The organism is Bacillus sp. B19-2, assembly GCF_022832475.1.
In the GTDB taxonomy this organism is placed as follows: Bacteria; Bacillota; Bacilli; order Bacillales; family Bacillaceae; genus Bacillus; species Bacillus paralicheniformis.
Genome location: NZ_JALHKQ010000003.1, coordinates 173,015 through 288,357 on the forward strand (window position 1 = coordinate 173,015; position 115,343 = coordinate 288,357).

Below are 115,343 nucleotides of genomic sequence, written 5' to 3' on the forward strand. Positions count from 1 at the left end.
AACTTCTTGGTATACAAGGGTTTGAGGCTTTTGATATTGCAAAACAACAACATCCTAAAAATTCCCTTTCATTATTTCAAACAAAATGAAATGGATAAAGGGTGTGATCAATTTTAAGGAGGATGTTGTAATGACAAAACAACAGCACAATCAGCAGCAAAAGCAGAAACAACAAAAACAAAAGCATGAGCAGCTGCTCGGGGCCAACATTACGGATACCGAACTTGCTCAGGAATTCGGAAATATCCAGCAGCAGCTTGCCCAGCTGGAGCAAACTGTTAATCAAATGGGGTAACAGCAGCAGGGCCAAAGCGGCCAGCAGAGCTCTCAATTGAGCCAGGGAATCAATCAGCTGAAGCAGCAAATTCAGCAGCAGTCCAGCTCACAATCTCAGCAGCAGACGGATCAGCAAATTCAGCAAAGCATTCAGCAGGCTGTTCAGCAGCTGAATCAGGCCCTTCAAGGGATCCAGACAAACCAGGCTATGAACCAAATGAGCCAGGCACTTCAGCAGGCGCAGCAGTCATTTAACCAGCAAGGACAGCAAGGTCAACAGGGTCAGCAAAACCAGCAAAACCAACAAAACCAGCAGCGCAATCAAAATTTCCAGCAGCCCCTCCAATAAAAAGCTTGAAAGAGCCGTTTAGCACGGCTCTTTTTTATATCGGTCATTCCTCGTTTTGATCCTTTTCGTCATGGGTTGGATGCGCCCCGGGGTACTGTCGCGGCATTCCTTGGTGGAGATTGCGGAATTCATATGTGAAATTGCTGTAGTACTGCTGGCCTTCCTTCCATGGCGTGTTTTTGTTTTCAACAGGCTTGTCTTTGCCCTGGGCAGCTCCATACGCTCCTTCAGGAAATTCTTCAGCCGTTAAAAAGTTTCTTTGTGTTTCAACGTTCGACAGTTCTTTTTTGTCGTCCATCAGATCACCCCTGTTTTAGTTTTATTGTTGCCATGAAAAAGAAGAGCTATGTGTTTTCGTTTTGTGCAGTAGGATTCATTTTAAGAACGGGATAAGATGCTCATTTTCTGCCGAGAGTACAACGGGCAAATGCGCCGATCACAACGAAAAGCACAGAAAGAACCTTTCGGATGTTATGGTATTTTGTGGTTTATTGGTTCTTTTCTCCTCAGCTTTTAAGAACTGTTCTTCTATCTTAATACCCGTCTATTCTCGCTTTTTGTTATACATCTCAATTCAGCAATGGTTTAATCTGTTTTCCAGATTGATGTAAATGGGGAATTGGTTGTAAAATTTACCATGATAGAAAATCTTACAAGTTCGTTCTGCTTTTACTTTAGAAAGGGAGCTGAAGAAAGGTGCATACGCTAGAAAAAATGGAGCAAACAAATTTCCAGACGGCGAGAGATTATGTGACAAAAGCATACGAGACAGTGCGGAAGCGAAATCTTCACGAAAGCGAATTTCTTCAAGCTGTAAAAGAAATTTTCGATTCCCTCGTCCCTGTATTGGCCAAGCATCCAAAGTATATTGAAAACCGCATTCTTGAAAGGATTGCAGAGCCGGAACGGATGATCACCTTCAGGGTGCCGTGGGTCGATGATGAAGGCAATATCCAGGTTAACAGGGGATACCGGGTTCAATTTAACAGTGCGATCGGTCCGTATAAAGGCGGCATCCGCTTTCATCCTTCTGTAAACGCGAGCATTATTAAATTTTTGGGCTTTGAGCAGATTTTTAAAAATTCTTTAACCGGCCAGCCGATCGGCGGCGGAAAAGGCGGGGCTGATTTTGATCCGAAGGGCAAGTCTGACAGGGAGATCATGAGTTTTACGCAAAGCTTTATGAATGAACTGTACAGACATATCGGACCGGACACGGATATCCCTGCCGGTGATATTGGTGTCGGAGCAAGGGAAGTCGGGTTTATGTTCGGACAGTATAAAAAGATTCGGGGCCGCTATGATGCAGGTGTGTTAACAGGCAAAGGCCTTGAATACGGGGGCAGTTTGACGAGGAAAGAAGCGACAGGGTACGGTCTGGTTTATTTCGTAGAAGAAATGCTGAAGGATCAGGGGCTGCGTTTTGAAAACAGTACCGTTGTCGTCTCCGGTTCAGGCAATGTGGCGCTGTATGCGATGGAAAAAGCCGCTCAATTCGGCGCAAAAGTAGTGGCCTGCAGCGATTCTGACGGCTATGTCTATGACGAAAAAGGCATCAGCCTCGAGACGGTGAAGCGGCTCAAAGAAAGCGGGAACGGAAGGATTCGCGAGTATGTCAGCGAGCATCCGGAAGCACACTATTTCGAAGGATGCTCCGGCATTTGGTCTATTCCGTGCGATATCGCGCTTCCGTGCGCGACCCAGAACGAAATTGACGAAGAGGCGGCCGGAGTGCTCATTTCAAATGGGGTCAAAGCAGTCGGGGAAGGAGCGAATATGCCGTCTGAAGAGGGCGCCGTCAAACGCTTTTTGGATGCGGGGGTTCTTTTCGGACCGGCTAAGGCTGCAAATGCAGGCGGTGTAGCCGTTTCAGCGCTCGAAATGGCGCAGAACAGCGCGCGGCTCCACTGGACGGCGGAAGAAACGGATGAGAAGCTCAGAACGATCATGACCGATATTTACAAGAGAAGCGTTGAAGCGTCTTCAGAATACGGACGTCCCGGTAATCTGCTTGATGGCTGCAATATAGCCGGATTTATTAAAGTGGCGGATGCGATGATCGCTCAGGGAGTCGTTTAACCGTTAAAAGAGAGAGCAAAATGCTCTCTCTTTTTTGTGCTTTGTTAATCTTCTCTGAATCCACCGGTAAAGCCGTGCACAGCCGGAACAGAAATTCCCGGGTAACCGATGCCGAATCCGAGAGTCGGAGTGGTGAAGACCCCGCCGTACGGATAATAGGGATAGGGCCCGTGCGCTGAAGGATTATAGACATAAGTAGTCGGATAGCCGAAGTATCCCGGGTATTGGCGCACGCGGGGGTCAGAGTATGGAGGAAAGGTGCGGTACATCATATTCACCCGTTTCTTTTTGAATTAACAGCAGTTTATGTAAAAAATCGTAAAATGGAGTCTGTACACAAATGTGGTAAAAAATCTAACCTTCCGGGATGAAATTTTAAAAAAGTTGTCGGTAATAAAATCTAACAAAACTGTATAAAACACCAGTTTTTTTATGTAATCTTTATAGATTGCATAAAAAATTTCAGATTGTTTTTCAATTTTGCATTTCCTTTTATATCAATCATGTAAGCGTATACAAGTAGATTGATTAATCGAAATTGTCTAATAATTTTAAAAAATACGGTTGACACTGCATGTAAAGGGGCGTAATATGAGTTCAAACAAAAGAACAAATCGCTTGAAAACTTTTCATCTTTCCCGGGAATGACAGCGGGAAAACGGGTTCCCGCATCATCAATTTTTAACCGTTTAAAGCGTTCATTTACAACAGAAAGGTGTGCTAGAGGGATGGGGGACCAGAAAGACCAGTGGATCTTCCTAAACGACAAACTCGTTAAAAAAGAAGACGCTAAAATATCAGTCTATGATCACGGATTTTTATACGGGGACGGCGTGTTTGAAGGGATCAGGGTATACGACGGCAACATCTTCAGAATGAAAGAGCACATGGATCGCCTCTACGATTCTGCGAGATCGATCATGCTGGAGATTCCATATCAGCAGGAAGAACTGACACAGCACGTTCTCAAAACAGTGGAAAAAAACGGGCTTAAAGACGCTTACATCCGCTTGGTCGTTTCAAGAGGAGCAGGTGACCTCGGACTCGATCCAAACAATTGTTCACACCCGAGTGTCATTATAATTGTCGAACCATTGGCAATATTCCCGAAACACTTATATGAAACGGGAATTGACATCGTGACGGTTCCGACAAGAAGAAACAGACCTGATGTGCTGAGCCCTAAGGTGAAATCGCTGAACTATTTAAACAATATTCTTGTCCGGATCGAGGCGCACATGGCGGGCGTGACAGAAGCGCTCATGCTCAATGATCAAGGCTATGTCGCCGAAGGTTCTGCGGATAACGTATTCATTTATAAAAACGGAAAGCTTTTGACGCCTCCGGGCTATATCGGAGCGCTTGAAGGAATCACCCGGAATGCCATCATCGAAATAGCGCAGGAGCTCGGCTATGAAGTGAAGGAAGAGCCGTTTACCCGCCATGACGTATACACAGCTGACGAAGTGTTTTTAACCGGAACGGCTGCAGAAGTCATCGCGGTCGTAAAAGTTGACGGCCGCAAGATCGGGGACGGCAAACCGGGAGTCCACACAAACCGGATGCTTGAAAAGTTCCGCGAGCGCGTCGTCCGTGAAGGGGTAAAAGTCAGCCTCGAAGATCAAAGCTTAAGTGTCAGTTGAATAAAGACAAACGTTGAAGAGGATAAGTAACAGCGGAAACGCCGCCTGCAGAGAGCCGGGATTGCTGGAAACCGGTGACGGCCTCCGCTTGTGAACTCCCCTCTGAGTGTCAGCCTGAACGACTTCCAAGTTTAGTAAGGCTGGCCGGGTGAACGTCATGAACGTTCACTCGTTATTAAACCGGATAAGCGATTATCCATAAGGCGGCTTTCGAAAGCCGCGAACAAGGGTGGTACCGCGGAAAGAAAAGCCTTTTCGCCCCTTTGGCCTGCAAGGTGTGCAGCGTCAACAGTGGGCGGGAAGGCTTTTTTTAGCTGCAAAAGCAGATTGGAAACATGCTTTGCGGCATATATAAATTGATTATTTTAAAAAAACCAATCGTAATGAACAGTGATGATGATCACTTGATAAGGAGGAAGAAAAATGGGGACGAATGTACAGTTGGATGCTGAAAATGCCCAATGTACACAAACAATGGCAGGGGCGTCAATGCTGATTGAGGCTTTAAAACAGGAAAATGTCGAAGTGATCTACGGGTATCCCGGCGGTGCGGTCCTGTCGATTTATGACAAACTCTACGGGTCGGGCATGTTTCATGTGCTGACGCGCCATGAACAAGGCGCCATCCACGCAGCCGAAGGATATGCGAGGATTTCAGGGAAACCGGGTGTCGTCATCGCCACATCCGGTCCGGGAGCGACCAACCTTGTAACAGGTCTGGCCGACGCGATGATCGATTCATTGCCTCTCGTCGTGTTCACCGGTCAGGTTGCGACCTCGGTTATCGGATCTGACGCATTTCAAGAAGCTGACGTCATCGGAATTACGATGCCGATTACAAAGCACAGCTACCAGGTTCGCCATGCAGAAGATCTGCCGAGAATTATTAAAGAAGCATTCCATATCGCAACAACAGGAAGACCGGGCCCCGTTTTAATCGATATTCCTAAAGACATCGCCGTTGTAGAAGGAGAATTCCGCTACGACCATGAGATTCACCTTCCTGGCTATCAGCCGACGAAGGAACCGAATTATCTGCAGATCAGAAAGCTTGTAGAAGCGGTCAGTGCAGCGAAAAAGCCGGTGATTTTAGCGGGTGCGGGCGTCTTGCACGGGAAAGCGTCAGAAGAATTAAAAAATTATGTCGAACAGCAGCAAATTCCGGTGGCGCATACGCTGTTAGGCTTGGGAGGATTTCCGGCTGACCATCCGCTTTTCCTCGGGATGGCCGGAATGCACGGAACGTATGCGGCCAACATGGCGCTGTATGAAAGCGATCTGTTAATCAGCATCGGTGCGAGATTCGATGACCGGGTCACAGGGAACTTGAAGCATTTTGCAAAATATGCGAAAGTCGCTCACATTGACATCGATCCGGCTGAAATCGGCAAAATCGTTCATACGCATATTCCGGTTGTCGGCGACAGCAAGCTTGTACTGACAGAGCTGATCAAGCAAAACGGCAAACCGAGCGCTTCCGATGAGTGGAAAAAGCAGCTTGCGGACTGGAAAAACGAATATCCGCTCTGGTATGAAGAGAATGAAACAGAAGGATTCAAACCGCAGAAGCTGATCGAATATATCCACCGCTATACGAAAGGCGAAGCTATTTTAACGACGGACGTCGGACAGCATCAAATGTGGGCTGCGCAATTTTATCAGTTCCAAAAAGCCGACAGATGGGTCACTTCCGGCGGGCTCGGCACGATGGGCTTCGGACTTCCGGCGGCAATCGGAGCACAGCTTGCGGATAAGGATGCGACGGTTGTATCGATACTCGGCGATGGAGGATTCCAGATGACGCTGCAGGAGCTGTCCGTCATTCACGATCTGAACCTTCCGATCAAAGTCGTGGTCTTAAACAACCGCTGCCTCGGAATGGTCCGGCAATGGCAGGAGATCTTTTACGATGAGCGCTATTCACACTCCAAGTTCGCATCACAGCCTGATTTCATCAAGCTGTCTGAAGCATACGGCATCAAAGGTGTCCGAATCACATCTGAAAAAGAAGCGGAAGAAAAGTTGGAAGCGGCGCTAACGTCGAATGAACCGATGGTCATCGATGTTCAGGTTGCACAAGCTGAAAAAGTATTTCCAATGGTTGCGCCTGGAAAAGGGCTGCACGAAATGGTGGGGGTGAAACCTTGAAAAGAATCATCACGCTGACGGTTTTGAATCAAAGCGGCGTCTTAAACAGAATTACAGGGTTGTTTACAAAACGGCATTACAACATTGAAAGCATTACCGTCGGCCACACCGAAACAGCGGGGATTTCCAGGATCACGTTTGTCGTTCATGTGGCAGATGAAAAAGAAACGGAACAGCTGACAAAACAATTAAACAAACAGATTGATGTACTGAAAGTCACGGACATTACAAATCAATCGATCGTCCAAAGAGAGCTGGCATTAATCAGGGTGGTTTCCCCTCCGTCGAGCAGGGCGGAAATAAACGGCGTCATTGAACCGTTTCGGGCGACTGTCGTCGATGTCGCAAAAGACAGCGTCGTGATTCAAGTGACGGGGGAATCAAGCAAGATCGAAGCCCTAATCGAACTGTTGAAACCATACGGGATTAAAGAGGTTGCCAGAACAGGCACCACGGCCTTTGCGAGGGGAACCCAGCAAAAGCCGTCCTCTATTAAAACAATATCTATTGTATAAAACATAAAAAGGGAGAGATTGAAATGGTAAAAGTATATTATAACGGTGATATCAAAGAAAACGTATTGGCAGGCAAAAAAGTAGCGGTAATCGGATACGGCTCTCAGGGCCATGCGCACGCACTGAACCTGAAAGAAAGCGGAGTGGACGTCATTGTCGGCGTCAGAAAAGGGAAATCCTTTGCAAAAGCAGAGGAAGACGGCCATCAAGTTTTCACGGTAAGAGAAGCGGCAGAACAGGCCGACATCGTTATGGTGCTTCTTCCGGATGAACAGCAGCAAAAAGTGTATGAAGCGGAAATTAAAGACGGACTTCAAGCGGGCAATTCACTCGTATTCGCCCACGGATTCAACGTTCATTTCCATCAGATCGTGCCTCCGGCAGATGTTGACGTATTCCTTGTCGCTCCTAAAGGACCGGGACATCTTGTCAGAAGAACGTTTGAACAAGGTGCAGGGGTTCCGGCGCTGTTTGCGATCTATCAGGACGTAACAGGGGAAGCGAAAGACAAAGCCCTTGCTTATGCTAAAGCGATCGGCGGCGCAAGAGCCGGTGTTCTTGAAACAACATTTAAAGAAGAAACTGAAACCGATCTTTTCGGCGAACAGGCGGTGCTGTGCGGCGGATTGACTTCCCTTGTCAAAGCAGGATTCGAAACGCTGACAGAAGCGGGCTATCAGCCTGAACTCGCATACTTCGAGTGTCTGCACGAGCTGAAGCTCATCGTCGACTTGATGTATGAAGAAGGTTTGGCAGGCATGAGATATTCGATTTCAGACACAGCGCAGTGGGGAGACTTCGTATCAGGCCCGCGCGTCGTCGATGAGAAGGTAAAAGCATCAATGAAAGAAGTATTAAAAGACATCCAAAACGGTACATTCGCGAAAGAATGGATCGTCGAAAACCAAGTCAACCGTCCGCGTTTCAACGCTATCAATACAAGCGAAAACGAACACGAAATCGAAGTGGTCGGCAGAAAGCTTCGCGAAATGATGCCGTTTGTCAAGCAGGGCAAGAAGAAGGAAGCGGTGGTAGCCGGTGCGAAAAATTAACTTTTTTGATACGACACTCCGTGACGGTGAACAGTCGCCGGGCGTTAATTTAAACACGCAGGAGAAGCTGGCGATCGCCCAGCAGCTTGAAAAACTCGGGGTCAACATTATGGAAGCGGGCTTCCCCGCTTCATCCCCCGGGGATTTCAACGCAGTAAAAGAAATCGCAAGGACGATTAAAAACTGTTCGGTAACGGGGCTTGCCCGCTCTGTCAAAGGGGATATCGATTCGGCGTGGGAAGCGCTCAAAGACGGGGCTGAACCAAGGCTTCACATTTTTATCGCCACTTCTGACATCCATTTAAAATATAAGCTGAAAAAAACGCGCGAACAGGTTCTGGAACAGGCGGTCGCTATGGTGAAATACGCCAAAGAACGCTTCCCGATCGTCCAGTGGTCTGCCGAAGATGCGTGCCGGACCGACCTTCCGTTTTTAGCCGAGATCGTCAGCGAAGTGATCGCCGCAGGAGCGGACGTCGTCAATCTTCCGGATACGGTCGGTTATTTAGCGCCCGCCGAGTACGGAAATATCTTCCGCTATATTAAAGAAAATGCCCGCAATGCTGACAAAGTCACGCTTTCAGCCCATTGCCACGATGATTTAGGCATGGCTGTCGCCAACTCTTTGGCTGCGATTGAAAACGGAGCGGATCAAGTCGAATCGGTCATCAACGGCATAGGCGAAAGAGCGGGGAACGCCTCTCTTGAAGAAATCGCCGTCGCCCTCTATCTCCGAAAAGATTTCTACCAGGCGGAATCAACGATTCAGCTGAATGAGATTAAGCGGACAAGTGATTTAGTGAGCAAACTCACCGGCATGGCCGTGCCGCGGAACAAAGCGGTCGTCGGCGATAATGCCTTTGCCCACGAATCAGGCATTCACCAGGACGGCTTCTTAAAAGAAAAAACAACATATGAAATTATTTCTCCGGAGCTTGTCGGCGTGAAAACGGATGCGCTTGTGCTCGGAAAGCATTCTGGGCGCCACGCATTTAAAGATAAGCTGCAGAACCTCGGATTCCAGTTTGGAGAAGAAGAAATCAATAAATTTTTTAACATCTTTAAAGAGCTTACCGGCAAGAAAAAGGAATTTACGGATGAAGATCTCATCTCTCTGATTCTCGAGGAGAAAACGGCAGACCGCAAAATCGGCTATGAATTTATTTCGCTGCAGGTTCATTACGGCACCTCGCAGGTTCCGACAGCAACGGTTTCCCTTAAAGATCAGGAAACGGATCAGATCATCCAGGAAGCGGCGACCGGAGCGGGAAGCGTTGAAGCGGTGTACAACACGCTGAAGCGCTGTATGGATAAAGAAGTCCAGCTCCTTGATTACCGGATTCAATCCAATCGCAAGGGACAGGATGCATTCGCGCAAGTATACGTCAGGGTGATGATCGACGGAAAAGAATCCGGGGGACGCGGAGTCGCCCAGGATGTTCTCGAAGCATCTGCCAAAGCTTACTTGAACGCAGTGAACCGCTATCTCGTATTAAAGACGAATACGGAAGGATTGTCAAAACAGGCGGCTGTAGGATCATAACAGTAATAAGGAAGGAGTTTGTTGAATTTGAAAAAACGAATCGCACTTTTGCCCGGTGACGGAATTGGTCCCGAAGTATTGGACGCGGCTGTTGATGTGCTGAAAAGCGTTGCTGAACATTATCAGCATGAATTCGAATTTGAATACGGCCTGATCGGCGGAGCGGCAATTGATGAGGCGGGAGCGCCGCTTCCCGAGGAAACTGTCGCCGCCTGCAAAGCTGCGGACGCCATTTTGCTCGGAGCAGTAGGCGGGCCGAAATGGGATCAAAATCCTTCTGAACTGAGGCCTGAAAAAGGGCTGCTCGCCATCCGCAAGCAGCTCGATCTTTTTGCCAATCTGCGGCCTGTTAAAGTATTTGAAAGCCTTGCGGAGGCTTCTCCGTTAAAAACCGAATATATCGAAGGTGTTGACTTTGTCATCGTACGCGAGCTGACGGGCGGCTTGTATTTCGGAAAGCCGAGCGAGCAGTACGTCAATCAGAACGGCGAGGAAGAAGCCGTTGACACACTGTTTTATAAAAAGTCGGAAATGGAAAGGGTCATCAGGGAGGCCTTCCAAATGGCGCAGAGACGAAAAGGCAAAGTGACCTCCGTTGATAAAGCGAACGTCCTTGAGTCAAGCAAACTATGGCGCAAGACGGCGGAAGAAGTAGCGAAAGAGTTTCCTGACGTCAAGCTTGAGCACATGCTCGTCGACAATGCAGCGATGCAGCTCATTTACGCGCCTGGACAGTTTGACATTATCGTGACTGAAAACATGTTCGGCGATATTTTAAGCGATGAAGCATCGATGTTGACCGGATCGCTCGGCATGCTGCCGTCGGCAAGCTTATCAAGCTCTGGACTTCATCTATATGAACCTGTGCACGGCTCGGCTCCTGATATCGCGGGTCAGAACATTGCCAATCCGCTTGCGGCAATCTTGTCCGCGGCGATGATGCTCAGGACGTCATTCGGTCTTGAAGCTGAAGCAAAAGCTGTTGAACACGCAGTTGATCAAGTTCTCCGGGCAGGTAAGCGGACGAAGGACCTGGCAAAAGGATCGGAGCATTGCACGACTCAATCGATTACAGGGGAAGTAAAAGCTGCGCTGGCAGACGGCAATGCCATTTCAAACATCATGACCGCTTACGTTTAAGGAAAATGGATATTGGTAGAGGGAGGAAGAAAGATGATGCCTCGAACGATCATCGAAAAAATTTGGGATCAACACGTGATTAAAAAAGGTGAAGGGAAGCCTGACCTTCTCTATATCGATCTGCATCTGATACACGAGGTAACGTCACCCCAGGCCTTTGAAGGCCTTAGGCAAAAGAACAGAAAAGTCAGACGGCCTCAAAATACGTTTGCCACAATGGATCACAACATTCCGACTGTCAATCGGTTTGAGATTAAAGATGATGTTGCCAAACGGCAGGTCAGTGCGCTCGAACGGAATTGCGAAGAATTCGGCATCCGCCTCGCAGACTTGTCTAGCGTCGATCAGGGGATCGTCCATGTCATCGGGCCTGAACTGGGGCTGACGCTGCCGGGCAAAACGATCGTTTGCGGAGACAGCCATACATCCACACACGGAGCGTTTGGCGCGCTCGCTTTCGGAATCGGAACGAGCGAGGTCGAGCACGTCTTGTCAACGCAGACGCTTTGGCAGCAAAAACCGAAGACGCTGGAAATCCGCGTTGACGGCAAACTGCAAAAAGGAGTGACGGCTAAAGACGTCATTCTGGCGGTCATCGGAAAATACGGGGTTAAATTCGGTGCGGGTTATGTCATTGAATATACCGGCGAAGTATTCCGAAACATGTCGATGGACGAACGGATGACGGTGTGCAACATGTCAATCGAAGCTGGGGCAAGAGCCGGATTGATTGCACCGGATGAAACAACATTTGAATATGTCAAAACGAAAAAATATGCGCCAAAAGGCGAAGAGTTTGAGAAAGCTGTAGAAGAGTGGAAGAATCTGAGAACCGATCCGGGGGCGGTCTACGACCGGACGATCGTGATGGACGGAAGCGCCATTTCGCCGATGGTGACGTGGGGCATCAACCCCGGCATGGTGCTGCCGGTTGATGAAACGATTCCTGGGCCTGAGGCTTTCTCTCAGGAAGACGATAAAAAAGAAGCGCAGCGCGCATATGAATATATGGGTCTTGAACCATATAAAAAAATCGAGGATATCACAATTGAGCACGTCTTTATCGGTTCATGCACCAACTCGCGCATGACAGATCTTCGCCAGGCGGCTGAAATGATAAAAGGCCAAAAAGTCGCTGACGGTGTCAGGGCGATCGTCGTTCCCGGCTCGCAAAGCGTCAAAATTCAAGCTGAAAAAGAAGGGCTCCACGAGATTTTCCTTGCAGCGGGCTTTGAATGGAGAGAATCGGGATGCAGCATGTGTTTGAGCATGAACAACGATGTTGTCCCTGAAGGAGAGCGCTGTGCTTCCACTTCCAATCGCAATTTTGAAGGCAGGCAGGGCAAAGGGGCCAGGACGCATCTCGTCAGCCCGGCGATGGCTGCGTTGGCCGCGATTCACGGACGCTTTGTCGATGTCAGAAAATATTACCAAGAGACAACAGCTGTATAGAGGAGTGACAAGATGGAGCCATTAAAGACCCATACCGGAATAGCGGCGGTGCTAAACAGAATCAACGTAGACACGGACCAGATCATTCCGAAGCAATTTTTAAAGAGGATCGAAAGAACGGGGTACGGACGTTTTGCTTTCTTTGACTGGAGGTATTTGGATAACGGCGATCCCAACCCTGATTTTGAGCTGAACCGGCCGGAATACAAAGGCGCTTCGATTTTAATCGCCGGCGAAAACTTCGGCTGCGGCTCTTCAAGGGAACACGCGCCATGGGCGCTTGACGACTACGGATTTAAAATCATTATCGCGCCGTCTTTTGCCGATATCTTTCACCAAAACTGTTTTAAAAACGGGATGCTGCCGATCCGCCTTCCTTATGAGACGTGGAAAGAGCTTGCTGAACAGTATGAGTATCAATCTTTGACGATGACTGTCGATCTAGAAAAACAGACGATAACAGACCACGCAGGGCAGCAGATTGCCTTTGAGGTCGATCCGCATTGGCAAGAGATGCTGCTGAACGGTTACGATGAAATTTCTTTAACATTGCTCCTTGAAGAAGAAATCGAACAATTTGAGAAACAGAGAAGTTCTTGGTTGCAAGCATAAAAAAGCTGTCCGATGTAGATCGGAGGCTTTTTTTGCTGGCGGAAGCATACTGCCGCCGGTTCTTTCTTGTGTTTAGCGGGCCAGGTTGATACACTTGTTAAAAAATAAGTGCCTGAAAGGAACTTAGAAATGAAGCATGACAAGAAAAACTCGAAGATCATCCCGTTCCCGAACGTTAAGGAGCGTTTAGTGCACAAAGGGATGGCCGCGCTCAAAGAAAAGAATTACCACGAAGCGCTCAGGCTGTTTTCTGAAGCGAAGCGCTACGATGACGAGGAATCGGATATTTATCTGGGAATGGCCATCTGCCTGCTGGAAATCGGCGAGCTTGAAGAAGCGAAAGGCATCTGCGAAAAAATGCTGAAAGAAGGCCACGGCCATTATTTTACCGTTTTACAAGTCTATATGACGATTTTAATCCAGCTCAGACAATACGAAAAAGTAAAAGAAACGATTGAAGCTGTACTCGAAGAAAACAAGCTGCCTCCTGAAAGCGCGGAACAGTTTTATAAACTGCTTGATTTCAGCCGCAAGATGACGGAAGACCCCGGACCTGAGGACATCACCGAAGACCTTCCCGAGACGGAGGAAGTTGATCAGGAAAGGCTTTTGAATGACACGGAAGAGCAGGTAAAGCTTCTTCACGGACTGAAGGACCGCAATCTGACAAGCTATATCGGCTTGTTGAAAACGATTCTGCAAAATCCGAGCGCACATCCTGTCGTAAAAACGATGATTCTTCAGCTTTTAGCCGAGTCAGACCATGAAAAGCCGACGCTTGTCGCAAAATTTGGCGATTCGATGACAATTAATCCGACAGAGACGGTCAAGCCTGATGACATGCCGATATTGAAGCATGTTCTGAGCGTGCTCGATGACACGCTTGGGAATGAAAATCCCACTCTGTACCAAGCGGTCGAAGATCTGTGGAGAAGGCATATTTACGTCCTCTATCCGTTTCAGCCGAAATACTCAAACCGCGAGCTCTGGGCTGCCGCGCTGCATAAAGTCGGATACGAGTTGCACGGGATTGACATCGATAAAGAGGAGCTTCATATTCTCTATGAATTCAATGACAGACAGCTTGACGAGGCCTGCGCGCTGATCAAAGACATAGAAGAAATTTCTTATTTGTAAATGTTGAAAGCAGCGGGCATTGTGTTATAATATAGTGGTTGCATTTGTGAAAAACGGTAGTTGATCCGTTTGCCGCTTAAGGTTCATTATTTATCTTTGTATACATAATGATGGCTGTCAGAAACACATGAGCTGCACACAGTCGGCAGCTTGCGATGGACGTGGCCGTTTGCTTGTTTTAAAATGGAAAATCGACACAACCTGAATAGATTTTGGAGGGAAACACATGTCAGTAAAATGGGAAAAGCAAGAAGGAAACGAAGGCGTTTTAACGGTTGAGGTAGATGCCGATACCTTTAATAAAGCCCTTGATGATGCATTTAAAAAAGTCGTAAAGCAAGTATCCATTCCTGGATTCCGCAAAGGGAAAGTGCCGCGCGGTTTGTTTGAACAGCGTTTTGGCGTTGAGGCGCTTTATCAGGATGCGCTGGACATCCTGCTTCCTGTCGAGTATCCGAAAGCGGTAGAGGAAGCGGGCATTGAGCCTGTTGACCGTCCGGAAATCGATGTGGAAAAAATCGAAAAAGGCGAAAACCTGATCTTCACTGCGAAGGTAACGGTTAAGCCTGAAGTGAAACTTGGCGAATACAAAGGCCTTGGCATTGAAAAAGACGACACTGCCGTAACGGATGAAGACGTTCAAAACGAACTGAAGTCTCTTCAAGAGCGCCAGGCTGAGCTCGTTGTAAAAGAAGACGGCAAAGTGGAAGAAGGGGACACTGTTGTTCTTGACTTCGAAGGATTCGTAGACGGCGAAGCGTTCGAAGGCGGAAAAGCGGAAAACTATTCCCTTGAAATCGGTTCAGGCTCTTTCATTCCAGGCTTTGAAGATCAGCTTGTCGGACTTGAAGCCGGTGCTGAAAAAGACGTAGAAGTGACATTCCCAGAGGAATACCACGCGGAAGAGCTTGCAGGCAAACCTGCCGTATTCAAAGTGAAAATCCACGAAATCAAAGCGAAGGAGCTTCCTGAGCTTAATGACGAGTTTGCGAAAGATGTCGATGAGGAAGTTGAAACGCTTGCCGAGCTGACTGAAAAAACGAAAAAACGTCTCGAGGAAGCAAAAGAAAACGAAGCGGACGCTAAACTTCGCGAAGAGCTTGTCGTAAAAGCAGCTGAAAACGCTGAAGCTGACATTCCTCAAGCGATGGTCGACACAGAGCTTGACCGCATGATGAAAGAATTCGAACAGCGTCTGCAAATGCAAGGCATGAACCTTGAGCTTTACTTCCAATTCTCAGGACAGGATGAAAACGCGCTGAAAGAGCAGATGAAAGAGGATGCTGAAAAACGCGTAAAATCCAACCTGACACTGGAAGCGATCGCCAAAGCTGAAAACCTTCAAGTCACTGACGAAGAAGTCGAAGAAGAGCTTTCTAAAATGGCTGAAGCGTACAACATGCCTGTTGAAAACATCAAACAAGCAATCGGTTCTACAGAAGGAATGAAAGAGGACTTAAAAGTTCGCAAAGCAATTGATTTTCTTGTAGAAAACCGTTAATATGTTTCATAATCATACTTTATATAAAACAGGGCGCGAATGTTTCGTGCCTTGTTTTATACAATTTTGACTTATCATCTTTTCTTTGGGAAAGGATAGATAATGTCGTTTTGATCAACATACATATTGAATATGCCGAACGGCAAACACAACGTTATCGCCTTTTTGGAAAGTGTGGTAAAATGCAATACATAATGGAACGAATGTTTTCAAGCGATGTTTCTTTTAACGAAGAAACAGGAATGACAAGGATATAAGGGGTGAAAGAATGTTTAAATTCAACGAGGAAAAAGGACAATTAAAATGCTCGTTTTGCGGCAAAACACAAGATCAGGTACGCAAGCTTGTCGCCGGACCAGGCGTATATATATGTGACGAGTGCATCGAACTTTGCACTGAAATTGTAGAAGAGGAACTCGGCTCTGAAGAAGAAGTGGAGTTCAAAGATGTTCCGAAACCAAAGGAAATCCGCGAGATTCTTGATGAATACGTCATCGGCCAGGACCAGGCAAAAAAATCCCTTGCCGTGGCCGTCTACAATCATTACAAGCGGATCAATTCGAACAGCAAAGTCGATGATGTCGAGCTGTCAAAAAGTAATATTTCCATGATCGGACCGACTGGAAGCGGAAAAACGCTTCTTGCTCAAACGCTAGCCCGCATCCTGAATGTGCCGTTTGCCATTGCGGATGCCACTTCGCTTACTGAAGCAGGCTATGTCGGTGAAGATGTGGAGAACATTTTGCTTAAGCTGATCCAGGCTGCTGACTACGATGTTGAAAAAGCGGAAAAAGGCATTATCTACATCGATGAAATCGATAAAGTGGCCAGAAAGTCCGAGAACCCTTCGATTACACGCGATGTATCAGGTGAAGGCGTTCAGCAGGCTCTGCTTAAAATTCTTGAAGGTACGGTTGCAAGCGTTCCTCCACAAGGCGGAAGAAAGCATCCTCATCAAGAGTTCATCCAGATTGACACAACCAACATCCTGTTCATTTGCGGCGGAGCTTTTGACGGAATTGAGCAAATCATCAAACGCCGTCTCGGTCAGAAGGTCATCGGCTTCGGCTCTGACAACAAGCATGAAGATCTTGAAAAAGAAGTGCTTCTTTCCAAAGTGCTTCCGGAAGACTTGCTTCGCTTCGGTCTGATCCCTGAATTCATCGGCCGTCTCCCGATCATCGCAAGCCTTGAACCACTCGATGAAAAAGCGCTGGTTGAAATTTTAACAAAACCGAAAAACGCACTTGTTAAACAATATAGAAAAATGCTTGAGCTGGATGATGTGGAGCTTGTATTTGAAGACGAAGCGCTCACAGAAATCGCTAAAAAAGCAATTGAACGTAAAACAGGAGCACGCGGACTTCGTTCCATTATCGAAGGAATCATGCTCGACGTGATGTTCGATCTGCCGTCCCGCGAGGATATTGAAAAATGCGTGATTACAGGCAAAACCGTCACTGACGGCGAACCGCCGCGTCTCATTATGAAAGACGGCACGGTCGTCAATAAAGACAAAAAAACTTCAGCATAATGCAGAGAACCTCCTGGCCAAAAGGAGGTTCTTTTTTTGCATTCGGAAACCGTCGGCATACAGAAAAAAGTGACGGTTTCCGAATGCAAAATTATCCCTTTCTGTACGTTTATTCCCTCCCTGATCAGGAAATACTATCTGACATACTTAAAGATACGAAACCATTTCAGGAGGGACCATCAGTTGAGCTGGACGAGCATTGCACTTTTTGTACAACTATTTTTCGGGATCATCATCGGATTATATTTTTGGAATTTGCTCAAGAATCAAAGAACCCAAAAGGTTACGATAGACAGAGAGTCCAAAAAAGAGATGGAACAGCTCCGGAAAATGAGATCAATCCATTTATCAGAACCGTTATCAGAAAAGGTGAGGCCGACAGCTTTTAAAGACATCGTCGGCCAGGAGGACGGCATTAAAGCGCTGAAAGCCGCCCTTTGCGGACCGAATCCGCAGCATGTCATTATTTACGGCCCTCCAGGTGTGGGGAAAACCGCAGCTGCAAGGCTTGTTCTCGAAGAAGCGAAAAAGAACAAGCGCTCACCGTTCCAGGAACATTCCGTCTTTGTCGAGCTTGACGCGACAACGGCCCGCTTTGATGAGCGGGGAATCGCCGACCCGTTGATCGGTTCGGTCCACGATCCGATTTATCAGGGTGCCGGAGCGATGGGGCAGGCCGGAATTCCTCAGCCAAAGCAGGGAGCCGTTACGCATGCACACGGCGGGGTATTATTCATCGACGAAATCGGAGAGCTTCATCCGATTCAAATGAATAAAATGCTGAAGGTGCTTGAAGATCGGAAAGTATTTTTGGAAAGCGCCTATTACAGTGAAGAAAACATGCAAATCCCCAAACATATCCACGACATTTTTCAAAACGGGCTGCCGGCGGATTTCAGACTGATCGGCGCGACGACGAGGATGCCTGACGAAATCCCGCCAGCGATCCGGTCGAGATGTCTGGAAGTGTTCTTCCGCGATCTTGAAAAGCAAGAATTAAAAACGGTCGCCAAAAAAGCGGCTGATAAGATTCAGAAGAAAGTCGCAGAGGAAGGACTTGATCTGTTGACGCGGTATGCGAGAAACGGCCGCGAAGTCGTCAATATGATGCAAATCGCCGCCGGAATGGCTTTGACTGAAGAGCGCGACGAGGTGACGGTTGAAGATATCGAATGGGTGATCCATTCGAGCCAGCTGACACCGAAATACGAACAAAAAATTGCCTCCAAACCGCAGATCGGCATCGTCAACGGACTTGCCGTCCACGGCCCTAACAGCGGTTCGCTGCTCGAAATTGAAGTCACAGTCAACAAGGCTGCTGATAAGGGATCGTTTAATATCACAGGCATCGCAGAAGAAGAGAATATCGGCAACCAGTCAAAATCGATCCGCCGGAAAAGCATGGCGAAAGGATCGGTCGAAAATGTCATGACTGTATTGCGGACAATGGGAGTAAAAGCTTCGGATTATGATATTCACGTGAATTTCCCCGGCGGTATCCCGGTTGACGGACCATCTGCAGGAATTGCAATGGCTACGGGCATTTTCTCCGCCATTCATAAGGTTCCGATAGACCATACTGTCGCCATGACAGGGGAAATCAGCCTGAACGGCCGGGTAAAGCCGATCGGCGGCGTGATTCCGAAAATCAAAGCGGCCAAGCATGCGGGGGCAAAAACGGTCATTATTCCGCACGAAAATGTCCAGTCGATTTTAAAGCGGATAGAAGGCGTACATATCATTCCCGTCAAAACCTTGCAGGAAGTGCTGGACCTCGCATTGGTCAACCCTCCTTCAGAAGTGCCTGACGGCGCTGAAATGAAAAGAGAATCCGTATAAATCCCCATCGTTTCAGATGGGGATTTTTTTCGGGCAGGTTTTCTTAGCGGAGGACATCTTTTCCTTTTTCAGAACTGAAAGAAAGGGTATACTACAGGAGACCCTTTTTATTTCGCCGGGCTTACAATTGTACAGGGATAAAAAAAGTATATTATAATGGTTCATACTAAAGTTACGGAGGTGTCAGTCAAAATGGCAGATGAAACGAAACGAAACATCCCGCTCCTCCCTTTAAGAGGTTTACTCGTCTATCCGACGATGGTTTTGCACCTTGACGTCGGACGTGAAAAATCGGTTCAGGCGCTTGAACAGGCGATGATGAATGACCATATGATCTTTTTGGCAACACAAAAGGACATATCCATAGACGAACCGGATGAAGACGAGATTTTTACATTCGGAACCTATACGAAAATCAAGCAGATGCTCAAGCTGCCGAACGGAACGATCCGCGTTTTGGTGGAGGGGCTGCAGCGCGCCCGCATTCTTGAGTACCATGATTTAGATGAATATACGTCTGTAAAAATCGAACGAATCGATGAAGAGACTGAAAAAGATGTTGAAGATGAAGCACTCATGCGCACATTGCTTGACCACTTCGATCAATACATAAAGATTTCGAAAAAAATATCGGCTGAAACATTTGCCGCTGTGACAGATATTGAAGAGCCGGGAAGAATGGCCGATATCGTCGCCTCCCACCTGCCGCTTAAGCTGAAAGACAAGCAGGAAGTGCTGGAAACGATCGATGTCAAAGCCAGATTAAACAAAGTGATCGACCTGATTCACAACGAAAAAGAAGTCCTTGAGATTGAAAAGAAGATCGGGCAGCGCGTCAAGCGTTCAATGGAAAGAACGCAAAAGGAGTATTACCTGCGCGAGCAGATGAAAGCCATCCAAAAAGAGCTTGGCGATAAAGAAGGAAAAACGGGCGAGGTCCAAAAGCTGACTGAGAAAATCGAACAGGCCGGCATGCCTGACAATGTGAAAGAAACCGCGTTTAAAGAGCTGAACCGGTACGAAAAAATTCCGTCAAGCTCAGCTGAAAGCTCTGTCATCCGCAATTATATTGAATGGCTTATTTCCCTCCCGTGGAACGATGCGACAGAAGACAGGCTTGATTTGAATCTCGCCAGTCAAATCCTTGATGAAGAACACCACGGCCTTGAAAAAGTGAAAGAACGGGTTCTCGAATATTTGGCAGTCCAAAAGCTGACCCGCTCGTTAAAAGGGCCGATCTTATGCTTGGCCGGACCTCCGGGTGTCGGAAAAACCTCGCTGGCAAAATCGATCGCCAAATCGCTCGGACGCAAATTTGTCCGCATTTCCCTTGGCGGCGTTAGGGATGAATCTGAAATCCGCGGCCACCGCCGCACATATGTAGGCGCCATGCCGGGCCGCATTATTCAGGGGATGAAAAAAGCAGGCAAGAACAATCCCGTGTTCCTTTTGGACGAGATTGACAAAATGGCTTCGGATTTCAGGGGAGATCCTGCTTCAGCGATGCTGGAAGTGCTCGATCCTGAACAAAACCATACGTTCAGCGACCATTATATTGAAGAGACGTTTGATTTATCAAAGGTTTTGTTTATTGCAACCGCGAACAACCTGGCCACAATCCCCGGTCCGCTCAGAGACCGTATGGAGATCATCACGATCGCAGGCTATACGGAAGTGGAAAAGGTCGAAATCGTCAAAGATCATTTGCTTCCAAAACAGCTGAAAGAACACGGTCTGAAAAAATCCAATCTGCAAATGCGGGAGCAGGCTGTCCTGGACGTCATTCGCTATTATACGAGGGAAGCCGGCGTCAGAAGCCTTGAACGCCAAATCGCAGCGGTATGCAGAAAAGCGGCGAAGCTGATCGTATCAGGGGAAAGAAAAAGAATTACGGTCACGGACAAAAACCTTGAAGACTATTTAGGAAAAAGAATGTTCAGATACGGACAGGCTGAGCTCGACGATCAGATCGGCGTTGTCACAGGTCTCGCCTACACGACGGTCGGCGGAGATACGCTGTCCATTGAAGTGTCTCTTTCCCCCGGGAAAGGCAAGCTCATTTTAACCGGAAAGCTCGGCGATGTCATGAGAGAATCGGCGCAGGCCGCATTCAGCTATGTCCGTTCAAAGGCGGAAGAGTTGAACATCAGCCCTGATTTTCATGAAAAACACGATATTCACATTCACGTGCCGGAAGGAGCTGTTCCGAAGGACGGCCCATCCGCGGGGATCACAATGGCGACAGCTCTTGTTTCGGCGCTGACGGGCCGACCTGTTTCACGAAATGTCGGCATGACCGGCGAAATCACATTAAGAGGCCGCGTCCTTCCGATCGGCGGCCTGAAGGAAAAGGCGCTCGGCGCACATCGTGCCGGCTTAAAGACTGTCATTATGCCGAAAGATAATGAAAAAGACATTGAGGACATTCCAAACAGCGTGCGGGAAGGCTTAACCTTCATTCCCGTCGCTCACCTGGACGAAGTTCTAAAGCATGCGCTAGTAGGAGAAGAGAAATGAAAGTAACGAAATCAGAGATTGTCATCAGTGCGGTGAAACCCGAGCAGTATCCTGAAGGGGGACTGCCGGAAATCGCCCTTGCCGGGAGATCCAATGTTGGAAAATCTTCATTTATCAATACAATGATCAACCGTAAAAACTTAGCGAGGACATCTTCAAAACCGGGCAAAACACAGACACTAAACTTTTATATCATTAACGATGTCCTTCACTTTGTCGATGTGCCCGGTTACGGATTTGCAAAAGTCTCCAAAACGGAGCGCGAGGCTTGGGGCCGTATGATAGAGACGTATTTGACATCCCGCGAAGAACTGAAAGCGGTCGTTCAAATCGTCGACCTCAGGCATGCTCCTTCACAGGACGATGTCATCATGTACGACTTTTTAAAGCATTATGAAATTCCTGTGATCGTGATTGCGACAAAAGCGGATAAAATCCCTAAAGGTAAATGGGAAAAGCATGCCAAAGTCGTTAAAGAGACGCTCAATATAGAAAAAGAAGACCAGCTCATCTTGTTTTCCTCCGAGACGAAAAAGGGTAAACAAGAAGCATGGTCGGCGATCGAGCAAATGATCGCGAAATAAAAGAAAAAGCACTTGCGGGTTTGATGCAAGTGCTTTTTCTTGAATAAACTATTTTCTTTTTAAGAATAATAAAAGCAGACTAACCGCGATAAAAGCGGCAGGCCAATAGGCTTCTACATATGCCGTCTCGATATTGACCGACTTCAGCCAGGCGGCAATCTGCCGGAAAAAGTAAAGATAGAGGGCGACCGCGATCATCAGCAGACTCTCATATTGATATTCTTTCGTCTTAAACGATTTGACAAGAAGCGCCGCACCGAGAATCAGCACGATGACCGCAAAATCATCCGCGCGGCTGAAATAGTCCTCTTTAAATGTGAAATAAACGCCGATCGCTGTCATGAAGAGCCCTGCAAAGGAATGGGCGGAATCGGCTTCTTTCTGCCCCTGATAAAAAAGAGCCAGCCCGATGAGCCCCGCAAGTACAGACCATTCTTCCTGTCCGTCAAACAGGCTGATCCGGTCCGACCGCAGAAAGGCGTAGACAGCCACGGCTATCAACAGCAATGGGAGCAAAACAGATTTCTTTTTCAAAGTATCACCTTCTTGATGTAGTGAAAGAAATAGAAACACATTTTCTACTATATCACATCAATTTTTTAAAATCTGTTCACATTTTGAGAAGAGAAAATAGTGAATATATGTTATAATCGTTTTGAATAATAAATTCTATATTATAATCATTCTAATTTAGATAGATGTTGGGGGTGCAAGCAAGAGTTATGCATATACTTGTCGTGGGATTGGATTACAAATCAGCCCCTGTTGATATACGTGAAAAGTTAACCTTTCAGCCGGATGAGCTGGGGCAGGCGATGTCGCAGTTGAAAGAAGAAAAAAGCATACTTGAGAACATCATCGTGTCGACATGCAACCGGACAGAGCTGTATGCAGTCGTTGATCAGCTGCACACCGGACGTTATTATATGAAAATGTTTTTGGCGAACTGGTTCGGATTAAGCAAAGAGGACATTTCGCCTTACTTGAAGTTTTATGAAAACGACGGAGCCGTTGAACATTTGTTCCGCGTATCGTGCGGATTGGATTCGATGGTTATTGGAGAAACGCAGATTTTAGGCCAAGTGCGTACAAGTTTTAAGCTGGCTCAGGAAGAGAAGACAATTGGTACCGTTTTCAACTATTTGTTTAAGCAGGCGGTCACTGTCGCGAAGCGCTGCCATGCCGAAACGGATATTGCTTCAAATGCTGTATCCGTCAGCTATGCAGCCGTCGAGCTTGCGAGGAAAATCTTCGGCGACCTTTCCGATAAACACGTGCTGATTCTCGGTGCGGGCAAAATGGGAGAGCTTGCGGTTCAAAACCTGCACGGCCACGGAATCGGACAGGTTACCGTGATCAACAGAACATTTTCAAAAGCGAAGGAGCTTGCCGGCCGTTTTTCAGGCGCGGCGAAAAGCTTAAATGAGCTGCAATGCGCTTTGATGGAAGCCGACATTCTCATCAGTTCAACGGGCGCCAGCGGCTATGTCGTCACAAAAGAGATGATCGAACATGTCAATAAGCTTCGCAAAGGATGTCCGCTTTTTATGGTGGATATTGCCGTACCGCGGGATCTTGACCCGGCTCTCAGCGAAGTGGAAGGCGTCTTTCTGTACGATATTGACGATCTTGAAGGGATCGTCGAAGAAAATCTGAAGGAGCGTCAGGCCGTTGCTGAAGAAGTGGAGCTGATTATTGAAGCTGAGATCGTCGCTTTTAAACAATGGCTGAATACGCTCGGCGTCGTGCCGGTCATCTCTGCCCTCAGGGAAAAAGCTTTGACAATCCAGGCGGAAACGATGCAGAGCATCGAACGGAAGCTCCCTCACTTGAGCACAAGAGAGAAAAAACTTTTAAACAAGCATACGAAAAGCATTATCAACCAGCTTTTGCGCGACCCGATTTTAAAAGTGAAGGAGTTTGCGTCAGAAGCTGATGCCGAAGAAAAGCTTGCGCTGTTTACGCAGATTTTTGATATTGAAGAAGCGGCTTTTCCTGACGGAGAGAAACAAGACGAACGCCAGCCGGTTCATGCGTTTAAGCGGCAAAACCAGCAGGGTTTGACTTCTATCGCGAGCGAGTGACAGACATGACAGACACATTGTTAGCAAGGCTTAACGAAGTTACAATCGTGTTGTACGCGCTCACCGTTCTCTTTTATTTTATAGACTTTTTACAGCACAACCGGAAGGCGGGAAAAGCGGCCTTCTGGTTGCTTTCTATTGTCTGGATTCTCCAGACGGTATACCTTTTTTATTTCATGCAGTACACAGACCAGTTTCCTGTTTTGAATAATGCGCAGGGGCTTTATTTTTACGCGTGGGTGCTCGTCACGCTGTCTCTCGTTTTGACGAAGCTTTTGAAAGTGGAATTTCTCGTTTTTTTCACCAATCTCATCGGCTTTTCAATGGCGGCGATCCACACGTTTACGCCGACGGCGCAGCAGTCGGCGGAGCTCTCGGGAAGGCTTGTGTCCGAGCTCTTGATCATCCACATTACAATGGCGATTCTTTCGTATGGAGCGTTTTCATTGTCGTTTGTCTTTTCCGTGCTGTATCTTTTTCAGTACCGCTTATTGAAAAAGAAAAAGTGGGGGAAATGGCTCTTGAGAATCGAAGATTTGCCAAAACTTGATCATATGGCTTATGTCCTCAATCTCATCGGCGTTCCCATGCTTTTGCTGAGCCTGATTCTGGGGATTATCTGGTCGTATGTATCGCTTGAAACCCTGTACTGGGCCGATCCGAAAGTGCTCGGATCGATCGTCCTGCTTTTTTTATACGGATACTATTTATTTATCAGGATTGTCAAAGAGCTGCAGGGCAGGATCGCGGCCATGTGGAATGCCGCGTCTTTTCTTGTTCTTTTAATCAATTTCTTTTTGCTCGGCAGCTTTTCGCAATTTCATTGGTTTAGTTAGTAAAACGGTTGCCCGTGACGGATTGGGAGGAAGAAAACATGAGAAACATCATTGTAGGCTCAAGAAGAAGCAAATTGGCGATGACCCAGACAAAATGGGTGATCAAAAAGCTGGAGGAATTAAATCCGGATTTCACGTTTGAAATAAAGGAAATCGTTACAAAAGGCGACCGGATCTTGGATGTTACGCTGTCAAAGGTCGGCGGGAAGGGCCTGTTCGTCAAAGAAATCGAACAGGCGATGCTTTCCGGGGAAATTGATATGGCCGTTCACAGCATGAAGGACATGCCGTCGGCGCTTCCCGAAGGGCTGATGGTCGGCTGCATTCCAAAACGGGAAGACGCCAGGGACGTTCTCATTTCAAAAGGCCGTCAAAAGCTGGCCGACCTGAAACAAGGCGCGGTTATCGGCACGAGCAGCCTCAGAAGAAGCGCGCAGCTTTTGCAAATGCGCCCAGACCTTGAGATCAAGTGGATCAGGGGAAATATCGATACAAGGCTGAAAAAACTTGAAACCGAAGATTACGACGCGATTATTTTAGCAGCTGCAGGCCTGTCGAGAATGGGCTGGAAGGACGATGTCGTCACCGAATTTCTCGATCCGGAGAGCTGCCTTCCCGCCGTTGGGCAAGGCGCGTTGGCGATCGAGTGCAGGGGCTCGGATGAGGAACTGCTGTCCCTCTTTTCGCGCCTGAACGACCGCTACACACAGCTGACCGTCACGGCCGAGCGCGCTTTTCTCCATGCAATGGAAGGCGGCTGCCAAGTGCCAATCGCAGGATTTGCGACGATGGACGAAGACGGCGTCATCGAACTGACCGGTCTTGTGGCATCGCCTGACGGAAAAATCGCATACAAAGAAACAGTAAAAGGAAAAGATCCGGAGGCTGTCGGCAGAGAATGCGCGGCAGTCATGTCGGAAAAAGGAGCAAAGGCACTGATTGACCGGGTGAAACAGGAGCTGGAAGACAATGAAGCATGATCTTCCTTTACAGGGAAAGAAAGTGCTCGTCACCCGCAATAAAGCGCAAGCCCAATCTTTCAGGGAAAAGGTGGAGGCTTTGGGCGGAGAAGCTGTTTTAACGTCATTGATTTCGTTTCGGCCCGCCCTCCCGCCGGAGGCGGCCCGGCGCTTTCGAGCAGATCTTGAAAGCGCGGACTGGCTTGTTTTTACAAGCGTGAACGGGGCAAAATTCTTTTTCTCTTATTTAAAGAACGCCGGGTTCAGCGTTCCTTTCGCATCAAAGGCGAAGGTTGCCGCTGTCGGTGAAAAAACAGCCAGGTATTTGCGTGACAGGGGTCTTTCTGTCGATTTGATGCCTGAGTTATACGTGGCTGAACATTTGGCTGAGGCACTCAAGCGAAATGCCGGCCGTCATGATAAAGTGGCCGTTTTAAAAGGAAATTTATCCCGAGACGTCATCAAGAAAACCCTCACTCCGCTCGGAATTCAAGTTTCGGAATGGATTTTGTATGAAACCGTTCGTGATGAAAAGGGAATCCTGGAGCTGAAGGAAGCAGCAAAACACGCGTCTTTTGATTTTGTGACATTTACGAGTTCCTCGACGGTACATACATTCATGTCCATTCTGAAAGAGGAGAGCAGAACGTGGGCCGAAAAGAACGGTACGGATTTTATTACGATCGGGCCCATGACAAAGAAGGCGCTGTCGGACTACGGAATTCCTTCATATATGCCGGCCGTCTATACAATCGACGGAATGCTGCGTGAAATGTGCCGCATTTCAAGAAAGGGAGAATGACAAATGGAAGCATCATTTCAAAGACACCGCCGCCTGCGGACGACAGCAGGTATGCGGAAATTGGTAAGAGAAACCGAGTTAAGAGCATCTGACTTCATTTATCCGATATTTGTTACCGAGGAAGAGAACGTCAAAAGCGAAGTTCCGTCCATGCCGGGCGTATACCAGCTGTCTTTGGACCGGCTGAAAGAGGAAATGGAGGAAGTCGCAAGCCTCGGCATTCAATCTGTGATCGTTTTCGGCGTGCCTGAACATAAAGATGATGTGGGAAGCGGAGCCTATCACAACCACGGCATCGTTCAAAAAGCGATTGTACAAATTAAACAAGACTTTCCTGAGCTTGTCGTTATCGCAGATACGTGCCTATGCGAGTATACGGACCACGGTCACTGCGGCCTTGTGGAAAACGGTGAAATATTAAATGACGAATCGCTCGTTCTTTTGGCAAAAACCGCTGTCAGCCAAGCCCGTGCAGGCGCTGACATTATTGCGCCGTCAAACATGATGGACGGTTTCGTTGCCGCCATCAGGGAGGCGCTTGATCAGGAAGGATTTACAAATGTGCCGATCATGTCGTACGCTGTAAAATATGCGAGCGCGTTTTACGGCCCGTTCCGCGATGCCGCGGGAAGCAGTCCGCAGTTCGGCGACCGCAAGACGTACCAAATGGATTATGCTAACCGCAGGGAGGCTCTCCGGGAGGCAAAATCCGATGTGGAAGAAGGCGCCGATTTCCTGATCGTCAAGCCGACGCTTTCATATCTTGATATCGTCAGAGAAGTGAAAAACGAATTTAACCTGCCTGTTGTCGGATACAATGTAAGCGGGGAGTATGCAATGGTCAAAGCCGCGGCCCAAAACGGCTGGATTGAAGAAAAAGCTCTTGTTCTCGAAATGCTGACAAGCATGAAGCGGGCGGGCGCCGATTTGATCATTACGTACTTTGCAAAAGATGCGGCAAAATGGATTTCGGAATAAGAATTTGAACTGGGGGGTTTTAGAGGATGCGGAGCTATGAGAAGTCTAAAGCGGCATTCGAAGAGGCGCAACGCGTCATGCCTGGCGGGGTGAACAGTCCGGTCAGAGCCTTTAAATCAGTGAACATGGACCCGATTTTTATGGAGCGGGGAAAAGGATCAAAAATCTATGATATTGACGGAAACGAATACATCGATTATGTCTTGTCATGGGGACCGCTTATTTTAGGACACAGCAATGAAAAAGTGGTGAAAGAAATTCAAAAAACGGCAGAACACGGAACAAGCTTCGGTGCACCGACACAACTGGAAACCGAGCTTGCCGAGCTTGTCATCGACCGGGTTCCTTCCATAGAAATCGTTCGGATGGTGAGCTCCGGTACGGAGGCGACGATGAGCGCCTTGCGGCTGGCACGCGGATACACAGGCCGTAACAAAATCGTGAAATTTGAAGGCTGCTACCATGGACACGGTGATTCCCTGCTGATTAAAGCGGGCTCTGGAGTAGCGACGCTTGGCCTCCCTGACAGTCCCGGAGTTCCGGAAAGCATTGCAAAAAACACGATTACCGTTCCTTACAATGATCTGGAAAGCATGAAGCTTGTCTTTCAGGAATTCGGAGAGGACATTGCCGGCGTTATCGTTGAACCTGTCGCGGGCAATATGGGTGTCGTACCTCCGGTTAAAGGGTTCCTCGAAGGGCTTCGCGAGCTGACTGAGACGCATGGCGCTCTGCTGATTTTTGATGAAGTAATGACAGGCTTCAGGGTGGGTTACAACTGTGCGCAAGGCTATTTCGGAGTGACGCCTGATTTGACTTGCCTCGGAAAAGTGATCGGCGGCGGTCTTCCTGTCGGCGCTTATGGAGGTAAGGCGGAAATCATGGAGAAAATTGCGCCGAGCGGTCCGATCTATCAGGCCGGCACACTGTCCGGCAACCCGCTTGCCATGACAGCCGGACTTGAAACATTGAAACAGCTGACTCCTGAATCCTACCAGGAGTTCTCCCGCAAAGCAGACCGTTTGGAAAAAGGAATTTCTGAAGCTGCAGAGAAAAATGGCATTCCGTGTACATTTAACCGGGCGGGGTCTATGATCGGCTTTTTCTTCACAAATGAACCGGTCATCAATTATGATACAGCGAAACAGTCTGACCTCGGATTGTTTGCCGAATATTATAAAGGGATGGCCGATGAAGGCGTGTTTCTCCCGCCTTCACAGTTTGAAGGGCTATTCTTGTCAACCGCTCATACGGATGACGACATTGAGCATACGATTCAAGCTGCTGAACGCGTATTCGAAAGAATCAGCCGCTCCAGATAAAGAAAAGGGCTGCCGGACATTGCCGGCGGCTCTTTTTTTGCATGGTGCCGGTAACGGCTTATGATTTTTCTGTTCATATTCTGCCTGCTTTTCACATACATCTTTACTGACATCTAATTTTAAAAATTAGGTGAAGGGAGGATATCAGTTTGCCGCAAAACAATCGTTTGCAATTTTCTGTAGAAGAGTCAATCTGTTTTCAAAAAGGACAGGAAGTATCCGAATTATTATCGATTTCATTGGATCCTGACATTACTGTTCAGGAAGTAAATGATTATGTATCCATACGAGGGTCATTAGAGCTGACAGGCGAATACAACATAGATCAAACCCGGGAGTATGCAGAGCTGCCTGCGACAAGCCGATTTGTGGAAGATGTAAAGCTGAAAGGGGACGGCAGCGCAGAGCTGACGCATTGTTTCCCAGTGGATATCACCATCCCGAAAGACAAGGTCAATCATTTAAACGACGTATTTGTTTTTATTGACGCTTTCGATTATCAGCTGACAGATGCGAGGATGCTGACGATTCAAGCTGATTTGGCGATTGAAGGCCTCTTGAATGTAAGCGGTGAAGCGGGTGAAAAAGAACCGCGTACTATGCCTGCGGCCGTCCAGCCGGAAGAGGAGCTCGAGCCTGCCTTCAGATCACCTTCAGACGACGAAGAGCAGGGTAAAGAGGAAGAATTTTTGATTCAGCTTGACAGATCTTATGAAGAGCAGGACGAAGAACAGCCGTATGAAGAAGCAGAAGAAACTGATACCGATGAGGAAGCGGTTCCGATTTACCAGTCGTTTCTCGGAGACGATACAGAGGAAACAAAGCCGTTTTTTACAGCGTCTTTGTCTGCGGCAGAGCGTGCGAAGCGCGAAATGGAAAATCAAAAAGATGCCGCTCTTGAACATCCGGAAGAAGAATATGAGCTAAATAGGGAGAAAGCAGAAGCAAAGCCGGAAGAATACGAGCTGAAAAAGGGGAAAGCGGAAGCAAACCCGGATGAATATGAGCTAAATAGGGAGAAAGTAGAAGCAAAGCCGGGAGAATATGAGCTGAAAGAGGGGAAAGCGGAAGCAAAGCCGGAAGAATACGAGCTGAAAAGGGAGAAAGTAGAAACAAAGCCGGAAGAATACGAGTTGAAAAGGGAAGAAGCGGAAGAAGAGCCGGAGCCTCTCCAAAGGGCTTATCAACCTCATGATGAACCAAAAGAAACCCCGTTCTACGGTGTTCCGCCTCTTTTGGAAGAAGACCAGAATGACAGGGAGCCCGAGACGTTTGAAGTTGAAGTGACACAGGAAGCAGAAGCGATTGATGAAGAAGAGGGAGCCGGACATACCATTGAAATCCCGGAATATTCGTTTCATGAGCAGACGGAGCCCGAAGAAGAAAGAGATGAGATGCCGGCATCAGACGAACAGGAAGTGTCAGCGAAGGAGAACGACAATGCTCTCTATTTGACAAAGCTGTTTACAAAACAGGGAGAGGAGGAGTTTACTCGAATGAGGATGTGCATCGTTCAGCAAAACGATACCATTGATCTTCTGTGCGAGCGCTATGATATTAACGTCCAGCAGCTCATCCGGATGAATTCCCTTTCCCTTGACGAGGAATTAAAAGAGGGACAGATCCTTTATATACCGGATTATCAAAACAGCCATGCCTAATGCATTGATAAAAATGTGGTGAAGCCGATGGAAGGCATCCAGTCTATTTTAAATGAGTATGGTCTTACGCCTGAATATATGGAATCGGTCAGTCCAAAGGTATGGAAAGTGTATACGGATCACGGTGTATTCGCCCTGAAAAAATTGGCGGCTTCAAGAAACGCCCGCTTCACAGAACAGATGATCATGCTGGAGGAAAAAGGCTACAGGCAGTTCGTTCCCGTCTATCGAAACCGCACGGGCGAATTTTTAACGCAAGCCGGAGAAGATGTCTGTTATCTCATGCCTTGGCTTACCCTTGAAAGAGAGGAAGAGCGTGATCAAAAACACGAATATATGTTTAAAGAAATCGCTCTTCTTCACCAGCGGACGGAAAAAGAGCTCGGTGTGAGGCGGGAAGAAATACTCGGGCACTATGAACGGACAAAACGGAAGTGGGAACAGCAAAAACAGAAATATGAAGAATTCATCTCAAGAGCGGAAAACGAATGGTATATGTCCCCGTTCCAGCTTCAGGCAGCCATGTATTTCAAAGAGACGATATCAGCTGCAGACTTTGCACTTGCCCGCCTTGAAGAGTGGTATGAGACCATGAAAGACAAAGAGTCTTCCAGAATGGTTTTAAACCACGGGCAGCTGTCCGTCCGGCATTTTCTCTATAACGATACCGGAACGGGTTACTTTACGAACTTTGAGAAAGCGGGACACGGGCCCCCTGCGAACGATCTCATCGTATTTTTTACAAGAATGTTTAAGACGAACCCCGTTATGTGCACGGAATGTGTAAACTGGTTTTATACGTATCACAATGTCTATCCTTTGCGGGAGGAAGAAATCAGCTTATTCCTCAGCTATATGGCTTACCCCGGGCCTGTATTCGGCGTGCTGAACCGCTACGACCTTGAGAAGGGGCCTGGAGAAAAAGAAGCCTGTACAACGCTTTTGAAGGCGTACTGGCAAATGAAAAACGCCGAACCGCTTGTGATGAGCATTCACGAGACGGAAGAAAACAGAAAACTGCAGGAAGAAACAGAGTCCCCATCATCATGATGCGGACTTTTTTCGTGCCTATATCCAGTCAAGGTGAAAGGCGCATGCAAGGAATATGAGAATGCCCAAAAGGAGGACATCAAATGTGGTAGGAAAGATGATCGTGCGTATGCCCTGGAAGATCGTGATCGGGAGGACGACTTGAACAGCAACAAGCCTGACTTGCTTCAGCCACGGCTGGAATGAATGTGTGTTGAATTTTTTTCGCATCTTATGCCTCCTCTCCTTATCGTTACAGCATCATATGAGGAAAAGGAGCTTGTGTGCATGGCCCAGTATCGTATAAAACAAGAGAAAAACGGAAAAGATGATTGACGAAAATGAAAAAGATTTAGTAATATAAGAAAAAGAAAAAGTACGTGCTGAAAAGACAATGATCACCCGCTTTGAATGGGAAGAGTACAAAAACAGACGCTTGCAGAGAGGGAAGCCGGTTCGCTGAAAGGCTCCCAGTCAGTCTTTTTTGGAAGGTCGCCCAGGAGCGCAATTTCTCGAACGAAAAAGTAGAGAAATTCGGGAAAGTCCCGTTATCCCATTTAAGTGCGTGAATGCGTTTTTCGCATTCATGAAAAAAGGTGGTACCGCGAGAGAGTTCTCTTCGTCCTTTTAACAGGATCGAGAGGGCTCTTTTTTATTGTTCAGCCGTTTAATACTGTTGGAGGTTTGAAAATGGATAATCAAGAACTGACGATGCCGACAAAATACGATCCGTCTGCAATTGAAAAAGACAGATACGACTATTGGGTGAACGGCAAATTTTTCGAAGCGAAAAACGACCCTGAAAAAGAACCGTACACCGTTGTTATTCCCCCGCCGAATGTGACGGGTAAGCTGCACTTGGGTCATGCTTGGGATTCCACCTTGCAGGATATCGTGACAAGAATGAAACGGATGCAGGGCTATGACGTGCTCTGGCTGCCGGGTATGGATCACGCCGGTATTGCAACTCAGGCAAAAGTAGAAGCGAAGCTTCGCGAAGAAGGAAAAACGCGCTATGATCTCGGTCGCGAAAAATTCCTTGAAGAAACATGGAAATGGAAAGAGGAATATGCCGATTTTATTCGCAGCCAATGGGCGAAAATCGGCCTCGGCCTCGACTATTCAAGGGAGCGGTTCACCCTTGATGAAGGGCTTTCTAAAGCGGTGCGCGAAGTATTTGTAAAGCTATATGAAAAAGGGCTGATTTACCGCGGGGAATATATCATTAACTGGGACCCGGCCACTAAAACGGCTCTGTCTGACATCGAAGTCATCTATAAAGACGTACAAGGTGCGTTCTATCATATGCGCTATCCGCTGAAAGACGGTTCAGGCTCAATTGAAATTGCGACGACACGTCCGGAAACGATGCTCGGCGATACAGCGGTTGCGGTACATCCGGAAGACGAGCGGTACAAACACCTAATCGGAAAAACGGTCATTCTGCCGATCACGGGAAGAGAAATTCCGATTGTCGGAGACGACTACGTCGATATGGAATTCGGCTCAGGTGCCGTCAAAATTACGCCTGCTCATGATCCGAACGACTTTGAAATCGGAAACCGCCACAACCTTGAACGAATTCTCGTTATGAATGAAGACGGCACGATGAATGACAAGGCGCTTCAATATAAAGGCATGGACCGTTTTGAATGCCGCAAGCAGATCGTGAAAGATCTTCAGGAAGAGGGTGTGCTGTTCAAGATTGAAGAACATACGCATTCGGTCGGTCACAGCGAACGCAGCGGAGCAGTCGTTGAGCCGTATTTGTCAACGCAGTGGTTCGTGCAAATGCAGCCGCTTGCCGATGCCGCCATCGAATTGCAAAAAAGCGAAGGAAAAGTCAACTTCGTCCCTGACCGTTTTGAAAAAACGTATCTGCACTGGATGGAAAATATCCGCGACTGGTGCATTTCCCGCCAGCTTTGGTGGGGCCACCGGATTCCAGCGTGGTACCATAAAGAAACGGGGGAAATCTATGTGGGCGCTGAAGCGCCGGGAGATGCCGAAAACTGGGAGCAGGACAAAGACGTTCTTGACACATGGTTCAGTTCCGCTCTTTGGCCGTTTTCAACGATGGGCTGGCCGGATATCGATGAGGAAGATTTCAAGCGTTACTATCCGACGAACGTCCTTGTCACAGGATATGATATCATTTTCTTCTGGGTATCCAGAATGATCTTCCAAGGTATCGAATTCACCGGAGAACGTCCGTTTAAAGATGTTTTGATCCACGGGCTCATCCGCGACGACCAGGGCCGCAAAATGAGCAAATCGCTCGGAAACGGCGTCGATCCGATGGATGTGATCGATAAGTACGGAGCGGATTCGCTGCGCTACTTCCTTGCGACGGGAAGCTCTCCGGGGCAGGATTTACGCTTCAGCTTTGAAAAAGTGGAGTCAACATGGAATTTTGCGAACAAGATTTGGAACGCATCAAGATTCGCCTTGATGAACATGGACGGCATGACATACGAAGAGCTCGATCTGTCAGGAGAAAAATCAGTTGCCGATAAGTGGATTTTAACAAGGTTAAATGAAACGATTGAAACTGTGACACAGCTGGCTGATAAGTACGAATTCGGCGAGGTTGGCCGCCATCTCTACAATTTTATCTGGGATGATTTCTGCGACTGGTACATCGAAATGGCTAAACTTCCGCTTTACGGTGAAGATGAAGCGGCGAAAAAGACGACCCGATCCATTTTAGCGTATGTGCTGGATCAAACAATGCGCCTGTTGCATCCGTTTATGCCTTTCCTGACGGAGGAGATCTGGCAGCATCTTCCTCACGAAGGGGAATCCATTACAGTCGCCAAGTGGCCTGAAGCTGTTAAAGAATATACGGACACCGAAGCAGCGGCAGATATGAAGCTTCTCGTTGAAGTCATCCGCGCTGTACGGAACATCCGCAGTGAAGTCAACACGCCGCTCAGCAAGCAGATTGAGCTTTATATTAAAACAAGCACACCGGAAATCGCCGAACGACTTGAAGAAAACCGTTCGTACGTGGAACGCTTTACGAATCCGAGCCTTCTTCAAATTGGAACTGATATTCAAGCGGTCGATAAAGCGATGACCGCTGTCGTATCCGGCGCCGAGCTGATTTTGCCGCTCGAAGGTCTGATTAACATTGAGGAAGAAATCAGCCGCCTGCAAAAAGAACTCGATAAGCTGACGAAGGAAGTTGAACGGGTTCAGAAGAAATTAGGCAACGAAGGATTTATGAAAAAAGCGCCTGCACATGTCATTGAAGAAGAGCGGGCGAAAGAAGCCGATTATGCGGCGAAACGTGAAGCTGTAGAAAAAAGAATCGCCGAATTGAAAAATTAATCACACGAAAAAAGGAGGTGTTTTCCAGGTCTTTCTAAAGGCGCTGGAAAACACCTTCATCAATTGAAGGGAAGGAATGCGCTTGTTCAAAACGTTTGATGAAGCACTCAGCTGGATTAACGGAAGGCTTAAATTCGGCGTGAAGCCGGGTTTGGAACGAATGGAATGGCTGCTGAGAAAGCTCGGACACCCCGAGAAAAAGCTCAATGCGATTCATGTCGCCGGAACAAACGGAAAAGGTTCCACGATCGCTTTTCTCCGTACGGTGTTAAATGAAGCCGGTTATACAGCAGGCACCTTCACATCACCGTATATCATTACCTTTAACGAACGGATCAGCGTTGACGGCGCACCGATCTCAGACGACGAATGGACGGCGCTCTTTAATGAGGTCGGGCCTCTTGTCCTTGAGCTTGAAGAAACCGAATTCGGAGCCGCCACCGAATTTGAAATTATTACGGCATGCGCATTTTTATATTTTGCTAAATACCGGAGCACCGATTTTGTTATTTTTGAAACGGGATTAGGCGGCCGTTTGGATTCGACAAACGTCGTGAAGCCGATATTAACGGTCATCACTTCGATCGGTCATGATCATACGGCGATATTAGGCGGTACGCTGAAAGAGATTGCCGCAGAAAAGGCGGGGATCATCAAACACGGCGTTCCTGTTATCACAGCCGTTCATCAGCGTGAAGCAGCTGAAGTGATAAAGCGAAAGGCGATGGAGACAGAATCTGCTGTTATATCCCTTCATGAGGATTGCGAGCTGTACGGAGAGCGTTCACTGCCCGATGGAGAGCAATTTTCACTGAAAACACCGTTACATCGTTATGAAAGAATTGAAACAAGCCTGATCGGCACCCATCAGCGGCAAAACGCGTCTTTGGCCATACTTGCGGCCGAATGGCTGACAGCCGAAAAACATGCGGCCATCGGCGAAGAAGAGCTGAAACGCGGCATTCATAAGGCGGGATGGCCCGGCCGGTTTGAGAAGGTATTGAACAGGCCTCTCGTTTATATCGACGGCGCTCATAACAAAGAAGGGGTAGAGCGGCTGGCCGAGACGATCACGTCTCACTTCGGCGGGCGGAATATTCACGTATGCTTCAGCGCTCTCAAAGATAAGCCGTACAGAGACATGATCCGCAAAATCGAGTCGTTTGCGTCATCGATTCACTTCACATCTTTTGATTTTCCGAGAGCGGAATCCGCTCATAAGCTGTTTGAGCAAAGTACCGCTGATCATAAAACATGTGATGAAGACATCGGCTCTGTTTTCCGCTATATCGAAGAACAAGCTGAAGATGAAAAAGCGGTGGTCGTTGTTACCGGGTCGCTTTACTTTATTTCCGCCGTCAGGGCAGCTTTAACTGAATAAAAAACATAAAAATGCGCTTTTGGCCATCGGCTGACGGCGCATTTTTATGTTTTATGAAAAGCGGAGGCGCTTCGTATTTGCTAAAATAACAGCCTCAGGAAGCCGCTCTTTCTCATGAAGCGGTTAAATTTGATTGTGCGAGGCTGATCGTGATGTTCATCTTTTACCTTTTTACGGCGGGGTTAGTGCTCGGTTCCTTTTTTAGTTCGGCCGGGCGCCGCATTCCTGAAAAGATATCTTTGATTGCTCCGCGTTCCCTCTGCCGGGCTTGCAAAAGAAAGCTGGGCCTCTCGGAGCTGATACCTGTTTTGTCCTATTTGATGCAGCGGGGGAGGTGTAAGGGGTGTCAAACCCCGATATCGATCGTGTATCCGGCAGTTGAGCTCTCCGACGCCATCCTGTTTGCGTTTGCCGGCATGCACGTTGGGCACCAGGGGGAGCTGGTGCTTGTGCTTGCTCTTATTTCCCTGCTTTTGATCGTCTTTGTATCTGATGTGACACATATGGTCATTCCGGATGCTGTTCTTTGTTTTTTCCTGATTGTCTTTGCTGTCGGACGGTTTCTTGTTCCCCTCGAGCCGTGGCACTCCGGTTTGAGCGGTGCGTTTGCCGGCGGCATGCTTCCGCTCTTGACGCTGCTTTTGACGAAGGGAGGGATCGGCTGGGGGGACGTAAAGCTGTTTGCGGTGCTCGGCATGGCGCTCGGCAGCCGCCTCCTCATTCTCGCTTTTTTCCTTTCGGCAGCCGCGGGAACAGTGCTTGGTCTTTTTGCGCTGCTGGCAGGCAAGCTAAAGAAAAATGAACCTATGCCGTTTGCTCCCGCGATTCTGATCGGGACGCTGATAAGCTGTTTTTATGGCAATCCAATGATCGAGTGGTACCTTCAAATGGCACGGTGGTGAAAAATTTGACGAAACCTTTTTGGGCAAGACGACAAAAGTCTTGTTCTTTTTTTTTGAGGCTGTGATAAAGTGTGGACAATAAGAGGGACAGCCTTTGGGAGAACTCCTCCTTCCTTCTGGCTTCCCTCTGCCGATCGTATAGAGAGCGGCCAATCTGCCGCCTAATCTCAATATAAAACAATAAACGGAAAGCGAGGGAAGCACATGAAAAAACGGAAAAGCAAGAAAAACTCAGCTAAAAAAGCGCCCCAGGAAGACCCGCTTAAAGTGATGATCAATGGCAGAGAAGAGACCATCTACGGAAATGAAAAAGAGTTTTCCAACAGAAATGAAGAAAAGAAGTTCACCTTTTCAAACTGGGAAGAAAAGAGAAAGGCAGAACGGGAAATATCGGCTTCAAAAGAGGACGGCAAACCTGAAACAGATGAATTTACATGGACGCCTCCAGACGAAGAAGAAACCGTGTACAAAGACGATCCCAAAGTGGTGGCGCCTTATCAAAAGAAAAATGAGGCCAAAAACAACCGAAAAGCGAAAACGTCCCTTACGTATCCTTTGAAGCGCTTTGCTGCAACCATTATCTTTGCTGTGTTGCTCGGCACGGGACTCGGGTTGTTCGCGCTGAATCTCGCAACCCATAAAGAAGGAGTGCCCGCATCCGGCAGCCTGGGTGCGGATGCGGAAAACGGACAGACGGTTAAAGCCGGTGACTCAGGTGCAGAAGAGAAAAAGAGCGGAGAAAAAAATAGCGGACAAGCGGGAGAATCTTTTAAAAGCTTTGCCGTTCAGGCCGGCAAGTTTTCATCTAAAGAAGGAGCGGAGACGCTGGCCTCTCAAATCGCAGACAAGGGGTATGCCGCCGTTTCCATTGCCAAGGACGACGGATTTTATGTGATCGCCGGAATAACGGGGGCAAAACAGATGACATCTGAAATTGGCAAAATATTAATCGAAAACGATTTTGAAGCGTGGGGCGGAAAAGAGCTTCCGGTTGCACTCGAGCCCGGTTTGCTGGAGCCTTTTAAAGAGGCGGCTGAGCTGTCGGCAAAAGCGATTCTCGGCGCGGAGGTTACATCTCAAAACATAGCTGATGTCAAAGCTGAACTTGACGGCGCCAAATTAAAAGGAGAATCTGACGAGGTAAAAAAGAGCATACTGGAAGCCGTCAACATGCTGGAGAAACCGACCGCAGCCAACGGCTGGAAAAGCCAGCAGCTATTGCTGAGCCAAATAAAATAAAAAAACGGCAGAGTGAACGGCCCCCTGTCAAGTAGACAGTGGAAATAACGAAAACACACTAGACGGCTTTAGCCCTGTATTCCGCCGGGCTGAGGCCGTTTAGTTTTTCTTGCAGACGATCGTGATTTAAAACGTGAACACCATACTTGCCCGCAATCTCTTTCACCGAAGCACTTCCCTGATCACATTCTGACAGAATGTTCAGTTTTTCTTCTATCGTGTACCATTTCCCAGCCATAAAAAACTTCCCCAAAGTAAACAGATTTTTTTATTTTATCTGTCTACTTTTAGGGGAGCATATCAGATGCGATGGTTTTTTTATTTTCGCGATTTTTGTCATTAAAAAGTTACTTTTCTGAAATTGTGGCGGCGGCGTTCTTTTGGTAGGATAAAACAGGTATCTTTTTTTCCTATGCAAAAACCTTTGAAAGGATGTCTTCTTATGACCCGACAGCTCATATTGGCTTCACAATCACCCCGCAGAAAGGAACTCCTCGATCTTCTGCAGATTCCGTACAGCATCGTTACGAGCAACGCGGAAGAAAAATTAATTCGAAACTTTTCACCAGCAGAAAACGTCAAATGGTTGGCGGAACAAAAAGTGCGTGCAGTAGCCGAACAATATCCTGATGCCGTCGTCCTTGGCGCCGATACTATTGTTCTTTATGACGGGGCTTATTTGGTCAAGCCCAAAGATGCCGAAGATGCAAAAAGGATGCTGAGCATGCTTTCGGGACAGACCCATTCAGTGCTCACCGGCGTCTGCATTAAGGACGGCGAGAGATGCGAAACATTTTTTGAAGAAACCGAAGTCTCTTTTTGGCCTCTTGAAGAAAAGGAAATCAGCGCTTACATCGCTACGGGAGAGCCGTTTGATAAAGCCGGTTCATACGGAATACAAGGAAAAGGCGCGCTTTTTGTCAAACAGATAAAGGGTGACTATTATACAGTTGTGGGTCTTCCGATTTCCAAAACGATGAGAATGCTGAAAACGTTTGATCTACACTCCTTTTGATGAACCGAACGAGAAGGGAATCAAAAGGGAGGGTTTATCATAAGCGATCTGCCATTGAAATTAAAGGATTTTCCTGATGAAGAAAGGCCGCGGGAGCGCCTTCTCAACACAGGCGCCGAAAGTTTGTCAAACCATGAACTGCTCGCGATACTGCTCAGGACCGGGACGAAAAAAGAATCGGTTCTTCAGCTTTCAAGCCGGCTGCTTCAAACGTTTGACGGCCTCCGTTTGTTAAAAGAAGCATCCGCTGAGGAGCTTTCAAGCATTTCCGGGATCGGCCGCGCCAAAGCCGTGCAGATTTTGGCGGCGCTCGAACTTGGCCGGCGCATTCACAGCCTTGCCTGCAAAGACCGTTATGTGATCCGTTTTCCCGAAGATGCGGCCAATTTTTTAATGGGGGATATGCGCTTTCTGTCTCAGGAGCACTTCGTATGCCTGTATCTGAACACGAAAAACCAGGTGATCCACAAGCGCACAATTTTTATAGGAAGCTTGAACTCTTCAATTGTCCATCCGAGGGAAGTGTTTAAGGAAGCGTTAAAGCGCTCCGCAGCCTCATTCATCTGCGTCCACAATCATCCGTCCGGAGATCCGGCTCCAAGCCGCGAAGATATAGAAGTTACACAGCGCCTTCACGAGTCCGGACAGCTGCTTGGAATTGAATTGCTCGATCATATCATCATCGGTGATCAAAAATTTGTGAGCTTGAAAGAAAAAGGATATTTGTAACACTTTTTTTTTCATTAAATTAAGCTATAATAGAATTTATGGGTTTTTGCTTAGGAATATTGTTTTAAGAAAGGAAGATACATACAAATGTTTGGAATTGGTGCGAGAGACCTTGGAATAGATTTAGGAACGGCGAATACGCTTGTTTTTGTGAAAGGTAAAGGAATTGTCGTCAGGGAGCCTTCCGTCGTTGCGCTGCAAACAGATACAAAGCAGATCGTTGCAGTCGGAAACGATGCGAAAAACATGATCGGACGTACGCCCGGCAATGTCGTCGCCCTCCGCCCGATGAAAGATGGCGTAATCGCTGATTATGAAACAACAGCGACAATGATGAAACATTATATTAGCAAAGCTGTTAAAAACAAAGGCTTATTTGCGAGAAAGCCGTATGTCATGGTTTGTGTCCCGTCGGGAATTACGGCGGTTGAGCAGCGTGCGGTTATCGACGCCACGCGCCAGGCCGGGGCGAGAGATGCATATCCGATTGAAGAACCGTTTGCAGCGGCGATCGGAGCCAATCTTCCTGTTTGGGAACCGACTGGAAGCATGGTGGTCGACATCGGCGGCGGAACGACCGAAGTCGCGATTATTTCCCTCGGCGGCATCGTCACATCCCAGTCTATCCGCGTTGCCGGTGATGAAATGGATGAAGCAATCATTACTTATATTAGAAAAACATATAACTTGATGATCGGTGACCGTACTGCGGAAGCGATCAAACTTGAAATCGGTTCTGCCGAAGCTTCTGAAAACGGAGAAAGCATGGAAATCCGCGGCCGCGATCTTTTAACAGGTCTGCCGAAAACGATTGAAATCACTGAAAAAGAAATTACAGCGGCGCTTCGCGACACTGTGACTGCAATTGTCGATGCCGTAAAAAATACGCTTGAAAAAACTCCGCCTGAACTCGCGGCTGATATTATGGACCGCGGAATCGTCCTCACGGGAGGCGGTGCGCTGCTGCGCCACTTGGACAAAGTCATCAGCGAAGAAACGAAAATGCCGGTTTTAATTGCGGAAGACCCTCTTGACTGTGTAGCGATCGGAACAGGTAAAGCTCTCGAGCAAATTCATCTATTTAAAGGCAAAAATTAAGGACACAGGGAATAGAAGAGGTGTATAATCATGCCGCAGTTTTTTACGAATAAACGGTTGATGCTTTTACTCCTTTGTATCATCATTTTAGTGGCAATGATTGGATTTTCGTTAAAGAATGACCGGAATGCAACTTGGCCCGAAAAATTTATTGGCGATACAACTGGTGTATTCCAGACGATTTTTCATACGCCCGCTCAATTTTTTGCGGGCTTCTTTGAAAATATCGAAGACTTAAAAAATACGTACAGCGAAAATGAGCGCCTGCGGAAAAAGCTCGACGGCCAGACGCAATACGAGGCAAAGCTGCAAGAGCTTGAAAATGAAAATAAGTCTTTAAGAAAAGAGCTCGGCCATTTGAAATCAATTAAAGACTACACGCCGATTCTGGCGACCGTTATCGCCAGAAATCCCGATAAGTATGAGTGGTGGAACCTGATCACGATTAACAAAGGTTCTAAGCACGGCGTCGAAAAGGATATGGCGGTCACAGATGAAAACGGCAACTTGATCGGAAAAATCAAAAGCACAAAAGTGAACAATTTCACTTCCACCGTCCAGCTTTTAAGCGCAACAGACAGAAACAACAGAATTTCTACGGTTATCGCTGCAAATAAAGGCAAGAAAACGGTCAACGGAATCATCAACGGCTACGACTCCGAGAAAAAGGCGCTGTCAATGGAAATCATTGAGCCTGATGAAGACAGGGAAGTGAAAAAAGGAGACCTCGTCGAAACTTCCGGCGCGGGCGGCGTTTTTCCGAAAGGCCTGACGATCGGAAAAGTGACAGAAGTTGAACCCGATTCCTACGGCTTGACGAAAATCGCTTATGTAGAGCCGGCGGCCGATATGTATAACCTTGATAACGTCATCGTCGTCGACAGAACGCTTGATACGGTGGATGTCGACAAGATGGACGATGAGGAGGAAGGTTCGTGAAACGCTTCCTTCTTCCCGTCGTTATGATGTTTGTTTTAGTATCTGACAGCGTCTATGCGGATTTTGTCAACCTGCCTTTTGTGACGGAAGAACAGCAGCTCATCCCGCGTTTTCTGCTGCTTGTCTTAGTTTTTATGACGGCTTATGTCAATCAGCCTTTTGCCATTACATATGGATTTATTTTCGGATTGTTATATGATATTAATTACACCGACCTTTTAGGTGTATATATGTTTGGTTTTGCCGGTATTTGCTATTTATCGTCAAAAGCATTCAAAGTATTGCAGACAAACGCGCTGGTCGTCATTTTTATTTCGCTGCTCGCCGTCTGTGTTCTTGAATTCTACCAATATGGCGTGCAGATGCTGATACGTCCGGAAATCATGCCGTTCCATCAATTTGTGCTCGGCAGGCTCCTGCCTACGCTTGGGCTGAACGCCGTTGGCGGCCTTTTGCTCATTTACCCGTTCAAGTGGTTTTTTACCAGTCTTAAGAAAGAGTTGAGGAATGAGTAAAAGAGGATTTTATGAGCCGATGTCGAAAAGAGTATGATGTTGAGGTGAACACCGTGAAGACCCAAAAGCAGCAATACGTAACAATTAAAGGAACGAAAAATGGATTGACGCTTCATCTTGATGACACATGCTCTTTTGAAGAATTATTGTACGGTCTTCAGGATATGCTGTCACTCGAACATTATATGGATGGAAAAGGCCAGAAAATCAGTGTGCTCGTTAAGCTCGGCCACCGTTATGTGACCGAGGAGCAAGAACAGATCCTGACCGATGTGATCACTGAGAAACAAAATCTGTTCATCCACTCCATTGAAAGTGAAGTCATGACCAAAGATGAAGCAAACCGTTTAAAAGCGGAAAGCGAAATTATTTCTGTCGCTAAAATTGTCCGTTCAGGGCAAGTCCTCGAAACGGAGGGTGATTTGCTTCTGATTGGGGATGTGAATCCGGGAGGAATGGTGAAGGCCGGAGGGAATATTTTCATCCTCGGCTCATTAAGAGGGATTGCCCACGCCGGTTTTAATGGAAATAAACGAGCTGTTATTGCGGCTTCGGATATGAGACCGACTCAATTGCGTATCAATCATGTGCTCAATCGCTCCCCAGACCACATCCAAGAAGGGAACGACATGGAATGTGCTTATTTAGATGAAAATGAGAATATGGTCATTGACCGCCTTCAGCAATTAGCTCATTTAAGACCTAGTTTAACAAGGCTTGAGGGAGGAATGTAAAATTGGGTGAAGCTATCGTAATAACCTCGGGGAAAGGCGGAGTAGGCAAAACGACGACATCCGCAAATCTTGGCACCGCCTTGGCCATTTTGGGAAAACGGGTATGTCTCGTTGACACGGATATCGGCCTGCGCAATCTTGATGTTGTCATGGGCCTTGAAAATAGAATCATATATGACTTGGTAGATGTCGTTGAGGAGCGATGCAAAATCCATCAGGCGCTTGTGAAAGACAAACGCTTCGATGATTTGCTTTATTTGCTCCCGGCCGCTCAGACAAGCGATAAGTCGGCTGTTCTTCCCGAGCAGATGGTCAAGCTTGTACAGCAGCTCAAACATGACTTTGACTACATTGTCATCGACTGCCCTGCAGGGATTGAGCAAGGTTATAAAAATGCGGTCTCGGGCGCTGACAAAGCGATTGTCGTAACGACACCGGAAATCTCCGCTGTTCGTGACGCCGACCGGATTATCGGCCTGCTTGAAAAAGAAGAAAATATTGAGCCGCCGAGACTTGTCGTCAACCGGATCCGCAACCACTTAATGAAAAACGGCGATACGCTGGATGTTGATGAAGTCATTCAGCACTTGTCGATCGAACTGATCGGTATTGTTGCGGATGATGACGAAGTGATTAAAGCTTCCAATAACGGGGAGCCTGTCGTCATGGATCCGAACAATAAAGCTTCAATCGCATACCGGAACATCGCCCGCCGCGTGCTGGGCGAATCTGTGCCTTTACAGTCGTTTGAAGAAGAAAATAAAGGCGTTTTCGCAAAGATTAAATCATTTTTCGGCGTACGCGCTTAACTGCAAAAAAAGCAATCTCCAAAGCGAGATTGCTTTTTTCGCAGTTTCATTGATCGTTTTCGACTTTGTGCTTTAACAAGGAAAGCTTATTGTCCCAATATATGTCGAAGTAGGCGAGCCATTGCTGCAGCTCGGCGAGAGGTTCGGGATGAAGCCTGTACAGTTTTTCTCTGCCCGCTTTTCTCCCGCTGACAAGCCCGGCTTCTGACAAAATTCTCAGATGCTTTGAAACAGCCGTCCGGCTCATCGGGAAATGAGTGCTGATATCTGTTACAGGCAATTCCCTGCCGGAGAGGAGCTTCAGCATCTTTCGCCGTGAGGGATCGGAAACGGCTTGGAACACATCATGTTTTACGGCCGATGATGTCACGAGCCTTCAACTGCCTGACGCAGTTTTTGATTGACGATCGCTTCCCAGCCGCCATTCATCCGATTGCGGACATCCGCTTGTTTTTCTCCCGCTTTTGAAACCGTTTCTTCCGGCGCGCCCCATCCTGAATGAATCAGGGTAAATTCGGTTTTTTCTGCAGACAGCTTTTTCAATTCAAATGTGACGATCCATCCCGACGTATCCCAGCTGAAAGCGAGGCGATGCGGCGCTTCAAGCTCGATCACTTTGCACGGGGAGGGGCCGAACGGAGACTGCAAGGTGAATTCACAGCCGATCTCCGGACGGAAATCATTTGGCATAAACCAGGCGGCGATGCCTTCACTGGTGGCGACAGCCTCCCACACTTTTTCTATCGATGCGTGAAAAACTGCCTGTTTATGTATATCAGGCACTTGTTGATTGCTCATAATAGACCTCCTAGAAAAAAAGTAAAACCAAAAGGTTTCCTATCTATTATATGAAACCTTTTGGTTTTATGTCAATATGCCGTCATAATCCCCTGGGACAAGACATATCATTGAACAAACGAACCTGAATGTAAAGGATGAGGGTTATGAGTCATAGAGCAGATGAGATTCGAAAAAGAATGGCCAGGAAAAGAAAACGGAAGGCGCCGGATAAACAGCCCTTTTCGTCAGGCGGCAAAAAGCTGCCGGTCAAGCCGCCTGCATGGACAGCCTTTTCGGAAGATGAAAAGGCCGGAGACTTCTCACCGCCTGAAGGAAGCACCCTGCTGATAAATGGGAAGCACCCTCTTGTCAAAGCGGATGCGCTCATCATGAAATGTCTTCTGTCGGCATGTCTTGTCCTTGTGTCCGCCATTGCCTACAAAGGCCAGTTTGAACCCGCAAACCAAATCAAACCGGTCATCAGCCAGGTGTTTACAGAAGAGTTCCAATTCGCGGCCCTCCAGAATTGGTATGAATCCAAGTTTGGCGATCCCCTCGCATTCTTTCAACCGAAAGGCGACAAACCATCCGGCCAGGTCGAGGTGAATCAGGATCTCGCTGTGCCTGCCATGGGAAAGGTTCAGGAGAAATTCTCCGGCCAGGGCATTAAGGTTGAAACAGAAGACGAAACGATCCGCAGCATGAAGGAAGGCTATGTCATTGAAGTGGACAAAAATCCGGAAACGGGCCTGACGGTGGTTTTGCAGCATGCGGACAACAGCTATACCTACTACGGCCAGCTGAAAAAAGCGGATGTCGCTTTATACGATTTTATAGATAAAGGAACGAAGCTCGGAACGATTAAGCAGGATAAAAATCAAAAAGGCGTCTATTACTTTGCGATCAAACAAGGAGAGGAATTTGTTGATCCGATACAGGTGATCACATTTGAATAAATGGACGGAGCTCTTCACCAAGCTTCACATCCACCCGCTGCTGTGGCTTGTCATGGCGATCGGTATCATGACAGGACATATTAAAGCGCTGTTTTGTTTAATGATCGTTATTTTGATCCACGAGCTTGGCCACGCTGCTGCTGCCGTTTATTTTTCATGGAGAATTAAAGGCATTTTCCTGCTGCCTTTTGGCGGAACACTTGAAGTCGATGAACATGGGAACAGACCGTTAAAGGAAGAGCTGGCCGTCATCGCCGCGGGGCCTGTTCAGCATATTTGGCTTCAATTTGCAGCTTGGCTTTTGGCGGTCAATTCGCTCGTCAGCCCTCATATATTTGAAACGTTTACCTTTTACAATCTGACCATCCTCTTGATTAATCTGTTTCCGGTTTGGCCGCTTGACGGCGGGAAGCTGCTGTTTTTGCTGCTTTCAAAACACCTTCCGTATCAGAAAGCACAGCGGATGATGCTGGCTGTGTCGTGCTTTTGCTGTACTGTTTTAATCGCGGTGATTCTGTTGGTTTCCCCGTCACAGCTGAGCGCTTGGGTGCTCCTCGTATTTTTGGCTGCATCCCTTTACCAGGAATATCGCAATCGCCATTACGCCCATATCCGTTTTTTGCTTGAACGGTATTACGGAAAGGAGAGGGAAGTGCGACGCCTTGCCCCGATCACGGTGTGCGCCGAACAGCGGATTTATGAGGTCATGCTCCTGTTTAAAAGAGGCTGCAAACACCCGATCATTATTGAGAAGGACGGACAAAAACTGAGCCAGCTTGATGAAAACGAAATTCTCCACGCTTATTTTACAGACAAGCGCACGACTTCCTCAATGGAAGATCTGCTTTTGGTTTATTGACGATATCCATCTTCTAAAAGACATTGACACTCGAGCTCTTTTCTGGTATATTTTTTAATGTTATGGATGTAGCACCCGTGCTACAACCGCTCAGCACAGGTGTTAAGTGCTTTCTTAGCCCCCTGTGACTGGCGAGTCTTAGTTTATTAGGAGGTGCAGAGATGTACGCAATTATTCAAACAGGCGGAAAACAAATCAAAGTTGAAGAAGGCCAGACTGTATACGTCGAAAAGCTTACTGCTGAAGCCGGCGAAACGGTTACTTTTGACAACGTATTGTTTGTCGGCGGTGAAAATGTTAAAGTTGGCAGCCCTACGGTTGAAGGCGCTACGGTAACAGGCAAAGTTGAAAAACAAGGCCGCGCGAAAAAAATTACCGTATTTAAGTACAAGCCGAAGAAAAACCAACATAAAAAACAAGGTCATCGTCAACCTTACACTAAAGTTGTAATCGAAAAAATCAACGCTTAAGGCGTGTATGATATGATTCATGCAAAGGTTACCAGAGCCCGATCGAACAAAGACATCTTAGGCTTTGAAATGTCGGGACATGCGAATTTTGCTGAACATGGTCAGGATCTCGTTTGTGCAGGGGCATCGGCGGTCGCCTTTGGAGCTGTCAATGCCGTCATGAAGCTGACGGGCATTGAGCCGGTCATTGACCTCGGGGAAGACGGCGGATTTTTATCTTTCGGATTCCCGGACGGTACGGATCGGGAGGCTTTTGAAAAGGCGCAGCTCCTTCTCGAAGGCATGATCGTCTCCCTTGAAACGATCGAACGAGACTACAAAGGTTACTTAAAAGTAACGACGAACAGAATATAGGAGGTGAGCTACATGCTAAGATTAGATCTTCAGTTTTTTGCATCTAAAAAAGGAGTAGGTTCAACGAAGAACGGACGTGACTCTGAGGCGAAGCGCCTAGGTGCTAAACGTGCAGACGGTCAATTCGTATCTGGCGGTTCCATCCTTTATCGTCAGCGCGGAACAAAAATCTATCCAGGTGAAAACGTTGGGCGCGGCGGAGATGACACTCTATATGCAAAAGTCGACGGAACTGTTAAATTCGAACGTTTCGGCCGTAACCGCAAAAAAGTGAGCGTATATCCTGTAGCCTAACCTTTAAACGAAACTCCGGTCGTTCTGACCGGAGTTTTTTACATACAGCATCGTGACTTGCTTAAAAACACCTTCCCGCCCCCTGGACAAGGCCGGGTTTCCGCTCTGATTCTGCTTCTTTAAAGTATATAAACGTGTTTCATTTATCCTGCCTTCTCTGTTATAATTCAAAGTACAAACTGAATCAGACTCCTAAAATAGAGAACAAACGATTGGGAGTGCAAAAATGGAAGAAACTTCGAAAAAACAAGAAAAGACGATGGACGATAAGGCTTTGACCCATGAGCTTATTCATCTGCTCAGCCACTCAAGGCACGACTGGATGAATAAACTGCAATTGATTAAAGGAAACTTAACATTAAAAAAGTATGACCGCGTATTTGAAATTATTGATGAAGTGGTCATCGAAGCTCAGCATGAATCAAAGCTTTCAAACCTTAAAATCCCGCGTGCGGCGTATGAGCTGCTTACATTTAACTGGATGGCCCATTCGCTGACGCTTGAATATGAGGTGATCGGTCAGGTCAGAGACTTGTCAGCTTATGAAGAGAAGCTCGTCGTTTTCGTCAGAAAGCTGTTTGGGACTTTTGAGGATGCCGTTTTGAAAGGCGGCGACAATCATCTGACGATCACGCTGCAGACGGACGGTCCGGACGACCGGCTCGTCATCTTTCTGGATTTCCACGGCGTATTCACAAAGCTGACCGGTATCAAAGACTTTCATCATTCACTGGCTGATTTTTATGAAATCAAGCGGCTTGATGTAACAGACTGTGAGTGCATCGCCGAAATTCATATCAAGTAAAGCGGTTTTTTTAGGAATAGAACGGAGGACATTATGTTTGTTGATCAGGTAAAAATATACGTAAAAGGCGGAGACGGAGGCAACGGGATGGTTGCTTTCCGCCGCGAAAAATATGTGCCAAAAGGAGGCCCTGCCGGAGGTGACGGCGGAAAAGGCGCAGACGTCGTTTTCAAAGTTGACGAAGGCCTCAGCACACTGATGGATTTTAGATATCAAAGACATTTTAAGGCGACGCGCGGAGAACACGGCATGTCTAAAAACCAGCACGGCCGAAATGCAGAAGACATGGTTGTGAAAGTTCCGCCCGGCACGGTTGTCATTGACGATGATACAAAGCAGGTCATCGCTGATCTAACCGAACACGGACAGGAAGCCGTCATCGCAAAAGGGGGACGCGGCGGACGGGGAAATACCCGGTTCGCGACGCCTGCCAACCCGGCGCCGCAGCTTTCAGAAAACGGCGAACCCGGCAAAGAGCGCTATATCGTTCTCGAGCTGAAAGTTTTGGCCGATGTCGGTCTTGTCGGTTTCCCAAGCGTCGGAAAGTCAACGCTCCTGTCTGTCGTGTCTTCGGCCAAGCCGAAAATTGCCGATTACCACTTTACAACGCTGAACCCGAATCTCGGAATGGTCGAAACGGAAGACGGCCGCAGCTTTGTAATGGCAGATCTTCCGGGACTGATTGAGGGGGCGCACGAAGGGGTTGGCCTCGGACACCAATTCCTCAGACATATCGAAAGAACGCGCGTCATCGTGCACGTGATCGACATGTCGGGTCTTGAAGGGCGCGACCCGTATGAAGATTATGTGACCATCAATAAAGAGCTTGAACAGTATAATCTGAGGCTGACAGAACGTCCTCAAATTATTGTCGCCAATAAAATGGATATGCCGGATGCGGAAGAAAATCTGAAGGCATTCAAAGAAAAGCTTACAGATGATTATCCTGTTTTTCCAATCAGCGCGTTGACCAGACAAGGATTGAGGGATCTGCTGTTTGAGATTGCCGACCGTTTGGAAACGACACCGGAATTCCCGCTCTACGACGAAGAAGACATGACTGAAAACAGAGTCATGTATAAGCTTGAGGATGAGGAAGCGCCATTTGAGATCAGCCGTGATCCTGACGGCACCTTTGTGCTCAGCGGAGCCAAGCTTGAACGCTTATTTAAAATGACGGATTTTTCAAGAGACGAGTCTGTTAAGCGTTTTGCCAGACAGCTTCGCGGAATGGGCGTTGATGACGCGCTTCGGGCCCGCGGTGCAAAAGATGGAGATACAATCCGTCTTCTCGAATTTGAATTTGAATTTATCGACTGATCATAGCGGAGAGTTTGCCAGGCAAGCTCTCCGACTTTTAGCTGAAAGGAACGCCTTTCCTTTCGCCGGATCAATGTAAAGGAATCAGGGTTTTTAAAAGGAGAGAAAAGTCTGTGAAAGAGGAGACCTTTTATCTTGTCAGGGAAGACGTGCTGCCGGAGGCAATGCGGAAAACACTTGAGGTCAAAAAGCTGATTGAGCGGAAAAAAGCGGAATCTGTAGCTGAAGCCGTCCAAAAGGTAGATTTGAGCCGAAGCGCTTTTTACAAGTACAGAGATGCGGTTTTTCCTTTTTATACGATGGTCAAGGAACAGATTATCACACTTTTTTTTCATTTGGAGGACCGCTCGGGAACGCTGTCCCATCTGCTCCAAGTGGTGGCTGAATCGGGCTGCAACGTGCTGTCGATTCACCAGACCATCCCTCTTCAAGGAAGAGCGAATGTCACGCTGTCCGTCAGTACGAGAGGAATGGATGGAAATATCGATTTGCTGATGAACAAATTAAGAAAGCTGGAATTCGTAGAAAAGGTCGAAATACTAGGTTCGGGCGCTTAAAGGGAGAGAATAGTATATATCATGAGTATGAGAGTAGGTTATTTAGGTCCAGAAGCAACATTTACGCACCTTGCCGTCTGCTCCTGCTTTTCAGATGCAGACCAGCAAGCATTTAACACGATACCCGCATGTATGGATGCGGCGATGAACGGCGAGATTGATCTGGCTGTCGTCCCGCTTGAAAATGCGATTGAAGGATCGGTCAATCTGACAATAGACTACTTAATCCACGAACAGCCTCTTTATATTGTCGGAGAAATCACCGCTCCCATCCGTCAGCATTTACTTGTGCATCCTGCAAGAAAAGAGGCTTGGGAAGACATTCAGAAAGTTTATTCCCATTCCCATGCCATCGCGCAATGCCATAAATTTTTGCACAGCCGGTTCCGCTCCATTCCGTTTGAATATGCGACATCCACCGGAGCAGCTGCAAAATACGTGAGTGAACATCCGGACGAGAACATTGGCGTAATCGCCAATGAAATGGCAGCCGCTACGTATGGATTAGACATCGTCAAAAGAGATGTGCATGACTATGAATACAATCACACGAGATTTGTGATGCTTCATCCGGATCACGAGGCATCTCCGCCGGTTAATCCGCACTTGACGGGAAGGCCGAAAACGACTTTGCTGGTAACCCTTCCTTCGGACAAATCAGGGGCTCTCCATCAAGTGCTGTCGGCTTTCGCCTGGAGAAATTTGAATCTTTCTAAAATTGAATCGCGGCCGACAAAAACCGGTCTCGGCAATTATTTTTTCATTATTGATATTGAAATGGCACTGGACGACGTGCTGATTCCGGGTGCGATAGCTGAGCTTGAAGCTTTGGGCTGCAAGGTGAAAATGCTCGGAGCCTACAATGCGTATACATTATAAAGAAAGGTCCTTTGCGTAGATGACGGCAAAGGACCTTTTCTTTATTCGGGAATGAGGATGCCCGCTTTTTGCAGGGCGTCGCAAGCTTGTTCGATCTTCTCTTCGTCATCTGCCTCCAATGTGTGCAGATGGGTGCCGTTTGTCAGTTGAGACAGATAAGCGGCGTTTGTCGACGAGATTTTTTTGACGAAATCCGAGACTTCTTTTCTTGTGCTGACCCTGATCGAAGCTGTTAAGTCGCCGTAGACCGGATGTTCAATCGTTACATCTTTCACCGTTACGCCAAAGTCGACGATCAGATTCAGTTCTTCCTCCGTTTTTTCCGGCTCGTGGTCACAGGCGATGATCCGCTGAACCGGCTGTTTTTTGCCGAGGGCTGACCGCAAATACACGTATCCTTGGCTTGTTGCGATGATCGGTTCGTTTTTTGCTTTTAATAAAGAAATGTCCTGTACGATGACCTGCCGTGAAACAGATGCTCTTTTCGCCAGTTCGCTTCCTGTCAGCGGAGCCTCAGACTCCTTCAGCCAGGCCAGAAGCTGCTGGCGCCGCTCAGCTCCCGTAAGTTTTAATCCGTCTGTCAATCCGATGGTCTCCTTTCTCATGCATCATATCTTCAAAAACGTCCAACAGCTTATCAACATGTTCGCTTGTCGTATCGCATCCGAACGAAATTCGGACGAATTGAAGCGCGAGCTCCCTTGGGACTAAAAGGGCTTTCATCGTATTTGACGGCTCATGATAGCCCGCTGAACACGCGCTTCCGGTAGAAATGCAAATTCCTCTCCGATTACATTCCAGCATAGTATATTGTCCTTCAAAGGAATGAAAAAAACAACCTATAATATGCGGCAGAACATGCGAATTTGCCGAATCGGGCACAGCGAGGGAGACGGGAAGCTTCCGGGCTTTTGCCTTTTCCAGAAAACGGGTGCGCAGCTCCTGATGTTTGAGATACGCGGCATCCATACGCTTAATTGTCAACTCGGCAGCGGTAATGAAAGCGCCGATTCCAGGGACATTGACGGTGCCGCTCTTCAATCCGTTTTCATGCAAAGTGCCCGGGTAGACGGGTTTCCAGTTCACACCAGGCCGAATATAGACCGCTCCAACTCCTTTTGGTCCGTATACTTTATGGCTTGAAACAGATAAGGCATCAGCGCCGAGCTCATCAATGCCGACCGGAATTTTGGCAAAGGTCTGTACGCAGTCGCTGTGCAGGAGCACGTCCCGCTTATGCAAGTAAGCCGAAAGCTTTGCCAGGGGCTGGATGACGCCTGTTTCTGAGTTGGCATGCTGAATTGAGACGAGACCTGTATCAGGACGGAGGTGCCGTTCCAGTATCTCTGCTGTGATGATGCCTGAAGCGTTCGGTTTCATCAAGTCGACTTCAAACCCCAGTATCTCAAGATGCCGCTTCAAAATGTGGATTGACTGATGTTCCATTTCTGTCATTAAAAAACGCTGCTTTCCGGCGGGGAGTCCATTTAAGATGGAGTGAATCGCCAAAAAATTGGCTTCGGTGCCGCCGCTCGTAAAATAAACGCCTTCTTCTTCCCCGGATAAAAGTTCCGCCATTCTTTGGCGGCAGTAGCGCAGAATACTTTCGGCCTTCCCTCCCGCATCGTGCAGACTGCTCGAATTTCCATACACATCTTTGCTCAGTTTTTGAAACGCGTCCAAGGCTTCTTTTGCCGCCGGTGTTGTCGCAGCATAATCAAGATAAATCACGGCTCTCGTCTCCCATTCTTTATAAAAAATACTTGAGTTTATTTTATCGATATGTAAATATAGGTGTCAAGACACATGTAAATTTACAGGAGGAGTCGACATGTCTCATCAGACGATAATTGTTGTCGGAGCAGGTGCCGCTGCGCTGTCTTTTGCTGCATCCATTCCGCCGTCTTATGAAGTGATTGTGATGACGAAAGCATCTGTAAAAGACAGCAATTCAACCCTCGCTCAGGGAGGAATTGCCTCGGCTGTATTGCCTCGCGATTCCTGGTCAGCTCATGCGGACGATACATTGTATGCCGGATGCGGCCACAATCAAATCGAAGCGGTTCAAGATGCCATTAAAGACGGCCAGCGCCTTGTTGATGAGCTGATTCTTCAGCATTTCCCTTTTGATACTGACGAATCCGGAAAGCTCAGCCTCGGCAAAGAAGGCGCACATTCGATGAACAGAATTTTGCATGCCGGGGGAGACGCTACGGGGCAGGCGCTGATCCGGCACTTAATCGGAAGGCTCGGTCCTCACGTCAAACTGAAAGAATACGAAACGGCGGCGGATTTATGGATTGAAGACGGACGCTGTGCGGGCGTCTGGACGAAAGACCGCCAGGGAAAGGCTTTTCTCAGGAAAGCAGATTTTGTTGTGTTGGCGGCAGGAGGCTGCGGAAATCTATTTCAAATCAACACGAATAACCGTTCTGTGACAAGCGATGCGATTTCTTTGGCGTATCGGGCAGGAGCCGAGCTCGCAGATTTGGAATTCGTTCAATTCCATCCTACATTGCTCGTCAAAGACGGGCGCGCACAAGGGCTTGTTTCAGAAGCTGTGCGCGGAGAAGGCGCTGTCTTGGTTGATGAAAACGGACAGCGGGTGATGGAAGGCATTCACCCCATGCAGGATTTAGCACCGCGGGACATCGTATCTCGTGCGATTCACGAAAAGCTAGCCTTCGGAAGCAGCGTATTTTTGGATATTAGCCGTATATCAAACTTTAAAAGCCGCTTCCCTACGATTTCCTCTCTTTGCGAAAAAGCCGCAATTTCCATTGAAGAAGGCCGGCTTCCGGTTTCACCGGGCATGCATTTTTTAATGGGGGGCGTTTCTGTAAACAGATGGGGGGAAACGGCCGTTCCACACCTCTATGTGATTGGGGAAGCCGCATGCACCGGCTTTCACGGCGCCAACCGTCTGGCAAGCAATTCTCTCTTGGAATGCATCGTCTTCGGAAGGAGAGCGGCGGATCGGATACAAGCTTATCAAAAATCTGAGCCTGTCAGAGGCCAACCTCCTCAGCCTGAGGATGTGACATATTCTGTTCCCCTGACAGATGTGGATGATATTCAAAAACACATGACGGATCATGTGGCGATCGTGCGAACGGAGGATGAATTGACGAAGGTGAAAGAATGGCTTGAGCGAGTGCCTTTTCAAATCGTGAATGTGAAAGAAATCACAAAAGAACAGCTTGAATTAGCTCATTTATGGCAGACCGCCAAGCAGATGACGGCCTCGGCATTGCTTCGTACAGAAAGCAGAGGCGGCCATTACCGTTCGGATTGCCCGGCGCCTGATGATAAAAACTGGCATGGTAAGCAAATCGTTCACACAAAAGGCGGGATCAAGATCAGACAAAACGAAGGGATTGTGAAATATGCAGCGGCTCATACTTAGGAACATGCTTAAAGAATTTTTCAAGGAAGATATCGGCTGGGGGGATTTCACTTCTGAAGCCGTTTTTGACGACAATTTTCAATGTGAAGCTGTCATTACAGCGAAGGATGACGGATTGTTTGCAGGAGAATTAGTAATTTTCGAAGGCTTTCGGCTGCTCGATGAAACGATCGCCGTGCAAATGCTGAAAACAGATGGCGAAGCGGTTCATAAAGGAGAAACGATCGCGCGGCTCAAAGGCCGTGCAGCTTCTCTCATGACCGGCGAACGGGTCGTGCTGAATCTCATTCAAAGAATGTCGGGGATTGCCACTTTAACAAAGCAGTCCGTGATCAGGCTGAATGATCCGGATATCGCGATTTGCGATACGAGAAAGACGACGCCGGGCCTGCGCATTCTTGAAAAATCCGCGGTCAAAATCGGCGGGGGCTGCAATCACCGCTTTGGCTTGGACGGCGGCATCATGATTAAAGACAACCACATTGCCGCCTGCGGCTCGATTTTCAAAGCAGTTGAAAAAGCACGGGCAGCGTGCGGCCATATGGTCAAAATCGAAGTGGAGATCGAGTCAGAGCAAGAGCTTCATGAAGCGATTGCGGCTGGAGCCGATATCATTATGTTTGACAATTGTCCTCCTGACAAGGTGAAAGCATTTGCGGAAATGACACCCGCCGGCATTATTACGGAAGCTTCAGGCGGAATTTCCTTTGAAAATCTCCCCGCATACAGGGGAACAGGGGTGCACTGTATTTCATTGGGCTACTTGACTCATTCGGCGAAAAGCCTTGATATCAGCATGAATGTCGATCTGAAAAAATAAGCGGGATTGGAGAGGTGACAGATGTCTATTTTAAACTTAATTCATGACAGGAACGCCGGCATGATGCCGGAGCTGTATAAAGAACTGAGCGAAGAAGAAATGGCCGGAAGGATTTTGAATATCAAAAAGAAATTCGGAGAAAGGCTGTTTATCCCGGGGCATCACTACCAAAAAGACGAAGTGATCCAATTTGCGGACGCGACGGGAGATTCGCTTCAGCTGGCGCAAGTCGCCCAAAAAAATAAAAAAGCGGAATATATCGTGTTCTGCGGCGTACATTTTATGGCAGAAACAGCCGATATGCTCACTTCGGACGAACAGATTGTCGTTTTGCCGGACATGCGCGCAGGCTGTTCGATGGCCGATATGGCCAACATGCAGCAGACGAATCGCGCCTGGGAAGAGTTGACAGAGCTGTTTGGCGATACGGTCATTCCGCTCACATATGTCAATTCGACAGCGGAAATTAAAGCTTTTGTAGGAAGAAACGGAGGAGCGTCCGTGACATCCTCAAATGCGGCCCGCATGTTGACATGGGCGCTATCGCAAAAAGAGAGGATTTTATTTCTTCCGGATCAGCACTTGGGACGCAATACGGCATTTGACCTCGGCATTCCTCTCAGCAGAATGGCGGTATGGGATCCCATTGCAGAAAAACTTGAGTATAACGGCGAGTTGGAAGACATAAAAATCATTTTGTGGAAGGGGCATTGCTCTGTTCACGAAAAATTTACCGCGGCGAATATCAAAAGCGTTAAAGAACGGGATTCGGACATTCATGTTATCGTTCATCCGGAATGCACCCATGAAGTCGTCGCACTCAGCGATTTCAGCGGGTCTACAAAAAAAATCATCGATACGATTAATGAAGCAAATCCGGGGAGCAAATGGGCGATTGGAACAGAGATGAACCTTGTTTCACGCATCATACAAGAACATCCTGATAAACAAATCGAATCCCTTAATCCAGATATGTGCCCTTGTTTGACAATGAACAGAATCGACATGCCGCATTTGCTGTGGTCGCTGGAGCAGATTGACAAAGGTGAACCGACAGGCGTGATCAAAGTTGATCAAGATATCGCAAAAGATGCCATTCTTGCGTTGAATCGGATGTTAACAATCCGTTAATTTTTTGGAGAACAAGTTTTTATCATAACCCCTCCGCTATGCGCATAAATTTGTGGAGAAGCATATTTGTTATTCTCATCTGTTCGTTCACGTTTTTGCATAGGAGGGGAAAACGTTGAAAATTCATATTGTCCAAAAGGGCGATTCTCTGGAAAAAATCGCGGAAAGATATGAAGTGGACTTTGAAGAACTGAAAAAGCTGAATTCGCAGCTGAGCAATCCAGATTTGATCATGCCGGGCATGAAAATCAAAGTACCGTCAGGGGGAGTGCCGGTCAAAAAAGAAGAACAGCTCAATATGCGAAAAGAGTTACCGAAAAAACAGCAGGAACATCCATTTGCAAAAGAAAAGCCGAAAAGCAAGCTTGATGTTGAAGATATAAAACCGAAAGAAAAGCCCTCGGTTCCTTATGTTCCGCCTGTCCCGAACAGCGGACAGCCAAGTTTGCCTGAAGGCGACATTTCAAATTTGTATCAAAGCGTCAATCAGCTTCATCAGCCGTACGCACCTCCAAAACCTTATGAACATCAAGAGAAAGGCCCCAACATGTATAATCCATGGACAAATGAGGAGGAGAATCATATGGAAAATGTCAATTATCCGAATGTTCCGCAGCCGCCGAATGTCGGTGCAGCAGGCGAGGAAAATAAGCAGTTTCACGGCATGCCAAATGTAGCTGCGGCCGGATATCATCACCATCACCATCCGCATCCTTATCCGTTCTATCCTGGAGGCTGCTGGATTCCTGTTTCACCGGTGCTGCCTGGATCGGGATTATGCCACCCTTGGTATCCATATCCTGCTCAAATGCCTTACATGCATCAGCCTAGCTATGTATCTCCAGCTGAATATGACGGTGATGATAATATGGGGCATGACAATGCCGGTCATCACGGATATCATCATCAGCCAATGACTGCTCCGGCATACGCGCCTTATCAGCCGTTTCCGGGATATGCACCGCCAAACGTCGGTCACGATCCCAATATGGCACACGGCAAAGAAGATGACTGCGGGTGCGGGCCAGGCCAATTCCCGGGAGGTTTTCCTGGTGCAGCGCCATATGGACAGATGCCGCAAATGGGAGCTCCGTACGGTATGGGCGGGTACGGACAGCAGCCCGCAGGCGGACAGATGTTTAACAGACCGGAAGATGAAGAAGACTGATTCGGAATGGGACGATGATCTATCGTTCCTTTTTTATTGTGGACCGCTATAAACACTTTCATGCTTTTTCACGGGACTGTCTATAACTGTCAAGGGTAACTCTTCACATCCCGCACATCCTAAAAAAGAGCGCAATGCTCAAATTCAGCGGTTTTCTACGGGGGGTATTACCATTGGACAGCAAGCTGAAAGTGTTTTCGGGTATTTTGCTTTTGACAGCTGGTCTATCTGCCTGCGGAACGAACGACGCTATAGATAATGGAAACAATACGCGTCCGATCGGATATTATTCAAATGATGCAGATCGTAATAACGGTCTTGATAATGACGGTCCTGTTACAGAAATGCTTGAAAATATGAACGGGAGAAACGGTGCAACGAACGTGAACAATCGAGCGGGCAACGGTAATCCCGTTCCAACAGGCGATGGAACTTTCAGCCGGGGAGACATGAATTATCACAATCATTTGGTGAACACGGCGGACACAGGCTATAACAGACCGGAAAACCGTAAAATCTCCAGGAATATCACTGGACGCGTCAACAAATTGAATTATGTTGACGAGAGTCAGGCCGTCGTAACGAACGAAACGGTCATCATCGCGGTACGGTCAGATAAACGGCTGACAAATAATGAGAGAACTCAAATTAGAAAAGCAGCCAAAACATTTACCGGAGACCGGACCGTTCAAGTTGTCGAGGACGACGGCGCATTTACAAGGCTCCGTGAAATGAACGACGACCCTCAGAACATTAGGGATCGCGGAGACACGACGAATAACAATTTGAACCGCTTGCGCAACCAATGACAAGCAGGGAATTGCCGGGGATTCCCCGGCAATTTTTTTGTGAGCGTTCGGCCGATTTCTTTACAAAAACGGGGAAAACCGTATAAAGTGTACATAGAGACGAGATTTTTTTTGGAGGTAGAAAGATATGGCTGGCCATTCTAAATGGAAAAATATTCAGAGAAGAAAAAATGCCCAAGATGCTAAACGCGGCAAAATTTTCATGAAGCTTGCCAAAGAAATATATGTAGCCGCAAAAGAAGGGGGACCCGATCCCGAATCTAACGCAAGTCTGCGTCTCGTCATCGATAAAGCCAAAAATGCAAACATGCCAAACGACAACATCGACCGCGCCGTCAAAAAAGCTTCCGGCAGCCAGGATGGAAAAAGCTACGAGGAAATTACGTATGAGGGCTACGGCCCAAGCGGTGTGGCTGTCATGGTCCAATGTTTGACAGATAATAAAAACCGGACGGCGACAAACGTCAGAACCGCCTTCAGCAAAAACGGCGGCAGCTTGGGGGAAACAGGATGCGTTTCTTATATGTTCGACCGGAAAGGATATATTGCAATCGAGCGTGAAGATCTTGAGATAGATGAAGAGGAGTTTATGCTTGAGGTCATTGATGCCGGCGCCGAGGAGCTCGAAACGAGCGAAGAGCTGTTCGAGATTTATACAGAGCCGGAACAGTTTGAAGAAGTAAAGAAAAACTTGGAGGAGCGCGGCTATCAAATGGCGACAGCCGAAATGACAATGGTTCCGCAAACCTATGCAGAGGTCGATGAAGCGCTTCAGGAAAAAGTCGAAAAGCTCATTGACGTACTTGAAGATGATGACGATGTGCAGGAAGTGTATACGAACGTTCATTAAAAAAAGGACGCCGCTCCAGATTCGCGGCGTCCTTTTATGCATCATCAACCAATTAGCAGCCGTATCAAGCTGCTGCGGAAACAGGATTTGATTTTTTATCATATATTGTGAAGGAGTCTGTCATTATGAGAGGAGGATCTGCAAATGGCTGAACAACACGGAAATGAGAAGTCTTTCCCGGCTGCGGGCGGCAGCCCGCAAGACAAGGAAACGGCTCAAATCATCGAGAGAGTCAACGGCCTTATCACGGGTTTTGGCGAATCGATCTATGAGCTGGTTCAGAAAAACAGCGGCATCGATCTGAGAGAGGCCGATTTCACAAAAAGCGAAAATGCGGAACTTAATCAAGCGATCCAAAATGTCATCAGCGAATATATTCAAAATCTCAACAATCTGAATGCCGACCTTAGCGGAAAGATCGGTGAATCGATCAACGGCTTTGTCACAAACAAAGATCAAAAAGATGTTTAAGCATTTGACAGCATGACGTGTATTGCCGGCAAAGCTACATGCAGCCTTGTCGGCAAGTTTTTTATACATATAAGAATGTGCTGTAACGCTAAATGCTTTTTTTCATGCCGCAGCGCCGGCATTCACGCAAAAACTGGCCGTTTTTTACAGAGCTTTTAAAAAGGGTGTAATCGCAATTGTCGCACCGTCCGTGGCGGACATCCGGATATTGATTGTAATCATAAACTTTTGTCAGGTCGTAGCCTTTTGTTTCATATTCTGTTTCCATGTTTTATCACCTGCATTTTTATTGTCGGTAATAGGATAACAGAACGGGGAGGAAAAGAAAATATAACATCTCCAGCCGGCGGACACGGCCGATTTTACTTTTATCAAACCGTATACCCCGTTTCTGATAGAACGCCTTTTTCTCACGCTGGATGGGCTGTAGGGAAAGTCGTGCAACAAAAGACGCTTATTGTTATGAGATTTTTTTCTTAAAATTTATCGATCTTTTAAACTAATGAAAAAGCATCTTTTTAATAAAAATATTTAAATTTTTATTTTTTATCAAACTTATTCATAATTGAACGCGTCATGTCTAAAGCGTAAAATAACTGTGTCACAAAAAAGCCAAATATACAATGAGGCATGGAGGACAAGCTTAGAAATCGAAAGGTAGTGTAAAAGGGGAATAATCAATGAAGAAAAAAGTACTCATCTACTTGGTGATCGCAGCAGTAATGATAAATGGCGTATACAGGTGGTTCGAAAAAACAACCCGGGAGAACTTTCAGATCCAGGCCGGGGACAGATACATGAATTTCAAGGAATTGCAGGAACACGAAAAAAGCGGCTATGACATTGAGTATCACGAAAAAGCGGGAAGCGACTGTTTAATCTTTTCGCCTCACGGAGGAAGAATAGAAGGCGGAGTAAGCGAGCTTGTCAGAGCTTTCAAAGATGATTATTCAACTTATTTATTCGAGGGAAAAAAGGATGAGAACAACTCGGATCTTCATATTACAAGCACAAACTTTGACGAGCCTCTGGCATTGCAGAAAATAAAAGAACACCGCTATACCATCGCATTCCACGGCTATTCCGGCGACCGCCCGCACACGCTTGTGGGAGGAACGGACAGAAAACTGGCAAAAGCCATCGTCAAATCTCTGAAAAAGTCTGACTTTTCCGCGGAATTGGTCAAAGTGGACGGGAAATTTGCCGGAACTGCCGAGGAAAACATCAATAATGAAAGCCAGTCAGGAATGAGCGTGCAGCTTGAAATCAGCACGGCTCAAAGGAAAGAGTTTTTCGAAGACTTTTCCTATAAAGAGAGGGAGGAAACAAAAACGAGAACATTCCGCAAATATGTCAAGGCGGTCCGAAGGGTGCTGCAGGACAGATGCTGAAAATGGAAACTCGTGTTATTCTGTGTATGAACTGCTAATACACGAAGGAGGAATAAAAAATGGAACGAAAAGACCGCATCGTTCAGGAATTTATGTCCCACCGCCTGGTGACAGAAGAACTGATTCAAAAGATTGATGAAAAACATCTCGATTACAAACCGACTGAAACGTCGATGCCGGCGAAGGAACTTGTCACGCATATGCTGCAATCTTTCTATGCCTTTGCTTCGGCGGCAAAAGAAGGAAACGGAGAGTCTTTTAAAAAGAAGCCGGAAGAAACAGGGACAAGCCTGAGCGAGCTCGCCAAAACGTATACAGAAAAAACAAAAAAGCTGCTTGAATCTTTTACGGATGAAGAATTGGATCGTGAAGTCGATTTGACCGGCGTCATTGGACGAAAAGTAGCCGGCGAACAGCTGCTGCAGCTCGCAATCGGACACGAAATTCATCACAAAGGCAATCTGTTTGTTTATGTGCGTGAAATGGGACACACGGATCTGCCTTTGTACGTAAAGTTTCATTGATTACGGGAGCCTGAAGATCACCCCTCCTTGAAAGAAAACCGGCTAAAAAGGAATACGAAAGCAGCCGGGAGTACACATTATGAGTAAAAGCTAAAGGAGGGTGTCAGGATGAATACGCAGCGTGCCCAGGAAATCGTCGAATCACCCGACATGGTTGATGTTACTTATAACGGCAAGCCGATTTATATTCAGCGTGTCAACAAACAAAATGAAACTGCAAGAATCTTTCCGCTCGGCCAGCCGGAGAACGAGCAGGAAGTACCGCTCACAAATTTGAAAGAACATTAAAAAGCAACCCCTTCTGATGAAGGGGTTTTGTATTTGACTGATCACTCGGCCATCAAAAAAACACCCGAAAGCCCGAGTGTTTAATTTATGATTTTCGCAAGTCCTCTTACTGCCAGCCTCAGCACATAAAACAACGGCTCAAGCAAATCAACGAGATAAAGATAATCCCATTTATCATCATTTCGTTTCTTCTTTTTCTTCAACAGCTGTTTCTCCCTTCCTGCCTGTAATGGGGTTATTTCATATACGGACGTGCTTTCTTTAAGTTTCAAATTACGGGTGAAATTTGTTTTTTTTGGCGGCCCATTGTTTCTGAAGCCAGTTTTTTTTATAAAGATAAGCGATCAATTCCATCCACAGCTTAGGAAGCTTTTGCGGAAAACGGCTTTTTTTGTAAATGGTTTGATAGGCTGTTTTTAAATCATCCCACTGTCTGCATTCTTTCGTCTGCAAAAACCTGGCGACATCGATGACTTTGATTGTCCCAGCCGGCGTCAGTATCAGGTTTCGGAGGTGGATATCGGATGGATTCAACCCTTTCCGCTTCGCATCGTTCAATGCGCGGTCGACCTCGAAGATCATGTCATCATCAATCGGAATGCCTTTGTTTAAACACTCATAAAAAGTGTATCCTTTTATATACTCCATTAAAATATATGATGGCCCTGTTTCATATATATCAGGATAATAATTCGAATCAGAAAGCTTTTTGTAAATCTCCGCTTCCCTTGCGGCGATGTTCTTAAATTCGGGAAAAAAGACTTTAAGAGCCATTTCCCTGCCCTCTTCAGTCAGCTTAAAAACGTATGCGCTCCTGCCTTTCCCGATCAACTCTAAGTCATCGGGTTTTTGGATAAGTTTATTGAACTTTTTTTTCGTATTATACTTTACGGCCTCTGCATAGGTTTGCGCCTTTTTCACGCTGAACTCACCTTCTTTTTAAGGGCTTGTCAAACGAAAAACTCTCTATAATGTTGTTTATACATGAGAACGGGCGGTTTTGCACCTTAAATGCTTTTGAGTTCTTCGTATTGGTTTGAAAATGTAACATTCGTAAACCGGTTGTCATCTCATTGCTTTTTTAGATTAATTTTTAAAAGCGTTGGTCAAACTATGGATATGATCGTTAAGGCAAAAAAGAAGGTGATATTGATGAACAGCCAAAGCAAGTTCAAAATCGGTTTAGTGCTTATTGGAAGTCTGCTGGCCGCGCTCAGCTTTCACCTGGAAGCCCTGGCCGAAAAGCCGGCTAAAGTTCAAATCCAGCTTGAAAAGGTTTATCTGGACGGGGACGTTGGAATCGAAAATAAAGTAGAGGCCGCTCGAACACTGGAAGACTTTAAAGCTGCTTATAAAGGGTGGCAGCTCATCGATCAGAAAAAGGGGTTTATTCTGTTTCGCAAACAGGTGGACGACATTTCTCCCCTTAGCAAAACAAACGGTTATATCGGAGTGACGGAAGACGGCGTGATTTCGACTTTTCACGGCCGCCCGGGCATATTATCAGAGCCGATTCAATCGTTTTTTCAGATTGATATAAAGCGCCTGGAAAGCCGGATGGCGGATGATTTGCGCAAAGGGATCCCATACCGCACGAAAAAGGAATTTGAACATGTCATTGAAGCCGTAAAATCATCCGGAAGCCAACATCATGTAAAAGATATGAAGACATGACGCTGTTATGTCTTTTTTCAGCTGCGGACAGAAGCCATTTTTAGCGAACATATGTTAACTTTTTCATTCTAGCTTTGCCTGTTTTGTGTTACAATGAAGAGCAGTCAAAGAGGTGAATGAACGTTGATCGAATTCGTAAAAGGGACGATTGATTATGTATCGCCCCAATATATTGTCATTGAAAACGGCGGGATCGGCTATCAGATCTTTGCGCCAAATCCGTTTATTTATAAGAAAAACAGCAACGAAACAATCTATACATACCATTATGTAAGAGAAGATACGAATGCGCTGTACGGCTTTTCGACAAGGGAAGAAAAAATGCTGTTTACGAAAATGCTGAATGTTACGGGAATCGGCCCGAAAGGTGCGCTTGCGATCCTTGCTTCCGGCGATCCGGGAGCGGTGATTGAAGCGATCGAGAATGAGGATGAAGCGTTTCTCGTCAAGTTCCCCGGCGTAGGCAAAAAAACGGCAAGGCAGATCATCCTTGATCTGAAAGGGAAGCTTGCGGACGCCGTTCCTGACATCGCGGCCGATCTGTTTAACCATGAAGAGCGGGAGCAAATTCATGAAGCGGAAACGGCTCTTGAGGAGGCGCTTGAAGCATTAAGAGCGCTCGGCTATTCCGACCGGGAAATTAAAAAAGTCCAGCCTCATTTGAAAAAGGAAGAGGCGCTTTCGACGGATCAATACGTTAAAAAAGCATTGCAAAAATTGTTAAAGTAAGGTGATATCATGGATGAGCGGCTTGTATCAAGTGAACTAGACAACCATGAATCAGCGATTGAGCAAAGTCTGCGTCCGCAAAGACTGGCTCAGTATATCGGCCAGGAAAAAGTGAAAGACAACCTCAAGGTTTTCATCGAAGCTGCGAAAATGCGGGAGGAAACGCTTGACCATGTCTTGTTGTACGGGCCGCCGGGATTGGGAAAAACGACGCTCGCCGCGATCATCGCCAACGAAATGGGAGTCAATCTCAGAACGACGTCAGGTCCGGCGATCGAGCGCCCCGGCGATTTGGCGGCAATATTAACGGCTCTGGAGCCAGGCGACGTTTTATTTATTGACGAGATCCACCGTCTGCACCGTTCGATCGAAGAGGTGCTGTATCCTGCGATGGAAGATTTCTGCCTTGATATCGTGATCGGCAAAGGGCCGTCGGCGCGTTCTGTGAGGCTCGATCTTCCTCCTTTTACCCTTGTCGGCGCGACCACAAGGGTCGGGCTTTTAACCGCGCCTCTCAGGGACAGGTTCGGCGTTCTGTCAAGGCTTGAGTATTACACGCGTGACGAGCTTTCGGAAATCGTGATCAGAACGGCGGAGCTGTTTGAGGTCGACATCGATTCGCTCTCGGCTCTCGAAATCGCAAGACGGTCAAGAGGGACGCCGCGGATTGCCAACAGGCTTTTGAGGAGGGTCAGGGATTTTGCCCAGGTGCTTGGAAACAGCTCCATCACGGAGGAAGTGGCAGTTGATGCGCTTGAACGCCTCCAGGTTGATAAACTCGGGCTTGATCATATCGACCGCAAGCTTTTGATGGGCATGATCGAAAAATTTGGCGGCGGTCCCGTCGGAATCGATACGATTTCGGCTACCATCGGTGAGGAGTCTCACACGATTGAGGATGTGTATGAGCCGTATCTTCTTCAAATCGGTTTTATTCAAAGAACGCCGCGGGGGCGCATCGTAACCCCTGATGTATACAGCCACTTTAAAATGGAGGTTCCGAACCGTGACTGAATTTCCAAAGATTTTAATGGTGCTGGGCGCCGTCATTTTTGGCATCGGTTTATTCATGCAAGTCATCGGCAGGCTTCCCGGCGATATTTTTGTGAAAAAGGGAAACGTGACATTTTTCTTTCCGGTTGTTACATGCATTGTCATCAGCATCATTCTGTCCGTGGTGTTTTCGATCTTCGGACGAATGAAATGACTCTGACATTCAAGTCTATAGATAGAGTAAGGTGAAAAAAGATGAAAGTAGAATTATTCGATTTTGACTTGCCTGAACGCCTTATCGCACAGGTTCCTTTAAAAGAGCGGGATGCGTCCAGGCTGATGGTGCTGGATAAAAAAACAGGAGAAATCACTCACAGCACGTTTAAGCATGTGATTGATTTTTTGAACGCGGGCGATTGCATCGTGCTGAACGATACGAGGGTGCTGCCGGCCCGCTTGTACGGAGTCAAGGAAGAGACGGGCGCAAAGGTTGAAGTTCTTCTGTTAAAACAGGAGGAAGGGGACGTATGGGAAACGCTTGTCAAGCCCGCAAAGCGGGTCAAGCGCGGAACCGTTCTTTCGTTTGGAGACGGCCGTCTAACGGCGGTCTGCACAGAAGAGCTCGAGCACGGCGGAAGAAAAATTGAATTCCGCTATGAAGGAATTTTTTACGAGGTGCTCGAATCGCTCGGCGAAATGCCTCTGCCTCCTTATATTAAAGAGCAGCTCGATGACAGGGAGCGCTATCAGACGGTTTACTCAAAGAAACAAGGATCGGCGGCTGCGCCGACGGCCGGGCTGCATTTTACTGAAGAGATTCTCGATGCGCTCAGGAAAAAAGGCGTGCATATTGCGTTTATTACCCTTCATGTCGGACTTGGGACATTCCGGCCTGTCAGTGCGGAAAATGTAGAGGAACACGACATGCATGCCGAGTTTTATGAAATGTCGGAAGAAACGGCAGCATTGTTAAACCGCGTCAGACAGGAAGGCGGAAAGATTATTTCCGTCGGCACGACATCGACGAGGACGCTTGAGACCATCGCTTCCGAACATGACGGCCGCTTCCGGGAAGCGAGAGGCTGGACATCGATTTTTATTTATCCAGGCTACACATTCCGGGCGATAGACGGGATGATTACCAATTTTCATCTTCCGAAATCGTCCCTCATTATGCTTGTCAGCGCGCTCGCAGGCAGAGAGCATGTGCTGTCCGCCTACCGGACCGCAGTGGAACACGAATACCGCTTCTTCAGCTTCGGAGATGCCATGTTGATCAAATAAAATACAAAAAGATTGGAGGGCTCATAATTTGTCGCAGCAACCGATACGCTATGAGTTCATAAAAGCATGTAAACAAACAGGAGCAAGGCTGGGAAGGGTGCACACCCCGCACGGCTCATTTGAAACGCCGGTGTTTATGCCTGTAGGAACGCTCGCCACCGTTAAAACGATGGCGCCGGAAGAGCTGAAAGAAATGGGTGCAGGCATTATTTTAAGCAATACGTACCACCTTTGGCTGAGACCGGGCCATGACATCGTCAAAGAGGCGGGGGGCCTTCATCAGTTTATGAATTGGGACCGCGCCATCTTGACGGATTCAGGCGGCTTTCAGGTGTTTTCCCTGAGCGAGTTCCGCAAAATCGAAGAGGAAGGCGTACATTTCCGCAATCATTTAAACGGAGACAAGCTGTTTTTATCTCCTGAAAAAGCGATGGAAATCCAAAACGCCCTCGGATCAGATATTATGATGGCGTTTGACGAATGCCCGCCGTACCCGGCAGAGTACGATTATATGAAGAGGTCTGTTGAACGGACGAGCCGCTGGGCGGAAAGGTGCCTGAAAGCTCACAAGCGCCCTGACGAGCAAGGGCTTTTCGGAATCGTTCAAGGCGGCGAGTACGAAAACTTGAGAAAACAAAGTGCGAAAGACTTGATTTCATTGGATTTCCCGGGATATGCTATAGGTGGACTATCCGTCGGAGAGCCGAAAGACGTGATGAACCGTGTGCTGGAGTTTACAACTCCGCTGCTTCCTGCGGATAAACCGCGCTATTTAATGGGGGTCGGCTCGCCGGACTCACTGATTGACGGAGCCATCCGCGGAGTGGATATGTTTGATTGCGTGCTGCCGACAAGGATAGCGAGAAACGGTACGCTCATGACGAGCGAAGGGCGCCTCGTCGTCAAAAATGCCAAATATGAAAGAGATTTCAGACCGATCGACGAGCAGTGCGACTGCTATACGTGCCGCAATTACTCGCGCGCTTATATCAGACATTTAATCCGCTGTAACGAAACGTTTGGAATTCGTTTAACTTCTTATCATAATCTTCATTTTCTGTTAAAATTAATGGGGCAAGTGAGAGATGCCATTCGTGAAGATCGTTTAGGTGATTTCCGGGAAGAGTTTTTTGAGCGCTACGGTTTTAATAAACCAAATGCTAAAAGTTTCTGACACATAAACGAAGAAAGCGATAAAGCCATTTGAAAGGGGTGAAAAAATAATGGAGATGCTTGGAACATTACTTCCGATTATTTTAATGTTTGCGGTTCTTTATTTCCTTTTGATCCGTCCGCAGCAAAAGCAGCAGAAGGCTGTCCGCCAAATGCAGGAGGAGCTGAAAAAAGGGGACAAGGTCGTAACGATCGGCGGCCTGCACGGTATCGTTGATTCAATTGACGAAAGCAAGGTTGTCATCAAAACAGGCGACAATACCCGTCTGACATTCGACCGCCGCGCGATCAGAGAGGCGTCAGCAGAATAGCCGAAAGGCTGATACATAAGCATCGGAAATCGGGCTGTCGCAGGACGTGAAGACGGCGCTTTAGCGCCGTTCCTTATATCCTGATGAAGCCGCAGTTGCTCCTGATGTGACATGGCATAAAAGAAGCCTTATGGGCACGAGGAAAGGGAGCGGTCATCCGCTCCCTTTTTGCTGTCATTATGCACGGCTCCCCTGCAGATTGACTCCGAAAATCCCGCCGAGCATGCTGACCCCCAAAAAACCGGAATGATAGAGGAGCTGCTTCAAATTGAAGGCTTCGCCAAAGCCGAGATATTGAAACAAAAGCACCGTAAGAGAGAAGCAAAGCGCTGTCAACCCTCCGCTCAGCCACCCTTTTTCCTTCGATTTGCCTCCCGCAATAAAACCGCCGATGAACAAGGTAATAAAAGAAATGGCGGTAATAAACCAGCTGAATGAACTTTCGGTTAATGATGTGAAGGTGAGGAGCAGCGAAATGAGCAGGCTTCCCGCGAACATCAAAGCGAAAATAACCGCCAAGCTGTATAAAATCCCTTTGCCGACTTGTTTTGGTTCGTTCATCACGATCCTCCTTTCAATATAGACGGGCTCGTCTTTTTAAATGTATTCTCTACGTTTGGCAAATAGACTAGCTCCCCCGACCTTTTATACATAAAAGCCTCAATTTAACAAAGGCTATGTTTATGATCATGATAGGCGGAAGGAGGCGGGCGGTAATGGATGAAATCTTAGCGCTTACGTTTCGGACGATCGTTTTGTACTTCATCATCTTTATTTTGTTTCGCTTGATGGGGAAGAGGGAAATCGGCGAGCTGAGCATATTGGATCTTGTCGTTTTTATCATGATGGCCGAAATCGCGGTTTTGGCCATTGAAAATCTCGATGACCACCTTCTCCATACGATCATTCCAATTCTCGTTTTGACGCTGATTCAGGTTATATTTGCATATTTGTCATTGAAAAATCAAAAAATCCGCCGGCTTCTCGATGGAAAACCGACGATTATTATAGACCGCGGAAAAATTGATGAACACGCCATGAGGACACAGCGCTATAATTACGATGATTTGATGACGCAGCTGAGAGATAAGAATGTGGAACGAATCGCGGATGTTTCATATGCGATTTTGGAGCCGACCGGGAAGCTTTCGGTATTTACAAAAGACGGGCCGAACAAAATGATCGAGCTCCCGTTGATTGTTGACGGAGTTGTTCAGAAAGAGGAATTGGAAAAAAATGGGAAAGATCGAGAGTGGCTTGAACAAAAGCTTGAAAAAAAAGGACACCGCGACCTTTCCAAAATTTCTTATTGCACATACAATAATGGTTCTTTTTTTATTGATATAAAGGATGAATTTAAACCTTAAAACGTAATCCTACGAAATCCAGCGGCCGAACAGCGGAAACCGCTGGATTTCTTCTTTTTTGACCAGCTTGAAGGCGACCAGAAGGAAGACGTAAAGACAGCTTGTAACCGCGACACACAAAAGCAGGCGCATCGGCTCGGACTGGTCTGAAAAAAGATGTTCTTTCATCAGCAGGCTGCTCCATCCCGATATTAAAATGACGCCGAAGGATACGATATATTCTTTCAGATTGATGCTGATGGGAAGCACTTTGCTGACGGTTGCGGCGTGCAGAAGGGTGACGAGGATGATCCCTGTCAAAATCGCCAGCGCAGCTCCCATAATGCCAAGCGAAGGCCGTGAAGCGAGAACAAAAATGAGACCTGTTTTCACAACGGCACCGACAAGGCTGTTCATCATTGCCGCGCCGGCCAGATTTAAAGCCTGCAGAACGGCCTGCAGCGGACCTTGAAAATAGTAAAACAAAAAGAATGGAGCCATGATTTTCACATAAATCGCGGCATTTGACGACCCGTACATCACGCTGACCAGCTCATCCGCGTACGAAAACAAAATGACCGCCGATATGCCGCCGCTTAAAAGACAAAGCCTCATCGCCTGCTCAAGCCTGTATTCCACAACCTGCATTTTTTTCTGTTCGATTCCTTCGCTGATGGCGGGAACGAGCGCCGTAGACAGCGAATATGTGATAAAACTCGGGAGGGTGAGAAGCGTCAGGGCAAAGCCGGTCAACTCTCCGTACTGGCTCGTTGCGGCGGAAGCGGCGACTCCTGCTATCGCAAGGCTTTGCGCTACGACAATCGGCTCAAAAAACCATGACAGGTTGCCGATAAAACGGCTGCCCGTCGTTGGGAGCGAAACGCTCATCAGCTCGAAAAACGTGGTCCGCCCAGATTTCAGCGATTGGAAAAAACGTTTTCTGATGCGGATTTTCTTTTTGTATTTAAAGGCGACGAACAAATAAAGAAGTGAAGCCAACTCGCCAAACACGGATGACAGCATCGCGCCCGCTGCGGCATATTCGATGCCGAGCGGAAGGAATGCCGTCGTGCATACGGCGACCAGCGATATCCGGACAATTTGTTCGAGAACCTGGGACACGGCAAGCGGCCTCATATTCTGCTTCCCTTGAAAATAGCCTCTCAGCACGCTGGAAACGGCAATGATCGGAACGACCGGCGTAACTGCCAAAAGCGGATAAAGCGTTCTTTTGTCTGTGAGCAGCGTGTCGGCCATCAGCGGGGCGTAAATGAGAAACACCGGAGTAATGACGGCGCTAAGCGTCCCGGTAATCGCAAGAGACATCACTAAAATCTGCTTTGTCTTTCTGTGGTCTCCGCGCGCTTCCGCTTCAGCGACCAGCTTGCTGATGGCGACCGGAAGGCCGAACTGGGTGAGGGTGACCGCCAGAAAAAAAGTCGGAGCCGCCATCATGTAAAGCCCGACGCCTTCACCTCCGATGAACCTTGCGATGACAATCCGGTTGATAAAGCCGAGCATTCTCGTAATCAAACCTGCCGCTATTAAAATGAGCGTTCCTTTTAAAAACGTCTGCTTCGTCATTTCTAGAGTCCCCTGCCTTCTCAAACAACCTTTAATCATATACAATAAGATATGCGCATACATCGTCCAAGCATGACAAGTCTCTCTGAAAAAATGTGAAAGGAGCGTGGCTTTGGCATGGGCAAACATCCGGCTGATCTGTACAAGGACCATTTAAAACCTTTTCTTCACAGCAAGACGGAAGAGTTCAGGATACTCGGGTATGACGATATTGAAATAGAGGAATTGTGGTCATACTTATTGAATAAGAAATGGAAGAAGCGGAAGGATGTTCAAATTCACCAGCTCGCCGGTGATATTTTATCTGTGAAAATTGGCGAATTTATGAACTATGCAACCGTAGAATCGTTTAAAACGTCTAATATACTCGACAGCAAAGAAGGGCAGGATATGCTCGATGAGCTGCTGAGGTAGACGTTGATTTTGGTTGATTTAAGGAGGAAATACATAATGAAAAAAGGACGCTTGATTGCGTTTTTCCTTACCGTTCTCTTGATCGGTACGGGACTGGGAATGTTCACGAAGCCGGCTGCAGACAACATCAGCCTCGGCCTTGACCTTCAGGGCGGCTTTGAGGTTCTGTATGAAGTCCAGCCTGCCAAACAGGGCGACAAAATTGACAGGGACGCCCTCATCAGCACGGTTGAAGCGCTGAACCGCCGGGCGAATGTATTGGGCGTCAGCGAGCCGAACATTCAAATCGAAGGAAACAACCGGATCAGGGTTCAGCTTGCCGGCGTCGACAACCAGAACAGGGCGCGGGAAATCTTATCCACGCAGGCTCAGCTTACGTTCAGGGATACGAATGACAAAGAGCTTTTGAACGGTTCGGATCTTGTCGAAAACGGCGCCAAACAGTCGTTCAAGCAGGACACGAATGAGCCGATCGTGACGATCAAGCTGAAGGATGCCGATAAATTCGGCGAAGTGACGAAAAAAGTGCTTGATATGAAGCCGAACAACCAGCTTGTCATCTGGCTTGATTACAAAAAAGGCGACTCCTTTAAAAAGGAATCGCAAAAAGCGGATCATAAATACATCTCCGCTCCGAATGTCAGCCAGGTGCTGAACACGTCAGACGTGATGATTGAAGGAAACTTTACGATTCAGGAAGCAAAAGATATGGCGAGCATTTTAAATGCGGGCGCTCTTCCTGTCAAACTCGTTGAAAAGTATTCGACATCCGTCGGCGCGCAGTTTGGGGAGCAGGCTTTGAATGATACCGTATTTGCGGGTATCGTCGGTATTGCTATTATTTTCTTATTTATGCTTCTTTACTATCGTTTGCCTGGTTTTATCGCGGTCATTACGCTTTCGGTCTACATCTACATTACACTGCAGATCTTTGACTGGATGAATGCGGTTCTGACCCTTCCGGGGATCGCGGCTCTTATATTGGGTGTCGGGATGGCGGTTGACGCCAACATCATTACGTACGAACGTATAAAAGAAGAGCTGAAGCTCGGCAAATCGGTCCGCTCGGCTTTCAGATCGGGAAACAGAAGATCATTTGCAACGATCTTTGATGCCAACATTACGACGATGCTTGCCGGAATCGTGCTTTTCATATTTGGTACGAGCTCTGTCAAAGGCTTCGCGACCATGCTGATCCTGTCCATTTTGACAAGCTTTATTACAGCTGTCTTCCTGTCGCGCTTCCTGCTCGGCCTGCTGGTCGAAAGCCGCTGGCTTGACCGGAAAAAAGGCTGGTTTGGAGTGCGCAGAAAAGACATCCTGGACATCAGCAAGACAGACGAAAATACTGAGCCTCCGACTCCGTTTGCCAAATGGGATTTCGTCGGCAAGCGTAAATGGTTCTTCGCATTTTCCGGGATCATTTTGGCTGCTGGAATTGTCATTCTGCTTGTGTTCAGGCTGAACCTCGGCATCGATTTCTCCAGCGGATCAAGAATCGAAGTGCAAAGCGACCACAAGCTGACGAGCGAAGAGCTGAAAAAAGATTTTGAAGAGGTCGGGCTGACAGCCGATTCGATCGTTCTTTCGGGAGATGATCAGAAACACGGCGTCGCCAGATTTGTCGGTGTTCCGGATCAGAAAAAAATTGCCGAAGTGAAGGATTATTTTAAAGGCAAATACGGCACGGAACCGAACGTCAGCACAGTATCACCGACCGTCGGAAAAGAGCTGGCGAGAAACGCTCTCTATGCGGTGGCCATCGCGGCTCTCGGGATCATCTTGTATGTTTCGATCCGCTTTGAATATAAGATGGCGATTGCGGCGATCGCTTCGTTGCTGTACGATGCATTCTTCATCATTGCGGTCTTCAGCATTACAAGGCTCGAGGTGGATATTACGTTTATCGCAGCCGTGCTGACGATTATCGGTTATTCGATCAACGATACGATCGTAACGTTTGACAGAATCAGGGAACAGGTGAAAAAGCGCAAGCCGAAGAGCTTCAGCGATCTATCGCATATTGTGAATCTGAGCTTGCAGCAAACGTTCACGCGTTCGATTAATACGGTGCTGACCGTCGTCATTGTGGTCATTGCCCTCCTCATTTTTGGCGCAGCATCGATTACGAACTTCTCTGTCGCGCTGTTAATCGGGCTGTTGAGCGGCGTGTATTCATCGCTCTACATCGCAGCTCAAGTATGGCTTGTCTGGAAAGGGCGCGACCTGAAAAAGCCGAAGCGCAAGCCTGCAGGAGAATAAATCGTGGACTGCCCGCACTGCCGGGCGGTCTTTTTTGGTTTGAAGAGAAAAAAGTTGGTTTTGGCGGCTTTCTATCGATCTTCTTTTTGTTTAAAATGGGAGCAGAGCGGGAAAATAACGCTAGAAAACGACGCGAATGGAGAGAGTAACTTATGAACAAACAATGGACGTTAATCGCTGCACTTATTTTTACATTAATTGTTGCTGTTTTCGCGGTCATTAATGTTGAACCGGTGAAGGTTGATTTTCTTTTTGGAACGGCAGAATGGCCCCTGATCCTGGTCATTTTGGTCTCGGTATTGATGGGGGCGCTTATTATCGGCTCGGCCGGCGCTTTCCAGATTATGCGGCTGAAAAAAGAGCTGAAGGAGCTCAAGAGAGAAGAACGGGTAAAGCATCCTGAACTTGAAGCCGAATCGGCGGCGCCCGAAAATCAGAAAGACTAGAAAGATTGCGCGAAATAAATTGAATCCCCTCATGCTGCTCTAGTATAATAGTGTGGTTGAGGGGTGAATTTATGTTAGCGTCAAAAATGCGTTGGGACGTGCAAACGCCCGACAAAGAAAAGGTGGAGCAGCTAGCCGGAAGTTTAGGCATTACTCCCCTTGCCGCCTCATTGCTTGTCATGAGAGGTTACGATACAGCCGACAAAGCAGCTTCATTTTTAAATGGCAAGGATGCTGTTTTTCACGATCCTTATCTGCTGAAAGATATGGAAAAAGCTGTACAGCGAATCAAACAGGCAATTTCAGATCAAGAAAAGATTATGATTTACGGCGATTATGATGCGGACGGTGTGACAAGCACGACTGTCCTTTTGCAAATGTTGAAAAAATGTTCAGCACAAGCCGATTTTTATATACCTGACCGCTTTAAAGAAGGGTACGGCCCGAATGAAGCGGCCTTTCGCGGGATCAAAGAATCAGGCTATTCATTGATCATCACAGTTGACACAGGCATTGCCGCCGTTCATGAAGCTGAAGTCGCTAAAGAGCTTGGCGTCGATCTGATCATTACGGATCACCATGAGCCGGGCCCCGTTTTGCCGGATGCCTATGCGATCATTCATCCGAAGCAGCCGGACTGCGGCTATCCATTTAAAGAGCTTGCAGGCGTCGGTGTCGCATTTAAGCTTGCCCACGCCTTGAACGGAGAGCTCCCGGAAGATTTGCTCGACCTTTGTGCGATCGGCACGATTGCCGATCTTGTGCCGCTCCATGATGAAAACAGGCAGATTGCCAAGCGCGGCATGGAACAGTTCAGGAAAACGAAGCGCCCCGGATTAAAAGCGCTGACCAAAATTGCCGGAGCGGAGATACATAGTGCGGATGAAGAGACCATCGGTTTTCAAATCGCGCCCCGCTTAAACGCGGTCGGCAGAATTGAACAGGCTGACCCGGCCGTTTACCTCCTGAACACAGAAGACGAAACAGAAGCGGAAGAGCTTGCCGAAGACATCAACGCCTTGAACAAGGAGCGCCAAAAAATCGTCAATCAGATGACAGAGGAAGCCGTTCAGATGATCGAGGAGGAAGGCCTTGACCAGCCGGTGATCGTCGCGGCGCGGCCGGGCTGGAATCCCGGTGTCGTCGGAATCGTCGCTTCAAAGCTTGTCGAGCGCTATTACAGGCCAGCCATCGTTCTCGGCATCGATGAAGAAAAAGGCATTGCCAAAGGATCTGCGCGCAGCATCAAAGGATTTGATTTATTTCAAAACCTCTCGGAGTGCCGGGATATTCTCCCGCACTTCGGCGGCCACCCGATGGCAGCTGGAATGACGCTCAACCTGGAAGATGTTTCGGCACTGAGGGAGAGAATCAACCGTCAGGCTGAAGCGGTTCTGACCGAGGAAGATTTTATTCCCGTCCAAGACGTCGATTTGTGCTGCCGGCTCGAAGATATCACGGTTGACAGCATTGCCGAAATGAACATGCTGGCGCCGTTCGGCACGGGAAATCCGAAGCCGTTCGTTCTTGTCAGCGACGTTAAAATTGATGATTCCAGGAAAATCGGCGCCAACAAGAATCACTTGAAGCTTGTGCTGGCAGACGGCGAGAACAAGCTCGATTGCATCGGATTTTATAAAGGCGCCATTGAAGACGGGATCGTTCCCGGGGCAAAGATCTCGATTGTCGGGGAACTGTCGATTAACGAGTGGAACAACAGAAAAAAACCGCAGCTGATGATCAAAGATGCGGCCGTCAATGAATGGCAGCTGTTTGATCTGCGGGGAAAACGGTCATGGGAAGAAAAAATATTGCAGCTGGACCCTGCAAAACGGGCGTGCATCTGCTTCCGCGAGGAAACAAAAGCGAAGCTTGCGGGGACAGGCCTTGAAGAAGAGCTGACCGTCATCAGCGGCCCTGAAGAGGCAGAGCGTCTCGACCTTGAGAGCCGCTATGCGGTATTTATAGATATTCCGCCGTCGCTCGACATTTTTGACCAGGTGATAAAAGGTGAAAAACTGGAGCGCATTTATCTGATTTTTTATCAATCAGATGAACATTTTTTCTCAACATTTCCAACAAGGGAATACTTTAAATGGTACTATGCTTTCCTCCTGAAAAGAGGTTCTTTTGACTTGCCGAAATACGGCGGGGAGCTTGCCAGACATAAAGGCTGGACAAAAGACACAATTGATTTTATGACAAAGGTGTTTTTTGAGCTCGGTTTTGTTACAATAGAGAATGGTGTTTTATCTGTTGTTTATCATGCCGAAAAGCGCGATCTGACAGATTCTGAAACCTACCGGGAAAAACAGCGCCTGATTGAATTGGAGCAAAAGCTCATTTATTCTTCGGCGGATGAGCTTAAACAGTGGCTGGATAAGCGGATGGCGGAAAACGCCGTCGCTTATAAAGTATGAGGAGGACATGAAGACAGATGGATTTGAAGAAGTATGTGACAATTGTGCCGGATTACCCGAAGGAAGGCGTACAATTTAAAGATATTACAACATTGATGGACAAAGGCGACGTCTATCGCTACGCGACAGATCAAATTGTAACGTATGCGAAAGAAAAACAGATCGATCTTGTCGTGGGACCTGAAGCGAGAGGATTTATCATCGGCTGCCCTGTCGCATATTCGCTTGGGGTAGGATTTGCGCCTGTCCGCAAAGAAGGCAAACTGCCGCGCGAAGTCATCAAAGTCGACTACGGATTGGAATATGGAAAAGATGTCCTGACCATCCATAAAGACGCCATTAAACCGGGGCAGCGCGTCTTGATCACTGACGACCTGCTTGCAACCGGCGGAACGATCGAAGCAACGATCAAGCTGGTTGAAGAGCTCGGCGGCGTCGTAGCCGGAATCGCTTTCCTGATCGAGCTGACATATCTTGAAGGAAGAAATAAACTGGACGGATATGATATTTTAACCTTGATGCAATACTAAACAAAATTTATACTATAAAAAGCACTCATCAAAAGCGGGTGCTTTTTTTCCTATTCATATAGTATTCCGGGACCGGCAAAAGTCCTTTTAAATTTCTTCTCTTTACATCTGTGACATTTTTCTTGATAATAATTACAATACAGTTTTCAATTATAAAAAAGGTGATTCCATGGCGAACGAACAAGTATTAACCGCTGAGCAAGTCATTGAGAAGGCGAAAAGTTACCTTTCCGATGAACATGTTGCTTTTATAAAAAAGGCTTATCAGTACGCGGAAGACGCACATCGCGAACAATACCGCAAATCGGGCGAGCCGTATATTATCCATCCGATCCAGGTCGCGGGTATCCTCGTCGATTTGGAAATGGACCCTGCCACTATAGCGGGAGGATTTCTCCATGATGTGGTGGAAGATACGAGCGTAACGCTTGAAGATTTAAAGGAAGCATTCAACGAAGAAGTTGCAATGCTTGTCGACGGCGTCACGAAGCTCGGGAAAATTAAATATAAATCACAGGAAGAACAGCAGGCAGAAAATCATCGGAAAATGTTTGTGGCTATGGCTCAGGACATCCGCGTCATTTTGATCAAGCTGGCGGACCGCCTTCACAACATGAGAACCTTGAAGCATCTGCCGCAGGAAAAGCAGCGCAGAATTTCAAATGAGACGCTTGAAATATTTGCTCCGCTGGCTCATCGCCTTGGGATTTCAAAAATAAAGTGGGAGCTTGAGGATACCGCTTTACGGTATTTAAATCCCCAGCAATATTACCGGATCGTCAATTTGATGAAGAAAAAGCGGGCCGAAAGGGAATTGTACGTCGACGAGGTCGTAAACGAAGTGAAAAGCCGCGTCGAAGAGGTCAATATTAAAGCGGACTTTTCCGGCCGGCCGAAGCACATTTACAGCATCTACAGAAAAATGGCGATGCAAAATAAGCAATTCAACGAAATTTACGACTTGCTCGCAGTCCGCATCCTCGTCAACAGCATCAAGGACTGCTACGCGGTTCTAGGCATCATTCATACGTGCTGGAAGCCGATGCCGGGCAGATTTAAAGACTATATCGCAATGCCGAAGCCGAACATGTACCAGTCGCTCCACACCACCGTCATCGGTCCGAAAGGGGATCCGCTGGAAGTCCAGATCAGGACGTTTGAAATGCACGAAATTGCCGAATACGGAATCGCGGCCCACTGGGCTTACAAAGAAGGCAAAAATGTCAATGAAGATTCAAGCTTTGATAAAAAGCTTTCCTGGTTCCGCGAAATTTTGGAATTCCAAAATGAGTCGAGCGATGCCGAAGAATTTATGGAATCTCTAAAAATCGATTTGTTTTCCGACATGGTGTTTGTTTTTACGCCGAAAGGAGACGTCATTGAATTGCCGTCAGGCTCCGTGCCGATCGACTTTTCGTACCGGATCCATTCAGAAATAGGCAATAAAACGATCGGGGCGAAAGTAAACGGCAAAATGGTCACGCTTGATTACAAGCTGAGGACAGGGGATATCGTAGAAATTCTGACGTCCAAGCATTCGTACGGTCCGAGCCAGGACTGGATCAACCTTGCGCAGACATCACAGGCTAAGCATAAAATCCGCCAGTTCTTTAAAAAGCAGCGCAGAGAAGAAAACGTCGAAAAAGGCAGAGAACTGGTTGAAAAAGAAATTAAAAACCTGGACTTTGAAGTGAAGGACGTCTTAACAGTCGAGAATCTGCAGAAAGTCGCCGACAAATTCAATTTTGCCAATGAAGAAGACATGTATGCCGCAGTCGGCTATAACGGCATTACAGCCCTTCAAGTTGCAAACCGTCTGACGGAAAAAGAACGGAAAATCAGAGATCAGGAAGAACAGGTGAAAAGCGTTCAAGACGTAACGCCTGAACCGAAACCTTACCAGGGGAAAAAACGCGAAGCGGGCGTTCGCGTCAAAGGTGTTGACAACCTTCTGATCAGACTGTCAAAATGCTGCAACCCCGTTCCGGGAGATCCGATCGTCGGATTCATTACAAAAGGCCGCGGTGTATCCGTCCATCGCGAGGACTGCCCGAATGTTTTAACTAATGAAGCGCTCGACCGGCTGATTCAAGTAGAATGGGAGCATGAGCCGCAGACGCAGCGGAGAAAAGAATATAACGTCGAAATCGAAATTCTCGGCTATGACCGCCGCGGCCTTCTTAATGAAGTTCTTCAGGCCGTTAATGAGACAAAAACGAATATTTCATCTGTCTCAGGTAAATCTGACCGCAATAAAGTGGCGACGATCCATATGGCCATCTTCATTCAAAATATTAATCATTTGCATAAAGTGGTTGAACGGATCAAACAGATCAAAGATATTTACTCCGTCCGCAGGGTGATGAATTAGGAGGAAAAGCGTCATGAGATTAGTTGTTCAGCGCGTCACAGATGCAAGCGTTTCGGTAGGAGGCGAGACTGTCGGTCAAATCGGTCTCGGCTTGATGGTGCTTGTCGGCGTGACGCATGAAGATACGAGCGAAGATGCCGCATATTTGGCGGAAAAGCTAGTCAATCTGCGAATTTTTGAAGATGAAGGCGAAAAGATGAACCTGTCGCTTTTAGATGTCGGAGGCTCCGTTTTATCGGTTTCTCAGTTTACCTTGTACGGCGATACGAAAAAAGGGAGACGGCCGAATTTTACAAAAGCGGCAAAGCCCGATCAGGCGCTTCAGTTGTACGAGGAGTGGAACAGCATGCTTCGCGCAAAAGGCGTCGCTGTCGAAACGGGAAGATTTGGCGAAATGATGGATGTCAAGCTGACAAATTCGGGCCCCGTCACCTTTATTATGGATTCTAAAGCTTAAAAAAGCTCCCATTTGGGAGCTTTTTTATATTAGTCAAAATAGTTTTCCAGGCCGCTTCTGATGCCGTCTGTCACTCTTTCTCTGTAAGCGTTCGTGCTGACAACCGCTTCTTCTTGAGGGTGGCTCAAGTAGCCGAGTTCAAACAATGCGGCCGGCTGTTTATTTTCTCTTAATACGAAGTAGTCCCCGAATAATACGCCGCGGCTTGGCAGAGGCGAGTGTTTTTCGATCTCGGACTGCACGTCTGCTGCGAGCTTCCGGTCTTTGGACGGGCTGTAGTAATAAGCGGTATTTCCCCTTACGGACGCGTTTGCAAAACTATCATAATGAATGCTGATAAAAGCGTCGGCGTTTCGGTAATGAGAGGTCGCGACCCGCGACTGAAGGCTGACGAAAGAATCGTCATTCCGCGTCATATAGACGTTGACGCCATCGGCTCTCAGTTTCGCGGCAAGAAGCGTTGCCGTTTTGATGGTCAGCCGTTTTTCCAGCGTCCCTTGCGTTCCGATTGTCCCGCTGTCATGTCCGCCGTGTCCGGCATCGATGACAACCGTTTTGTTTTTGATTGTGCCGCTCGCACTCGACCGCTTTGCCAAAGGCGGTGCTTCGTTTTTTGAATCTCCGGCTGAGCCTGACTGGTCAGCGGTCTGGACGACCCAGTTTGCCACATAGGCGGAATCGCCGTTTGACAGTTTGATTTCATACCAGTCGCCTTTTGCAGAGACGATCGGGTAAGATTCGCCTTTCCCCGCGCGCTTGACGATCGCTGAGGATGTCGAAGGCCCGCTTCTAACATTTGTGCCTTCATACACGATGATGGCCTGCTGTTTTGACCCGGAGCCGCTGTTTGTTTCCGAAGTTCCGCTTTTCTGTTTGGTTCCTTCGAGAATATAGTGGCTTGCGACCCAGCCCTTTTGACCATTAAACTCGATTTCATACCAGCCGTGCTGTTCGTTTAAAATCGCCACACTTGCATTCCGTTGGAGCGTGGCAATAATCCGTCCTTGATGGGAAGCTGTGCTTCTGACATTTAAGGTGGATACGCCGACCGTTCCTGATTTTGTTGATGAAGCATGTGATGAAGACGATTGAGACTGTTTCGCGCCGGAACCTTGATTGACATAGTCTGAATGGACCCAGCCAGTGATGTTCTGATAGGAAATCTTCATCCATTTTCCGTCGGTCTTTAGCAGGTCAGCCTGTTCTCCTTCAGGGAATACGCCTTGAACTTCATATGAAGTGCCGGGGCCTTTTCTGATTCTCAGGTTTGCTTCGGAAGATGTGACTTTTCCCGCCGCTGAATCAGAGCCGTTGGAGACTTGGCTTTTTTTCTTGATCAGCCAGGATACGACCCATCCTTTTCGTCCGCCGTTCAGCTGGATCTGAACCCAATCCCCGCGCTCTTCGAGAATCGGATAGCTTTCATTCCGGCTGACGACGCTGACGATTTCATGGCTCAGTCCGGGCCCGCTCCTGACATTGATTTCATCGGTGGCAATCACGGCTTCCCCGATGGCTGCAGAAGCTGTGTTTGACGATGTATAAAAGGCTGCTTGTGCTGCCAGCATCATCGAGAGGATCAATACGGTTCTTTTTTTCATATTGTTACCCATCTCCTCCTTTCGGTAAAAAACTTGAAACACTACTTCTTCTTCTATATCGTATATTCCTTGCCGTTTTTTTAATAAAATGAAAATGATTTGTTTATACTATAGAAAAAAGATATCAAAAGGATGTTGCTGCATGAGGTATAATCAAAGAATGGGCAGAGCGATCCATGAGCAAGATGCGAATCTGCATCTAAAGGATCATGCGGACCCGGAGCAGGCCGGCTTTATGGAAGAAACGGCGACTGAGCTGGGGCTTGCGTCCAAAGAATCAATTCAGAATAAAAAGAACCGCAAATAGGGTTGACATGCACACTTAACACTCGTATTATAATATAAATTAGTGTACATATGAGTTGAACTGAAGATGGAGAATAGTAGGCAAGAGTACGTGAAAAGAGAGGAACCGCCCTGGGCTGAAAGCGGTCTGCATGGTATCTTGACTGAATGAACACTCCGAAGGTTTCCCGCTGAAAGCCCGGCAGAGCATGCGAGCAATTAGGCGGCGGACGTGAACCTGCGTTAAAGGCATGAGCGGGAACGGGTTGATCGTTCCAACTAGGGTGGCACCACGGGTATAACTCTCGTCCCTACTATTGGTTTTATAGTAGGTTCGGGGGTTTTTTTATTTCCATAAATGAAAAAAAGCATTTAAGTCATGAGGAGGATTTAAAAATGGGATTTAATATTCCAAGGGGAACACAAGATATTCTCCCAGGAGAATCGGAACGCTGGCAATACGTCGAAAAGATTGCGAGAGAAACGTGTCATGCGTATCAATATAAAGAAATCCGGACGCCTATTTTTGAACATACAGAACTATTTTCCCGCGGGGTGGGAGAATCGACTGATATCGTACAAAAGGAAATGTATACATTCGCAGACAAAAAAGGAAGAAGCCTGACGCTTCGCCCTGAAGGCACTGCATCTGCAGTACGCTCTTTTGTGGAAAACAAACTTTTTGCTAATCCGGTTCAGCCGACGAAACTTTACTACATCGGACCGATGTTCCGCTATGAAAGGCCGCAGACGGGCCGCTACCGCCAATTTTATCAATTCGGCATCGAAGCGATCGGTTCGAACGACCCGGCGATTGACGCAGAAGTCATTGCCTTGGCGATGAGCGTGTACCGGAAAGCGGGTCTCAGCAATTTGAAGCTGGTCATTAACAGCCTCGGCGACAAAGAGAGCCGAACCGCTCACAGAGAAGCGCTGATCCGTCACTTTGAGCCGAGGATCGACGAGTTTTGTTCAGACTGTCAAACACGGCTCCGGCAAAATCCGCTGCGGATTCTGGACTGCAAAAAAGACAGGGATCATGAACTGCTGAAAACGGCTCCTTCGATTCTTGACTACTTAAATGAAGAATCCAAAGCCTATTTTGCGAAAGTGCAGCAATATTTGGCCGGCATCGGCATTGCGTTTGAGGTCGATCCGAATCTGGTGAGAGGGCTTGACTATTACAATCACACGGCATTTGAAATCATGAGCAATGCCGAAGGCTTCGGAGCGATTACGACGCTTGCTGGCGGAGGGCGCTATGACGGCCTTACCGAGGAGTTCGGCGGACCGAAAGCGCCTGGCATCGGCTTTGCGATGAGCATCGAACGCCTTCTCGCCGCACTGGACGCGGAAAATGTGAAAGTCGGAGCGGATGAAGGCATTGACTGCTATATCGTGACACTTGGCGACAAAGCCAAAGACTATTCTGTATCCCTCCTTTATAAATTGAGAGAAGCAGGGATTTCCGCCGAAATCGACTATGAACAGAAAAAAATGAAAGGCCAGTTTAAATCGGCCGACCGTCTCAATGCGAAATATATCGCTGTTTTGGGCGAGGATGAACTGAACCAAAATCAGATAAATGTCAAAGATGCGAAAACAGGAGATCAACAGGCCATCGGCCTTGATGAATTCATCCGTTTCTTGAAAACAAACACTGAAAGTTAAAGGAGAGGACCGCTTTGTTTGGACGAACATATTATTGTGGCGAAATAACGGAGAAGGCGATCGGAGAATCCATCGTTTTAAAAGGATGGGTTCAAAAAAGACGCGATCTCGGAGGCTTGATTTTTATTGACTTGAGAGACCGCACCGGCATTGTGCAGGTTGTATTTAACCCCGACGTTTCCAAAGCTGCCCTTGAAACAGCTGAAAGCATCCGCAGTGAATATGTGCTTGACATTACAGGAAAAGTCGTTGCCCGTGAAGAAGCAACAGTCAATCCGAACTTGAAAACCGGAAGAATCGAAATCCAGGCGGAATCGGTCAATGTGCTGAGTGCGGCCAAAACGCCGCCTTTTGCGATCAGCGACCAGGCTTCAGAAGTGTCTGAAGACATCAGGTTGAAGCACCGCTATCTCGACTTGCGCCGTCCGGAGATGTTCAACACCTTAAAAATGCGGCATAATGTTACAAAAGCCGTCCGCAGCTTCCTTGACGACAACGGCTTTATCGATATTGAAACACCAGTGTTGACAAAAAAAACGCCTGAAGGAGCGCGCGACTATCTCGTACCGAGCCGTGTCCATGAAGGCGAATTTTACGCGCTGCCGCAGTCTCCGCAGCTTTTCAAGCAGCTGTTGATGGTATCCGGCTTTGACCGCTATTATCAAATCGCCCGCTGCTTCAGGGACGAAGATTTGCGCGCCGACCGCCAGCCGGAATTTACGCAGATCGATATCGAAATGTCATTTATGAGCCAGGAAGACATCATGAAGCTCGCTGAAGAAATGATGGCGAAAGTCATGCTCGAAACGCACGGTGTGGACATTTCCCTGCCGCTGCCGCGAATGTCTTATCAGGATGCGATGAATCTTTACGGATCCGACAAACCGGATACCCGCTTTGACATGCTGTTGACCGATGTATCAGAAAGCGTAAAGGATTCCGATTTTAAAGTGTTTGCGTCAGCTGTGGCAAACGGAGGCGCCGTTAAAGCGATAAATGTTAAAGGCGCTGCATCTAAATATTCGCGGAAAGACATTGACGCACTTGGCGAATTCGCAGCAAACTACGGGGCGAAAGGGCTGGCATGGCTGAAAGCCGAAGCGGACGGACTGAAAGGCCCGATTGCGAAGTTCTTCCAGGACGAAAAACAGCAGGCGCTCATTGAAACGCTTGACGCCAAAGAAGGGGATCTCATCCTCTTTGTCGCAGACCGGCTGGAAGTCGCCAATGACGCGCTCGGCGCGCTGCGCTTAAAGCTCGGAAAAGAATTGAATCTGATCGATGAAAGCTTGTTCAACTTTTTATGGGTCATTGATTGGCCGCTTCTTGAGTATGATTCAGAAGAAGGACGTTTCTATGCTGCGCACCATCCGTTCACGATGCCTGTCCGGGAAGACCTTGATCTGGTCGACACGAATCCGGAAGACATGAAAGCGCAAGCCTATGATCTTGTCTTAAACGGCTATGAGCTGGGCGGCGGATCGATCCGTATTTTTGAAAAAGATGTTCAGGAGAAAATGTTTGCGCTTCTGGGCTTATCTGAGGAAGAGACGAAAGAACAGTTCGGCTTCCTGCTTGAAGCGTTTGAATACGGGGCTCCCCCGCACGGCGGAATCGCGCTCGGCCTTGACCGGCTTGTGATGCTGCTCAGCGGCCGCACCAACCTGAGAGATACGATTGCATTCCCGAAAACGGCAAGCGCAAGCTGTCTGTTGATGGAAGCACCTAGCGAAGTGGACAGCGCCCAGCTCGATGAGCTGCACCTGTCAATCAACCGCAAAGTTCGACAGTAAATTGTAAAATATACGGCTGTACATCCCATTGAAAATCAAAGGGACGTATGATATCATTTTTAACAAATAAAGTCCTGATGTGTTTGTTGTACACCTAGTTTTGACCGAACATTTTTTTACTTGGGAGTTCGACGTTTCCAAATGGAGCAAATGCCTCTTATCACTCGTGTGCTCAGGAGGACTTGCAAAGTTTGGAACAGAACACCCACCTGCCGAGAGCGGGATCAAAACGAAGGAATACGACAACGGCACAATCGGGACTTTTTTGTGCTTGAAAAGGCCTTTTTCGGCCATACATAGGATAATCTATGAGGCGAAGCGAAAAAATATGACGGGAAAATGAAATAGACCGCTTGTTTAATCACCCGATTATGATAAGATACTATCGGTAACTGTTAATAAAGATGGAGTGAGATTCTTGTTACATCAGTTTTCGCGCAATGAATTAGCGATTGGAAAAGAAGGTTTAAATATTTTAAAAAACAGCACGGTCGCCGTTTTAGGCGTCGGCGGGGTCGGCTCTTTCGCCGCGGAAGCGCTCGCCCGTTCTGGTGTCGGCAGAATCGTGATGGTCGATAAAGATGATGTTGACATCACGAATGTCAACCGTCAGCTGCCGGCTTTACTTTCAACGGTCGGACAGCCGAAAGTTGACTTAATGAAAGAGAGAATCGCCGATATTAACCCGGAGTGCGATGTCGTCGCTCTAAAAATGTTCTATACCGAAGAGACGTATGAACAGTTTTTTGCATATGAACCGGATTATGTGATCGACGCGTCAGACACGATTCATTATAAAATCCACTTAATGAAAGAGTGCCTGAAGCGGGACATCAACATCATTTCAAGCATGGGAGCGGCCAATAAAACAGATCCGACAAGGTTCCAAGTGGCCGATATTTCTAAAACCCACACTGATCCGATTGCCAAAGTCATCAGGACGAGGCTGCGCAAGGAAGGCATTACGAAAGGCGTTAAAGTCGTCTTTTCTGACGAAAGCCCGATCGTGATCCGCGAAGACGTACGCCAAGTCGTCGGAAATGACGAGGCGAAAATCCGCAAAGCGCAGATGCCGCCGTCTTCAAACGCTTTTGTTCCGTCAGTCGCAGGCTTGATCATGGGCGGCCATGTGATCATGGAGCTTTTGAAAGATATTCCGATCAAAAGGGTGAAAGATAAGTAATACAAAAACGACGGCAAAGGTGCTGTCGTTTATGATTGTTGGCAAAATCCCAAAACTAAAAGTCGTTTTGGGATTTTGTCATTCTTTAAAGCTTAGTGTAAAGAAAAACAGCCTGTCCCCCATATGAAAAGGGAACAGGCTGTTTATTATTTTTGTTTCATCAGCTTGTCATATACTTGTTTCAGCGCGAGCTCAAATTTTCCTGTCTGCTTCGGCTGATAGTAAACTTTGTTTTTCAGCGGATCAGGCAGATACTGCTGTTTGACCCAGCCGTTCTCGTAATTGTGCGGATATTTGTATTCGACGCCTCTGCCAAGCTCTGCGGCTCCTTTATAGTGGGCGTCTTTTAAATGGTTCGGCACATCGCCGATCTTTCCGGAGCGGACGTCTGCCAGCGCTTCGTCAACCGCAAGGATCGCCGAGTTCGATTTAGGGGACAGGCAAAGCTCGATCACGGCGTTGGCGAGCGGAATCCTTGCCTCCGGAAATCCGATTCGTTCCGCCGTTTGAATGGCTTGAAGCGTTCTTCCTCCAGCCTGCGGACTCGCCAGGCCGACATCTTCATAGGCGATAACAAGCAGCCTCCGTGCAAGGCTTTCCAAATCCCCTGCTTCAATGAGCCTTGCCAGGTAATGAAGTGCAGCATTGACATCAGAGCCTCGAATCGATTTTTGGAAAGCGGAAATGACATCATAATGCGCGTCTCCATCTTTGTCGTGGACAAAGCTTTTTTTCTGCAGGCATTCTTCTGCGATTTCCAATGTAATGCGGAAGGTTCCTTCGCTGTTTTCCTTTGTGGACAATACGGCAAGCTCGAGCGCATTCAAAGCCGAGCGGACATCGCCGCCGCAGCTGCGGGCCAAATGGTCAAGCGCTTCATCATCGAGGGCAACATCATACGAACCAAGGCCTCTGTGTTCATCCTCAAGCGCCCGTTTAATGGCCGCTTTGATTTGTTCAGAGTCTAATGGTTGCAGCTCGAATATCTGCGTTCTGCTTCTGATCGCCGGATTGATCGCATGGTACGGGTTGGCTGTCGTCGCCCCGATCATGATAATCATACCGTTTTCCAAATACGGAAGGAGAAAGTCCTGCTTGCCTTTGTCAAGCCGGTGCACCTCATCAAGAATTAAGATGACCTGCCCCGACATTTTGGCTTCGGCGGCAACGGCTTCCATGTCCTTTTTATTATTGATGACTGCGTTCAGCTTTCGGAAAGCGATGCTTGTACTGCCGGCAATCGCCGTGGCGATCGACGTTTTGCCGATGCCCGGGGGGCCGTACAGAATCATCGATGAGAGGTGTTTGGCCTGCACCATCCGATGAATGATCTTTCCTTCTCCGACCAGATGATCCTGGCCGAGAACCTCTTCGATTTTTGTAGGGCGCATTCGAAATGCGAGTGGTTTCATGATTGATCTCTCCCGAATGTATTCTTTTTATAGAGTAACGGAAAAAAGACGATTAGAAAAGAAATGAATATGGCAAGCTGAATATAGGGCCGAAAATGAAAGTTTATATAAAGTGTGCTATAATAACCTGTAATCTATCAGAAGGGCAAGGCCGGAACCTTGCCCCAACCGAGTTTTTAATATATAACAGATGTTTGAAACCGACAGCCGGCTTGCACCGGTGTTTCATCTTGGAGATCGGCTTATGCCTTGATAGGATGTGCCGGGCGCCTCCTGCGTCCGAACGGGACTCGGCTGCGCGCTTTTACCTCCTGCTAGGAACGCCGAGTAGCTTCGTCCTGGTGAGAAAGGAGACTCGGCTAAAGGCTATCGCGTCCTGCGAAAAACGCCGAGAACCTTCGTCCTGAAGGCTTGATTTATTATAGGTTAGAGGTGTTTATTTTGAAAATATCAACTAAAGGCAGATACGGGCTGACGATTATGATTGAGCTTGCTAAAAAGCATGGGGAAGGCCCGACTTCTTTGAAAAGCATTGCTCAGACAAACGATTTATCGGAACATTATTTGGAACAGCTTGTTTCACCTTTGCGGAACGCAGGGCTTGTGAAGAGCATCCGCGGCGCGTACGGCGGCTATATTTTGGGTGACGAGCCTGAGGCGATTACGGCGGGCGATATCATTCGCGTTCTGGAAGGACCGATCAGCCCGGTGGAAGTGCTTGAAAATGAGGAGCCTGCAAAGCGCGAACTGTGGATCAAGATTCGCGATGCTGTCAAGGAAGTGCTGGACTCCACGACGCTTGAAGACTTGGCCAGTTATACAGAGGGCGAGCAAGAAGCGTATATGTTTTACATTTAAGATCGAGGTGTAATGGTAGGATGGAACGGATTTACTTAGACCATGCAGCGACTTCTCCGACTGACCCCCGGGTAGTGGAAAAAATGCTGCCTTACTTAACGGAAAACTTCGGAAACCCTTCAAGCATTCATTCCTTTGGAAGGGAGAGCCGAAAGTGGCTTGACGGCACGAGGGAGCTGATCGCTCGGGAAATCGGAGCGCATTCCAATGAAATCGTTTTTACGAGCGGAGGAACCGAAGCCGACAATATGGCGATTCTCGGAACCGCGCTGGCGAGAGAGCAGCAGGGCCGCCACATCATCACGACAAAGATCGAGCACCACGCCGTTCTGCATACGTGCAACAGGCTTGAAGAAATGGGATTTGACGTCACATATCTTGATGTCGACAAAAGCGGAAGAATCTCCGCCGAGCAGGTGAAAGACGCGCTGCGGGACGATACCATCCTGGTGACGGTGATGTATGGAAACAATGAAGTAGGAACGATTCAGCCGATAGATGAGATCGGCGATCTGCTAAAAGACCATCGGGCGCTGTTTCATACAGATGCGGTTCAAGCCTTCGGCTTTTTGCCGATTGATGTGCAAAAGAGCCGCATCGATATGATGTCAGTCTCCGGACATAAACTGAACGGGCCGAAGGGGACAGGCTTTTTATACGTCAACGAAAACGTGAAGCTCAGCCAGCTGCTTTTCGGGGGAGAGCAGGAACGCAAACGCCGGGCGGGAACGGAAAATGTCCCGGGAATCGCGGGACTCGGTGAAGCCGTTTTGCTCTCAGGTCAGGAAAGAGAAGAAAAATCGGCGCTTTACCGCCGGTTTAAAGACATCGTCATTCGTACGCTGGAAGCAGATGGCGTCTCCTTCGATGTGAACGGCAGCAGAGAGCACAGCCTGCCGCATATTTTGAATCTGTACTTTCCGGGAGTATCTGTTGAATCGCTGCTCGTCAATCTCGATATGGCGGGAATTGCAGTATCGAGCGGATCGGCGTGCACGGCCGGATCTGTGCTTCCGTCTCATGTTCTCTCCGCCATGTTTGGCGAGGAAGCCGATCGGCTGACGTCATCCATTCGGATCAGCTTCGGCTTTGGCAATACAGAGGAGCAAGTGGAGCGCGCCGCGCAAGAACTTGCGGCAATTGTTCAGCGCCTGTCATAAATGTCGGGAAGCGACTTTCCGAGCTAAAGATTCGCATCTTGCCAGAAAATGATGATATGATCTGAAAGGACAAGTTTTTGAATTGATTTATTGGAGTTGATGAAAATGGCGAAGCGGCCTGAAGATACACGGGTGGTCGTCGGAATGTCCGGAGGCGTTGATTCCTCTGTCGCGGCTTTGCTTTTGAAAGAGCAGGGCTATGATGTCATCGGAATTTTCATGAAAAACTGGGATGACACAGATGAGAACGGTTTTTGCACAGCGACGGAAGATTACGAAGATGTTATAAAGGTATGTAATCAAATCGGGATTCCGTATTATGCGGTGAATTTTGAAAAGCAGTATTGGGAAAAGGTTTTTCAATATTTCCTTGATGAATATAAAGCGGGCAGAACGCCGAACCCGGATGTGATGTGCAACAAAGAAATTAAATTCAAAGCCTTTTTGGAGCACGCTTTGTCGCTTGGAGCCGATTATTTGGCCACCGGCCACTATGCGCGGATCGACCGTTCGGACGGGCGTGTTAAAATGCTCAGAGGGCTTGACGAAAATAAAGATCAGACCTATTTTCTAAACCAGCTGACAGAAGAGCAGTTAAGCAAAGTGCTGTTTCCGATCGGCGAGCTTCAAAAAAGCCGCGTCAGGGAAATCGCAAAAGAAGCGGAGCTTGCGACAGCTGCCAAAAAAGACAGCACAGGCATCTGCTTTATCGGAGAACGGAACTTCAAAACGTTTCTCAGCCAGTACCTTCCAGCACAGCCGGGAGATATGCGGACGATGGAAGGCGAATTCAAAGGCCGCCACGACGGTTTAATGTACTATACGATCGGACAAAGGCACGGCCTCGGCATCGGCGGAAGCGGAGACCCTTGGTTCGTCGTCGGAAAAGACCTCGAAAAAAACATCTTGTATGTTGACCAAGGATTCGACAATCCGCTTCTTTTCTCCGATAAGATCACGGCGACAAACGTAAGCTTTGTGCATGACGGCGTCTTCGGCGGCGAAGACGAGCTCACCTGCACGGCCAAATTCCGCTATCGCCAAGCTGATCACGAAGTCACTGTCAGAATGACCGGGACAGATGAAGCAGAGGTTGTCTTTAAAGAGCCGGTCCGCGCCGTTACGCCGGGACAAGCGGTTGTCTTTTACAGAGGCGAAGAATGCCTCGGCGGCGGAACGATTGATGATGTGTTTAAAGACGGACAACAACTTTGGTATGTATAAAACCGGGGCTCTGGATAACACCCCGGAGCTTCTCGAACGGCTGCCGGCAATGTCGGCGGCCTTTTTAAAATAGTTCGTGAAAGGGAGAGGGCTTTTGGATTACAATCAAATTGGAATAGATGCTATGCAAAAAGGCGACTTTGAAAAAGCCGCAGAAGCCTTTACAAAGGCAATTGATGAAAACAGCGGTGATCCGGTGCCTTATATCAACTTTGCCAATCTGCTTTCAGCAGTCGGGGAACTGGACAGGGCGCTTAAGTTTTACGACCGGGCGGCTGCTTTGGACGAGAAAGCGGGAGCAGCTTATTATGGAGCCGGGAATGTCTATGTCATGAAAGAGCGGTATCAAGAAGCGAAGGACATGTTTGAAAAAGCGCATCGGACGGGCATGGAAAACAGCGACTTATATTATATGCTCGGAACGACGCTTATGAAGCTTGAGCGGCCGAAGCTCGCGATGCCGTATTTGCAAAGGGCCGCTGAGCTGAACGATGCGGATGTCGAAGCCCGTTTTCAATATGCGATGTGCCTTGCCAATGAAGGGATGCTGGACGAAGCGATCACGGAGTTTTCAAATGTAACTGAGCGCGACCCGTCCCATGCAGATGCTTTTTATAATTTAGGCGTTGCCTATGCGTTTAAGGAAGATCGGGAAACAGCGCTTGCCATGCTGAACAAAGCGCTGGACATTCAGCCGGACCATATGCTCAGCATTCGCGCCAAGCAGCTTTTGGAAGAAGCTTGATTGATTAAAGGCCGTCATGACGGATTTTGAATGGAGAGGGGGAGAACAGTGATGCAGCACCATAACCCGGACCAAATCGAAATGGAAGAAGCTTCATTTGTAAAAGGAACGGTTGCGGCTGTCATTTATCATAATGAAACAAACATGTATACCGTATTAAAAGTAAAAGTGGCAGAAACATCGGAGTCTTTTGAAGACAAAACCGTTTCTGTCACCGGTTACTTTCCTTTGATCCATGAAGATGATATCTACACTTTTTACGGAAAAACCGCCTCCCATCCGAAATTTGGCCTGCAATTTCAAGCGGATCATTTTAAAAAAGAAGTGCCGACAACGAAAGAAGGCGTGATCCAATACTTGGCCAGCGATTTATTTGAAGGAATCGGCAAGAAAACGGCCGAGGAAATTGTCAAAAAGCTTGGGGAAGGTGCGATCAACAAAATTTTAAGCGACGGCGCCGTCCTGTATGATGTTCCGAAGCTCTCCAAAAAAAAGGCGGATAAGCTTGCCGCTGCCCTGCAGCAGCATCAGGGGCTCGAGCAGATTATGATCTCCCTGAGCGAATTCGGTTTCGGCCCCCAGCTGTCCATGAAAATTTATCAGGCGTACGAAGCGGAAACGCTTGATAAAATCCGCGAAAATCCGTACCAGCTTGTCAAGGATGTCGAAGGAATCGGCTTTATCAAGGCGGACGAACTGGGCGGCAGAATGGGGATCTCAGGCAAACATGAAGAGCGGATCAAGGCGGCGATTTTATACACGGTTGAAGCTTCATGCCTTCAAGAAGGACATACGTACATAGATACGAGACAGCTCATCATCGAGACGCAAAAACTGTTAAATCAGTCTGCAGGTGATGAAAAAGTAACCGAGATGGATGTGGCCGACGCGATCATTTCTTTAGGGGAGCAAAAAGAGCTGTTCATTGAAGATGAAAGGTGTTACTATCCGTCCCTTTACTACGCTGAACAAAGCTTTGCCAAAAGGGTGCAGAAAATCGCCGGACAGACCGAATACGATGACCAGTTTCCCGAATCGGAATTCCTGCTCGCTTTAGGGGAGCTTGAAGAACGGATGAAAGTGCAGTACGCGCCAAGCCAAAAAGAAGCGATTCAAAAAGCGCTGATGTCGCCGATGCTGCTTTTGACGGGCGGACCGGGAACCGGGAAAACGACCGTCATCAGGGGAATCGTCGAGTTGTACAGCGAGCTGCACGGCTTAAGCTTAAATCCGGCTGATTACAAAAAGGATGAAACGTTTCCGTTTGTGCTGGCAGCACCGACCGGCCGAGCCGCTAAGCGGATGAGTGAGTCGACCGGGCTGCCGGCCGTGACGATTCACAGGCTTCTCGGCTGGAATGGAGCCGAAGGATTTACGCACGATGAGGACAATCCGATTGAAGGGCGGCTGCTCATCATTGATGAAACGAGCATGCTTGATATATGGCTCGCCAACCAATTGTTCAAGGCGATTCCCGACCGTATTCAGGTCATCATGGTTGGAGATGAAGACCAGCTTCCGTCCGTCGGTCCCGGACAGGTGCTAAGGGATCTTTTGGCATCGAATGTCATTCCTTCTGTCAGATTAACCGATATTTACAGGCAGGCTGAAGGCTCTTCAATCGTTGAACTGGCGCATGAAATGAAACAAGGAAAGCTTCCGGAAAACTTGACCGCGCCGACAAAAGACCGTTCTTTTATTCGCTGCCGCCAGCAGCAGATTAAAGAAGTCGTCGAAAAAGTCGTCAAAAACGCGCTGCAAAAAGGATATTCGGCCAGGGATATTCAGATTTTGGCTCCGATGTACAGGGGAGCGGCCGGCATCAATGAGTTAAACGCGCTTTTGCAGGGCATACTGAATCCCCCGAAGCCGAAAGGCAGGGAACTGAAGTACGGAGATGTCGTGTACCGTACCGGCGATAAAGTGCTCCAGCTCGTCAACCAGCCGGAACACAACGTGTTTAACGGTGACATGGGTGAGATTGTTTCGATTTTTTATGCAAAAGAAAATACGGAAAAAGAAGACATGGCCGTCGTCTCTTTCGACGGGAATGAAATCACCTTTACAAAAAAAGATTTTAACCAATTTACGCACGCCTATTGCTGTTCGATCCACAAATCGCAGGGCAGCGAATTTCCGATCGTCATCCTTCCGGTCGTCAAAAGCTATTACCGGATGCTGAGAAGGAACTTGCTGTACACGGCCATCACAAGAAGCAAGAAATTCCTGATTCTGTGCGGGGAAGAAGAAGCCCTTGAATGGGGCGTGAAAAATAAAGAATCATCGGAAAGGCAGACATCGCTTAAAAGAAGGCTTCAGCAGGCGGCGCATGAAGAGGATGAAGAACTCATGGCGCTGCAAAAAGAGCTGCCTTTCAGCGTCTATGACGCCAATATCGGGATGGAAGGCATTACACCTTTTGATTTTATGGAAAAGGAAGCAGAATAAGTGTTTTTCATGGAATCCATTTCATCGTATGAGTCGCGTCGCAACAGCAGATCATAAGAATGTTCGTAAAAAGGTGGTTGATCACACTTTGAGAACATGCAATGAGCTGGAAGGACTCAATGTTTACGACAGACAATCTTCCCTCCCGCTTGGGGTGGTAACAGATATCTGTTTTTCTCACGAAGGGACATGTCTCGGATTGATTATGGAAGAGAAGCGGCGCTTTTACAATCCCCGTTCGCTTCTTCCGCTTCCCGCTGTCACCGAAATCGGACGTGACGGCGTATACGTTGATTTCACCGAATTCAAGCCGATGCAAATTCCGAAGCAGAGTCTTTCTTATGACCAGTTGAAACAAAAAATGGTCAAAAACGGAGCAGGAGACACGCTGGGCATGCTGGAAGATGTATACTTTTCTTCCGACACGGGCATAATCGTAGCATATGAACTATCAGACGGTTTTTTTGCCGATTTGTCAGGCGACAAAAAGCAGATTCACTCATCTGGAGAACCGCTTGAAGTAGGCAGAAGCACAATCGTCTTGAACGAATAAGAGGTGTGTGTTCAAATGCTCGTTTGCCCGAATTGCAAAAGCAAAAACATCGGCAAAATCGGTGTAAATCAATATTACTGCTGGGGATGCTTTATTGAGCTGACCCTTTCAAAAGGAAAAATTTCGACTCATCAAGTCGAAGAGGACGGAACATTGAGCAGCCTGGACGATCTGTTTTCAGATGACGAACGAACGATTAACCTTTGAATGGAGGTTAGAAAGTTGAATCGTACAATGACTTCTCTCATTTCTTTAGGAGCCGGGGCTTTGATGTACTACATGGCGTCTCAGAACGATATGATGAACAAGCGAAACATGAGAAAGCTGAGAAGACGCGTCATGAAAATGTTTTAAGCAGAAGGGATACCCTTAAAAGGGTGTCCCTTTTTTCTTCGGGAATAATTACAAGCAGAAATCAAAAGCTAACAAGGGGTGAAAAAAATGCTGAAAAAACCGCTGCAACTTTTAATGTGGGTCTCGATCTTCATGCTTTTGCTATTAACCGTCTATATCTTTTTGCAGCTGAGAATGATTTGGGAGCCTGTCTGCGTGCTGCTGAAGTCGATTCTGATCCCGCTTGTGATTGCGGTTTTTATCACCTATCTGCTTTTGCCTGTCGTTGAAAAGATACACCGGGCAGGCGTGCCGAGAACATTGAGTATTTTGCTGATTTATGTTCTGTTTTTTGCCGGTCTCGGCTACGCCTTTTACAAAGGGGTGCCGATTCTCATTAAACAGCTGACAGAGCTATCAGAGGGAATTCCGTTTCTTGCCGCATCTTACGAAAGCATGCTGGATCAGCTGCATCATCATACAGACGGCTGGCCCGACGGTATGCACGACAGGATCGACAGATTTGTCAATCAGACGGAAGAATTGGTAGCAAGCTGGGTGGAACGGACGATCAGAAGCATCCGGTTTGTTTTTGATTATATGCTCGTGGCTGCGATTATTCCTTTTTTAGTATTCTACATGGTGAAAGATATTGATACGATGAAGAAGGCGGTATGGTATTTGACGCCTTCTTCATGGAGGGCGAGAGGCAGCGAATTCATCCGCGATGTCGATGATTCTCTTGGAGACTACATCAGAGGGCAGCTTTTTGTCTGTCTTGTCATCGGCTTGGGAGCGAGCCTGTCATTTTGGTTTTTTGACCTGCCCTATCCGCTGATCCTCGGCCTTGTCATCGGCGCGACAAATGTCATCCCGTATTTCGGTCCCGTCATCGGCGCGATTCCCGCCGTCATGGTAGCTGCCGCTTTATCGACGAGGCTCGTTTTCGTAGTGATCATTACGATTTTGGTGCTGCAGTTTATCGAAGGCAATATTCTCGGCCCTCTTGTTGTCGGCAAAAGCCTGCATATGCATCCCGTCGTCATTATGCTTGGATTGCTGGCGGGCGGGGAGCTTGCCGGCATCATCGGCATGATTCTCGCTGTGCCTGTCATGGCCGTTATCAAAGTGATGTTCGTCCATTTTTTAGCGGCAAGAAAAGCGTGAGCGGCAGAAGTTTGACATAACGGCTTCCGTTGTCTATAATTTCGAAATAGACATACATACGTATCTCGTTTGACGGATCCGAGTATACTGAAGCCCTGTTTGATAGAGAGAAGCTCCATTGCGGTGAAAGAGCTTTAACAGAAGATCAGTAGAAGCTAATCCTGAGTGCAGGCGAAAACCTGCCGTCTTCATCCGGCGTTATTCGGATATCAAGGTGATGGGCGTTTTGTTACGCCCATAATCAGGGTGGTACCGCGAGAGGAGCTCTCGTCCCTGTGTAAACGTTGTTTGCATAGGGCGGGGGCTTTTTAATTTGCATGTGCATCATTAAAGGAGGAAAAAAATAATGAAGACATTAACATCCGCACAAGTGCGCCAAATGTTTTTAGATTTTTTTAAAGAAAAAGGGCATGCCGTTGAACCGAGCGCCTCTCTTATTCCGCATGAAGATCCCTCCCTGCTTTGGATCAACAGCGGAGTGGCGACGCTGAAAAAATATTTTGACGGACGGGTTGTGCCGGAGAATCCGCGCATCTGCAACGCTCAAAAATCAATCAGGACGAACGATATTGAAAATGTCGGGAAAACAGCCCGCCACCATACGTTCTTTGAAATGCTCGGGAACTTTTCGATCGGCGATTATTTCAAAGAAGAAGCGATCGAGTGGGCCTGGGAATTTTTAACCGATCAAAAATGGATCGGCTTCGATCCCGAACGCCTGTCAGTCACGGTCCATCCGGAAGATGACGAAGCATATGAATTATGGTCAAAAAAAATCGGCGTTCCTGAGGAACGGATCATCAGACTGGAAGGGAACTTCTGGGATATCGGCGAAGGCCCGAGCGGACCGAATACCGAAATTTTCTATGACCGCGGTGAAGATTATGGAAATGACCCGTCTGACCCGGAGCTTTACCCGGGCGGGGAGAACGAGCGTTACCTTGAAGTATGGAACCTTGTGTTCTCCGAGTTCAACCACAATCCTGATGGAACATACACACCGCTTCCGAAGAAAAACATCGATACGGGGATGGGTCTTGAACGGATGGTATCTGTTATTCAAGACGCCAAGACGAACTATGATACGGATTTGTTTATGCCGATCATCAAGGCGACAGAAGCCATTTCAGGAGAAAAGTACGGCACATCTGCTGAAAAAGATACGGCATTTAAGGTTGTGGCCGACCATATCCGGACGGCTGCGTTTGCGGTCGGTGACGGAGCGCTTCCGTCAAACGAGGGGCGCGGCTATGTCATCAGAAGGCTGCTTCGCCGCGCTGTCCGCTATGCGAAGTCCATCAATATCAACCGTCCGTTTATGTATGAACTCGTTCCGGTAGTTGCCGACATCATGGCCGCATTCTACGGCGAAGTCAAAGAAAAAGCGGACTTTATCGCGAAAGTCATCAAAACAGAGGAAGAACGCTTCCATGAAACATTGCACGAGGGCTTGGCGATTCTCTCAGAAGTGATTCAAAAGGAAAAAGCAAAAGGAAACCGCATCATTTCCGGGGAAGATGTCTTTAAACTGTATGATACGTATGGATTCCCTGTTGAACTGACCGAAGAATACGCCGAAGATGAAGGCATGGAAGTCGATCATGACGGATTTGAGCGCGAGATGGACAAGCAGCGCGAACGGGCTCGGCAGGCGCGCCAGGATGTCGGCAGCATGCAGGTTCAAGGCGGCGCTCTCCGCGATATCATGACAGAAAGCGAGTTCATCGGCTATTCCCATATCAAGACGGAAACCAAAATAGCCGAGCTTCTTCAAGACGGGGAACTTGCCGACCTCGTTCAAGAAGGCAAGAAGGTTCAGTTTATCTTGGAAAAAACCCCGTTCTATGCTGAAAGCGGCGGACAAATCGGTGATAAAGGCTGGGTTAAAAGCGGGGATGCCGTTATTCGCGTCACAGACGTTAAAAAAGCGCCGAACGGCCAGCACCTCCATGAAGGGATCGTGGAAAGCGGCGCAATTAAAAGAGGCATGAGCGTGACCGCAGAAGTCACGGAGCGGCTCAGAAAAGACATTGTCAAAAACCATACCGCGACACACCTGCTTCATCAGGCGCTGAAAGATGTGCTCGGTACGCATGTCAACCAGGCCGGCTCGCTAGTCACTGACAGCCGTCTGCGCTTTGACTTCTCTCACTTTGGACAGGTGACTAAGGAAGAACTCGAACAAATTGAAACAAAAGTGAACGAAAAAATTTGGGCATCGATTCCTGTGCAAATCGACTTAAAACCGATTGATGAAGCGAAAGCGATGGGAGCCATGGCGCTGTTTGGCGAAAAATACGGAGACATCGTCCGCGTCGTTCAGGTCGGCGACTACAGTATCGAGCTGTGCGGAGGCTGCCACGTGAGAAACACAGCTGAAATCGGCCTCTTTAAGATCGTGTCCGAATCAGGCATCGGGGCCGGCACCCGCAGGATCGAAGCGGTAACAGGGCAGGGCGCTTACGAAGAGATGAACGCCAAACTGGAGCTTCTCGAGCAGGTGGCAGAAGTCCTGAAAACCAACGTGAAGGAAGTTCCGAAACGGATCGAAGCGCTCCAGTCTGATCTGAGAGAAGCTCAGAGAGAAAACGAATCTTTATTGGCGAAACTGGGAAATAAAGAAGCCGGAGAGATTTTAGAAAAAGTAAAAGAAATTGACGGAATCAAACTGCTCGCAGAAAAAGTGAATGCCAAAGATATGAATCACCTGCGCACAATGGTTGACGATCTGAAGGCGAAACTGGGCTCAGCCGTCATCGTTCTCGGGGCGGTTCAAAATGAAAAAGTGAATATTTCCGCCGGAGTTACAAAAGATTTAATAGAGCGGGGTTTCCACGCAGGCAAGCTTGTCAAGCAAGTCGCAGAAGCATGCGGAGGCGGCGGAGGCGGCCGTCCGGACATGGCGCAGGCGGGAGGAAAACAGCCTGAGCGGCTTGCTGAAGCATTAGCATCTGCGGAAGAATGGGTAAAATCCGTTTTATAAATAGCCGTTGTGGTGTAGAATGGTGATTAGAAGGTAATCAGGCTGAAACTTTGCCTGCGAATTTGGGAAAGAGGTGCAAAACGGTGAGCTCATTTGATAAGACGATGAAATTTAACTTTTCCGACGATTCGATGGAAACCAATGTGAATGAAGTGCTGATAACTGTCCATGATGCGCTTCAGGAAAAAGGCTACAACCCGATCAACCAAATTGTCGGATATCTGCTATCAGGAGATCCCGCTTACATTCCAAGGCATCGAGATGCACGTAACCTGATTCGGAAAATAGAAAGAGACGAGATAATCGAAGAATTGGTTAAATCGTACTTAGAACAGCATAAAGAGGCGTAAACAAGCATGCGAATATTAGGTCTGGATTTAGGTTCGAAAACGCTCGGCGTAGCGCTGAGCGATGAAATGGGCTGGACGGCTCAAGGGATAGAAACGATTAAAATCGACGAGGCGGGCGGTGACTACGGCTTAAACCGCCTCGCCGAATTGACGAAAGACTATGTGATTGACAAGATTGTACTCGGTTTTCCCAAAAACATGAATGGAACCGTCGGCCCGAGGGGGGAAGCGAGCCGGAAGTTCGCGGAAGTGCTTGAAGAAACGTTTCAAGTTCCCGTCGTGCTTTGGGACGAGCGCCTCTCGACAATGGCGGCCGAAAGAATGCTGATTTCAGCAGATGTAAGCAGGCAGAAAAGAAAAAAAGTAATTGATAAAATGGCGGCCGTGATGATCCTTCAAGGATATCTCGACAGCCTAAACTCATGAGGTGATCAAGATGGAACACGGAGAAAAAAACATTACGATTGTAGACGATAAAGGAAACGAACAGCTGTGTGAAGTGCTCTTCACATTTGACAGCGATCAGTTTAACAAGTCATACGTGCTTTATTATCCGGTTGAAGCACAGGACGAGGAAGAGATCGAGATCCATGCTTCAAGCTTCGTACCGAATGAAGCCGGAGAAGACGGCGAACTGATGCCGATTGAAACAGAAGAAGAGTGGGATATGATCGAAGAGACGCTGAACACGTTTTTAGCGGATGAAGACGAAGAAGAATAAAGCAGCGGCTGAACCGCTTGACAAGATCCTAAAACTTAAACCGTTTTAGGATTTTGTCATTTTTAAATGGGCATCTCCAATCATTTGCGCCACGCTGCCGACAGGCGGCTTTTTTTATTAAATCTTTTTGTAATAAATTGCCGAATGATAACGAATCATGTAGTATAGACCGTGGGAGGAGAGGAGGACACCAATGTTTGAAGATCAGACTAAGAAACCGTTTATAAAAAGACTCCTTAAACATAAAATAAAGTTTTGGCTGACTGTGGCCGCGGTTCTGCTGATTTTAACCGCAGGCGCTGTTTCACTCTACATCAAATCGGCGCTCGAACCGGTCGATAAAAATAATGCAAAAACGGTCAACGTCTATATTCCGGAAGGATCGACCGTTACGTCGATCGCCGCCAAACTGAAAAAAGAGGACTTAATTAAAAACGAAAAAGTATTTATCGCTTATGTGAAATTTAAAAATGCCTCCGGCTTTCAAGCGGGGAATTTTCAGCTCAGCCAGTCGATGGATGCGGCCGGCATGGTCAAAAAGCTGACAAGCGCTTCGCATGTACCGGCATTTAAAATTACCGTTCCTGAAGGAAGGCAGCTCCAGGAAATCGCAGCTATCATCGCCGGACAAACCAACTACTCGGAAGCGGACATTATGAAAAAGCTGGATGACCGCGAATTCATCAGCCGATTAAAACAGAAGTATCCGAAACTGATCACCGACGACGTGCTAAACAAGAATATCAAGCATCCGCTTGAAGGATACCTGTATCCTGCGACATATCCGTTTTACGACCCTGAGACGAAACTGGACGCAATCATCGAAGCGATGATCAAACAAACAGATCAGCTGGCTGAAAAGTATGAAAAGCAGATGAAAGACAAAAAGATGTCCGTCCACAAAGCCTTGACGATGGCTTCGTTAATTGAAGAAGAAGCTACCGAAAAAGCGGACCGGCACAAAATCTCCAGCGTCTTTTACAACCGCATCAGCAAAAACATGCCATTGCAAACGGATCCGACCGTTTTATATGCGCTGGGGGAACATAAAAACCGTGTCATGTACAAAGATCTTGAAGCGGATTCCCCGTATAATACGTACAAACATACCGGTCTTCCGCCCGGGCCGATTGCGAACGCGGGAGAAAGCTCCTGGGAAGCGGCCTTAAACCCGGAGCAAACAGACTATGTTTATTTCCTTGCAAAGAAAAATGGGGAAGTCGTCTTTACAAAAACGCTTGAAGAACACAATAAAGCAAAAGCCAAATACATTACGAACACGCAGGAAAAAGGAGAGTAAAAATTACTCTCCTTTTATTCGCAAATACAAAGGTTTTATGATAAAATATATCGGGTTGTTTATTGAGAAAAGACAGTCGACTGCTTTAGGAGAGTGCTGCACATCTGACCTAAGGCTCTTTTTTATGAAAGGGAGGCCATCTGCCCGTGAAGATTGGACACGAAGAATTGACCGGCTATCTTGAAAAGCTGCTAAAGCAAAGGCCGGCTGAAATTATGAAACTGGAGGCCTATGCCGAAAAGCATGGCGTGCCCATTATGGAACCGACAGGAATCGAAGTGCTCCTGCAGCTACTTTCACTTAAAAATCCGAAAAAAATTCTTGAAATCGGTACCGCCATCGGTTATTCGGCGATTCGGATGGCACTTGCCCTTCCCGAAGCTGAAATCTTTACGATCGAGCGCGATGAAGACAGGTATCGGGAAGCGCTGAAAAACATCCGGTCATTCCAGCTTGAAAACAGAATTCACGTGTTCTTCGGCGATGCGCTCAGCGAATCGGACGCCGTTCAATCGATGGCTCCTTATGATGCGCTTTTTATCGATGCCGCAAAAGGCCAGTATCAGAAGTTTTTCAGTATATATGAAAAAATGCTCGCCGATGACGGCATCATTTTTACTGACAATGTCCTTTTCAAAGGCCTTGTCGCATCAGATTACAATCAGATCGAAAACAAGCGCATCAAAAAGCTTGTATCGAAAATAGATCATTACAATCATTGGCTGATGGAGCATCCTGACTACCACACGGCGATCCTGCCTGTGGGCGACGGATTGGCCGTCAGCCAAAAAAGAGGTGAACGGATATGAAAAAGCCTGAACTGCTTGTGACGCCGACGGCTGTTTCGGATATTAAGCCTTTGGCAGAGGCAGGCGCCGATGCGTTTATCATCGGTGAACAAAGGTTCGGTCTGCGTTTAGCCGGGGAGTTTTCCAGAGAGGAAGTAAAGGAAGCCATCATTCAGGCTCATCAAAAAGGTGCAAAAGTATATGTTGCGGTGAACGCAATTTTTCACAATGACCGGGTGCCAGAACTGAATGACTATCTTTCATTCTTGGACGGGGCAGGCGCCGATGCGGTTGTCTTCGGCGATCCCGCCGTACTGATGGCCGCACGGGAATCAGCGCCGAACATGAAACTTCACTGGAATACGGAAACGACCGCAACCAACCATTATTCCTGCAACTATTGGGGGCGAAAGGGCGCGAAGCGCGCGGTGCTCGCAAGAGAGCTCAACATGGACAGCATCGTTGAGATTAAAGAGAAAGCTGAAGTCGAGATTGAAATTCAGGTTCACGGCATGACATGCATGTTCCAGTCAAAGCGCTCCCTGATCGGCAACTATTTTGAATACCAGGGAAAAGTCATGGATATCGAGGGAAAGAAAAAAGAAAAAGGCATGTATCTTCATGATCAAGAACGCGGTAACAAATATCCGATTTTCGAAGACGAAAACGGCACGCACATCATGAGTCCGAATGACGTCTGCATCATTGATGAGCTTGAGGATTTAATCGATGCCGGCATCGATTCATTTAAAATCGACGGAATTTTAAAATCGGTCGAATACATGACTGAGGTAACGGCCATGTACCGCGAAGCCATCGACCTTTGCATCGCAGACAGAGAAGCATACGAAGACAAGAAAGACCAATGGATCGAGCGGATCGAACAGCTGCAGCCTGCAAACCGCAGCATCGATACCGGATTCTTTTTCAAAGAAACAGTATACTAAAAGGAGGGATAGCCATGTCTGCAGTAAAAGATAAAATTTCCAAAATCGTTGATGGAAAACGCGTCATTACGAAAAAACCAGAACTTCTTGCTCCGGCGGGAAATTTGGAAAAACTGAAAATCGCTGTCCACTATGGCGCAGACGCTGTATTTATCGGCGGACGTGAATATGGACTCCGCTCAAACGCAGATAACTTTTCAATTGAAGAAATGGCTGAAGGTGTCGAATTTGCGAAAAAATACGGCGCAAGAATTTATGTGACGACAAACATTTTTGCGCATGAAGAAAATCTCGACGGGCTAGAAGACTATTTGCGCGATCTCGAGGGAGCAGGTGTATCAGGCATTATCGTCGCTGACCCCCTGATCATTGAAACATGCCGCAAGGTCGCGCCGAAGCTGGAAGTGCATTTGAGCACCCAGCAGTCCCTTTCAAACTGGAAAGCCGTTCAGTTCTGGAAGGAAGAAGGCCTTGAGCGGGTCGTGCTCGCGCGCGAAACGAGCGCACTTGAGATCAGAGAAATGAAAGAAAAAGTGGATATTGAAATCGAAACATTCATACACGGTGCGATGTGCATCGCTTATTCCGGCCGCTGCGTGCTCAGCAACCATATGACGGCCAGAGACTCTAACCGCGGAGGCTGCTGCCAGTCATGCCGATGGGACTATGATTTGTATCAGACGGATGGAGCGAATGCACTGCCTTTATATGAAGAAGGCGATGCACCGTTTGCGATGAGCCCGAAAGATCTGAAGCTGATCGAATCGATTCCACAAATGATTGAAATGGGCATCGACAGCCTGAAAATCGAAGGCCGGATGAAGTCGATCCACTACATTGCGACAGTCGTCAGTGTGTACAGAAAAGTGATCGATTCTTATTGCGCTGACCCCGAAAATTTCGTCATCAAAGAAGAATGGCTGAAAGAACTGGACAAATGCGCCAATAGAGACACAGCGCCTGCTTTCTTTGAAGGAACCCCCGGATATGAAGAGCAGATGTTCGGCGTCCACGGCAAAAAGACAACATACGACTTTGCCGGACTTGTCCTTGATTATGATGAACAGACAAAAATGGTCACGCTCCAGCAGCGAAACTTCTTTAAAACCGGAGATGAAGTCGAATTTTTCGGTCCGGAAATCGAAAATTTCACATGCAAAATTGACACGATTTGGGACGAAAAAGGCAATGTGCTTGATGCAGCCCGCCATCCCCTGCAGATCGTCAAATTTAAAGTGGACAACAAGATATATCCTAGCAACATGATGAGAAAGGGGCAGTAATGGCATGGGGAAAAAACCGGTAGTTATCGGCATAGCGGGAGGCTCCGGATCTGGAAAAACGAGCGTCACCAGATCCATTTATGAACAGTTTAAAGGTCATTCGATCTTGATGCTCGAACAGGATTTATATTATAAAGATCAGAGCCATCTGCCGTTTGAAGAGCGGTTGAACACGAACTACGACCATCCGCTTGCATTTGATAATGACTATTTGATCGAGCATTTAAACGAATTGCTTGCCTACAGGCCGATCAAAAAGCCGATTTACGATTACAAGCTGCATACGCGTTCAGAGGAAGTCGTGCACGTCGATCCGAAAGATGTTATTATTTTGGAAGGAATCCTTGTTCTCGAGGATGAAAGGCTCCGCGACTTAATGGACATCAAGCTGTATGTCGATACGGATGCCGACCTGCGGATCATCAGAAGGATGGTCAGAGATATAAAAGAAAGAGGACGTTCGATCGATTCTGTCATCGAGCAGTATATCTCAGTCGTCAGACCAATGCATAATCAGTTTGTCGAACCGACGAAACGCTATGCCGATATCATTATTCCGGAGGGCGGACAAAACCGCGTCGCCATCGACCTGATGGTAACAAAAATACAAACTATTCTTGAACAAAACGCGATTTTATAATAACATAGCATAGACAAACACAACTCTGACCATATTATGTATAGAAATTGAAGGGTTCTCATCCTGAGCCCTTCTTTAACTGTATAAGCACCATTTACCGGAGCCTTCCATCCGGTTTATATGATACTTTACAAATATGGGAGAGAAGAAGGGGACAAGGGTTGTCCTCATTCTTGTATATTCAAGTCTATACCTCACATACAAGTGATGAGGAACCAACTAGAAGGAGTGAAGGAACATGGCACAAGAGAAAGTATTTCCTATGACAGAAACGGGAAAGAAAAAACTGGAAGAAGAACTTGAGTATTTGAAAACGGTTAAACGCAAAGAAGTTGTTGAACGTATTAAAGTGGCAAGAAGCTTCGGAGACCTCTCCGAAAACTCCGAATACGATTCAGCAAAAGAAGAACAAGCTTTTGTAGAAGGGCGCATCACAACCCTTGACAATATGATCCGCAACGCAAAGATCATCGAAGACGACGGTGCAAACTCAGATATCGTCGGCCTCGGAAAAACCGTTACATTTACGGAGCTTCCTGACGGTGAAGAAGAATCTTATACCATTGTGGGCAGCGCGGAAGCCGACCCGTTTGAAGGGAAAATCTCGAACGATTCCCCAATCGCGAAAAGCCTTCTCGGCAAACAGGTCGGGGACGAAGTAACCGTACAAACACCGGGCGGCGAAATGCTTGTAAAGATTGTGAAAATTTCATAAAATTTGTTTAGCAAACGATGACCTCGTCCACAATGTGGATGAGGTGTTTTTATTATGAAATGGCAAAAGCGCATGAAGTGGGTGTCGATTATCATTTCGGCTGCCCTGTTATTTCTGCTGATCAGGCTCGCTGAAATTCAACTGTTTTTTACCGAATCCTTTTCTAAACGGAATGTGAACTTAATCCAGGAAAGCGTCAAACAGCGCACGGAGGAAGTTCGGATTTCAGACGGGAGAGGATCTTTTTTAGATCGGAACGGCGAACATTTGTCCGTCAGACAAAAACCGGCCATCGTCTTATTTCCTTTTTTAAAACATCAGTCATGGCCGGCCGAAAAAGCAGCCGACATTTTAAACATGACAAAAGATGAGCTCGAGAATAAGCTTGAGCATGCGAAAAAACCTGTGATTCTCACAACACATGAAGGAGCGTCCGTTTCAAAGACAGCTCTCGAAAAAATCAATAAACTGAAATATCCCGGCGTTTACGGCGTATACATAGAAGAAACAGAAAAGAACAGGCTGGCTTCGCATACGCTCGGTATGACCAATCAAGACCCGGACCTTCTCCGACGAAAATATCCCGATAAAGACGACCTCTCCATCAGTACGAAAATCGGCACCTTCGGCATGGAGCGGACATTTGATGAATTCCTGCTCCCTGAACAAGACACAAAACTGTTGTATCATGTGGACGGATTGGGAAACCCTTTGTTCGGTATGGACGTCAAATATACGGCAGATGCAAATCCGTTTTACCCGCTGCAAGTCAAAACAACGATCGACAAAAAGGTTCAGCGGGCAATGGAAGATGTACTGGCTGACCATCAGCTTGATAAAGGCGGGGCGGTTCTGCTTGACATCGAGACGAACGGCGTGGCGGCGATTGCGAGCAAGCCCGATCTCAACATGGCATCGCAAAAAACAAGGCAGAACTATATGCTGACACCGGTATATCCCGGCTCGGTTTTTAAAACCGTGATTGCCGCGGCAGCGATCGAAAACGGCTTGGACCATCCGTCAAAAACCTTTAACTGCAATTTAAACCTGTACGGTGAGGCCGGAGAAGACAAAGGAAAGCTCAGCTTGGAAGACAGTTTTGCGGAAAGCTGCAACTACACGTTTACAAATCTTGCCGGACAGCTCGTTGAAAAAAACAGCTCCGTGATCGAAGATACCGCCGCAAAGCTTGGGCTGACCGGACGGGTCGGCTGGGAAGGGAAGCTGTATCATGAAGATGAGTTCAGACAGTTTTATCATGAAACTGCCGGATCAATCTGGGGGGATGAAAAGGACAAGAAAGTTAAAAAAGCTGTAGCCCAGACCGCCATCGGCCAAAAAAATGTGAAGCTGACCCCGTTGGAAATCGCCAACATGATGGCGACCATCGCAAGAGGCGGAGAGAAAAAACAAGTCAAGATCGCAGACCAGATCGAATATAAAAACGGCACATTGATGACGGCTTTTAAAGATCACAAGCTCCCAGGGGAGAAAATCGATCAGTATACAGCGCAAAAGCTGCAGAAACTGCTCAGAAAAGTCGTCACCTCTGAAAAGGGGACAGGCCGGCGCTTCAGCGATCTTCCGTACAATGTAGCGGGAAAATCGGGCACAGCGCAGACAGGCAGGACGACAGATGATAAAAAAACGCTCTATCATAAATGGTTCGCAGGTTATTTTCCAGCGGACAAGCCGAAATATGCGCTCGTCGTCGTCCATATGGATACGCCGGATAGCAAGGCTGCGACAAATGCCGTATTTTATGATATTGTTAAAAAAGTATATGAAATTGAAAAGAAGCAGACATAGAAGAATGCCTCAGGTGATGATAAAATAGAAAGCGAGGCAAGAGGGAAAAAGGAGTGCAATGAACTTGAGCGAAACAAGGGAATCTCGTTTTGAAAATCGTGATAAGCGCAGGAAAGCGAATCTTGTGCTTAACATTTTAATAGGCATCGTATTGGTATTAATTGTTGTCGTCGCCAGCAGTCTGATGATGAACAGCCCGAAGGAGCAGGCGCAGCAAGATGCTTCGAAAAACGATTCTGAACAGACGACAGAAGCACCTGCTTCCGACAATAAGAAACAAACGTCTGACGAAGATGTAAAAGATGAGGACAAAGGAAAAAGCGATTCTGCCGACAAAGAAGACAGCGATTCCGACTCGGACAAGGATAAAGAATCTGCTTCAGACGAGGACAAATCAACATCAGATGATCCGTTTGAAGGAGCCGAAGTGAAAGAAGGCGGTTCAAGCGCCAATGTTGAAAAAACGATCATCAATCCTGACTGGAAGCCTGTCGGCACACAACAGAGCGGACAGCATACCGCAACATATGATTCTTCTTCACAAGACTGGAAAGAAATGCTTGAAGCCATTTCATATGCGACAGGGGTTTCCCAGGATAACATGACGTTGATCTGGCTCGGAAACAACGGCAGCCCGCAAGATGCGAAAGGAACCATTCAGGCGAAGGACACCGGCGTCAAATACCAGGTAGCCATTACTTGGGTTGACGGAAAAGGCTGGAAGCCGACAAAAGTTGAACAGTTGAAATAAAGAAAAAAGCGTCCGGTTTTAACAACCGGGCGCTTTTTTTTATGATTCGGCTTTAAAATGAACGACTGCGCTGTAGTGGATCCGTCCGTCAATGACTGCTGTCTGATGGGAAACCGAATGGACCCTCAGCAAAATCGCCTGGTTGTTTTCAATCTGCTGACTGATCTTTTTTTCAAGCTCCTCTAAGCTCAGCGCCTCAAAAAACTCAATTTTATCTTTGATCAGATCGAGCCCGAAGTTCATAAACCAATCCTCCATTCGTTTCAAGTCATTTTTTATTAAAGCAGAGAAGCGGCCGGGTGACAAGGGAAATATAACCAAGCCTTTTTTGTACCCAAAACGAACGACTTGTGGTAGGATAAGAACTAATCAACCGAATAAATCATACTATACTTATAGGAATTGTAAAAATAGATGGAGAGTGACGATAAAATGGGAAGAGAGTTCATTCCTTTATTTGAGAACTGGGCAAATTCTTATGATGATACAGTAGTTGGCCGCGATCTTCAGTACAAAGAAGTATTTCGCAACTACGACGGCATTTTGAATGATGTCGTCAGCCGCTCCGGGCATAAAGTTCTTGAATTCGGCGTCGGCACTGGCAATCTGACTGCAAAATTGCTGGCAGCCGGAAAGGGAGTCACAGGTGTAGAACCTTCAAAAGCAATGAGGAAAATTGCCGAGGCAAAGCTAGCGGAGAATGCAGTGATCGTTGACGGAGACTTTCTCGACTTTCCGGAACCGCCGTTTTCTCCCGACACGATTGTCAGTTCCTATGCGTTTCACCACCTGACAAACGAAGAGAAGCGGGAGGCTGTGAAGCGATATGGAAAAATGCTCGGAAAGCATGGTAAAATAGTGTTTGCTGATACCGTCTTCAAGGATCGGGAAGCCTTCTCTGCCGCTGTTAAAAATGCGAAGGAAAAAGGATTCCTGCAATTGGCGGAAGACCTTGAAACGGAACATTATCCGACGATTTCGGAGATGGAAACGATCTTTACCTCAGAACAATTCAGTATCGCCTTTCAAAAGCATAATGATTTTGTCTGGGTAATGGAAGCGGCAAAATTGTAATTTGAAGGGAAGTTTTAAGATATGAAAATCGCAGTTATCGGAGCAATGGAAGAAGAAGTCACGATTTTGCGAAGCAAGCTCGAACAGACGAACCAAGAAGTCATCGCAAACTGTGAATTTACCAGCGGATTTTATGAAGGAAAAGAAGTCGTACTTTTAAAGTCCGGCATCGGCAAAGTCAATGCAGCCATGAGCACGACGATTCTGCTCGACCGCTTTAAACCGGACGTTGTCATCAACACCGGATCAGCCGGCGGCTTCCATCATTCGCTTAATGTCGGAGACATCGTCATCTCGACCGAAGTCCGCCATCATGATGTCGATGTCACGGCATTTGATTATGAATATGGACAGGTTCCGAATCTGCCGGCCGCATACAAGGCCGACAGTACATTGATCAAAGCGGCGGAAGACGAAGCGTCTGAACTGGGACACATTCAGGTTGTCAAAGGAACGATTGCAACAGGCGATTCCTTTATGAGCGATCCTGACCGCGTGGCATTCATCCGCGGCAAGTTTGAAGACCTTTACGCGGTTGAAATGGAAGCGGCTGCTGTCGCGCAGGTTTCTTATCAATTTAATACGCCGTTCGTTGTCATCAGGGCGCTTTCAGACATCGCCGGAAAAGAGTCAGAAATTTCATTTGACCAATTTTTGGAGCAAGCTGCCAAGCATTCGACAGATCTTGTGCTCCGCATGATCAAAAGAATCAATTAAAAACAGGGGGGAGCCCCCCTCTGTTTTGCACCTCTTGAAGGAGGAAGGAACATGAATGTGATCAAGGACATCACCCAATTGATCGGCAAAACGCCGCTTCTGCAGATTATGAATTTTCACATCCCCAGCGGTGTTAACATATATGCAAAGCTTGAAATGATGAATCCGGGAGGCAGCATTAAAGACCGGCTCGGAGAAGTGATGATTGCTGAAGCCGTCGATTCGGGAAAGCTGAAACCCGGTGGAACGGTCATTGAGGCGACAGCAGGCAATACCGGAATCGGGCTGGCCCTCGCCGCCAGAAAGCACGGGATTAGACCCGTTTTTTGCGTGCCCGAGCATTTCAGCATGGAAAAACAGTCGATCATGAAAGCGCTCGGCGCTCGAATTGTTCATACCCCCAGAAGTGCCGGAATGAAGGGCGCGATTGAAAAGGCACTTGACCTTGAGAAGGAGATTCCCGATTCTTATTGCATTTTGCAGTTTAAAAACCCAGTAAATCCATTGGCTTACTATAAAACGATCGCCCCGGAAATATGGGATGATCTTGACGGCCGGATTGACGTCTTCGTCGCCGGCGCGGGATCAGGCGGCACTTTTGCGGGAACCGCCAAGTTTCTAAAAGAAAAAAATCCGTCCATTAAAACGGTTATTGTTGAACCTGAAGGCTCGATTTTAAACGGGGGGGAACCGCGCGGACATAAAACCGAAGGAATCGGAATGGAATTCATTCCGGAATATATGGACGAAAGCCATTTCGATGAGATTTACACCGTGCTTGACGAAGATGCGTTCTGGCTTGTAAAAGAAGCCGCTGAAAAGGAAGGGCTTCTGATCGGAAGCTCATCAGGCGCCGCGTTGTTTGCCGCGTTGAAAGAAGCCGAAAAAGCGAAAGCCGGCACAAACATTGTGACAATTTTCCCCGACAGCAGCGACCGCTATTTAAGCAAAAAAATTTACGAAGGAGGAATATGAGATGAAGCCAAAAACGAAAATGATTCACGGCGGCATTACAGGAGACGAACAAACAGGGGCGGTATCGGTTCCTATTTACCAAGTCAGCACGTACAAACAGCCGCGCGCCGGACAGCATACAGGATACGAATATTCCCGGACGGGAAATCCGACAAGAACGGCGCTCGAATCCTTGATCGCGGATGTTGAAGGCGGTGCAGCAGGCTACGCGTTCGGCTCTGGGATGGCAGCGATCACAGCGGTCATGATGCTTTTTAAAAGCGGCGATCACATCGTGTTGACAGATGATGTATACGGCGGCACATACCGCGTGATGACAAAGGTAATGAATCGCATCGGTATTGAAGCGACCTTCAGTGACACGAGCAGCATTGAAGACATCGAAAAAGCGATCAAGCCGAATACAAAGGCGATTTATGTTGAGACGCCGACAAATCCTTTATTGAAAATCACGGACATCAAGAAAGCCGCTGAAACAGCGAAAAAGCACGGCCTGTTGCTGATAGTCGACAACACCTTCTACACGCCGTACTTTCAAAACCCAATTTCGTTGGGAGCCGATATCGTCCTTCACAGCGCGACGAAGTACTTGGGCGGACACAGTGATGTCGTCGGCGGACTGGTTGTGACAGCCTCGAAGGAACTCGCAGAAGAGATTCATTTCATTCAAAATTCTACAGGCGGGATTCTCGGGCCTCAGGATTCCTGGCTCTTAATGAGAGGTATGAAGACCCTTGGCTTGAGAATGGAAGCCCATGAGCAAAATGCCAGGAAAATCGCGGCTTTTTTAGACGATCATCCCGTCGTCAAAAAGGTTTATTATCCAGGGCTGCCGTCCCATCCGGGACATGAGCTTGCCAAGCGGCAAAGCACGGGATTCGGCGGCATGATCTCGTTTGATATCGGAAAAGAAGAGAACGTGGACCTTGTCCTTGGCCGTCTGAAATGGTTTACGATTGCCGAAAGCCTTGGCGCGGTTGAAAGCCTGATTTCGGTGCCGGCGCGGATGACTCACGCTTCGATCCCGCGTGAACGCAGGCTGGAGCTTGGCATTACAGACGGATTGATCCGCATTTCCGCCGGGGTAGAAGATATTGACGATCTGTTGGAAGACTTGCAGCAAGCGCTGGCCCCGCTTTCTTAAAATGGCTGAATTTACATGTCTGGTCATCTGTCAATCTATGTTATCCTGAATCATATCCATTATGAATCAAAAGCAGGTGATCATGACATGCAGAAGAAAAAAGTCAAATCGCTGATGGAAGACTATAAGCAGTTTGCTTTTACGCTTCTCAGCGTAAGCGCATTTTTATATATCGGATCGGTCATTCCCGGCCAAGGTTTGGAAACCGGCCAAAAGGTGACAATGATGCTCGCGACATGCGGCTTTTTGGGAGGAGCTTTCTATTGTGTGAAGCGCTCGCTCAAATATAAAAGACAATTAGACGAGATGGAAGAATCGTAAGCGGAGAGACTCAGAGAGGGGCTCTCCGCTTTTTTTGCTTGATCAATCCGTCCATTTATTAAAAAAACGGTTTACAAACAGGAATTTGATGGATATACTTACAAAGTAAACAAAAAGCAAAGGAGGTTGATGAACATGAAACCAGCACTGACTACATACATTAGACTTTGTGAATGCCAATACCATGATTCATCAAACCTGTGGGAGAGATTGTGCCCTTCCTTAACCGATGCTTTTTCAGCACAGCCGGTCCGTTAGGAAGTTAGGCATAATCATACGCTGCTCCTCCCGCAAGATAAAGACGCGATTCGTTTTTATCTGGCGGTTTTTGTTTGCGCCCGCAGGTTTGTCAGATGATCTGCGGGCTGTTTTTGTTTTTAGCGAACTTGAAAGGAGGTGAGCGATGTGACAATAAATCTATTCTTCTTAACACTAACCATTCAGAGACGATTTAAAAGTCCGGAAGAGTACGAGCGAGAATACGAAATTGAACAAATGTACAATGAAATGAAAGACCTGCAGCTGAAATATCTTTACATGAACAGCCAGCGCTAGCTTAAAGCGCGAAAAAAATAAAGGAGGAGATCAAGATGATGCATAGAAGGGAACTGTTGGCACATTACACTCGGGAGAAGGACCAGGTTTAGCCGGGGCTGAAACGAGTTCCGCATCTCCGCTTTTCTGCATAATATGAAGCAAGCAATTCAAGGAATGCGGGTGAACAGCATGCAGAAAAACGGCAGAATGCCTTTTATCGGCCACGGGTATACATCAATGCCTCATTCTTTTAAGCACGGATACGGTAATCCGTACCGGCGCCAAAGAATGGAGATGGCGCGCCAATTCGGGTATTGGCCGCATTATTGGTACTATTGAGAAAGAGCAGAAAACGGTTTGTTTTCTGCTCTTTTTTATTTGGACAAACTGAATGGCAAAATAAAAAGAGGGGGATTTAAAGCCCCCTCCTGTTCATTTAGCAGACGTAACAAGCGCCGATGATAATTAAAAGAATGAATAGAACCACAACAAGCGCGAATCCGCCTCCATAGCCGTATCCGCCGCCGTATCCGCCAGGGTAGCCTCCCCAGCCGCCGCAGCATCCGCCGCCGTAACCAAAGCCCATAAATAGCACCACCTTTTAGTGAAAATTCCATATATACTATGCATGGGTTTAGGTTGTGGAAAGGGCGGATAGACCAAATTATTAAAAAAACAGTTTTCATAAAGCGAAACATTTTCAAAGCTGAAGCCGTCTAGTTATGGAATGTAACAAAAGAATGCAGTTATTTTTGCAAATCCTTATAATATTCGGTGCATTGACCGATATGAGTGGGGAAAGGCCCGTTTGAACGATTTGCGGGCTAATTAGAATTAAAGCAGGTGTTTGAACGTGTTTGAACAATGGCTTGGAAAACAATTGCGGAGCCCGAGCGGCATGTTGTCGAAATGGGTCGCGTCATATATGGAAAACGGAAATCATGATATAAACGAATGGACCATCAATTTAATGGATGTCTGTCCGCATGAGCGCATCCTTGAAATCGGAACGGGAAGCGGAGCGGCGCTTTATCGGGTCGCGGAGATGCTTGAAAGCGGCAAAGCCTGCGGCATAGACGCTTCAAAAAGCATGGTCAAGCAAGGGAAGCGGCGAATCCGTCATATGAAAGAAGAAGGAAAAGCCGAATTGAAGCTCGGCTATGCCGAAAACATTCCTTATCCGGACCGTTCTTTTCATAAAGTATATTCAGTCCACACCCTTTATTTTTGGACGGATTTCAAACAAACATTAAAAGAAATTTACCGTGTTTTACAGGTTGACGGCACGCTGTTTCTCGCCGTGCATCTGGAAGGGCAAATGAAAAAATCGAAAAAAACAAAAGGCTTTTCCTTATACTCAGAAGAGCAAATCAAGCAACTGCTTGAAGAAAGCCATTTCAGAGACATCACGGTACATATGCACGAAAATTACTGCTGTATTTC

The 115,343-nt window shown here is 47.4% G+C and carries 121 protein-coding genes, 1 other RNA gene and 4 other annotated features (1 of these 126 cut by a window edge); of the genes, 104 read left to right on the forward strand and 18 right to left on the reverse strand.

The features are described 5' to 3' along the window. Nucleotides 1-130 precede the first annotated feature (130 nt). Both MST20_RS13220 and MST20_RS13225 read left to right on the forward strand, forming a co-directional pair. Complete coding sequence (locus tag MST20_RS13220; RefSeq protein ID WP_243942776.1) at nt 131-295, forward strand: hypothetical protein; 165 nt, start codon at nt 131-133, stop codon at nt 293-295. A gap of 36 nt (nt 296-331) precedes the next feature. After that, a complete protein-coding gene (locus MST20_RS13225; RefSeq protein WP_243942778.1) occupies nt 332-625 on the forward strand; it encodes a hypothetical protein in 294 nt (97 codons plus the stop codon). A gap of 43 nt (nt 626-668) precedes the next feature. On the opposite strand, the gene MST20_RS13230 is transcribed toward MST20_RS13225, so the two are convergent. Continuing rightward, complete coding sequence (locus MST20_RS13230) at nt 669-923, reverse strand: hypothetical protein (protein WP_020452482.1); 255 nt, start codon at nt 921-923, stop codon at nt 669-671. A gap of 398 nt (nt 924-1,321) precedes the next feature. On the opposite strand from MST20_RS13230, the gene gdhA reads away from it, so the two are divergent. Continuing rightward, nucleotides 1,322-2,704 (forward strand): NADP-specific glutamate dehydrogenase, encoded by a 1,383-nt coding sequence (gene gdhA, locus MST20_RS13235; RefSeq protein ID WP_243942780.1) that lies wholly within the window; start codon nt 1,322-1,324, stop codon nt 2,702-2,704. Between the two features lie 44 nt (nt 2,705-2,748). Here gdhA and MST20_RS13240 read toward each other — a convergent pair whose 3' ends face one another. Further along, nucleotides 2,749-2,973: a hypothetical protein gene (locus tag MST20_RS13240; RefSeq protein WP_243942782.1), complete on the reverse strand. Its 225-nt coding sequence runs from the start codon at nt 2,971-2,973 to the stop codon at nt 2,749-2,751. A 459-nt stretch (nt 2,974-3,432) separates the two neighbouring features. On the opposite strand from MST20_RS13240, the gene ilvE reads away from it, so the two are divergent. From ilvE to yihA, 14 genes are all read left to right on the forward strand, one after another. Then, nucleotides 3,433-4,347 (forward strand): branched-chain-amino-acid transaminase, encoded by a 915-nt coding sequence (gene ilvE / locus MST20_RS13245; protein ID WP_025811029.1) that lies wholly within the window; start codon nt 3,433-3,435, stop codon nt 4,345-4,347. A 4-nt stretch (nt 4,348-4,351) separates the two neighbouring features. Then, nucleotides 4,352-4,613: a binding site (T-box leader), on the forward strand. A gap of 157 nt (nt 4,614-4,770) precedes the next feature. Then, nucleotides 4,771-6,495 carry an acetolactate synthase large subunit gene (ilvB, locus tag MST20_RS13250; RefSeq protein ID WP_025811030.1) on the forward strand — a complete coding sequence of 575 codons (1,725 nt, stop codon included), beginning with the start codon at nt 4,771-4,773 and terminating at the stop codon, nt 6,493-6,495. Then, a complete protein-coding gene (gene ilvN, locus MST20_RS13255) occupies nt 6,492-7,010 on the forward strand; it encodes an acetolactate synthase small subunit (protein WP_020452477.1) in 519 nt (172 codons plus the stop codon). The genes ilvB and ilvN overlap by 4 nt, the downstream gene beginning before the upstream one ends. Before the next feature lie 23 nt (nt 7,011-7,033). Further along, nucleotides 7,034-8,062, forward strand: a complete 1,029-nt coding sequence (ilvC, locus tag MST20_RS13260; protein ID WP_020452476.1) for a ketol-acid reductoisomerase — start codon at nt 7,034-7,036, stop codon at nt 8,060-8,062. Further along, nucleotides 8,049-9,605 carry a 2-isopropylmalate synthase gene (locus MST20_RS13265; protein ID WP_026579125.1) on the forward strand — a complete coding sequence of 519 codons (1,557 nt, stop codon included), beginning with the start codon at nt 8,049-8,051 and terminating at the stop codon, nt 9,603-9,605. Before ilvC ends, MST20_RS13265 begins: the two co-directional genes overlap by 14 nt. A 27-nt stretch (nt 9,606-9,632) precedes the next feature. Then, a complete protein-coding gene (gene leuB, locus MST20_RS13270; RefSeq protein WP_025811033.1) occupies nt 9,633-10,745 on the forward strand; it encodes a 3-isopropylmalate dehydrogenase in 1,113 nt (370 codons plus the stop codon). Between the two features lie 33 nt (nt 10,746-10,778). After that, complete coding sequence (leuC, locus tag MST20_RS13275) at nt 10,779-12,197, forward strand: 3-isopropylmalate dehydratase large subunit (protein ID WP_243942783.1); 1,419 nt, start codon at nt 10,779-10,781, stop codon at nt 12,195-12,197. Between the two features lie 12 nt (nt 12,198-12,209). Beyond that, nucleotides 12,210-12,809 (forward strand): 3-isopropylmalate dehydratase small subunit, encoded by a 600-nt coding sequence (leuD, locus tag MST20_RS13280; RefSeq protein ID WP_243942785.1) that lies wholly within the window; start codon nt 12,210-12,212, stop codon nt 12,807-12,809. Between the two features lie 129 nt (nt 12,810-12,938). Beyond that, nucleotides 12,939-13,946, forward strand: coding sequence for a DNA damage checkpoint antagonist DdcA (gene ddcA / locus MST20_RS13285; RefSeq protein ID WP_243942787.1), 1,008 nt, complete (start codon nt 12,939-12,941; stop codon nt 13,944-13,946). Nucleotides 13,947-14,172: 226 nt separating this feature from the next. After that, nucleotides 14,173-15,447 (forward strand): trigger factor, encoded by a 1,275-nt coding sequence (gene tig, locus MST20_RS13290; RefSeq protein ID WP_243942789.1) that lies wholly within the window; start codon nt 14,173-14,175, stop codon nt 15,445-15,447. A 268-nt stretch (nt 15,448-15,715) separates the two neighbouring features. Next, the gene (gene clpX / locus MST20_RS13295) at nt 15,716-16,981 is read left to right on the forward strand and encodes an ATP-dependent protease ATP-binding subunit ClpX (RefSeq protein ID WP_243942791.1); all 1,266 of its coding nucleotides are present in this window, start codon (nt 15,716-15,718) and stop codon (nt 16,979-16,981) included. Between the two features lie 183 nt (nt 16,982-17,164). After that, entirely contained in the window at nt 17,165-18,820 is a 1,656-nt protein-coding gene (gene lonB / locus MST20_RS13300; RefSeq protein ID WP_243942793.1) for an ATP-dependent protease LonB, read from the forward strand. 192 nt (nt 18,821-19,012) lie between these two features. Further along, the gene (gene lon, locus MST20_RS13305; protein ID WP_243942795.1) at nt 19,013-21,337 is read left to right on the forward strand and encodes an endopeptidase La; all 2,325 of its coding nucleotides are present in this window, start codon (nt 19,013-19,015) and stop codon (nt 21,335-21,337) included. Continuing rightward, nucleotides 21,334-21,921, forward strand: a complete 588-nt coding sequence (yihA, locus tag MST20_RS13310) for a ribosome biogenesis GTP-binding protein YihA/YsxC (RefSeq protein WP_154995868.1) — start codon at nt 21,334-21,336, stop codon at nt 21,919-21,921. The genes lon and yihA overlap by 4 nt, the downstream gene beginning before the upstream one ends. Nucleotides 21,922-21,969: 48 nt before the next feature. On the opposite strand, the gene MST20_RS13315 is transcribed toward yihA, so the two are convergent. Continuing rightward, nucleotides 21,970-22,455 carry a hypothetical protein gene (locus tag MST20_RS13315; RefSeq protein WP_243942797.1) on the reverse strand — a complete coding sequence of 162 codons (486 nt, stop codon included), beginning with the start codon at nt 22,453-22,455 and terminating at the stop codon, nt 21,970-21,972. Nucleotides 22,456-22,643: 188 nt separating this feature from the next. Here MST20_RS13315 and hemA point away from each other — a divergent pair, with 188 nt between their 5' ends. The 8 genes from hemA to ysxE all read left to right on the forward strand — a co-directional run bounded on the left by hemA (nt 22,644) and on the right by ysxE (nt 31,613). Continuing rightward, a complete protein-coding gene (gene hemA / locus MST20_RS13320; RefSeq protein ID WP_076793586.1) occupies nt 22,644-24,005 on the forward strand; it encodes a glutamyl-tRNA reductase in 1,362 nt (453 codons plus the stop codon). A 5-nt stretch (nt 24,006-24,010) separates the two neighbouring features. Next, nucleotides 24,011-24,841 (forward strand): cytochrome c biogenesis protein, encoded by an 831-nt coding sequence (locus MST20_RS13325; protein WP_075752503.1) that lies wholly within the window; start codon nt 24,011-24,013, stop codon nt 24,839-24,841. A gap of 38 nt (nt 24,842-24,879) precedes the next feature. Continuing rightward, the gene (gene hemC, locus MST20_RS13330) at nt 24,880-25,821 is read left to right on the forward strand and encodes a hydroxymethylbilane synthase (RefSeq protein ID WP_243942799.1); all 942 of its coding nucleotides are present in this window, start codon (nt 24,880-24,882) and stop codon (nt 25,819-25,821) included. Then, entirely contained in the window at nt 25,811-26,602 is a 792-nt protein-coding gene (locus tag MST20_RS13335; protein WP_243942801.1) for a uroporphyrinogen-III synthase, read from the forward strand. Before hemC ends, MST20_RS13335 begins: the two co-directional genes overlap by 11 nt. A 3-nt stretch (nt 26,603-26,605) precedes the next feature. Further along, nucleotides 26,606-27,580, forward strand: a complete 975-nt coding sequence (hemB, locus tag MST20_RS13340; protein WP_243942803.1) for a porphobilinogen synthase — start codon at nt 26,606-26,608, stop codon at nt 27,578-27,580. Nucleotides 27,581-27,606: 26 nt separating this feature from the next. After that, nucleotides 27,607-28,902, forward strand: coding sequence for a glutamate-1-semialdehyde 2,1-aminomutase (gene hemL / locus MST20_RS13345; protein ID WP_165427712.1), 1,296 nt, complete (start codon nt 27,607-27,609; stop codon nt 28,900-28,902). A gap of 149 nt (nt 28,903-29,051) precedes the next feature. Beyond that, entirely contained in the window at nt 29,052-30,563 is a 1,512-nt protein-coding gene (locus MST20_RS13350; protein ID WP_243942805.1) for a LysM peptidoglycan-binding domain-containing protein, read from the forward strand. Between the two features lie 27 nt (nt 30,564-30,590). Continuing rightward, nucleotides 30,591-31,613, forward strand: coding sequence for a spore coat protein YsxE (ysxE, locus tag MST20_RS13355; RefSeq protein WP_243942807.1), 1,023 nt, complete (start codon nt 30,591-30,593; stop codon nt 31,611-31,613). A gap of 18 nt (nt 31,614-31,631) precedes the next feature. Here the strand turns inward: ysxE and MST20_RS13360 are convergent, their stop codons facing one another. Beyond that, nucleotides 31,632-31,823 carry a hypothetical protein gene (locus MST20_RS13360; RefSeq protein ID WP_020452457.1) on the reverse strand — a complete coding sequence of 64 codons (192 nt, stop codon included), beginning with the start codon at nt 31,821-31,823 and terminating at the stop codon, nt 31,632-31,634. A gap of 167 nt (nt 31,824-31,990) precedes the next feature. After that, nucleotides 31,991-32,222, forward strand: a binding site (T-box leader). A 60-nt stretch (nt 32,223-32,282) separates the two neighbouring features. Between MST20_RS13360 and MST20_RS13365 the strand changes: the two genes are divergently transcribed. The 4 genes from MST20_RS13365 (at nt 32,283) to MST20_RS13380 (ending at nt 38,447) form a co-directional block, all read left to right on the forward strand. Beyond that, nucleotides 32,283-34,925 carry a valine--tRNA ligase gene (locus tag MST20_RS13365; RefSeq protein ID WP_243942809.1) on the forward strand — a complete coding sequence of 881 codons (2,643 nt, stop codon included), beginning with the start codon at nt 32,283-32,285 and terminating at the stop codon, nt 34,923-34,925. A gap of 82 nt (nt 34,926-35,007) precedes the next feature. Further along, entirely contained in the window at nt 35,008-36,306 is a 1,299-nt protein-coding gene (locus MST20_RS13370) for a bifunctional folylpolyglutamate synthase/dihydrofolate synthase (RefSeq protein ID WP_347880868.1), read from the forward strand. A 152-nt stretch (nt 36,307-36,458) separates the two neighbouring features. After that, a complete protein-coding gene (locus MST20_RS13375; RefSeq protein WP_243942812.1) occupies nt 36,459-37,208 on the forward strand; it encodes a prepilin peptidase in 750 nt (249 codons plus the stop codon). A 204-nt stretch (nt 37,209-37,412) separates the two neighbouring features. Further along, on the forward strand, nt 37,413-38,447 hold the full coding sequence (locus MST20_RS13380) for an SPOR domain-containing protein (protein ID WP_243942813.1): 1,035 nt from the start codon (nt 37,413-37,415) through the stop codon (nt 38,445-38,447). A 58-nt stretch (nt 38,448-38,505) separates the two neighbouring features. Here the strand turns inward: MST20_RS13380 and MST20_RS13385 are convergent, their stop codons facing one another. After that, the gene (locus MST20_RS13385; RefSeq protein ID WP_130627134.1) at nt 38,506-38,685 is read right to left on the reverse strand and encodes an IS3 family transposase; all 180 of its coding nucleotides are present in this window, start codon (nt 38,683-38,685) and stop codon (nt 38,506-38,508) included. Between the two features lie 204 nt (nt 38,686-38,889). On the opposite strand from MST20_RS13385, the gene MST20_RS13390 reads away from it, so the two are divergent. From MST20_RS13390 to minD, 7 genes are all read left to right on the forward strand, one after another. Continuing rightward, nucleotides 38,890-39,462, forward strand: coding sequence for a Maf family protein (locus MST20_RS13390; RefSeq protein WP_243942814.1), 573 nt, complete (start codon nt 38,890-38,892; stop codon nt 39,460-39,462). Between the two features lie 54 nt (nt 39,463-39,516). Beyond that, nucleotides 39,517-40,191 (forward strand): RadC family protein, encoded by a 675-nt coding sequence (gene radC / locus MST20_RS13395; RefSeq protein ID WP_020452451.1) that lies wholly within the window; start codon nt 39,517-39,519, stop codon nt 40,189-40,191. An 87-nt stretch (nt 40,192-40,278) separates the two neighbouring features. Beyond that, nucleotides 40,279-41,289, forward strand: coding sequence for a rod shape-determining protein (locus MST20_RS13400; protein ID WP_003184042.1), 1,011 nt, complete (start codon nt 40,279-40,281; stop codon nt 41,287-41,289). Nucleotides 41,290-41,319: 30 nt separating this feature from the next. Next, the gene (gene mreC, locus MST20_RS13405) at nt 41,320-42,228 is read left to right on the forward strand and encodes a rod shape-determining protein MreC (protein ID WP_017474373.1); all 909 of its coding nucleotides are present in this window, start codon (nt 41,320-41,322) and stop codon (nt 42,226-42,228) included. Further along, nucleotides 42,225-42,743, forward strand: coding sequence for a rod shape-determining protein MreD (gene mreD / locus MST20_RS13410; protein ID WP_020452449.1), 519 nt, complete (start codon nt 42,225-42,227; stop codon nt 42,741-42,743). Before mreC ends, mreD begins: the two co-directional genes overlap by 4 nt. A gap of 53 nt (nt 42,744-42,796) precedes the next feature. Beyond that, complete coding sequence (gene minC / locus MST20_RS13415) at nt 42,797-43,477, forward strand: septum site-determining protein MinC (protein WP_023855422.1); 681 nt, start codon at nt 42,797-42,799, stop codon at nt 43,475-43,477. A 2-nt stretch (nt 43,478-43,479) separates the two neighbouring features. Beyond that, nucleotides 43,480-44,286 (forward strand): septum site-determining protein MinD, encoded by an 807-nt coding sequence (minD, locus tag MST20_RS13420; protein ID WP_243942815.1) that lies wholly within the window; start codon nt 43,480-43,482, stop codon nt 44,284-44,286. Between the two features lie 46 nt (nt 44,287-44,332). Here the strand turns inward: minD and MST20_RS13425 are convergent, their stop codons facing one another. Both MST20_RS13425 and MST20_RS13430 read right to left on the reverse strand, forming a co-directional pair. After that, a complete protein-coding gene (locus MST20_RS13425) occupies nt 44,333-44,656 on the reverse strand; it encodes an ArsR/SmtB family transcription factor (protein WP_243942816.1) in 324 nt (107 codons plus the stop codon). Next, nucleotides 44,653-45,084 carry an SRPBCC family protein gene (locus MST20_RS13430; RefSeq protein WP_035338321.1) on the reverse strand — a complete coding sequence of 144 codons (432 nt, stop codon included), beginning with the start codon at nt 45,082-45,084 and terminating at the stop codon, nt 44,653-44,655. Before MST20_RS13430 ends, MST20_RS13425 begins: the two co-directional genes overlap by 4 nt. Nucleotides 45,085-45,230: 146 nt before the next feature. Here MST20_RS13430 and MST20_RS13435 point away from each other — a divergent pair, with 146 nt between their 5' ends. From MST20_RS13435 to pheA, 9 genes are all read left to right on the forward strand, one after another. Next, complete coding sequence (locus tag MST20_RS13435) at nt 45,231-46,022, forward strand: peptidoglycan DD-metalloendopeptidase family protein (RefSeq protein ID WP_243942818.1); 792 nt, start codon at nt 45,231-45,233, stop codon at nt 46,020-46,022. Then, nucleotides 46,015-46,881 carry a site-2 protease family protein gene (locus MST20_RS13440; protein ID WP_243942820.1) on the forward strand — a complete coding sequence of 289 codons (867 nt, stop codon included), beginning with the start codon at nt 46,015-46,017 and terminating at the stop codon, nt 46,879-46,881. Before MST20_RS13435 ends, MST20_RS13440 begins: the two co-directional genes overlap by 8 nt. A gap of 74 nt (nt 46,882-46,955) precedes the next feature. Beyond that, nucleotides 46,956-47,030 (forward strand) — a sequence feature (ribosomal protein L21 leader region). Nucleotides 47,031-47,042: 12 nt separating this feature from the next. Then, nucleotides 47,043-47,351: a 50S ribosomal protein L21 gene (rplU, locus tag MST20_RS13445; protein WP_035338332.1), complete on the forward strand. Its 309-nt coding sequence runs from the start codon at nt 47,043-47,045 to the stop codon at nt 47,349-47,351. A gap of 12 nt (nt 47,352-47,363) precedes the next feature. Beyond that, nucleotides 47,364-47,705, forward strand: coding sequence for a ribosomal-processing cysteine protease Prp (locus MST20_RS13450; protein ID WP_035338334.1), 342 nt, complete (start codon nt 47,364-47,366; stop codon nt 47,703-47,705). 12 nt (nt 47,706-47,717) lie between these two features. Further along, nucleotides 47,718-47,999: a 50S ribosomal protein L27 gene (rpmA, locus tag MST20_RS13455; protein WP_003184023.1), complete on the forward strand. Its 282-nt coding sequence runs from the start codon at nt 47,718-47,720 to the stop codon at nt 47,997-47,999. 226 nt (nt 48,000-48,225) lie between these two features. After that, entirely contained in the window at nt 48,226-48,804 is a 579-nt protein-coding gene (locus tag MST20_RS13460; RefSeq protein WP_165427704.1) for a sporulation initiation phosphotransferase B, read from the forward strand. A gap of 33 nt (nt 48,805-48,837) precedes the next feature. Next, nucleotides 48,838-50,124, forward strand: coding sequence for a GTPase ObgE (obgE, locus tag MST20_RS13465; RefSeq protein ID WP_243942821.1), 1,287 nt, complete (start codon nt 48,838-48,840; stop codon nt 50,122-50,124). A gap of 113 nt (nt 50,125-50,237) precedes the next feature. Further along, nucleotides 50,238-50,681, forward strand: a complete 444-nt coding sequence (locus tag MST20_RS13470; RefSeq protein ID WP_023855415.1) for an ACT domain-containing protein — start codon at nt 50,238-50,240, stop codon at nt 50,679-50,681. 27 nt (nt 50,682-50,708) lie between these two features. After that, a complete protein-coding gene (gene pheA, locus MST20_RS13475) occupies nt 50,709-51,560 on the forward strand; it encodes a prephenate dehydratase (protein WP_035339345.1) in 852 nt (283 codons plus the stop codon). A gap of 41 nt (nt 51,561-51,601) precedes the next feature. Here pheA and MST20_RS13480 read toward each other — a convergent pair whose 3' ends face one another. Next, nucleotides 51,602-52,144 carry a transcription repressor NadR gene (locus MST20_RS13480; protein WP_035338338.1) on the reverse strand — a complete coding sequence of 181 codons (543 nt, stop codon included), beginning with the start codon at nt 52,142-52,144 and terminating at the stop codon, nt 51,602-51,604. After that, nucleotides 52,113-53,291: an IscS subfamily cysteine desulfurase gene (locus MST20_RS13485; protein WP_243942823.1), complete on the reverse strand. Its 1,179-nt coding sequence runs from the start codon at nt 53,289-53,291 to the stop codon at nt 52,113-52,115. Before MST20_RS13485 ends, MST20_RS13480 begins: the two co-directional genes overlap by 32 nt. Before the next feature lie 100 nt (nt 53,292-53,391). Between MST20_RS13485 and nadB the strand changes: the two genes are divergently transcribed. The 7 genes from nadB to MST20_RS13520 all read left to right on the forward strand — a co-directional run bounded on the left by nadB (nt 53,392) and on the right by MST20_RS13520 (nt 60,215). Then, nucleotides 53,392-54,966, forward strand: a complete 1,575-nt coding sequence (nadB, locus tag MST20_RS13490; protein ID WP_243942825.1) for an L-aspartate oxidase — start codon at nt 53,392-53,394, stop codon at nt 54,964-54,966. Then, a complete protein-coding gene (nadC, locus tag MST20_RS13495) occupies nt 54,947-55,786 on the forward strand; it encodes a carboxylating nicotinate-nucleotide diphosphorylase (protein ID WP_243942827.1) in 840 nt (279 codons plus the stop codon). Before nadB ends, nadC begins: the two co-directional genes overlap by 20 nt. Nucleotides 55,787-55,807: 21 nt before the next feature. Then, nucleotides 55,808-56,917, forward strand: coding sequence for a quinolinate synthase NadA (gene nadA, locus MST20_RS13500; protein WP_243942829.1), 1,110 nt, complete (start codon nt 55,808-55,810; stop codon nt 56,915-56,917). 115 nt (nt 56,918-57,032) lie between these two features. Then, nucleotides 57,033-58,085 (forward strand): SafA/ExsA family spore coat assembly protein, encoded by a 1,053-nt coding sequence (gene safA, locus MST20_RS13505; RefSeq protein WP_243942831.1) that lies wholly within the window; start codon nt 57,033-57,035, stop codon nt 58,083-58,085. Nucleotides 58,086-58,258: 173 nt separating this feature from the next. Further along, nucleotides 58,259-58,894, forward strand: coding sequence for a YhcN/YlaJ family sporulation lipoprotein (locus MST20_RS13510; protein ID WP_243942833.1), 636 nt, complete (start codon nt 58,259-58,261; stop codon nt 58,892-58,894). Between the two features lie 127 nt (nt 58,895-59,021). Then, entirely contained in the window at nt 59,022-59,744 is a 723-nt protein-coding gene (locus MST20_RS13515; RefSeq protein WP_243942835.1) for a YebC/PmpR family DNA-binding transcriptional regulator, read from the forward strand. A 144-nt stretch (nt 59,745-59,888) separates the two neighbouring features. Beyond that, entirely contained in the window at nt 59,889-60,215 is a 327-nt protein-coding gene (locus MST20_RS13520; RefSeq protein ID WP_243942836.1) for a hypothetical protein, read from the forward strand. Nucleotides 60,216-60,303: 88 nt separating this feature from the next. On the opposite strand, the gene MST20_RS13525 is transcribed toward MST20_RS13520, so the two are convergent. Next, a complete protein-coding gene (locus tag MST20_RS13525) occupies nt 60,304-60,483 on the reverse strand; it encodes a DUF8096 family protein (RefSeq protein WP_003183993.1) in 180 nt (59 codons plus the stop codon). Nucleotides 60,484-60,895: 412 nt separating this feature from the next. On the opposite strand from MST20_RS13525, the gene MST20_RS13530 reads away from it, so the two are divergent. From MST20_RS13530 to MST20_RS13540, 3 genes are all read left to right on the forward strand, one after another. Continuing rightward, the gene (locus MST20_RS13530) at nt 60,896-61,606 is read left to right on the forward strand and encodes a poly-gamma-glutamate hydrolase family protein (protein ID WP_020452428.1); all 711 of its coding nucleotides are present in this window, start codon (nt 60,896-60,898) and stop codon (nt 61,604-61,606) included. Nucleotides 61,607-61,665: 59 nt separating this feature from the next. Beyond that, nucleotides 61,666-62,130: a DinB family protein gene (locus tag MST20_RS13535; protein WP_243942838.1), complete on the forward strand. Its 465-nt coding sequence runs from the start codon at nt 61,666-61,668 to the stop codon at nt 62,128-62,130. Nucleotides 62,131-62,238: 108 nt separating this feature from the next. Beyond that, the gene (locus MST20_RS13540) at nt 62,239-62,418 is read left to right on the forward strand and encodes a small acid-soluble spore protein H (RefSeq protein WP_243942840.1); all 180 of its coding nucleotides are present in this window, start codon (nt 62,239-62,241) and stop codon (nt 62,416-62,418) included. A gap of 80 nt (nt 62,419-62,498) precedes the next feature. On the opposite strand, the gene MST20_RS21190 is transcribed toward MST20_RS13540, so the two are convergent. Further along, nucleotides 62,499-62,621 (reverse strand): hypothetical protein, encoded by a 123-nt coding sequence (locus MST20_RS21190; protein ID WP_023855401.1) that lies wholly within the window; start codon nt 62,619-62,621, stop codon nt 62,499-62,501. Nucleotides 62,622-62,691: 70 nt separating this feature from the next. Beyond that, nucleotides 62,692-63,339 (reverse strand): protein kinase family protein, encoded by a 648-nt coding sequence (locus MST20_RS13545; protein ID WP_243942842.1) that lies wholly within the window; start codon nt 63,337-63,339, stop codon nt 62,692-62,694. 231 nt (nt 63,340-63,570) lie between these two features. Between MST20_RS13545 and MST20_RS13550 the strand changes: the two genes are divergently transcribed. The 7 genes from MST20_RS13550 to yajC all read left to right on the forward strand — a co-directional run bounded on the left by MST20_RS13550 (nt 63,571) and on the right by yajC (nt 68,582). Beyond that, nucleotides 63,571-64,092 (forward strand): intercompartmental signaling factor BofC, encoded by a 522-nt coding sequence (locus tag MST20_RS13550; RefSeq protein ID WP_243942844.1) that lies wholly within the window; start codon nt 63,571-63,573, stop codon nt 64,090-64,092. Between the two features lie 123 nt (nt 64,093-64,215). Further along, nucleotides 64,216-64,821, forward strand: coding sequence for a Holliday junction branch migration protein RuvA (ruvA, locus tag MST20_RS13555; RefSeq protein WP_020452423.1), 606 nt, complete (start codon nt 64,216-64,218; stop codon nt 64,819-64,821). Between the two features lie 9 nt (nt 64,822-64,830). After that, the gene (gene ruvB / locus MST20_RS13560) at nt 64,831-65,835 is read left to right on the forward strand and encodes a Holliday junction branch migration DNA helicase RuvB (protein ID WP_145652810.1); all 1,005 of its coding nucleotides are present in this window, start codon (nt 64,831-64,833) and stop codon (nt 65,833-65,835) included. Next, on the forward strand, nt 65,828-66,028 hold the full coding sequence (locus tag MST20_RS13565; protein ID WP_145652808.1) for a DUF2905 domain-containing protein: 201 nt from the start codon (nt 65,828-65,830) through the stop codon (nt 66,026-66,028). The genes ruvB and MST20_RS13565 overlap by 8 nt, the downstream gene beginning before the upstream one ends. Before the next feature lie 41 nt (nt 66,029-66,069). After that, on the forward strand, nt 66,070-67,098 hold the full coding sequence (gene queA, locus MST20_RS13570) for a tRNA preQ1(34) S-adenosylmethionine ribosyltransferase-isomerase QueA (protein ID WP_020452420.1): 1,029 nt from the start codon (nt 66,070-66,072) through the stop codon (nt 67,096-67,098). 28 nt (nt 67,099-67,126) lie between these two features. Then, nucleotides 67,127-68,272 (forward strand): tRNA guanosine(34) transglycosylase Tgt, encoded by a 1,146-nt coding sequence (gene tgt, locus MST20_RS13575; RefSeq protein ID WP_025811052.1) that lies wholly within the window; start codon nt 67,127-67,129, stop codon nt 68,270-68,272. A 46-nt stretch (nt 68,273-68,318) separates the two neighbouring features. Next, nucleotides 68,319-68,582, forward strand: a complete 264-nt coding sequence (gene yajC, locus MST20_RS13580; protein WP_085959518.1) for a preprotein translocase subunit YajC — start codon at nt 68,319-68,321, stop codon at nt 68,580-68,582. A 177-nt stretch (nt 68,583-68,759) separates the two neighbouring features. On the opposite strand, the gene MST20_RS13585 is transcribed toward yajC, so the two are convergent. Further along, the gene (locus MST20_RS13585) at nt 68,760-69,143 is read right to left on the reverse strand and encodes a TIGR04086 family membrane protein (protein ID WP_025811053.1); all 384 of its coding nucleotides are present in this window, start codon (nt 69,141-69,143) and stop codon (nt 68,760-68,762) included. A 155-nt stretch (nt 69,144-69,298) separates the two neighbouring features. On the opposite strand from MST20_RS13585, the gene MST20_RS13590 reads away from it, so the two are divergent. Continuing rightward, nucleotides 69,299-69,949, forward strand: a complete 651-nt coding sequence (locus MST20_RS13590; protein WP_243942846.1) for a DUF421 domain-containing protein — start codon at nt 69,299-69,301, stop codon at nt 69,947-69,949. A 9-nt stretch (nt 69,950-69,958) separates the two neighbouring features. On the opposite strand, the gene spoVB is transcribed toward MST20_RS13590, so the two are convergent. Further along, on the reverse strand, nt 69,959-71,512 hold the full coding sequence (spoVB, locus tag MST20_RS13595) for a stage V sporulation protein B (protein ID WP_243942848.1): 1,554 nt from the start codon (nt 71,510-71,512) through the stop codon (nt 69,959-69,961). 117 nt (nt 71,513-71,629) lie between these two features. Here spoVB and MST20_RS13600 point away from each other — a divergent pair, with 117 nt between their 5' ends. The 7 genes from MST20_RS13600 to dtd all read left to right on the forward strand — a co-directional run bounded on the left by MST20_RS13600 (nt 71,630) and on the right by dtd (nt 80,412). Further along, on the forward strand, nt 71,630-71,926 hold the full coding sequence (locus MST20_RS13600; RefSeq protein ID WP_025811056.1) for a post-transcriptional regulator: 297 nt from the start codon (nt 71,630-71,632) through the stop codon (nt 71,924-71,926). Nucleotides 71,927-71,962: 36 nt separating this feature from the next. Next, a complete protein-coding gene (secDF, locus tag MST20_RS13605) occupies nt 71,963-74,188 on the forward strand; it encodes a protein translocase subunit SecDF (RefSeq protein ID WP_165427693.1) in 2,226 nt (741 codons plus the stop codon). Between the two features lie 152 nt (nt 74,189-74,340). Continuing rightward, nucleotides 74,341-74,634, forward strand: a complete 294-nt coding sequence (locus tag MST20_RS13610; protein ID WP_243942850.1) for a LapA family protein — start codon at nt 74,341-74,343, stop codon at nt 74,632-74,634. A gap of 71 nt (nt 74,635-74,705) precedes the next feature. After that, the gene (recJ, locus tag MST20_RS13615) at nt 74,706-77,054 is read left to right on the forward strand and encodes a single-stranded-DNA-specific exonuclease RecJ (protein WP_243942852.1); all 2,349 of its coding nucleotides are present in this window, start codon (nt 74,706-74,708) and stop codon (nt 77,052-77,054) included. Between the two features lie 17 nt (nt 77,055-77,071). Beyond that, complete coding sequence (locus MST20_RS13620; RefSeq protein ID WP_154995795.1) at nt 77,072-77,584, forward strand: adenine phosphoribosyltransferase; 513 nt, start codon at nt 77,072-77,074, stop codon at nt 77,582-77,584. Nucleotides 77,585-77,753: 169 nt separating this feature from the next. Further along, entirely contained in the window at nt 77,754-79,955 is a 2,202-nt protein-coding gene (locus MST20_RS13625) for a RelA/SpoT family protein (protein WP_243942854.1), read from the forward strand. Nucleotides 79,956-79,968: 13 nt separating this feature from the next. Further along, nucleotides 79,969-80,412: a D-aminoacyl-tRNA deacylase gene (gene dtd / locus MST20_RS13630; RefSeq protein ID WP_020452409.1), complete on the forward strand. Its 444-nt coding sequence runs from the start codon at nt 79,969-79,971 to the stop codon at nt 80,410-80,412. Between the two features lie 29 nt (nt 80,413-80,441). Here dtd and MST20_RS13635 read toward each other — a convergent pair whose 3' ends face one another. Further along, the gene (locus MST20_RS13635; RefSeq protein WP_243942856.1) at nt 80,442-82,013 is read right to left on the reverse strand and encodes an N-acetylmuramoyl-L-alanine amidase family protein; all 1,572 of its coding nucleotides are present in this window, start codon (nt 82,011-82,013) and stop codon (nt 80,442-80,444) included. Nucleotides 82,014-82,155: 142 nt separating this feature from the next. On the opposite strand from MST20_RS13635, the gene MST20_RS13640 reads away from it, so the two are divergent. From MST20_RS13640 to MST20_RS13660, 5 genes are all read left to right on the forward strand, one after another. Then, nucleotides 82,156-82,320 carry a YrzK family protein gene (locus MST20_RS13640; RefSeq protein WP_023855388.1) on the forward strand — a complete coding sequence of 55 codons (165 nt, stop codon included), beginning with the start codon at nt 82,156-82,158 and terminating at the stop codon, nt 82,318-82,320. Nucleotides 82,321-82,374: 54 nt separating this feature from the next. Then, nucleotides 82,375-82,614, forward strand: a binding site (T-box leader). An 80-nt stretch (nt 82,615-82,694) separates the two neighbouring features. Beyond that, the gene (gene hisS, locus MST20_RS13645; protein WP_243942858.1) at nt 82,695-83,969 is read left to right on the forward strand and encodes a histidine--tRNA ligase; all 1,275 of its coding nucleotides are present in this window, start codon (nt 82,695-82,697) and stop codon (nt 83,967-83,969) included. Between the two features lie 14 nt (nt 83,970-83,983). Further along, nucleotides 83,984-85,762, forward strand: a complete 1,779-nt coding sequence (aspS, locus tag MST20_RS13650; RefSeq protein WP_243942859.1) for an aspartate--tRNA ligase — start codon at nt 83,984-83,986, stop codon at nt 85,760-85,762. A gap of 68 nt (nt 85,763-85,830) precedes the next feature. Further along, nucleotides 85,831-86,027, forward strand: a non-coding RNA gene (ssrS, locus tag MST20_RS13655) — 6S RNA. Nucleotides 86,028-86,180: 153 nt separating this feature from the next. Beyond that, nucleotides 86,181-86,945 carry a tRNA threonylcarbamoyladenosine dehydratase gene (locus MST20_RS13660; RefSeq protein WP_243942861.1) on the forward strand — a complete coding sequence of 255 codons (765 nt, stop codon included), beginning with the start codon at nt 86,181-86,183 and terminating at the stop codon, nt 86,943-86,945. 146 nt (nt 86,946-87,091) lie between these two features. Here MST20_RS13660 and MST20_RS13665 read toward each other — a convergent pair whose 3' ends face one another. Further along, nucleotides 87,092-88,357: a replication-associated recombination protein A gene (locus tag MST20_RS13665; RefSeq protein ID WP_243942863.1), complete on the reverse strand. Its 1,266-nt coding sequence runs from the start codon at nt 88,355-88,357 to the stop codon at nt 87,092-87,094. Nucleotides 88,358-88,798: 441 nt separating this feature from the next. Here MST20_RS13665 and cymR point away from each other — a divergent pair, with 441 nt between their 5' ends. The 21 genes from cymR to MST20_RS13770 all read left to right on the forward strand — a co-directional run bounded on the left by cymR (nt 88,799) and on the right by MST20_RS13770 (nt 109,132). Then, nucleotides 88,799-89,215, forward strand: a complete 417-nt coding sequence (gene cymR, locus MST20_RS13670; protein WP_023855382.1) for a cysteine metabolism transcriptional regulator CymR — start codon at nt 88,799-88,801, stop codon at nt 89,213-89,215. Between the two features lie 20 nt (nt 89,216-89,235). Further along, a complete protein-coding gene (locus MST20_RS13675) occupies nt 89,236-90,375 on the forward strand; it encodes a cysteine desulfurase family protein (RefSeq protein WP_243942865.1) in 1,140 nt (379 codons plus the stop codon). A gap of 105 nt (nt 90,376-90,480) precedes the next feature. Further along, on the forward strand, nt 90,481-91,599 hold the full coding sequence (gene mnmA / locus MST20_RS13680) for a tRNA 2-thiouridine(34) synthase MnmA (protein ID WP_243942867.1): 1,119 nt from the start codon (nt 90,481-90,483) through the stop codon (nt 91,597-91,599). A 94-nt stretch (nt 91,600-91,693) separates the two neighbouring features. Further along, on the forward strand, nt 91,694-92,344 hold the full coding sequence (locus MST20_RS13685; protein ID WP_243942870.1) for a tetratricopeptide repeat protein: 651 nt from the start codon (nt 91,694-91,696) through the stop codon (nt 92,342-92,344). 51 nt (nt 92,345-92,395) lie between these two features. Continuing rightward, nucleotides 92,396-94,792 carry an SF1B family DNA helicase RecD2 gene (gene recD2 / locus MST20_RS13690; protein ID WP_243942872.1) on the forward strand — a complete coding sequence of 799 codons (2,397 nt, stop codon included), beginning with the start codon at nt 92,396-92,398 and terminating at the stop codon, nt 94,790-94,792. An 88-nt stretch (nt 94,793-94,880) separates the two neighbouring features. Then, entirely contained in the window at nt 94,881-95,345 is a 465-nt protein-coding gene (locus tag MST20_RS13695) for a PRC-barrel domain-containing protein (protein WP_243942874.1), read from the forward strand. Between the two features lie 15 nt (nt 95,346-95,360). Then, nucleotides 95,361-95,552, forward strand: coding sequence for a hypothetical protein (locus MST20_RS13700; RefSeq protein ID WP_016885531.1), 192 nt, complete (start codon nt 95,361-95,363; stop codon nt 95,550-95,552). Nucleotides 95,553-95,567: 15 nt separating this feature from the next. Further along, on the forward strand, nt 95,568-95,699 hold the full coding sequence (locus MST20_RS13705) for a YrzQ family protein (protein WP_003183926.1): 132 nt from the start codon (nt 95,568-95,570) through the stop codon (nt 95,697-95,699). Nucleotides 95,700-95,786: 87 nt separating this feature from the next. Continuing rightward, nucleotides 95,787-96,845, forward strand: a complete 1,059-nt coding sequence (locus MST20_RS13710) for an AI-2E family transporter (protein ID WP_243942876.1) — start codon at nt 95,787-95,789, stop codon at nt 96,843-96,845. Between the two features lie 346 nt (nt 96,846-97,191). Then, a complete protein-coding gene (alaS, locus tag MST20_RS13715; RefSeq protein WP_243942878.1) occupies nt 97,192-99,828 on the forward strand; it encodes an alanine--tRNA ligase in 2,637 nt (878 codons plus the stop codon). An 83-nt stretch (nt 99,829-99,911) separates the two neighbouring features. Beyond that, the gene (locus MST20_RS13720) at nt 99,912-100,178 is read left to right on the forward strand and encodes an IreB family regulatory phosphoprotein (RefSeq protein ID WP_003183920.1); all 267 of its coding nucleotides are present in this window, start codon (nt 99,912-99,914) and stop codon (nt 100,176-100,178) included. A gap of 6 nt (nt 100,179-100,184) precedes the next feature. Continuing rightward, nucleotides 100,185-100,604 carry a Holliday junction resolvase RuvX gene (ruvX, locus tag MST20_RS13725; protein WP_243942880.1) on the forward strand — a complete coding sequence of 140 codons (420 nt, stop codon included), beginning with the start codon at nt 100,185-100,187 and terminating at the stop codon, nt 100,602-100,604. A gap of 10 nt (nt 100,605-100,614) precedes the next feature. Beyond that, nucleotides 100,615-100,899 carry a DUF1292 domain-containing protein gene (locus tag MST20_RS13730; protein WP_016885528.1) on the forward strand — a complete coding sequence of 95 codons (285 nt, stop codon included), beginning with the start codon at nt 100,615-100,617 and terminating at the stop codon, nt 100,897-100,899. A gap of 193 nt (nt 100,900-101,092) precedes the next feature. Next, nucleotides 101,093-102,199, forward strand: coding sequence for an endolytic transglycosylase MltG (mltG, locus tag MST20_RS13735; RefSeq protein WP_243942882.1), 1,107 nt, complete (start codon nt 101,093-101,095; stop codon nt 102,197-102,199). A 146-nt stretch (nt 102,200-102,345) separates the two neighbouring features. Next, nucleotides 102,346-103,008, forward strand: coding sequence for an O-methyltransferase (locus MST20_RS13740; protein ID WP_020452393.1), 663 nt, complete (start codon nt 102,346-102,348; stop codon nt 103,006-103,008). Next, the gene (locus MST20_RS13745; RefSeq protein WP_243942884.1) at nt 103,005-103,934 is read left to right on the forward strand and encodes a peptidase U32 family protein; all 930 of its coding nucleotides are present in this window, start codon (nt 103,005-103,007) and stop codon (nt 103,932-103,934) included. Before MST20_RS13740 ends, MST20_RS13745 begins: the two co-directional genes overlap by 4 nt. A gap of 14 nt (nt 103,935-103,948) precedes the next feature. After that, a complete protein-coding gene (locus MST20_RS13750; RefSeq protein WP_243942885.1) occupies nt 103,949-105,217 on the forward strand; it encodes a peptidase U32 family protein in 1,269 nt (422 codons plus the stop codon). 4 nt (nt 105,218-105,221) lie between these two features. Beyond that, nucleotides 105,222-105,857 carry a uridine kinase gene (gene udk, locus MST20_RS13755; protein WP_075752107.1) on the forward strand — a complete coding sequence of 212 codons (636 nt, stop codon included), beginning with the start codon at nt 105,222-105,224 and terminating at the stop codon, nt 105,855-105,857. A 238-nt stretch (nt 105,858-106,095) separates the two neighbouring features. Further along, entirely contained in the window at nt 106,096-106,572 is a 477-nt protein-coding gene (gene greA, locus MST20_RS13760; RefSeq protein WP_020452389.1) for a transcription elongation factor GreA, read from the forward strand. A gap of 54 nt (nt 106,573-106,626) precedes the next feature. Then, nucleotides 106,627-108,381 carry a peptidoglycan D,D-transpeptidase FtsI family protein gene (locus tag MST20_RS13765; protein ID WP_243942887.1) on the forward strand — a complete coding sequence of 585 codons (1,755 nt, stop codon included), beginning with the start codon at nt 106,627-106,629 and terminating at the stop codon, nt 108,379-108,381. A 58-nt stretch (nt 108,382-108,439) separates the two neighbouring features. Next, on the forward strand, nt 108,440-109,132 hold the full coding sequence (locus MST20_RS13770) for a YrrS family protein (RefSeq protein ID WP_123032355.1): 693 nt from the start codon (nt 108,440-108,442) through the stop codon (nt 109,130-109,132). 39 nt (nt 109,133-109,171) lie between these two features. Here the strand turns inward: MST20_RS13770 and MST20_RS13775 are convergent, their stop codons facing one another. Continuing rightward, complete coding sequence (locus MST20_RS13775) at nt 109,172-109,375, reverse strand: YrzA family protein (RefSeq protein ID WP_043928220.1); 204 nt, start codon at nt 109,373-109,375, stop codon at nt 109,172-109,174. Nucleotides 109,376-109,564: 189 nt separating this feature from the next. Here MST20_RS13775 and MST20_RS13780 point away from each other — a divergent pair, with 189 nt between their 5' ends. From MST20_RS13780 to MST20_RS13810, 7 genes are all read left to right on the forward strand, one after another. After that, nucleotides 109,565-110,206: a class I SAM-dependent DNA methyltransferase gene (locus MST20_RS13780; RefSeq protein WP_243943416.1), complete on the forward strand. Its 642-nt coding sequence runs from the start codon at nt 109,565-109,567 to the stop codon at nt 110,204-110,206. Nucleotides 110,207-110,227: 21 nt separating this feature from the next. Next, complete coding sequence (mtnN, locus tag MST20_RS13785) at nt 110,228-110,923, forward strand: 5'-methylthioadenosine/S-adenosylhomocysteine nucleosidase (protein WP_243942889.1); 696 nt, start codon at nt 110,228-110,230, stop codon at nt 110,921-110,923. 51 nt (nt 110,924-110,974) lie between these two features. Continuing rightward, on the forward strand, nt 110,975-111,898 hold the full coding sequence (locus MST20_RS13790) for a PLP-dependent cysteine synthase family protein (RefSeq protein ID WP_243942891.1): 924 nt from the start codon (nt 110,975-110,977) through the stop codon (nt 111,896-111,898). A 1-nt stretch (nt 111,899) separates the two neighbouring features. Beyond that, on the forward strand, nt 111,900-113,042 hold the full coding sequence (locus MST20_RS13795; RefSeq protein ID WP_243942893.1) for a bifunctional cystathionine gamma-lyase/homocysteine desulfhydrase: 1,143 nt from the start codon (nt 111,900-111,902) through the stop codon (nt 113,040-113,042). Nucleotides 113,043-113,129: 87 nt separating this feature from the next. Beyond that, nucleotides 113,130-113,363 carry a YrhC family protein gene (locus MST20_RS13800; RefSeq protein WP_123032409.1) on the forward strand — a complete coding sequence of 78 codons (234 nt, stop codon included), beginning with the start codon at nt 113,130-113,132 and terminating at the stop codon, nt 113,361-113,363. A 405-nt stretch (nt 113,364-113,768) separates the two neighbouring features. Beyond that, nucleotides 113,769-113,918, forward strand: coding sequence for a YrzI family small protein (locus tag MST20_RS13805; protein WP_020452381.1), 150 nt, complete (start codon nt 113,769-113,771; stop codon nt 113,916-113,918). 171 nt (nt 113,919-114,089) lie between these two features. Further along, complete coding sequence (locus MST20_RS13810) at nt 114,090-114,239, forward strand: hypothetical protein (RefSeq protein WP_164468297.1); 150 nt, start codon at nt 114,090-114,092, stop codon at nt 114,237-114,239. Between the two features lie 97 nt (nt 114,240-114,336). Here MST20_RS13810 and MST20_RS13815 read toward each other — a convergent pair whose 3' ends face one another. Next, nucleotides 114,337-114,486: a YjcZ family sporulation protein gene (locus tag MST20_RS13815; protein ID WP_003183876.1), complete on the reverse strand. Its 150-nt coding sequence runs from the start codon at nt 114,484-114,486 to the stop codon at nt 114,337-114,339. 267 nt (nt 114,487-114,753) lie between these two features. Between MST20_RS13815 and MST20_RS13820 the strand changes: the two genes are divergently transcribed. Then, a protein-coding gene (locus MST20_RS13820) for a class I SAM-dependent methyltransferase (protein ID WP_243942896.1) crosses the window boundary here: on the forward strand, nt 114,754-115,343 show its 5' portion. It continues 16 nt past the right edge of the window; the window shows 590 of its 606 coding nt (coding positions 1-590); its start codon is at nt 114,754-114,756; the stop codon falls past the right edge of the window.

Coding starts and splice junctions, on each gene's coding strand:
- MST20_RS13220 (WP_243942776.1), top strand. CDS start 131: ATGACAAAACAACAGCACAATCAGCAGCAAAAGCAGAAACAACAAAAA.
- MST20_RS13230 (WP_020452482.1), bottom strand. CDS start 923: ATGGACGACAAAAAAGAACTGTCGAACGTTGAAACACAAAGAAACTTT.
- MST20_RS13240 (WP_243942782.1), bottom strand. CDS start 2,973: ATGTACCGCACCTTTCCTCCATACTCTGACCCCCGCGTGCGCCAATAC.
- ilvE (WP_025811029.1), top strand. CDS start 3,433: ATGGGGGACCAGAAAGACCAGTGGATCTTCCTAAACGACAAACTCGTT.
- ilvB (WP_025811030.1), top strand. CDS start 4,771: ATGGGGACGAATGTACAGTTGGATGCTGAAAATGCCCAATGTACACAA.
- ilvC (WP_020452476.1), top strand. CDS start 7,034: ATGGTAAAAGTATATTATAACGGTGATATCAAAGAAAACGTATTGGCA.
- leuC (WP_243942783.1), top strand. CDS start 10,779: ATGATGCCTCGAACGATCATCGAAAAAATTTGGGATCAACACGTGATT.
- leuD (WP_243942785.1), top strand. CDS start 12,210: ATGGAGCCATTAAAGACCCATACCGGAATAGCGGCGGTGCTAAACAGA.
- ddcA (WP_243942787.1), top strand. CDS start 12,939: ATGAAGCATGACAAGAAAAACTCGAAGATCATCCCGTTCCCGAACGTT.
- tig (WP_243942789.1), top strand. CDS start 14,173: ATGTCAGTAAAATGGGAAAAGCAAGAAGGAAACGAAGGCGTTTTAACG.
- clpX (WP_243942791.1), top strand. CDS start 15,716: ATGTTTAAATTCAACGAGGAAAAAGGACAATTAAAATGCTCGTTTTGC.
- lon (WP_243942795.1), top strand. CDS start 19,013: ATGGCAGATGAAACGAAACGAAACATCCCGCTCCTCCCTTTAAGAGGT.
- yihA (WP_154995868.1), top strand. CDS start 21,334: ATGAAAGTAACGAAATCAGAGATTGTCATCAGTGCGGTGAAACCCGAG.
- hemA (WP_076793586.1), top strand. CDS start 22,644: ATGCATATACTTGTCGTGGGATTGGATTACAAATCAGCCCCTGTTGAT.
- MST20_RS13325 (WP_075752503.1), top strand. CDS start 24,011: ATGACAGACACATTGTTAGCAAGGCTTAACGAAGTTACAATCGTGTTG.
- hemC (WP_243942799.1), top strand. CDS start 24,880: ATGAGAAACATCATTGTAGGCTCAAGAAGAAGCAAATTGGCGATGACC.
- MST20_RS13335 (WP_243942801.1), top strand. CDS start 25,811: ATGAAGCATGATCTTCCTTTACAGGGAAAGAAAGTGCTCGTCACCCGC.
- hemB (WP_243942803.1), top strand. CDS start 26,606: ATGGAAGCATCATTTCAAAGACACCGCCGCCTGCGGACGACAGCAGGT.
- hemL (WP_165427712.1), top strand. CDS start 27,607: ATGCGGAGCTATGAGAAGTCTAAAGCGGCATTCGAAGAGGCGCAACGC.
- ysxE (WP_243942807.1), top strand. CDS start 30,591: ATGGAAGGCATCCAGTCTATTTTAAATGAGTATGGTCTTACGCCTGAA.
- MST20_RS13360 (WP_020452457.1), bottom strand. CDS start 31,823: ATGCGAAAAAAATTCAACACACATTCATTCCAGCCGTGGCTGAAGCAA.
- MST20_RS13365 (WP_243942809.1), top strand. CDS start 32,283: ATGGATAATCAAGAACTGACGATGCCGACAAAATACGATCCGTCTGCA.
- MST20_RS13375 (WP_243942812.1), top strand. CDS start 36,459: ATGTTCATCTTTTACCTTTTTACGGCGGGGTTAGTGCTCGGTTCCTTT.
- MST20_RS13380 (WP_243942813.1), top strand. CDS start 37,413: ATGAAAAAACGGAAAAGCAAGAAAAACTCAGCTAAAAAAGCGCCCCAG.
- MST20_RS13385 (WP_130627134.1), bottom strand. CDS start 38,685: ATGGCTGGGAAATGGTACACGATAGAAGAAAAACTGAACATTCTGTCA.
- MST20_RS13390 (WP_243942814.1), top strand. CDS start 38,890: ATGACCCGACAGCTCATATTGGCTTCACAATCACCCCGCAGAAAGGAA.
- MST20_RS13400 (WP_003184042.1), top strand. CDS start 40,279: ATGTTTGGAATTGGTGCGAGAGACCTTGGAATAGATTTAGGAACGGCG.
- mreC (WP_017474373.1), top strand. CDS start 41,320: ATGCCGCAGTTTTTTACGAATAAACGGTTGATGCTTTTACTCCTTTGT.
- MST20_RS13430 (WP_035338321.1), bottom strand. CDS start 45,084: ATGAGCAATCAACAAGTGCCTGATATACATAAACAGGCAGTTTTTCAC.
- MST20_RS13435 (WP_243942818.1), top strand. CDS start 45,231: ATGAGTCATAGAGCAGATGAGATTCGAAAAAGAATGGCCAGGAAAAGA.
- rplU (WP_035338332.1), top strand. CDS start 47,043: ATGTACGCAATTATTCAAACAGGCGGAAAACAAATCAAAGTTGAAGAA.
- MST20_RS13450 (WP_035338334.1), top strand. CDS start 47,364: ATGATTCATGCAAAGGTTACCAGAGCCCGATCGAACAAAGACATCTTA.
- rpmA (WP_003184023.1), top strand. CDS start 47,718: ATGCTAAGATTAGATCTTCAGTTTTTTGCATCTAAAAAAGGAGTAGGT.
- MST20_RS13460 (WP_165427704.1), top strand. CDS start 48,226: ATGGAAGAAACTTCGAAAAAACAAGAAAAGACGATGGACGATAAGGCT.
- obgE (WP_243942821.1), top strand. CDS start 48,838: ATGTTTGTTGATCAGGTAAAAATATACGTAAAAGGCGGAGACGGAGGC.
- pheA (WP_035339345.1), top strand. CDS start 50,709: ATGAGAGTAGGTTATTTAGGTCCAGAAGCAACATTTACGCACCTTGCC.
- nadB (WP_243942825.1), top strand. CDS start 53,392: ATGTCTCATCAGACGATAATTGTTGTCGGAGCAGGTGCCGCTGCGCTG.
- nadC (WP_243942827.1), top strand. CDS start 54,947: ATGCAGCGGCTCATACTTAGGAACATGCTTAAAGAATTTTTCAAGGAA.
- nadA (WP_243942829.1), top strand. CDS start 55,808: ATGTCTATTTTAAACTTAATTCATGACAGGAACGCCGGCATGATGCCG.
- MST20_RS13515 (WP_243942835.1), top strand. CDS start 59,022: ATGGCTGGCCATTCTAAATGGAAAAATATTCAGAGAAGAAAAAATGCC.
- MST20_RS13520 (WP_243942836.1), top strand. CDS start 59,889: ATGGCTGAACAACACGGAAATGAGAAGTCTTTCCCGGCTGCGGGCGGC.
- MST20_RS13525 (WP_003183993.1), bottom strand. CDS start 60,483: ATGGAAACAGAATATGAAACAAAAGGCTACGACCTGACAAAAGTTTAT.
- MST20_RS13530 (WP_020452428.1), top strand. CDS start 60,896: ATGAAGAAAAAAGTACTCATCTACTTGGTGATCGCAGCAGTAATGATA.
- MST20_RS13535 (WP_243942838.1), top strand. CDS start 61,666: ATGGAACGAAAAGACCGCATCGTTCAGGAATTTATGTCCCACCGCCTG.
- MST20_RS13540 (WP_243942840.1), top strand. CDS start 62,239: ATGAATACGCAGCGTGCCCAGGAAATCGTCGAATCACCCGACATGGTT.
- MST20_RS13550 (WP_243942844.1), top strand. CDS start 63,571: ATGAACAGCCAAAGCAAGTTCAAAATCGGTTTAGTGCTTATTGGAAGT.
- ruvB (WP_145652810.1), top strand. CDS start 64,831: ATGGATGAGCGGCTTGTATCAAGTGAACTAGACAACCATGAATCAGCG.
- queA (WP_020452420.1), top strand. CDS start 66,070: ATGAAAGTAGAATTATTCGATTTTGACTTGCCTGAACGCCTTATCGCA.
- MST20_RS13585 (WP_025811053.1), bottom strand. CDS start 69,143: ATGAACGAACCAAAACAAGTCGGCAAAGGGATTTTATACAGCTTGGCG.
- MST20_RS13590 (WP_243942846.1), top strand. CDS start 69,299: ATGGATGAAATCTTAGCGCTTACGTTTCGGACGATCGTTTTGTACTTC.
- spoVB (WP_243942848.1), bottom strand. CDS start 71,512: ATGACGAAGCAGACGTTTTTAAAAGGAACGCTCATTTTAATAGCGGCA.
- MST20_RS13600 (WP_025811056.1), top strand. CDS start 71,630: ATGGGCAAACATCCGGCTGATCTGTACAAGGACCATTTAAAACCTTTT.
- secDF (WP_165427693.1), top strand. CDS start 71,963: ATGAAAAAAGGACGCTTGATTGCGTTTTTCCTTACCGTTCTCTTGATC.
- MST20_RS13610 (WP_243942850.1), top strand. CDS start 74,341: ATGAACAAACAATGGACGTTAATCGCTGCACTTATTTTTACATTAATT.
- recJ (WP_243942852.1), top strand. CDS start 74,706: ATGTTAGCGTCAAAAATGCGTTGGGACGTGCAAACGCCCGACAAAGAA.
- MST20_RS13620 (WP_154995795.1), top strand. CDS start 77,072: ATGGATTTGAAGAAGTATGTGACAATTGTGCCGGATTACCCGAAGGAA.
- MST20_RS13625 (WP_243942854.1), top strand. CDS start 77,754: ATGGCGAACGAACAAGTATTAACCGCTGAGCAAGTCATTGAGAAGGCG.
- dtd (WP_020452409.1), top strand. CDS start 79,969: ATGAGATTAGTTGTTCAGCGCGTCACAGATGCAAGCGTTTCGGTAGGA.
- MST20_RS13635 (WP_243942856.1), bottom strand. CDS start 82,013: ATGAAAAAAAGAACCGTATTGATCCTCTCGATGATGCTGGCAGCACAA.
- MST20_RS13640 (WP_023855388.1), top strand. CDS start 82,156: ATGAGGTATAATCAAAGAATGGGCAGAGCGATCCATGAGCAAGATGCG.
- hisS (WP_243942858.1), top strand. CDS start 82,695: ATGGGATTTAATATTCCAAGGGGAACACAAGATATTCTCCCAGGAGAA.
- MST20_RS13665 (WP_243942863.1), bottom strand. CDS start 88,357: ATGAAACCACTCGCATTTCGAATGCGCCCTACAAAAATCGAAGAGGTT.
- MST20_RS13675 (WP_243942865.1), top strand. CDS start 89,236: ATGGAACGGATTTACTTAGACCATGCAGCGACTTCTCCGACTGACCCC.
- mnmA (WP_243942867.1), top strand. CDS start 90,481: ATGGCGAAGCGGCCTGAAGATACACGGGTGGTCGTCGGAATGTCCGGA.
- recD2 (WP_243942872.1), top strand. CDS start 92,396: ATGCAGCACCATAACCCGGACCAAATCGAAATGGAAGAAGCTTCATTT.
- MST20_RS13700 (WP_016885531.1), top strand. CDS start 95,361: ATGCTCGTTTGCCCGAATTGCAAAAGCAAAAACATCGGCAAAATCGGT.
- MST20_RS13710 (WP_243942876.1), top strand. CDS start 95,787: ATGCTGAAAAAACCGCTGCAACTTTTAATGTGGGTCTCGATCTTCATG.
- alaS (WP_243942878.1), top strand. CDS start 97,192: ATGAAGACATTAACATCCGCACAAGTGCGCCAAATGTTTTTAGATTTT.
- ruvX (WP_243942880.1), top strand. CDS start 100,185: ATGCGAATATTAGGTCTGGATTTAGGTTCGAAAACGCTCGGCGTAGCG.
- MST20_RS13730 (WP_016885528.1), top strand. CDS start 100,615: ATGGAACACGGAGAAAAAAACATTACGATTGTAGACGATAAAGGAAAC.
- mltG (WP_243942882.1), top strand. CDS start 101,093: ATGTTTGAAGATCAGACTAAGAAACCGTTTATAAAAAGACTCCTTAAA.
- MST20_RS13745 (WP_243942884.1), top strand. CDS start 103,005: ATGAAAAAGCCTGAACTGCTTGTGACGCCGACGGCTGTTTCGGATATT.
- MST20_RS13750 (WP_243942885.1), top strand. CDS start 103,949: ATGTCTGCAGTAAAAGATAAAATTTCCAAAATCGTTGATGGAAAACGC.
- udk (WP_075752107.1), top strand. CDS start 105,222: ATGGGGAAAAAACCGGTAGTTATCGGCATAGCGGGAGGCTCCGGATCT.
- greA (WP_020452389.1), top strand. CDS start 106,096: ATGGCACAAGAGAAAGTATTTCCTATGACAGAAACGGGAAAGAAAAAA.
- MST20_RS13765 (WP_243942887.1), top strand. CDS start 106,627: ATGAAATGGCAAAAGCGCATGAAGTGGGTGTCGATTATCATTTCGGCT.
- MST20_RS13770 (WP_123032355.1), top strand. CDS start 108,440: ATGAACTTGAGCGAAACAAGGGAATCTCGTTTTGAAAATCGTGATAAG.
- MST20_RS13775 (WP_043928220.1), bottom strand. CDS start 109,375: ATGAACTTCGGGCTCGATCTGATCAAAGATAAAATTGAGTTTTTTGAG.
- MST20_RS13780 (WP_243943416.1), top strand. CDS start 109,565: ATGGGAAGAGAGTTCATTCCTTTATTTGAGAACTGGGCAAATTCTTAT.
- mtnN (WP_243942889.1), top strand. CDS start 110,228: ATGAAAATCGCAGTTATCGGAGCAATGGAAGAAGAAGTCACGATTTTG.
- MST20_RS13790 (WP_243942891.1), top strand. CDS start 110,975: ATGAATGTGATCAAGGACATCACCCAATTGATCGGCAAAACGCCGCTT.
- MST20_RS13795 (WP_243942893.1), top strand. CDS start 111,900: ATGAAGCCAAAAACGAAAATGATTCACGGCGGCATTACAGGAGACGAA.
- MST20_RS13800 (WP_123032409.1), top strand. CDS start 113,130: ATGCAGAAGAAAAAAGTCAAATCGCTGATGGAAGACTATAAGCAGTTT.
- MST20_RS13810 (WP_164468297.1), top strand. CDS start 114,090: ATGCAGAAAAACGGCAGAATGCCTTTTATCGGCCACGGGTATACATCA.
- MST20_RS13815 (WP_003183876.1), bottom strand. CDS start 114,486: ATGGGCTTTGGTTACGGCGGCGGATGCTGCGGCGGCTGGGGAGGCTAC.